The sequence below is a fragment of the Pseudooceanicola algae genome (genome assembly GCF_003590145.2).
Classification (GTDB): Bacteria; Pseudomonadota; Alphaproteobacteria; order Rhodobacterales; family Rhodobacteraceae; genus Pseudooceanicola; species Pseudooceanicola algae.
The window spans coordinates 3472938-3584106 of sequence record NZ_CP060436.1; the positions used below are offsets into that span (position 1 = coordinate 3472938).

Here is a 111169-nt window from a genome sequence, read left to right on the forward strand (position 1 = left end):
AAGGAAGATCAGGTTGCCGTCAAAATCGGGATCGGCGGAAAAAGCTTCGAGGACGGCCAGCCCCGCGCCCAACCCCGACTTCATGTCCAGCATGCCGCGTCCGGGAATGAACGTACCTGACTGGATGTCCGCCAGAGCTTCGGGAGACCGGCCGCTGTCTTCAAGCTGCGCAATGATGCGTTCTGCAAGCACGGCCGGGTCGGTGGCCACGTCGCGCAAGGCACCGTAGTCGTCGACCCCCACCGTGTCGAAATGACCGGTCAAAACCACGGTCCGGGACCCATTGCCCTTGAGCAACGCGAGGATGTTGCGGCGTCCTTGAGGGGTTCCGGGCACATCGCTCTCATAGATGTGGTCCGGCCGGGCGGCGAAATACGCGATGCCCATGAGCATCGCACGCACCTCGTCGGGAAATCCTATCTCGCCGCTGGTGCCATTGACACTGCGGCAGGCCACCATTCTTTGGGTATGGGACAGCGCTCTTTGGCCGAGGGGTGTTTCGGGCAGGTTAGATTTCATCGGAATATTCCCAGGCCCTCAGGGCCGCTATGTCCTTGATCCAGCGGGCGGTGTCGTCGAGTGCCCGGACCGCGACCGGAGCGATGGACATGGCTTCAAGGAAGCTATGCACCGTGCCTTGGTAGACTTTCAGCTCAACAGAAACGCCAGCGGCTTTCAGGGCGCGCGCCATGTCGAGGTTCTCGTCCAGCAGAATGTCGTGATCGGCAACCACCATCATGGCGGGCGGCAGGTGGGAAAGATCTGCGCTCAGCACCCGCAGGCGGGGATCAGTCAGATCCGCGTCCGAGCGAATGTATTGCCATGTGAACCACTGCATCAGGTGACTTGAGAGCGGCAGATCACCAGCCCCGAAGCGCAGGCCCGATGCGCGCAGCGAATTTGGATCGAAGACGCCGTAATTCAGCACCATGCCGCGGTACGCATCCTGACCTTCGTCCCTGAGGTGCAACGAGACCGCAACGGCAAGGTTCGCCCCCGCAGAATCGCCTCCGATCAAAAGCGCATCGGGATTGATCCCGAGGGCGGCCCCCGCCGTGCCGAGCCACAAGGTGGCATCGCGGATTTCCTCGATGGCCTGCGGAAACTTCGCTTCGGGCGCGCGGCTGTAATCCAGCCCCAGCACGACCATGCCGGTACGCGCGGCGTATTCGCGCATCAGCCGGTCGTGGGTGTCGATGCTGAACAGGGTCCAGCCGCCGCCGGGCAGATAGACCAGCGCAGGCCCCGTCGCCCTGTCGTTCGGACGATAAAGCCGCATGGGCAGATCGCCGTGGCGGGTCGGCACGACGTGATCCGAGATCTCTGCCATGGCCGGGCCACCCGCCGTCCAACGCTTGCGCACGCCTTCGGCAATCTCGCGGGCCTGTGTCACCGGCACCCTGTCACGGCGGGGATGCGCGGCGGCATCTTGCGTCATCTGCCGCACAAAGGTTGCGATATCGGGGTCCAGCGTCGCCAGCGGATCGAAGGACGCGGGTTCGTCCCGGGGGGGCTGCGCCCTGCGCTCTGTCATTCCGCTTCTCCGTCCAGAGCCTCGCGAAGCGCGGTCAGGAAGCTGTCGTTGTCTTCGGTGTTGCCGATCGTGACGCGGGCGTGGTTTTCATAGCCTGCTTCCGTCCAGGCCTTGATCAGCACTCCCTTCTGCCGCAATCGCTGCGCCAGGGTTCGTGCCGGGCGGCCGCAATCGAAGAACAGGAAGTTGCCGTCGGACGGGGCAGGGGGCAGCCCCATGTCGCGCAGGGCGCCGGCGACGCGCTGCCGTTCGCGCGAAACGAAGTCGCGGGTTGCCGCGACATGGTCCTGATCGCGATAGGCGGCCTCGGCACCGGCAAGCGCGGGCGCGCTGACGTTGAACGGCGAGCGGACCTTGTAGATGGCTTCGGCCAAGGCGGAATGGAACGCGATGCCGTATCCGATGCGCAGGCCCGCCAGCCCGTAGGCCTTTGAAAAGGTGCGAAGTGCGATCCACGGGCCGTCGTGCCGTTTCAGCCGTTCGAAAAGGCGCCCGCGTTCGGAATCTTTGACGAATTCGCCGTAGGCCTCATCCAGAACGATCAGGGTGTCCGGGTGCGCGGCGTTCAGCACCCGGTCGAAGTCTTCCAGCGCAATGGAGACGCCGACCGGGTTGCACGGCGAGCAGAGCACGAACACCCGTGGTCGCCCGGCAAGGGCGCTGACGATCTCTTCGACGGGAAAGCGCCAGTCTGCGGTGAAGGGGATCTTGCGGGTCACCGCCGACGCGTGCTGGGCGCAGATCTCGTAAAGCCCGAACGCCGGGACGACGGTCACGACCTCGTCATCCGGGCGCAGCACCATGCGGAACAGGATCGAGACAAGATCCTCGGACCCGGCGGTAAAGGCCAGCCGGTCGCCCGTGACGCCGAGATCCTTCGACAGCATCTCTCTTAGGCGCAGCTCTTCGCGATCGGGATACCGGAAGATGCCCGGTTGCACCGCCGCGATGGCAGGTGCCACCCGAGGCGAGCAGGAGAGCGGGTTCTCGTTGCTGTCGAGCTTGATCACGCGCTCCAACCCCAGCTCGCTGCGCATCTTCTCAAGCGATACACCGGCGTTGTAATCGGCCAACGCCAGAAGTTCGGGGCGAACGAGGCCGTTCAGGGGATCTGTTTCTGTCATTGAGCCGCTGCCAGATGTTTCGGGAATTCGACCCTGACGCTGATATCGATGAGCGAGTTGCAGGACTGGTTCACCCGCAGATCACCCGCCAGACCGATCAGCATGAAGGCATCGGCCTCATTCAGATCATGCCGGGCGGCGACCAGGCTGATCATCTCCTGCATGGCGATGGCGGCCGCGTCTTCGTATTCGGGCGCCGCGCCGTAGCTGATGATCTTGGTGTCGGATTCCATCCAAGGCCAGGTCCGCGCAGCCCCCTTCACCAGTTCGACCTTCACGGTCACCTTCGCGCCGATTTCGCACCCCGTGCCCACGGCTTCGGAATCGCTCATCACCGCGTGGACGTCGCCGATGAACAAGAGGCCGAGGTCGACGTTGACCGGCAGGTGGACGGTGGTCCCGACGCGCACGGCGTTGGAATCCATGTTCCCGCCGTGACGTCCGCAATGGATGCTGCTGACGCCCTCTCCGGCCGGGGCAGTGCCCATGGTGCCGATATTGGGCCTGAGCGGAATGCGCAGCGCATTGTCGAAGACAATCGCATCGCCATCGACCGGCAGCATCTTGGCAACCTGATGCGGCACGCTGTTCCGGACCACGCCCCATTCGGGCCGGGCGATGATGAATCCCTCGGCGTCCAGCGCGATGTCGAGGATCGTGACCGCCAGCGCGTCGCCCGGCTCGGCGCCCTCAACAGCGATGGGGCCGGTCACGGGATTGGTCTTTGGGTGACCTGGCGCGTCGAAATCGGGGGCCGTGGGCATCACGTCTTCGGGCCGCTTCAACTTGCCGCTTCGCGCGTCATGTGTCGCGACCGTGACCAGGCTGCCCGAAGGGACGGTGACGCGCGGCGCCACGTCCTTGCCGCAGTGGTAGGACACGACGTCCCGGTCGAGGAATATCGGAGTCTCAGGCATTGGAATCCCTTTCTTGACTGTAGGCCGCCATCATCGTCGCGACGTCTTGTGTCGCATCGCGCCCAAGGCCGGAAAGACCGGCAATGACGTTGCCGCGATCGGCTTGAGACTTGTTCTGGCTCATCTTGAAGATGGCTTCGTGCGAGGTGACGGTAAGCTGGTAGCCGACGACGCCGCGGATCAGGCTGTCGACCATTTTCTGGCGATCACCGTCCCGGTTCCAGGTCCCGCCGACGCCGGGCTCGTGGGCGCGCGCCGTGCGGTCGAACAGCGCGTGAAGGCGTTCGGGATCGGTGAAGGGCCGGACCTCGCAATGCAGGTGGACCGCCGCGTAGTTCCAGGTGGGGACGACGCCGGGCGTCTCATACCAGCTTGGCGTGATGTAGCTTGACGGCCCGAGGATCGCGACCGTCAGTTTTGGCAGCTGTTCAAGGCGGCGGCACATGGCATTGGCGCGGGCGAGATGCAGTTCCAGCGTCGCACCGTCGACCTGCGTGGCGCTCGCTGCGTGCTCGGGGTCGCGCAGGAACACCGGAGCGTGGGTCAGCGAGACATCCGTTCCACCCGCATGGATAAGGGTGGCGAAATCATACGCTTCGACGAGCCCGAGAATGCGATCGGGCCGCGTTTCGGAAAAGGGGGCGGGTGTGTACATTCAGTTTCTCTCTGGCGCGGTCAGTGCAATGGCTTCGAGCGAAAGATCGCCATACATCAGCTTGAGATGACGATGTGCGATCTCCATGTGCTCGCGCATCAGGCGGGCTGCCGTTTCCGCATCCTCCCTGCGCAGGGCAGCGACGATATCGGCGTGATAGCGGCTGTTCTCGCGGGACCATTCACCGTGCAGTTCATGGGCAGCGCTTTCACGCGCCGTGGCATTGACGAGGATCCCCACGATGACCTCGATCATCAGAAGCAACAGCCGGTTTGGAACGCAGCTGGCAATGATCGTGTGAAATTCGAACTCGGCTTCGCGCTGGCGGCGACGGCTGCGCTCGTCATGTGCGGGTATCGATGACAGCTCGATCTGGGCGTCGAGCCTATCAAAGGTCTCTTCGTCAATGTGCCCGACGACCGAGTACATCAGCTGAACCTCGATCGTGGAGCGCAGCTCGTAAATGTCGTCGATCGTCACTTTCTCGAAATAGCAGAAGTTCTGCACGGCCTGGATCGACTCGAGAACGCTGCTGCCGGTGACGATTGGACCGCCATTGGGCCCGGTCTTCATCCGCACCAGCCCCTGAACTTCCAGCTCTTTCAGGGCTTCGCGGATGGTGGCGCGACTGGCGCCGAAGGCGGTGATCATTTCCTTTTCGACGGGCAGGCTATCACCGGGTTCAAGCCCTTCGGTGATGATCCATGACCGGATTTCGCCCGCAATGACCGACGACCGTTTGGGTGTCCGGGTAAGAAGGTGGCTCAATCGGCGTGAATTCTTGCGCCCCTCCCCGTCCTGCGTCGATGTCATGAGATTCCTGTCCTTGATGGTTCGGATACAGCCGGGGGCCGGTCTGGCCCCCGGCCCTGAGGTTATTTCGCGTCGGCGGTCGCGACGTTTTCGGGCCAGATGACCTGGTTCTGTCCGTCCTGCATCTGGGCGACAGGCACGGGAATCGCATCGGCGCCAGACCGCACCGTGTGATCTTCGCCGAACTGCATCCGTCCGATCAGGCACTCGTAATCCGTCTTGCCGATCTCTTCTGAAATGGCGGCCGCCTCGGTGGAGCCCGCCGCATCGACGGCCCGCAGGGCTACGAGCATGGTGCAATAGGCGTGCGCATGGCTGTAGTTGGCCGGGGTGTCGAATTCGGCCTCGATGCGGTCACTGAATTCCTGGTGGGCCGGCGTGATCTCGGGGCTGAACTGAAGGGCTGCCCAGATCAGACCGTCGGCGATTTCGGGGGCCACTTCCATGAACTCGGGTCGGGTCGGGTAGAAGATCGCAAGGTGCGAGGCTTCCAGCGCCTGCTCGTCCAACTGGCGCACGAAGGAGGTGCCCGAGTTGGCAAGGGTGAAGACCGAGATCAGGACATCGGGATCAAGGCCGCGCAGTTTCGAAAGCTGCGGGTAGAAGTCGGTCGTGCCGGTGGGCGTGGTTTCGGTGGCGATCACCTCCCAGCCATCTTCCTCGAACAGCTTTCCGATCTGTTCCGCATTGGCGAGGCCATAGTCGGTATCCTCGACCACGAAGGCGATCTGCTTGTTGCCTTCCTCGATCACGTCGTTTTCGAAGGCCCACTTGTAGAACCCGTGGACCGCCTGGCCGTAACCGTCGCTGTTGTAGTTGCCCTTCCAGTAATATTCATACCGCTCCGGGTCGGAGAGGACCTTGTCCGCGATGGCCGAGGACACCGGCTCGGCGCTCAGGATCGGCACACCGTATTGCGGAGCCATCTCCATCAGCGCCATGGTGACGTGGCTGTGCAGCGTGTCGCCGATGATCATGTCGACGGAATCCTGCGTCATCAGACGCTGGGCCGCACTGATGCCAACCTCGGGCTTGGAGTTGGAATCCTCGAAGACGAGGGTGGCGGTCGGCGGGGTGTCGGACACCGTTTCCACCATGCCGGCATTCCATTCCTTCACCGCAAGCTCCATGCCCTGACGATGGGCGGCACCGGTATTCGCGGCAGGGCCCGTCATCGGTCCGATGACGCCGATCGTGACCTCCTGGGCGGAGGCGAGGGACGCCGCTCCGCTGGCAAGCGCGGCAGAGAGGATTCCTGCGGTCAGTATTTTCCTGGTCGTGGTGGTCATGTTCTATCTCCAGTTGGAAGGACTAGGTGAATTGGCCAGGACGGCGGACTTCTTTTGAATTTGGTCCGTTCATGTCCGGGACGTGGTGCCACGTCGCTGTCTGAGCTTCAGGGCGGCCAGTCCCTGAGGCGCGACGAAGACGAAGAAGATGATGCCCGTACCGTAAAGAAGCATGCGGAAATCGCCGAATTCCCGCAGCATCTCGGACGCTACGGTAAGAAGAAGGGCCCCGTAGACCGGCCCGAAGAAGCGTCCGACGCCGCCGACGATGATCATCGCCAGAAGCGTGATCAGCATTTCGGGTCCGGCAACCGAGATTGGCGTCAGGATCATGACGTAATGCGCATAGATCGCCCCGCTCAGGCCAACCACGCCCGCGCTCAGCGCGAAGGCGAAGATCTTCCACCGGGACAGATGCACGCCCAGGCTTTCCGCCGCAGCTTCGGCATCGCGAATGGCAAAGAAGGTCAGACCGGTCCGCGAGGTCAGCAGCGCCAGCAACGCAATATGAACCGTGACGAAGAAGACGGCCGCCAGCGCATAGGAACCGACCGCGTTGCCGACGCCGAACCGTAGCGTCATGTCACCGATGTGGATGGGGTCGAACGTCGGAATGCCCCAGAACCCCAGTTCGCCGCGCGTGATTTCCTTGAGATTCGAAAAGATCAGCCGCACGATTTCGGCAAAGGCGAGGGTGACGATCGCGACGTGGGGCATCGACCGAATCCGCAGGATCGGAAAGCCGATGATGACCCCCGCAATGGCAGCGGTCAGTGCCCCGACCCAGATCGTCAGCCAGGGGCTGATACCACCGTAATAGGCGACGATGGCCGAGATATAGGCGCCGATCGCAAAGAAGGCATGATGCCCCAGTGTCTTCAGGCCAAGCATTCCCAGCGTCAGGTTCCAGCCGCTGGCGAAGATCGCAAAGATCAGAAAGATCGTAAGGATGTGAAGGATATAGTCATTCAGCGGCAGGAACGGCACGACAAGCAGACAGGCCGCGATCCCGAGCAGCACCAGATAGGGGCGGCGTCCAAATACTTCGAGCATGGATCAGCCCTCCCTTCCGGCAAAGAGACCGTTCGGCCGGAACCAGATGACAATGATAAGGAACGTGAAGGCGATGACGTCCCGCCATTCGGTCGGCGCAAAGGCGACGCCCACGGATTCGATCATGCCCAGCAGGAAGCCCGCCGCGACAGCGCCGCCGAAGGATCCCAGCCCGCCAAGGATCACCACCGCGAACCCCTTCAGCAGATAGGCGACGCCCATCCACGGGTTCACGGTCACGAGCGGCGAAAGCAGGATCGCGCCGGCTCCGGCCAGGACGGCGGAAATCGCGAAGACCGCAGTATGGACCAGCCCCGAAGGAATGCCCACCGCCAGCGCCGCCTCTGCATCCTGGGCCGTGGCCCGGACCATCCGGCCAAGGGGGGTGCGATACAGAACGAAGGCGCACAGGCTCATGATCAGCACAGCAAAAACAAGGATCGCGATCCGCTGCCATGGCATCCGAATGTCGCCGATGACCGCGACACCGCTGAAAAAGTAGGGCAGGGTGCGGAACTGCTCACCCCAGACTAGCTGCGCGGCGCTTTGCAGTGCGATCGACAGGCCTATGGTGGCGGCGATGACCTGAAAGGCCCAGTCGTTGCGCGCCAGCAGCGGCGCAATCGTGGCCCGCTGGATCAGCGCCCCGGCCCCGCCGACAAGCACCAGAGTCAGGAACGAGGCGAGGGCCACGTTTAGCTCGAGCGTCACGGCGAAGAACAGAACGAGGTAACCGGCGATCATCATCAATTCGCCATGGGCGAAGTTCAGAACGCGGGTCGTGCCGTAGACCAGCGCGATGCCGGATCCCACGAGGGCATAGATCGACCCCGTTATCAGTCCGTTCAGGATAATTTCGATCACGCTGCTCATTTCGCTGCTGCTCCGACACCCAGGTAGACGCGTTTCACTTCGGGGTGATCCAGCATCTCTTCGCCCGATCCGCTCAGCACCACGCGGCCACTTTCCAGCAGGTATCCCCTGTGGCTCAGCGCGAAGGAGAGCTTGGCGTTCTGTTCATTGAAGAGAATGGCGACCCCTCTTTCGTTGATTGATTTCATGATGCCCGACACGGTTTTAACCATGATCGGCGACAGGCCGAGGAACGGCTCGTCCATCAGCAGCACACGCGGATCGGCCATCAGGCCGCGGGCGATCGCCACCATCTGCTGCTGCCCGCCGCTCAGCTTTCCGGCGGTTGCGTTCAGGTGGGGTTTGAGATCCGGAAGCGTGTCCAGAACCTCGTCGAAGGCCCGGCGCGCGTCCTTTTGCGGCCGTGTAAAGGCGCCAAGAAGGATGTTCTCACGAACGCTCATCCGCGGGAAAAGCCGGCGGCGCTCCAGCACGATGCTCATGCCCTGACGCGGCCGCGTGGTCGCCGATTTGCCCTGCAGGTCGGTGCCGTTCAGGATGACCGCGCCCGATGATGCCTTCTTCAGCCCCATGGCCGCTTTCAGGACCGTGCTCTTGCCCGATCCGTTTGGCCCCATGACCGAAACGATCTCGCCGCGCCCGACAGACATCGACACGTCCCAAAGGACCTGCGTCGAGCCGTAATGCACATTGATACCCTTCAGCTCAAGCATCGCTATCTCCCAGATAGATACTGCGGACGGCCGCGTGTTCGGCGACCTCCTGCATGGTGCCTGTCACGAGGACCTTTCCGCGATTGAGGAAGATCGCCTCGTCGGCGAGGCCGAAGAGCACCTCCATGTTGTGCTCAACGACCAGGACAGTGATCCCACGCTCTTCGCGCAGCCGTCTGATCAGGTCGAGGATCTGCGGAATGCTGGGCCGATCGACGCCGCCGGTGACCTCGTCGAGAAGAAGCAGACGGGGTTTTGTCGCCAGGGCGCGGGCCAGTTCCAGTCGCTTTCGCTGCCCGGTGCTGAGCGTGCGCGCGGGTTCGTCAAGCTTGGCGCTCAGGCCAACAAACTCGACGTACTCGGCAGCCTCGTCGCGGGCGGCAGCCATGCTTTGCCCGCGCGACACGATGGCGACCATCACGTTCTCGATCACCGTCAGCCCGCTGAAGGGCTGCGTGATCTGGAATGTCCGCGCGATTCCCTTCGCGCTTCGAAGGCTGGAGGTCGCCTTCGTCACGTCCGTATCACCCAGGCGGATAGATCCCTGCGACGGAGGCACCACCCCGGCCACCACATTGAAAAGGGTGGTCTTTCCGGCGCCGTTCGGGCCGAGGATGGCCATGGTTTGACCTTCCCTTACGGTAAGGTCGACACGGTCAAGCGCGACAACGCCGCCAAACTGGACGGTCGCTTGACTGACTTCCAACAAGTTTGCTGTCATTGGCACTCCAGACTTTGCTTGCGGCCAAGCCTGCATGGTCGGGGTCCAGTGACGCAACAATTAATGATAATAAATATAAGAAATGGTATTTTTTCGGGCAAACACGGCGGCAGTTGGTCATATTTTCTTCACGTTTTAGATGATCTGCCGCCCTTCCTGCCGGCCGCCGGACTGTTTGAAGCTGGAGTCTTGAGACGTGTTTTGCCGGCTGCGAGGCCGGGGGCTGGCCTGCTAACCGTTGAGCGGTTTCTTCGGCATCAACGGGTAGGTTGAAGTCCCGCAATCATCGAAACGAGGGGCGGATTCTGTTGAAAAGCCCTATGCTTGATCTGGACTGTGGCGTCTGGTTCCCTTGATTTTTGGGGATCTGAAGGGTTTGCGATGCTTGGAAATCAGAAGGTCCATGCCCGGCTATTCTGCGGATTTGATCCGGAGGACAACCTTGATGCCCGTGCTGTCGATTGGCAGGTGCAACGGCCCTTTGGAGCCACGATAAGGGATGTTGACGGCGAGGGTCTTCTGGCCCCTCTCGGCAGATTGCTTTGCAATCGCCTGCCGGGCAATGGGACGGCTCAGCGTGCTGAAGTCGGGCACCGACCAGTCAAGGCCGACCAGGCGCAACAAGCTTTCGACGAACCCGGTCGTCTGCCGCAGCGCCATGCCGAACAACACCTTCATTGTCAGGCAAGTCTGAATGGCAGAATTGCTGTAAGTCTGCTGGCGACCACGCTTGCCTGTCGGCGCGGCCTCCCAGATCATCTCGGGATCGAACCAGATAGTCAGCGAGCCCCGGCGCCTGAGCGCTTCACTGTAGGCTGGCCAGTTTTTTGTCTTGTAGGTCGGGGATGTAGGTCTGCTCATGCATACCAGCTACCATGCTGAATTCACGAGATGAATCCCTCACAGGATTCGTGCAACAGAGCCATTTGGGTCTCGGTCTCTGACAGTATTCGGGAGAAAATGGAGGCCCGGGATGTTTTGACCCATAACCCGATGCGCAAAATCCGCAAAGTGCGCATCGGCGTGGGTTATTCTTGGTATTACCTCCACAACCTAGGCTCAGGGCCCATTGATTTCAGAGGAAGGGCATGGTTCACCGCGCGAAAACTGAGCGGTGATATGTCTGATCTCTTCTGGCTGGGCGATGCGCTGATGGCGCGTCTAGGCTCTGGACTCAAAACCACGCGCCGCGAACGAGTTGGCAATCCCATCTAAACTCAACGCTTCGGCCAAGCCTCAGTTCAGCGTGCAGGCATGGACCTCAGCGCATTGAGCTGATCGCGGCCAATGACCCTTTCGATCGTCCAAAAGGTCAATGACAGGGCTTTGTCCCTCGACATGGTCTTGTCGGTCCCACGCCGCAGCCACAGGCCGTCGATCTGAGCCCCGATGGAATAGCTCAACTGGGCGGCTTCATCCTTTGATAGAATCGGAAGCACCGCCGACGCCACGTTCGACGACAGCCGCGCATAGAACAGCTTCTGCAGCTTCGCGAACCTGGGGTCGCTCCCCGAGGCGGCGCAGATGGATAGCCAAGCGCAGGCGATCTTTTCTTCGAAATGGCTGTCGGGAAAATTGCCTTCGATGATACCGGCAAGCCGCTCCCACCGGGTCGTGGCGTGGCGCATGTTATCGACGACCTGCTCTACCAAAACCCTGTTGTTCTGGCGCACCATGGCAAAGAGGACTTCGTCCTTACCGGAGAAATAGTAGGTCAGGATGCCCTGAGACATCCCAGCCTCCTTGCAGATGCGCGTGGTGGTCAGACCAGACAGGCCATGCCGCAGGAAGACACGATGCGCCCCGTCGATCAGTTCCTGCCGCCGCAGGTCCTCGATGCGTGTCCGGCCGGGTTTTTTTGCGGCCCGTGTCTTCGCCATTCTCGACCTCAAGGTTCAATTGCGCCTCAGCATGCGATCCGCGATCATGGCGAGCAAGGCAATCGACAGACCGGACACAAGGCCAAGACCGGCATTTGCGTTTCCGAGCGCGATATAGACTTGCTGCCCCAGATCACGCGTGCCGACAAGTGCCGCGATGACCAGCATCGAGATCGCATACATGATCGTCTGGTTCACGCCAAGTCGGATGGCGGGGCCGGCCAGCGGGATTTTTACGTCGGTCAGCATCTGCCAGCGGGTGACCCCCATCTGCCGGGCCGCCTCGACGAGGTGGGGTGGCACGCCGCGCAGCCCGTGTTCGACATAGCGGATCGGCGGGACAACCGCGTAGACCATGATCGCGATCAGCGCTGTGAACTCACCCACGCGGAAGAGCATGAGGGCGGGGATCAGAAAGACGAATTGCGGCAGCGTTTGCAACGCGTCGGCAATGGGGCGGACGATCTTCGAAATCATGTCGTTTTCGGCGGCGGCGACGCCTATGGCCCCGCCGATCAATATGCAGAGCATCACCGCGATCCCCGTCAAGTAGAGCGATTGCACGAAGGGTTGCCACATGCCCGACAGCAGGATCAGCGCCAGCGCGCCCAGCACCGTTGCCGCGAGGCCCGCACCGCGCTGCAGGCTGGCGGCCAGCAGAGCGATGATCACAATGCAGGGCCAGGGGAAGCGGGCAAGGCCGGAATATAGGACGAGGCCGGTGAAGAGGACCAGAAGGGCCAGGCCCAACTGGCGGCGGGCAACGATCCCGGCCAGCGCCAGCACCGTGATGCCAATGGCCGGGATAAACCATGGTGGGGCCGTGAAGCCCCAAACCATCGGGCTGGCCGAGGCAATGACACCGATGCGCATCGGAAGGATTATTCCGTAATTGAGGCCGTTGCGCAGGGCCGAGAAGAACGGATCGCTCCAGCCAACGAAGACAAGCAGCCAAGCGTCCAGCGTCTTGGCTGCGGCAAAGCCGAAGCCTCGGGGAAGGATGTCAAGCGAGGGGAAGGCGATGCGCACCAGTGCCCCGGCCGCGACGATGGCGATCATCACCGGCACCAGCCAGCGATCAGGGGCAAGGACAACGCCCCGGGGCGACCCGGTGGCCAGCGCGCCGGTGATCCGGTCAAGCACGATGGCCATGGCCACGATAACGACACCGGACAGTAGGCTGCGGCCCAGTTCGGCCGAGCGCATGGCCGACAGGACCTCCCATCCGATATCGTTGAACCCACCGATGATGGCGACGATGATCACCATGCTCAGAGAGGCCATGGTTGTTTGGTTGACCCCGACCAAAAGCTGGCGCCGCGCGGCGGGTAGCTTGGCCGTCCAGAATAACTGAGCCGGGGTAGCGCCATTCATTCGCCCGGCTTCCAGGATGACGGGCGGTACGCCGTGCAGGCCCACGATCGTGTTCCGCGCCATCGGCGGGATGGCAAAGATCACGCTGGCGATCATGCCCGCCGAGGGGCCGAAGCCGAAGACAATCAGAAGGGGGATCAGGTAGGCGAAGGCCGGGAAGGTTTGCATCAGGTCCAGGATGACCGTCAGTACACCTTCGATCCGCGCCCAGAGGTGGCCCGCCACGCCCAGGGCGAAGCCGATCAGGATTGCCGGGGGCAAGGACAGCAACACGATTGCGAAGGTGTTCATCGCCTGCGGCCAGTACCCGACGGTAACGATGTACAGTTGCATGGCAACGCCAAAGAAGGCCAGCCCGCGTCCAGCGGTCCGCAGGGCCAGCAGAAACAGCACCAGGGTGAAGAACGGCCAAGGCACGAAAAGCAGAACCTGGCGCAGCCACCTCAGCGGCACGGCGATCAGCGTGGCAAGGCCGCGGCCCAGCGGTTGCAAGGTCTCAAAGGCCGGGTCCAGTATGAGATTCAGCCAATCGGCCAGCGGGAGTTGCCATGACTGGGGGAAGGCTGAGACCCAGGGCAGATGCGGTGCGGCCAGGACCAGCAGGAAACAGGCGACAAAGGCGGCACCCCAGAGCGATAGGCGGGCAAGTCTGGTCATTTCAGCGCCCCGTGTCATTGTCCTGGCGGCCATGCTGCCCGAGGATACGCAGAACCCGCGCGGCCGAAAGTTGACCGCCGCCGTACTTGCCCTTGGGCCGCACGGTGAATCCCGTAGCGCCGGTCGCGATATCGTTGAGAAGGGACTCAACAGTCCGGTCGCCGTCCACCTCTCGAGCGCCCGCCTCGGCGTCGTCCGGCATGGCAATGTCCCCAAGGCGCAGGACCGCGGCCGGCGAGACATCGGCGGTAAAATCGGCGACGTAATCGTCGGCGGGCCGAAGGATCAGATCCGCCGGGCTGCCAATCTGTACAACGCGGCCGTCGCGCAGGATGGCGATGCGATCGGCCAGCCGGCAAGCCTCGGCAATGTCGTGGGTAATGAAGACGATCGTCTTGTGCAGGCGCTGCTGAAGGTCGAGGAACTCGTCCTGCATCTGCCGGCGGATCATCGGATCGAGCGCCGAGAAGGGTTCGTCGAGGAACCACAAGTCGGGCTCCACCGCCAGGCTGCGGGCGATGCCCACCCGTTGCTGCTGACCGCCAGAGAGCTGATGCGGAAAGGCATTCTCGCGCCCGTCAAGGCTGACAAGCTCAATCATCTGCCGGGCTCGTGCTTCCCGTTCGGCCCTCGGCAAGCCTTGCAGTTTCAGAGGGTAGGCAACGTTTCCCAAGACGGTCAAATGCGGCATGAGCCCGAAGTTCTGAAAGACCATGCCCATCTTGTGGCGCCGGATCTCGATCAATTCGCGCGGAGAGACGGACAGCAAATCCTTGCCATCCAGCCGGACCTCTCCGAACTCGGCGTCGATCAGCCGCGTCAGGCAGCGGATCAACGTAGATTTGCCTGACCCGGACAGGCCCATGATCACGAAGATCTCGCCCTCTTGTACCTCGAAACTGACATCGACCAGCGCCGGTATTCGACCGGACTCCCGAAGCTGCCGCGCAAACGCCTCACTCCCTTTTGCCAGCCCCGGCGTCTGGACGCGACGGAGGGGAGATCCGTAGACCTTCCAGAGGTTCCGGCAGGAGATTTTGATCGGGCGTGGATTGGCTTGCGCGGCGCTTGATGGGGGCATGGGCTGTCCGTTTGTCGTGGCTGATGCGGCGGAACGGCGTCTTCAGTTGACGGCGGCGTCGATCCAAGGTTGCCAGACATCGGGGTTGGCCTCGACCCAAGCTGCCACGACCTCCTCCAGGGGCTGTCCATCCTCGAGGATTGCGGACATCATCTGTTCCTGCGCCGAAGAGGAAACCTGAAGCAATTTCAGGATCTCGTAGCCGGCCGGCCACTTGTCGGCAAAGCCCGACCAAACCACCTTCTCGACCTGGGGAAGCTGCACGCATTTGTCGGGATCGTCGCTTGCGCAGGGGGGCATGTCGAGCCAACCGAGATCAATTTCGGCCAGCACATGATGCGGCGCCCAGAACATTAGCAGCAGAGGGCTTTCCGTGGCAACCGAGGCGCGCAATTCGGCCAGCATTGCACCTTCGGATCCGCCGGGAATGGCCATCAAAGGCAGATCGTTGTCGGCGATAATCTCGCCACTGCGCGAGCCCCAGTCGGCGGGATAATCCAGCAGGCGGCCATTGGGCAGCGTATCCGTCGTCGCAAGCGCAGCGGCGCAGGCCGGATCCTTGAGCGCGGTCCAGTCTGGCAAGCCGGGACAGATCTCTTCCATGAATTTCGGGTAGGCCCAACCCTCGCGGGTCTCCAGGCCGAGCGATCCTATGTTCTCGATGTCGCCGGCTGCCAGCGCCTGGGGATAGATGTCGCCGACGTTGTTGCTCCAGATCTCGACCGTGGCGCTGAGGGTGCCGTCGGACAAGCCTGAATATTGCGGGAAGCTACCGGCGGTGATGTATTCGACGGTGTAGCCTGCCTTTCCCAGCACCATTCCAGCGATCTGTGTCGAAACCTGCGCGCCGGTCCATTCCAGAACGGCCAGTTTGATCGGGTCCTGCGTGTCGCCCAGCTCGGCCGCCATGGCGGCGCCCGTAGTCAACATGGCGCCGATGGCAAGGGCCGAGGCGGCGGTGTGGGGCGTGCGTTTCTTCATCATTTATTTCCCTGTTCTTGTTCTTGTTCTTGTTCTTGTTTGCGTTATCCGATCGGTCCGTTTCAGAACCGGATCGCGTAACGGGCTGGAGCCCGGCCTTCGGCCAGTTCGCGCAGTGCGCGCCCGGCGTCTTGGATAGGAATTTCGGTGACGGTGGAGGTTAGCGGATCTTTGACCTGTATCTGCATCAGCGCATCCATCTGCTGCATGGTCCCCACCGATGTGCCAGTGATGGTGATGCCCGAGCCGGTCAGCCATTCCTGGTTCAGCGGCACCGGTTCGGACACCATGGCGGCGGCGACGACTCGACCCAGCGGGCGGACCATGTCGAGCATCGGCTGCCAGGTGCCCGTGGTGGGCGCGAAATTGATGCAGACATCGGCGCGTGCGCGGAGGGTCTCGATCTCCGTGGCATCGGCACCATTGACCGCGAGGCTGGCACCATTGGCCTGCGACAACGCCAGTTTCGATGGATCGCGGTCGACGGCGATGACATGGGCGCCGCGGCGCTTGGCGAACTGGATCGCATACTGTCCAAGGCCACCGCAACCGAACACGGCACAGCATTCGCCCGGCTCGAGCTGGGCCCGGTCGAGCGCGCCATACGCCGTCAGCCCCGCACACATCAGTGGCGCCAGCGCCGAGGCCTCGCCGCCCGGCACGCGGGCCGTGAAAGCAGCATTGGTTACGACGTATTCCGCGAAGGTGCCGGGCACATCCAAGCCGTGCGCCCGCTGGGACTGGCAGAAGTTGTGCAGCCCCGCGCGGCATTCGATACATGTGCCGCAGGTGTCATGCAGCCAAGCAGCGCCGGCGCGATCCCCGATTGCCCAGCCTTCCACACCCTCGCCTATAGCCGCGACGGTGCCTACCCCCTCATGGCCCAAGATGAAGGGGTCGGGCGTGTTGCCGGTGTGATAGCTACCTTCCCAGATGTGGACATCGGAATGGCAGACACCGGAAGCTTCGAGCTGGATCAGAAGTTGGCCGGGTCCCGGTTCGGGTCGGGGTATCCGCTTCACGACAAGCGGGGATCCATAGTTCACGAGGACGGCTGCCAACATCGTTTCGGTCAAGGACAAGTCTCCGTCGAATTGGGGGCCGTGAATTCGGCCAAGATTGGCTGTTGCACGCCATCTAGAGTTTCACACAGAAATTTGTTAGAGTGAACAATATTTTGTATAAACGGTAAATTTCGAGTAACTGCAAAAGCTTAGTTGAATGTCCGGCTGGTCGTTTCTTCAGATCTAGTTGCCAATTCTGCGTGCCGTTCCATAACTCGTCCCGGCCCAAAACGGCCGTCGCGAATCAGTTTAATAAGAGCCCGGAACAGGTCGTTTGGTGTTCTGGAGATCCGCACCGGCGAGGCGCGTCCAGCGCGGGATCTGCGCCTTGAGGTTCGGGGCTGCTCAGGAGGGCGTTGTTGCAGAACTTTGACTGCAGACGTTTCACAACAGGAATCTAGGCGGTTAGACGGGGCGTATGAGCAAGCCTCCTTCCACCCGCTACCGCACTAAGAATTGGTCCAGCTACAACGCTGCGCATGCGCGGCTCGATGTTGATCTGGGTCGACCGAGACATGGCTTGGCTGGCGCCGCATGAAGGCCGCCGTGCCGTCGTCCGGGCTTTCGATCGTGCGGTACTTCAGGACGAATGCCGTCACGCCAAGATCGGCAAGGCGGCGCGCGACCGCCATGCTTTGCTCATAGGCCAGTCCGACGAAACCGCCGCCGGGCGCGATGATCACCGCGGTGCCGTTCGCCGCCTCTTTCGTTGGCCGGATGACCTCCAGCGTCGGCGCGCTGATATTGAAGACGAATATCTGGCCCTCTACGAGGTCCTGGCTTTCGGGGCGGGGCAGAGGCACGACCGTGCCTGCCGGATAAAGCGATATGACTGTGTCGGCCATTGCCGCCATCGGCACTGGGAGAGCGCAAAGCGCAAGAATGCGGATCACCTTAGAACCTCCTGCTGATGTTGAAGAGGATCTGCCGCTCGGCCCCGGGAACCACGCGACCACCCATGTAGCCATACATCGGCAGGTCGTACTCCGTATCCAAGAGGTTCTTTACCGCCAGCGCATAGGTCGTGCCACCCTGCGTATAGCTGGCCGAGGCGTTCACCGTTGCATAGCCACCTGTCTCATAGGTGTTTGCCTGATCGAGCGGGGTGGACGAGACCGCGTGAAGTCCGGCACCTGCGCGCCAGCCTTCACCGCTGGTCGTCCGCGTATCGTAGTCCGCCCAGATGCCGCCGGAATGGCGCGGTACGCCGGGAAGCTTTGACCCGGCAGGTGCGCCCAGCGGGATGTCTGCCGTCAGTTCGGCGTCGGTATAGGCATAGTTCGCCGTGACTTTCCATGCGCCGCCTGGTTGCCAAACCGCATCCAGCTCGACGCCTTGCGAGCGCTGTTGGCCTTCGGTGATACTCGTCAGGTATGTCGGGTCGGTCGGATCGGTGACGGGCACATTTTCGCGCTCGATCCGGAAGGCGGCGATACTGCCGGATACCGCGCCTCCATCGTATTTCAGACCGATCTCGGTCTGGCGGGAAAACTCCGGCTTCGGCATCGACGAGTAGAAATAGAAGGCATTGGCTTTCATTCCCTCGCTGTAGCTGGCAAAGGCCGACCATTGATCCGTAAGGTCATAGACCGCGCCGATCCGGGGCAGGAGCCTTGTTGCTTCGAGCGTGTCGCGTCGGCTGTAGCCCGCGGAATCGTAGACCGTCTCCAGATGTGCCAATCGCAGCCCGCCAAGGAGGTGCAGCCGTCCGACGGAAGATTGCATCTGCACAAAGGCCCCGGAGGTCGTGTAGGTGCCGTTGCCTTCGCCCATGGCCAGCGTCGAGGGCATGCTCCACGCGGGCCATGCGCCCGGGTTCGCCAGATCGTTGCTCCCGGCGTAGTCCATGTACATCAGCGAATAATCTTCGATCAGCGAATAATCCGCGCCGAAGAGAAGCACGTGGTCCCAACCCCCAGTGCTGAAATGCCCCTCGAAGGAAGTGTTGAAGCTGTATTCGGTCTGCTCGCCCGGCACGTAGGAATTATAGAGGTTCCAGTCGGTCGGTCCTGCATCAGGCGCGTTGGACAGGATAATCTGGGTGATCTGTTCGACCTCGTTCTTGCCGTAGCGGAACTGGGTGCGATTGGACCACTGATCGTTGAAGTCATGCTCCAGCGTAAAGGTCAGCTTGCGCGTTTCCGTGTGGCTGTCGGGAATGTCGGGATCGCCGATGTAGAGATCGCGGTCGATGTCGAAACCCCCTGCCACCGTGCCGACTGCGGGCAGGCCCTGATATTCCTGCTGCTCCCAGCGGGACAAATACCCTTCGACCGTCAGGCGGGTATCTGTCCCGTATCCGAAGGTCAGGGACGGGCTGAGCGAGTAGCGATCCGTTTCGATCACATTCTGGTCCGCCTCGGAACGGCCATAGCTGCCGTTCATGCGGAACAATACGGTGTCCGACAACTGCCGATTGATGTCAAAGGAAGGCTCGACGTAGCGGTTCGTCCCGAATGTCAGGCCAAGCTCGGTGAAGTTTTCTGGCTTGGGTTTTTTGGTCACGATGTTGACCACCCCGCCGAGCGGAGTGCCCACGCCACCGCCGTAGAGGATGGCATTCGGCCCCTTCAGCACTTCAATCCGTTCGACGCCTGCCATAGCGTTGGCGTCGCCCGTGTTGATATAGCTTGTGATGCCGTCCCGGTAGAACTCGGCCGGGAAACCTCGCAACAGGGTGGATTCAAAGGCGGGTGTCTGAAGCGGGATCGTGCCTTGGGCCCCGCTGACGTTGCCAAGCGCCTCGGACATGGTGGTGACGGCCTGATCCTCCAGCAGCTCGGGCGACAGGACCTGAACGGATTGTGGGGTCTGCTGAAGGGGGGTTGCGGTGCGCGTTGCGCTTGAAATCGCATCGGCACGGTAGCCGTCGATGACTGCGCCGTTCTCCAGACCCTGAATGATGATCGGATCGAGAGCGATGGTCCCGAGGTCCGTGACCTCTTGGGCATGGGCAGAGGTAGCACATAGGGATGTGCTGGCGAGCAGGAGCCCGGCCAGCTTCAGGGGGTGTTTCATGGAGTTTCCGAAATGAAAATGCCACGTCAGCGGACGTCGTCAGACCACCGGCATGCTGTAGGAAGGTAAACCCGGACGTGACTTATCGCGTCCGGTATTGCCACTTCAGCTCATTTCAGGAGGGGCACGAGGCGCATGACAGTGGTTTCGTGCCTGTGCTTCGCGATAGAGAGGCGCGCTCTCCTTCCAGCCGGTGCTCGGAATGAAAACGCGCCAGATGCCGACTGGAGCCGGTAAGGGCGTATCCGGGGTCAGATGGCAGAACGGGCAGTGATGCTCGTGTCCGAGATGGTCACCGCAGATGTCGTCAAGGGACAGACCAAGCGCTGCGACTTCGGCACGCATGATCGTGGTTTCATCAGGCGCCATCATCCGTGCGGAAGCGATGCTACCGACTGCCAGAAGCAGTACGGCGAACAATGTGGTTACGATATGGCGTGCGCGGTATTCCATTATTGCGTGTTACAAGCCCGACGCACATTTCGCCATCATCTTCAGGCGCTGAAGGCCCGGAATGCGACGAATAACCTCGCCTTCCATTCCAAGGGCTCGTGACTAAGGAGTAGTGCAAAGTAAGCAGCTTCTCCCAGCCATCTCGGTCAGGGGATTCCGCCAAATGACTCAAAGGAAAGCGCATCAATGGCGCAGGCGGACTTGGGTGTTGGGGCGCCGACTATCGCCCCCACCTCAGAACTTTGCCATCTCGGAACGTCAACGTCCGCCAGAAACGCCAGAACCTCTGCTTTGAAGGCTTCCGGGTCTTCCCAGTTTAATGAATGTCCAGCCGAAGGAAGTATCGCAGGGCGGGGGGCAGGTCAGGCCCAGTCTCCAGATCCTCCACCGTCGCATGCTTGCGCCACTTCGCGACGGACTTGGGATTGATGCTCAGTTCCTTGCTCAACTGCGCTAGCGAAGCTTGCGATCGCTGTATTGTAGCTTTGACGGCGCACGTGGTCGCGGCGCTCACGTGACGAACTTGTCCCATAGTGCTTCCTTCCAAGACATAGGAAAGATCTCACCATCAAACCGTGGGATCAATCACCTAGGGCGATAGCATCATAAACTGACTGATTGCGGCGGCGATACCGAGCATACGAGGCGAATGGCCTGTTGGATGTCACTCAGAACTGACCCAGCATTGTCACCGAGAACTGACCCGCCCGTTTGTTATGTCTTCTGGTTCATGACGTGGTCAATGGCGCTGTATCCTTCCGTTTCTTTTTCGCTGTCTCGGAGCTGGCTTTGAAGCGGTAGCTGTCGTTTCCGGTCTCGAGGATGTGGCAGCGGTGGGTGAGGCGCGTTGCATGTTCAAGTCCAGTGCATGAGGGAGCCATCCCGGCCGCATCGGAGAGGCAGCAGGGCGGGCTATATGGGGTACAGGATGAACGCGCGTGTTCCGCGGTGCCTTTAGGCAAAGGTGGGCGGGATGGAAAAAAGAAAGTCTTGCGAAAACAATAGGCTCCGAGAGTTTTCGACGCGCTGTTTCCGCAGTCCTGGCTCGCCATGACATGACATCGGACCAGGTTCTCGCATCGGAGTTCGGCATGAAATTTCTTCGATACGCAACCAAGTGGGGAGTCGGAGGGATGTTTGCCTCCCGTTATGGTGGCGCGATGGGGCGAGTGTTTTCCGCATAGGATGTACGACTGGCGTCTTTGGGGAATCACGCACAGGGGATTGCACGCCCTTGCCTGGCGAAAGGATACCGCGAGGCTGGTCGCCATAGTTCCCCGGCTGTCACGCCTTCTGTTCAAAACGACGCCATCCGACCAACGCGTCACGCTTTTCCTCGACCTCTTGCGACAAGGTAACTTGGGCTTGAGCGGCGCTTAGCATGCAATGTCTATGCTGGTCTCGACGGGGACTTACGGTCGCTCGGCGTGCATCCTGGGCGCCTCGCTCCCATAATCACATACGGCCCGGACCGGACCTTCACACGCTGCGCAGCTAAGGTCGGCTTCGAGTCCACTTTGACCGAATGCCGCACAACACCCCAAAGGCTGCTTTGCGGATTGCTATCGCTTGATAGACCAGACCATTGCGGTCTCGTAACCAGCAGATTCCAGCAACTCGATCTTGGAAGCCCAACCCGCCGGACAGACGACAAACGCGGCTCCTATCCCACGGTTCACGAATGCCGCCTCAGCCGCTCGCAATAGCGCGCTCGCACCCTCACCACCGTGGTTGAGAGCCACCGGGTTGGCCAGTTCAGAGTGGTAGAAATCGTCAATCACTCCCGTCCCCGTGATGTTGTGGGCAGGGGGAAAGTGCAGCCGTGAGGCGGGCTGTGCGATGATGTAGCCCTGCAAATCCTCGGACTCGCCCTGAACCATCATGTCCCGATCGCGAAGCGTTAGGCTCCGCGTCATCCACACCGAAAATCGGGGATCAGCGTCAGGATGGATTTCCCAAAACGGGTCGATGTCAAAAAGAACCTGCCGGTTCTCGGCGCTGCACTCAACGATACCCGGAATATCGTCTTCCGTCGCTTGTCGAACACCGACTGGCATTCCCTGATCGCCAAGATCACTGCGCGACAGATAAAGTGTCAGAGGCTCATAGCCGCTCGCCTCAAACGCGGTTCGCCAAGCTTCGCCCGCCACGTAGGATGCCAGTTTGATCCGCGCACCAGCTTCGTGAAGTGCGTCCTCGGCTGCGACCAATAGGTCGTCAACAGTGCCGCTCGCCGCATTGGCAGCAACGAAGGAGTCTGGCAAGATCAGTCCCGGCTCGCCGAACGGGCCTGCATAGATTGGAGGGACCGGCAGCATCATAGCATGAATGACACCCGTGATCTGACCCCCATCGTCCGCGACATGCCAAAACTGTCGAAAGGGTTGTTGCTCGGCCGTCAGCGCAAATGTCAGCGCCTTCTCGATCTGCGTGGGCGCGTCATCTGCCATCTTCCAGAGGATGGCATCCTCTGCATGACGTTCCTGCGCATCTAGCATAAGAAGATCGACCAGGCGCGGAATGTCGTCAGGTGTCGCTGGTCGGTTTATCTGGGTCATTGCTCGGTCTCGTTTAGCTAGTGCTGCTTGCCCGTTTGTATCGGCCGCCTGCACTGAATTGACAAAGCAAGATAATTACAGCATCGTTTAGAAAAACTATCGCCTCAAAGGTATCGAATGAAGAACGTGAACCTCAATGCGCTTCGAGTGTTCTCCGTCGTCGCATTGCACGGGAACCTGCAACGCGCGGCTGAGGAGCTGAACCTGTCGCGTGGTGCGGTCTCTCAACGGATCAAGCAGCTCGAAATCGAGCTGGGGGTGGTTCTTCTCGTGCGTGGCGCACGCGGCGTCTCGCTGACCCCGGAGGGTGAGCGCTGTCATGCAGCGATGGAAGAAGCGCTCGCTATACTGGGCACTGCATTGGTGAGCATCGGCGAGGACAGTGATCGCATCACACTTCACCTTGGGTCGTCCACCGCAACGAAATGGCTGATGCCCCGGATGGACGTTTTCTCGGCCAAATTTCCGAACGTATCCCTGACCACACAGGTCCACGAGCAGATTCTGGCGCGCAGTCTCGGCCGGAACGAAATCGCGATTTGGCCGGGCAAAGCCCGCGACATGAATCCAGCTCACCGATCGCACCGCTTGGCTGATATCCGCCTGGTTGCAGTATGCAGTCCTGATTTTCTGCGACCGGATTGGCCAATGGGGCTGGAGACGTTGCTGACGCTGCCGCTACTTCAGGATGCGCATCGGCGGTGGGAAAAGCTGATCCAGGAAACCGGGTACGGTGACACACACAAACTGCTCAACTTTGACCGATCTGCCTTGGCTCTCGATGCTGCTATCGGTGGTCACGGCATTGCCATCGCGCCGACTTACATGGTGGAGAACGATCTTCTGTCAAAGAAACTGGTGGAGATTTGGATCGATCCCGGCCCCTCTGATGATGGGCTCTATATCTCGTGGGCAAAGGACCATTTGGGCCAGACGCGCATCAAACGGATCGTTGATTGGATTGTGTCTGAATTCGATTGAAGCAGACCTTCGGTTCTGGAAGGCGAATGGAAGCAAGGTCCCGCGAAGCGGTCCTTGCTGGAAAACGCAGCGAACGGCCGCTCTCCGCCCTTCCATGTCGATCAGTCGCCTAGTTCGGGCGAGAACGTGGCGGCGCCGCCGCGTGATGTCCTGGAGCCGGTCGTGTGAGCAGCACTAGGGGCGGTTTGCAGACCTTCGCTGCAAGTGCGCGATTATTGGTTCTCATAGTGCAAAGCCGACATTCCCCCCTGCCTGCGCGGTAGCTCTTGCCGCGACATGCGCCAAACGCGCCCTTTAATGCCGACCCGGAAACCCCTGCGCCAATGCTGCCGCAAACCCATGGAAGAGTGCCTCAATTTCCGTGTCTGGACGCCCCGCAACAATCGCGCCGAAGAAATTCACCGAGAAAGACACATGCATGACCCCAGCGAATAACAAGTCGATATCCATATCTGGTGAAACTTTGCCGTTATCCTGTAACCGTCTGACACGGAATCGAAAATTTTCATCCGCGAGACCATCGGAATGCACACGCCCCTTTTCTCGAAACTCGGCATCGATAGCGGCGCGACTGACGATCAGCCGCACGATGTCCTCGTCCTTCAGATCGTCGCGTAGCTTTTCGTGCAGGTAACTGTATATCTCGTCTTCCAAGGTATCCTGCGGCGGATAGGACAACCTCCCCTCTCGGCGGCCCGCTACGAACTGATCTGTCAACGCAGTCAGCAAACCCACTTTGCCGCCGAAATACCGGCTGATCAGCGATAGGTTCGCTTGGGCCGCTTCCGCAATCTCGCGCAATCCAGCTGCATCGTATCCGCGTCGGGCAAACACGGCGCGGGCCGCGTTGAGAATGCGGGTCTCGGTCGCGGCGCGGTCTTTTACGATGCTGGCTTTTTTCATTGATATCATCTCCGTGTGAACAACTGTTTACACACGTCAAGTCTCGCCGTAAAGTAAACATACGTTTACACAGAGAGATTCGGAGGATCCTTCATGATTGGCCTTATGCGTGCCGCTATTTTCGAGGCTCTGACGCTCCTCGCCCTGTTTTGCGTGGCGATGCCACTGAAATACTTTGCAGGTGTGTCGCAACTCGTTGCTGTCATGGGGCCGCTCCACGGATTGGCCTTCATGATTTTCCTCTGGTTCGTGATCCGATCCTGGGCGGAAGGTCTGATCGGCTGGACAGGGGCCGCGCGTCTTTTTGTCGGTGCGATGATTCCGTTCGGCGGCTTTGTGAATGAGCGCTGGTTGCGCCGAAAAATGGAACAAAAGTAATGCTCTACGACCTCACTAAAGCCGCACATCTGATTGCACTTTTCGTTTGGCTCGGCGGGATGGCCGCCGTCGCTCTTGCCCTGCGATATCCAGCCTTGATCCATATGAAACCGTTGCGGGCCTATGACAGGGCGGTGTCGTCTCCTGCGATGATCCTCGCCTTGCTTCTCGGCATATCGCTTGGGGTTCAGGGCGGCTGGTTTACATCAGCATGGTTGGGGATGAAGATTGTGCTCGTGCTCGGCCTCTCGGGATTGCACGGTGCTCTGGTCGGAAAACTGCGCCGCGCGGTTCAGGACAACGGGGGTGACGCAAAACCCACGGGTGGCCTGTTCCTGTTTGTCGGGCTGGCCCTATTGTCGCTGATCGTCCTTCTTGTGACGATCAAACCATGATTGCGTCGCGTTGCCAGGTTGGGCCTAAGCCCTCTTTTTCGGAAGAGAAAAAGAGCAGACATTCAAATGAGGAAACGCAACGACAGCAAAGTCCTGCATAGCAGCCATCATCATGCAAAACTGAACCAAACAACGTTCACAGTCGCAGCAAACGGCAGGTTTGAGCCCTTTGCGACATGTATCAGCCCCGACACGGAGCGGACGCGTCTGATGCAAGTTCGCGCATGATTTGCGCCATCTCGTCCAGCCGCGTGGCAGTCAGGCGGCTGCTCGGTCCGGCGAGACCGAAGCCCGCGCGGACTTCGCCATCGTCGTGCCAAGGAACGGCAACGCAATTGAGGCCGGGGCACCAGTTCTCTCGGTCAAGGGCGTGGCCTTGTGCGGCTATGGCGTCAATCTCGGCCGCGATCCCCGGGCCGATGCGGGGCGCGTGGACCTCGAACATCCGGCGGCGCAGGGCCGGAAGAAATGCTAGAAAGAGAAGACCGATGGCCGAGCCTGCCATCGGCTGGCGCTCCCCGCGCTGGCTAGAGGCGCGCAGCGTGCGCGGGCTCTCGATCGCGTCAAGAAAGTAAACCTCGTCACCGGAAGGGACGGCGAGGAATACTGTTTCACTGGTTCGGGTCGCCATCTCTTCCAGAGCGGGGCGCAACCGGCGGCGCAGGGCATCGTCATCGCCCACCACCCGGGCAAGGTTCAGGATGCGATCCCCGAGATGATAGCGCATGTCGCCGGGGCGGCGTCGGATGTAGCCTGCATTTTGGAGGGTTCTGAGGATGTTATGTGCAGTCGTCGTCTTCAGGCCCACCCCTTCGGCGATCTCTCCGAGAGAGGCAGCACCGCCTGCATGGGCGATCGTATCGAGCATCTCGAGGGCACGGGTGACGGACTGGATCATCGAGCAAAGTTCCACATCGCTGAAGTTTTGTATAAATATAGATGAAATATTCACTTGTTCCAGATTCCAAGGGAACGGCGCGCGTCGGGGACGGGTTGGCCCAGTGACTGCCGCAGCGCAGCATCCCAAGACGGAGACGACCATGACACGCACGATGATCGCAAGGGCCACGCCCAAGGTCGGCCAGACCGAAAGGCTGGCAGCACTGGTGGAGACGCTGGCCCGGCAGGTGCGCCGCGAGGCGGGCAACATCCGCTTCGAGGCCTTCAGCGAAGGTGGCGGTGCAGTGCTGATGCTCGAGGAATATCGCGACGACGCGGCCTTTGAAGCGCATCTGGCCCAGCCCCACACCAAGGAGTTCAATGCTGCCCTCGCGGAGGTTGCCACCGGAGGCGCATCGTCCGTGACCGACCTCGCCAGCTTTGCCAGCGCACAGGTCTCGGCCCCGGGCATTCGGGCCGTGGACCATGCGGGCCTTACGGTGCCAGACATCGAGGCCTCGACCCGTTTCCTGTCCGACGCTTTCGGGGCGGTAACGCTTTACGACGTGCTGCCGGAGGACGGGCCCGACATGGAAGGCGAGGGTCCGCAGGAAGAACTTGGCCTCTCCCCGGACACGCGGATCATCCACATGCGCCTCGTGCGGATCGGGAATGGGCCGTGCCTCGAACTCTTCCGCATGGAAGGCGGGGCACAGTCCGATCCTGCGCGTCTTCAGGATCTGGGGCTCACGCATCTTGGCCTCTACGTCGACGACATCGCTGCGGCGTGCGCCGCTTTCACGGCCGCTGGCGGCACACTCCTGAAGGGCCCGCATCCGCTGGCCAACAACGAAGACAAAGACGGCAATGCAGGCATTTACGGCCGAGCCCCTTGGGGCACGCTGTTCGAGCTGCTGACTTATCCCGGCGGCATCGACCTGCCCACGGACTCCCCGGCTCCCCGCTGGACCCCACAACCCTGAAGGACCAAGACCATGATAAAGATGACAATGTTGCTCAAGCGCAATCCGGATATCGATCACGCGGCCTTCGTGCGGCACCATCGCGAAACGCACGGGCCGCTGTTCCGTTCGATCCCGGAGGCGAAGACCCATGTGCTTCGCTATATCCAGACCCACCCGACCGAAGGTGAATTTCCTGTCCCGCAGGCCGACTTCGATGGCACCGCCGAAATCTGGTTCGACAGCCCCGAGGGGATGAAAACCGTGCTCGGGTCAGAAACCTATGAGCAGAAGGTTTTCCCCGACGAGAAAACCTTCCTCGACCATGAGAACACGCTCATCCTCGTGGGTGAGCAAACCGAGATCATCGAGGAGAAGGCATAGTCGGAGAAGTGGCGGCACGTCGTGGTGAGTGGGGTTGGAAAAGCGCCCGCTCCGTCCGCCTTTCTCACGCGTGTCTGCTCAGGGGCAGCGTAATCTGAGCAGTCGAGCGAACGGCGGCAAAGTCCGCACTGCCGACCTTCGCCCTTCAAAAAATGCTGCACGATGCACGAATGGCCGGTCTCGGGAAGCCGCAATGTGGCACCAACGCTAGGCATGAAGGTCGGCTCTGGGCCGTCAGTGAAGACGGCCCAAGCGTTTAGATTTCGATAGCTTCGGCGATAGCCAGCGCATCTTCAAGTTCAACGCCAAGATACCTGACAGTGCTGTCCATCTTGGTATGGCCCAACAACAGTTGGACTGCCCGCAGGTTGCCCGTCTTCTTGTAGATTTGGGTCACCTTCGTTCGGCGCATCGAGTGCGTGCCATAGGCGCTGGCTTCCAGACCAATGGATGTCACCCAGACACGGACAATCCGCGCGTACTGACGGGTCGAGATGTGAAGGCGTTCGTGAAAGCGCCCGGGCCAGAGGTATTCGGACCCAATCATGAGCGGCTCCCGCATCCACCGTGCCAGCGATGCGCGGGTGCCTTCTGAGATTTCGAAGCGGACGGGCTTCCGGGTCTTGCTTTGCAGAACCGACGCGCGTTCCTTGATTTGACCGGACGCCATGACATCGACCACCTTCATCTTCACCAGATCGCAGCCGCGCAGCTTGCTGTCGATTGCAAGGTTGAAAAGGGCCAGATCGCGGTGGTTCTCGGCCAACTCCAGCCGGACCCGAATTGCCCAGACGTGTTTGGGCTTGAGCGGCCGTTTCTGACCGACTATCCGGCCTTTGTTCCAGGCCGGACGCAGTGCGCGAATGGCGGGTAAGTTTGGTGTTTCCATGATGGATCCTCCGATCCACCACGCCCTCCCACATCGACAACCCGACGTTGACAAGACATTGTAGCACATGGTGCTGCGTCGCATCCGAGGTCAGCTCCGAGCCCAAAGCGGCTCCGGCCTTTCGACTGGAAACGCGCTTCCGACTCAGAGGTCAGTCGCTACCAGCCTGGATCCGAAGGATCGTGGCGATGACCACTTTGCGGAACCATCTCTGTTCCGGGTCGGTCTCGAATCTTGGATGCCACATCGCCGACACGGCAATCCCGGGAACCGGAACCGGCAAGGGAAGCCCCACGAGATTGCGCCTGAGAACCGAGCGTGGAACCTGCGCGACAAGGTCAGAGCGGCTCGCAACCTCCATCGCATCCGGAAAGCCCGGAACGATGCCAACCACCTGGCGCGTCAGGCCGAGCTCTGCCAAGGCGGCATCGACCGGCCCGACAGCCAGACCTCGACGGGAGGAAACCACATGAAGGGCGGCCGCGAAGCGTGCAGGCGTGACAGGCGACGCAAGCAGAGGGTGCCCGGGGCGCACGGCTGCGATGAAGTCATCCTCGAAAAGCTTTCGGGTCCGAACTTCCGGCGCGAAATCGCCTAGAACACCGATTTCAAGATCTGCCACGCCGTCGCGCAGGGCGGTCGCATCTTTGGTAGGTTTCGGGGCGAGGTGCAATCGTGCCAGCGGCGCATCCGACTGCATCGCCGCGATCAGGGGGGCGGCGAAGCGGTAGATAAATCCCTCGTTCGCGCGCAGCTGAAAGGTCCGATCAAGCGTCGCCGGATCGAAAGTGTCGTCATCCCTCGCCAGAACGGATTCGATATCGGCCAATATGCCTGGTACCCGGCGGGCCAGTGACATTGCGCGCGGCGTCGGGACCAGACGTGCGCCGGCCCTCACGAACAACGGATCCCCCGTGATCGAGCGAAGCCTGCTGAGGCAGCGGCTCATGGCAGAAACGCTCAGTCCCAACCGCGCGGCTGCCTCCGTCACGCTTTGTGTGGCAAGAAGCGCATCAAGCGCGCGAAAGAGGTTTAGGTCCGGTCTGGTCATCGCCAATTGATGGATACTCAGTGCGTCCAACGCAATAACTTCTTGATGGCAGCGCGTATGGCGCAAGCAGAAGGCGCCCCCTAGGTGAAATGCACCTGCAACAAACCAGAAATGGAACGCCTTCATGCAACGTATTCTGATCATTGGAGCCACGCGCGGGATCGGTCATGCCCTGGCCCAAGAGTTTGTCACCCGTGGTTGGCACGTCACGGGAACGGCCCGACAGGAAGCCGGCACGCCGCTGCACGCCCTGGTGACGCCATGAGGATCATTGCCACCGAAGAACACATGATGACGGCCGAGGTTGCGCAGGCTTGGCAGGCGCTCGGCCTCGAGGTGAGCGACCCAGGCGTTGCTTACCACGGAGTCGGAGACATCGGTCCGCGATTGCTAGGCTTGTCCGAACGCCGTATCGCCGACATGGACGCGGCCGGGATCGACGTTCAGGTCCTGTCGCTGACAACCCCGGCCCTGCATGACCTTGGGCCGGACAGCGTCGACATGGCGCGCCGGGTCAATGACGCCATGGCCGCGGCGATCATGCGCTATCCGGACAGGTTCGAGGCCATGGCCACCTTGCCGATGGCCTGTCCGGAGGCCGCGATCCAAGAGTTGGAGAGATGCATCGTCGAGCTAGGATTCTCGGGGGCCATGCTCTGCGGGCGCGCGGGCGCGCGCAACCTTGACCACCCGGATTTCGCACCAGTCTTCGATCTTGCCGGTCGGCGCCGCATACCCATGCTGCTGCATCCCCGCGTGGCCCCGGACGGGGTACGCAACGCCTGGTTCCACGGCCTCGGGGATCGCGTGGAGATGGCGCTTTCGGGTTTTGCGATAGGCTGGCATCTGGATGCTGGGGTCCAGTTCCTGCGGCTGTTGCTGTCGGGGCTCTTTGATCGAAACCCCGACCTGCCTATCATCCTCGGGCATTGGGGCGAGCTTGTCCTGTATTACGTCGACCGCTTGCAGATCCTTGATCGCGTTTCCGGTCTTCAGCAGCCGCTGGAGGCCTACCTGCGTCGCAATCTTTATTTAGGCGCGAGCGGTATGCTGTCCCACGAGCACATGCGCCGCGCCCTTGGGATCGTGGGCCCGGAACGTCTGCTATTCTCCACAGATTATCCCTACCAAGCCGTGAGCCGGGAGGTCATTTGCACTTTCCTAGATGGTTCCGGACTGCCCGATGAACAACGCGGCCGCTTCGCAGCTGGAAACTGGGATTTGCTTACGTCGCAAATCATTCGGAGCTGAGAAACACCTCGACCATTTTCCCTGTCGGTATCTACGAACGGCAGCTTCGTCCGCACTGCTGACCTTCATGTGCCTGAAATGCTGCGCGATGCACAAACGGCTGGTTTGGTGAAACTGCACTGCGGCGGCGGGTGTGGCGATCAAGGTCGGCTTCGGGCCGTACGTGCTCTTTAGCTTGCAGGACAGGTCTTCCCTGGAAGGGCCCGCCGCCATGCCTCCCTCACGCCCATCCCTACACCAGCCCGGCGCGTTCCAGGAACGCCGCTTTGCGGGCGTGGGCGCGTCTGAGCGCTTCAAGGTAGTCCGCGTGGGACAGGTGGCTGCCATAATCGAGGATCTCGACATCAGCAGCGCCGCAGGCCGCCAGGTGCCGTGCAGCGTGGCCGTAGCGGCCCGAGCGCGCCCGGACGAGGGCGAAGTCGACCATGGCCCGCCATAGCAGGACCGCGGAAAGGGGATGGGACGGCGCGAGCGTTTCGGCCAGCGGGGTGAGGACCTCGTAGGCGTCGCCGTCAATCTCGGCAATGCGGGTCTCGATCAGCTCGACGGCCAGCGGCAGGTCCGGGGCCTGCAGGCAATAGAACAGGGCCATCTCGATCGGCTGGAAGGCCAGGACGACCTGTCGCGCAGCGTCTTCGGCCTCGATATCCTCGAAGTCGGGCAGTAGCCGAAGGTGGCGGCGCAGGGCGGTGGGGCAGAGGCAGCGCTCGAAGCGCTGCCAAAGGGCGGCACGCAGGTCCTCGCGGCGCCCCAGCGCGGCGAGGCAGGCGAAATGCGCCTCGTCCAGGTCAGGGGTGTCATCGTCGTCATTGGCACCCCCCGGCAGGGCGGCTTCGGTCAGGGCCAGGGCGTCTTTGGGGCGCCCGGCCGCCAGAAGACGTTGCGCGGCTGAGGGGGCAATGGTGTGATAGGTCAGCTGCTCGGCGGTGTACTGCGCCAGCCAGCTGTCCACATCGCCCTCGGCGTCGGCCACGTCCTGCAGGATCATCTCGGCGGTGCGGTTGCGGCCCGCCAGGGCGCGGGCTTCGCGGGCCTCGCGGTCCGAGATGAAGGCGTACCGCGCCAGGTCGTCTTCGGCCAGGGGCGCCGCGCGTGCCGCTTCGGCGAGGGACTTGAGCCGGGCAAGGCCTGCGGTGCCGAGCGCCTCGGCCAGCGCCGGTACGGCCTGGTCGAACGCGCCGTAGCCGTCGTCCGCGATGGCTTCGAAGATCGCCTCGGCCAGTGGTTCGGGCGGGGTGGAAAGTCTTGGCGCGAGGCGCGAAACCGCCTCCATGGCGCTGTCCATGACCTCGCCCACGGTCCCCCAGCTGTCATCTGTACGTTCATGGATCGCCGGGGCAAGGTGAAGCTGCGCCCAGAGCAGGTCGAAGGCGGCATCCGGGGCGTCGGGCGCGATGCGGGTCTCGATGAGCTGCGTCAGCTCGGCCAGCTCCTGCGCCAGCTTGGTCTGCGCCTTGCGGGAGATGTAGCTGCGCGCCCGCCGGATCGAGGCGTAGCGTTTGCGCACGTCCGCGGCGATCGCCTCCGGCCCATCGTTGGCGGACAGCACCATGCGCACCCGACGCTGGCGCGCCGCATCGCCCTTCACCGCCTCGAGCAGCAGATCGGCCAGGGTCTCGGCGCCAAGGTCGACGAGGTTCTTCTTGTTCAGGGGCTTGCCTGCCATCTGCGTCGTCCTTGTGGGGCGGTCTTGCAGCGGATCCTGGGCCACGGAGCGAGCTCGCCAGGCCAACACCACATATGGTATGGGCGCCCACTGGGCGCCCTACATATAGATAACGTCTTGGCGTCGCGGGATCCTTGCCCCGATTTCGCGACAACTTTGCCCCGATTTACAAACCTCTGAAAATCGGAGCAAAGTTGTCGCGAGACAGCCTGAAAAATCGTTCAGAAACAATAGGTTGATTTCCTCCATGTCCGCCTCGGAGCAAAGATCCCGCGAGAATTGGGGTAAGATCCCGCGAAGGCGGAGATATCGCAACAAAAAAGCCCGCCGAGGCGGGCTTGGACAAGACGGTATCCGGAAGCGATCAGTTGGCAGCTTTTGCCGCAAGCAACTCCCCGACATTGACGGTGATCGACCCGATCCCAGTTTTTCGCGGATGACGGAAAGCAGGGATGTTCCCGGCGAGACACGCCGCAAACAGGACCTCGAACCGTCCGGCGCCGCGCTGGCTGGCATAGGAAAGCGGGTGCAGATCACCGGGCGTAGATGCGGCCATTTCCGGCAGTCGGGCGATCTGGCCCAGAAGATCGTCGAGATGGGCACGGGCAAAAACGACCTTGCGAACGGAGCCGCGCTTCTTTCTCGGGATCAGGGGCTGAACGGTCCCGTTGCGGTACAGCACCTCCAACTGAGACCTGGTCCCGCCCAGATACACGGGGAGATCACGCAGGGGGATTGCGGTCCCGAAGGCCTCCACCAGCGGCAAGGTCGTGACCGCATCGAACACCATGGTTCCGCTCTCGGTTTCGGTGGCATCGGACGGGAGTTCACCGAGGCTTTTCAGGAGGCGGGCCAGGCGTCTCCGTTCGATGCCAACGGTGTCAGAGAGGCTCTGGAGAGTATGCCAGTGCCGTTCCTTGATCTCGACGCCGAGGACCTTGGTGCCGGGCTCTACCGCCGAATGCTTCACGATATGATCGCGCAGGATGTCCCGGATCGGACCGGGCTCGATGGCGTTGCCGCGCCGATCGAGCCAGTCGAACAGCTTGCCGTAATAGGCGAGGGGGCCGGCCTGGACCGCCGAGGCCTGAGATGACTGACGGATCGTGTCCAGCGCCTCTTCGATCGCGGTGCGCCCCTCCTTGTAGATGGAAAAACCGATGTCGGTGGCCTCCTCGGTCTTGGCCGGGGAAAGCTTCGTCAGGGGCACATCGTGGCCGTGTTGCAAGATGCCACCGATCATTTCGGAGGCCGCCAGAACCTGTTCCAGCGTCTGGCCGGCCATCCAGGGCGTTTCCTGGGCGGTGCGTCCCTGCAGGCGGTTATCGAGCCAGGGGAGGTATTCGGGGGAGGCGGGGTCGGCCCTTGCCGGCGTGGCCGGAGTCACATCGTTCAGGGCGACCCTGAGGTTCGTCGCCGTTCCGCGGGATGCCGGTGCCAGCCAGAGTCCATGCCTGTCGCAGCGCTGCACGTGGCGAAAGCCCCACACGAGGCGGAAACGCCAATCGGTGTAGTCCCCATCCTCCTCCAGGCAGGCCGGGCAATACCGTTTCGCTTGCGGAGAGAGGAAGGACTTCGAGCAATCCTCGCCGCGAAACTCACCACCCCACCGAGAGACCCGGATGGCCGCCCGCCCCACGTCCTCCAGGGCATGGCCGGTCGCTTCCGCCAGGGCCGCCACGGCGTCGGGGCGCCCGGATACGAAGTGCTCACGGTGGATGCCGTAGTCCTTCAGCAACCGTTCCATGCCGCGACCGGTATGGAGCATCGAGAGACGGTCGGCGTAGGAAAGGAGGGTTTCCTCGGGATCCAGGGCAAGTGTTGGCCACAGCGCCCTCATTGGCCCCACCCGAGGGCCTCAAGCTCCTGCTGGACCGCGCCCCATTCGGCAGCGTGGAAAGGCGTCATGTCGAAACCGCTGCTGCTCTTGCGATAGATCGCCTCGGCCCGCTCAAACGACAGCACGCCGCGTTTCCGGGCGACCGCATCGTGGAGGATCGCCTTGCCCAGTTCGATGCTCCGGCCGACCTGTCCGTGCTTGGCGAACAGGATGCGTTCGGGAAGAAACGCCTCATCGGGTACTTCGATGCCGAGCATTGCGGCAGACTTTCCGAAGTTCGTCTCGAAAAGTTTCGCTTCCCTGGTGCCGGGGCGAATGTCGCTGAGATGGAACTCTTGGAAGCGGCGGAACGTCTCGCCAGACGGTTCGGAAAGGATCTCACCACGCAGGCTGGGAACACCGGCGATGATAAGGGCCACGCCGCCCGCCGACTGCATGATGTGCTTCAACGACTGGATCGCCCCCATGACGTCACGCCCTGAACCCTTCCGAAAGATGTGGTGGCATTCGTCGATCACGATCATGCGGATCCCGGCCAGGCCAAGACGATGCATGACCATTTCCCAGGCATCGGCCGAGCGCGCCCTTGGGTCGAGCTTGTGATACCCCGTTTTCGCCAGGATCAGTTCGGCAATTTTCTTGATCGTCGCCTCGGGCGGAACGGTGATGTAGAGGGTGTTCCCTTCCTGATCATCGGTCCTCTCGGTGAAAGTCGAGCTTGCCCGCAGCGTGCGCTTCAGGAGGGCTGTCTTGCCATCCCCGGAGCGCCCGAGAACCATGAGCCCTTTGCTCTCACCCGTCAGAGGATCGATGCGCGGCTGCACGGTCATTTCCCCTTCGTCATCGATCTCGAAGAGATCATGCAGATGGTCTTCCAGAACCTCCTCCATGCCGAAGCGCCAGTAGCGGTCCTTCAGCCAGGCGGTTTTCTCGGTGAGGGTGATCGGGGTCTTGTCGGGCGGGCTGGACGTCATCTCTGTTACTCCATGGTGTCTTTTTCGATGGGATCCCGGTCGTCGTCTTCGACGCCGGCACCCGCGATGGGGCGGGGGAGGGGCATTTCGGTGTCCTCAGGGGGGCCAGCACCGAGATCTCCCATCAAATCGCGATAGGGCCCGGCAGCGTGACGGCGCTCTGCGGTATCGGCATGGCGCATGAAACGGTCCGTCTCGGTGTCGAGGTCTTCGGCGGTTTTCGGAAAGGAGATCAGTCCCGCCAGTCGTTTCAGGCGGTAGGATTCGGCGTTGGCCGCGATGGTGAAATCACGCCGTGCAGCGCGCTCGGCGTCATCCTCACAGTCGCGCTCGGCCAACCAGGCGTTCAGATCCACTTCGGTCTTGCCGATCCAGAACGGATCGCAGGCCGGGACGGTGTGCCAGGGGCCATTGTCGGCACGCATGGAAATGCCGCCGATGTCTCCGTTCCACCAAAGGATCTCGACCTGATCAACTTTCTCCCGGAGAAACTTCCTCATGAGCCGGTCGGAATGATAGTCGATATGCCGAACCCGGAAGCCTTTGCGGGAGAGCTTGCGGCGGACCTTCACGCCGAAGGCCTCACGCATCTCCTCGCTGGTCAGCGAGCGCAGCCGGCATTCCCGGATGGCCTTCTCCCAGGCCTTGGCCGGGGACATGCCGAGCGCAGAGTGCTGCTTGGTATGATAGGCATCGACAACCCACCGAACGAGCCAGCAGAGGAAGGCCTCCAGTGTCAGGGTCGCCCGCGCACCGGCGTCGTTCTCGCCGCGTTCGACAACGTTGCTGAAGGCGCGCCCGGAGAAGCGCAGGAGCAGATCCTTGTGGATCGTCCGGAAGACGCGCTCGATATACGGCTTCAGCCAAGGTTTTCCGGCGGGCGCCCCTAGATTGGTAATCCCCAGATCCGCCAGGATGTCGTAGGCGTCATCGGTGATGTACTTGTCGCCACGGTCGAACACGATCGCTTCGGGCGCGCCGCCCATCGGCCAGCCGAACTTCGCGCCAACCGCATCAGCGATCGGCGACTTGTCCATGTAGATCATCTCGAGCGTCTGGGCGAGTGGACTGTCAGTTGCCTGAGGCACGATCTGCAGGGCGAGAAAGGACCTGGTATGAACGTCAATCGCGCCCGATAGTGTAACCCTGCATGCGTTACCGTCCAAGCCGATCACCTGCTTGATCGAGGCCGGAAGATGATCGAAGAGGTCGGTGTCTCGCATGAGGACGAAAAGGTCGACCGTGTATTCATCGACCTCCACGCGCTCCAAGGCTCTCGAGGTCTCGACCCCCATCCCCAAAGTGTGAAGATCCTTGTACGCCCTGTCCCGCCCGTGTCTGCGTATGGCGTGCTCGATCGGCGCGAGCTCCCGGATCTTGCCGGCAAGATGATCGTAGCCGGGGCGTTTGAGCTTCGGCGCGGGGACAGGCAGGCGCTCCCGGCGATCGTTCTCGGCATCGATCGCGGCCTGCACGCTTTCCACGAAAGATTTCACAGTCGGACGCTCGGCGTCCCACAGCATATTGAGCTGCCGCTCGATGAAACTGGACGTTTCGTCGTCATAGCGCGTGTAGCGACCGCAGTTACGGTACTGATCGAACAGGCCATCGTCGCCGTGGATTTTCCACCGCCAGTACCATTTCCACATGGTGTGTCCGGACTTGAAGCCCTGATGGAATTCGACGGCGCGTTCCTGCTCCTTTCTGCGCTTTTGAACCCTGGTGCCACCACGCTTGGAGGTCCGCATGGACTGTGCGGCCAGATACTCGCGGTATCTCTGCGAGCCATTGGCGACGATGCTGACAATCTTGTCGCCGAAATCGTCCCGGACCGGCTCGAGTTGTCCCCTGTCCAGCATGTTCTGGATCGCAAGGACGAATTGCTTGCGGAACCGTTGTCGGGCGATCTCGGTCTGAACGCGGTGGCTACGGCGCACAGTCGTGGCGTCGAATGGCTTTGCCAGGGGACGCTTGAGGATCTTGAGGGTGCCTTGGTTGTTCTCGGTGACGACTGCGTCGTAGCTGTAGATGCCTGCGATGCTGTCGTGGCACTCGCCGACTTCCGGGTCGGTCCATTCTTCCCAGAAAACGAAGTATCCTTCCGGACGCAGCTCCAGCACGCGCCCCTTGCGCACGCCGATCTGGAATTCACAGTCCTTCTCGAGAAGGACCTTGACCTTCTTCTTGAACGGGGCGGCCATCAGCTGACATCCCCGCGGATGATCAGGGTCCTGCCGGTGATTTTTTCATGGTTGAAGAGCCGGGCCTGCCCGAAGCGGATCGCCCGCGCCACACTGCGGAAACCAGCGCCGCCGAGGCCGATCCCTGCGAGGAACGCGGTGATGCTGACCGGGGCCTCGACGGTGGTCAACCCGGCAAGGACATGGGCGTCGAGGGTGGGTTCCGGATTTCGGGCCGAGTGGAAGAGCTTGGCGTTGTGGAGCTCAATGGGGTTGATGTTGCGCTCGGTGACCGTCAGGGCGTCGTCGCAAATATTGCCGATCGCGGCGAGCTTGATGCGGTCCATCGTCGCTCGGTAGAGATAGGTCTGGGCAATGCGCTCCGGCTTGACGGAAATGCAGACGCGGCGACCGCCCCGGAAGGTCACCCGGAAATCGAAGTAGTGTACGGACGCCTTCCCGTTCGGCAGGACGAATGGCAGCGCTTCCAGCTGTTCCTCGATGTCGAGGAAATCCGAGCGATAGATGAAGCACACGGCGGTGTTGTGTTCGGTCATGCTGGCGAACCCGAGGCGCTGCGTGACCTCGCCGCGATTGAACACCAGCTCCCCGACGAAGTGCCCCTTGGAGCTTTTGGGGATCCTGCGCTTCGCGCGGCTCGGCAGCGGCCTGCCGTGGCTGGGGTCACGGCCCAGGCTGGTGCGGGCCCCGAGGGAGCCGCCTGCGGCCATGGACGTCATGCTCCGGGTCTTGAAATCGGTTTTGATCGGGTCGTTCTTCATTGCGTCTTTCCTTTGGGCACAGAAATTCCGGTCCCGATCCGCCGTGCGGTCAGGGGTTTCCGCGCTGATCTGCCCGGAAAATGGATCTTGTGGAGCGGTCTGTCCCGGGGCTCAGGTCATGGACCAGGGCTTGGGACAGCTGTCAGGATCAGGTGATGGTCAAAATCGTTATGGCGCTCTCCTCCTGGTGCGATAGCTCGGTTTCTTCCCCTGCACGGCGGTGCAAGCTTCTGTGTCCTTCTGATAGTTGGTGAAGTAGGCAAAAGATTCCGGAGCAACATGGTCTGAGAGCAAAAAAATCAATTTTTTAAAGGGCTTGAGGTACTTGAAAGAGATTTTCGTTTGGCATATTAGGCCAGGCCCTCGCGAGCCGTGTCAGCTCGGGGACAAGGTCGTCGTACCCGACGCTGAAGGCCAGATCGGCAACCTCCTGTGGGCGCCTGACCATGAATTTCCTGGCCATATGCATCGGCAGGCTGATGATGCCGTCATCAACGGATACGAGATACCCCCGGAGGGAGACGCCGGCATACTCGTCCGGCAGAGGCGGGACGAAGGCAGACCTGAGCCTGTACCAGCGTGAAAGGGTCCGGGCCCATTGCCGGTCTTCGGAGACGAAGATCAGGGTCGATGTCTGGATCCAGCTGTCGCCGAGTAGTGGGTGACCGGTGACATCGCCGACGAGGAAGATCTCCCGCCCGCGCGTCGCGACGGTCCAGTTCGCGAGGCAAGGGGCTTCGGTTTTCAACTGGGCAGGATCAGGTCTCCGGTGGACCGCGCGGAATGCGGAGAGGTACAGTTCGATGAGTGTGCGAAGGGAGGGCGAGGCGCGTTGCATGTTCAAGTCCAATGCATGAGGGAGCCATCCCGGCCGCATCGGAGAGGCAGCAGGGCGGGCTATCTGGGGTACAGGATGAACGCGCGTGTTCCGCGGTGCCTTTAGGCAAAGGCGGGCGGGATGGAAAACAGAAAGTCTTGCGAAAACAATAGGGTTCAAGTGTTTTCGACGCGCTGTTTCCGCAGTCCTGGCTTGCCATGACATGATATCTGGCCAGGTTCTCGCATCGGAGTTCGGCATGAAATTTCTTCGATACGCAACCAAGTGAGGAGTCGGAGGGATGTCTGCCTCCCGCTATGGTGGCGCGAAGGGGCGAGTGTTTTCCGCATGGGATGTGCGACTGGCGTCTTTGGGGAATCACGCACAGGGGATTGCACGCCCTTGCCTGGCGAAAGGATACCGCGAGGCTGGTCGCCATAGTTCCCCGGCTGTCACGCCTTCTGTTCAAAACGACGCCATCCGACCAACGCGTCACGCTTTTCCTCGACCTCTTGCGACAAGGTAACTTGGGCTTGAGCGGCGCTTAGCCTGCAATGTCTATGCTGGTCTCGACGGGGACTTACGGTCGCTCGGCGTGCATCCTGGGCGCCTCGCTCCCATAATCACATACGGCCCAGAGCCGACCTTCATGCCCAGCGTTGGTGCCACATTGCGGCTTCCCGAGACCGGCCATTCGTGCATCGTGCAGCATTTTTTGAAGGGCGAAGGTCGGCAGTGCGGACGAAGCTGCCGTTCGTAGATACCGACAGGGAAAATGGTCGAGGTGTTTCTCAGCTCCGAATGATTTGCGACGTAAGCAAATCCCAGTTTCCAGCTGCGAAGCGGCCGCGTTGTTCATCGGGCAGTCCGGAACCATCTAGGAAAGTGCAAATGACCTCCCGGCTCACGGCTTGGTAGGGATAATCTGTGGAGAATAGCAGACGTTCCGGGCCCACGATCCCAAGGGCGCGGCGCATGTGCTCGTGGGACAGCATACCGCTCGCGCCTAAATAAAGATTGCGACGCAGGTAGGCCTCCAGCGGCTGCTGAAGACCGGAAACGCGATCAAGGATCTGCAAGCGGTCGACGTAATACAGGACAAGCTCGCCCCAATGCCCGAGGATGATAGGCAGGTCGGGGTTTCGATCAAAGAGCCCCGACAGCAACAGCCGCAGGAACTGGACCCCAGCATCCAGATGCCAGCCTATCGCAAAACCCGAAAGCGCCATCTCCACGCGATCCCCGAGGCCGTGGAACCAGGCGTTGCGTACCCCGTCCGGGGCCACGCGGGGATGCAGCAGCATGGGTATGCGGCGCCGACCGGCAAGATCGAAGACTGGTGCGAAATCCGGGTGGTCAAGGTTGCGCGCGCCCGCGCGCCCGCAGAGCATGGCCCCCGAGAATCCTAGCTCGACGATGCATCTCTCCAACTCTTGGATCGCGGCCTCCGGACAGGCCATCGGCAAGGTGGCCATGGCCTCGAACCTGTCCGGATAGCGCATGATCGCCGCGGCCATGGCGTCATTGACCCGGCGCGCCATGTCGACGCTGTCCGGCCCAAGGTCATGCAGGGCCGGGGTTGTCAGCGACAGGACCTGAACGTCGATCCCGGCCGCGTCCATGTCGGCGATACGGCGTTCGGACAAGCCTAGCAATCGCGGACCGATGTCTCCGACTCCGTGGTAAGCAACGCCTGGGTCGCTCACCTCGAGGCCGAGCGCCTGCCAAGCCTGCGCAACCTCGGCCGTCATCATGTGTTCTTCGGTGGCAATGATCCTCATGGCGTCACCAGGGCGTGCAGCGGCGTGCCGGCTTCCTGTCGGGCCGTTCCCGTGACGTGCCAACCACGGGTGACAAACTCTTGGGCCAGGGCATGACCGATCCCGCGCGTGGCTCCAATGATCAGAATACGTTGCATGAAGGCGTTCCATTTCTGGTTTGTTGCAGGTGCATTTCACCTAGGGGGCGCCTTCTGCTTGCGCCATACGCGCTGCCATCAAGAAGTTATTGCGTTGGACGCACTGAGTATCCATCAATTGGCGATGACCAGACCGGACCTAAACCTCTTTCGCGCGCTTGATGCGCTTCTTGCCACACAAAGCGTGACGGAGGCAGCCGCGCGGTTGGGACTGAGCGTTTCTGCCATGAGCCGCTGCCTCAGCAGGCTTCGCTCGATCACGGGGGATCCGTTGTTCGTGAGGGCCGGCGCACGTCTGGTCCCGACGCCGCGCGCAATGTCACTGGCCCGCCGGGTACCAGGCATATTGGCCGATATCGAATCCGTTCTGGCGAGGGATGACGACACTTTCGATCCGGCGACGCTTGATCGGACCTTTCAGCTGCGCGCGAACGAGGGATTTATCTACCGCTTCGCCGCCCCCCTGATCGCGGCGATGCAGTCGGATGCGCCGCTGGCACGATTGCACCTCGCCCCGAAACCTACCAAAGATGCGACCGCCCTGCGCGACGGCGTGGCAGATCTTGAAATCGGTGTTCTAGGCGATTTCGCGCCGGAAGTTCGGACCCGAAAGCTTTTCGAGGATGACTTCATCGCAGCCGTGCGCCCCGGGCACCCTCTGCTTGCGTCGCCTGTCACGCCTGCACGCTTCGCGGCCGCCCTTCATGTGGTTTCCTCCCGTCGAGGTCTGGCTGTCGGGCCGGTCGATGCCGCCTTGGCAGAGCTCGGCCTGACGCGCCAGGTGGTTGGCATCGTTCCGGGCTTTCCGGATGCGATGGAGGTTGCGAGCCGCTCTGACCTTGTCGCGCAGGTTCCACGCTCGGTTCTCAGGCGCAATCTCGTGGGGCTTCCCTTGCCGGTTCCGGTTCCCGGGATTGCCGTGTCGGCGATGTGGCATCCAAGATTCGAGACCGACCCGGAACAGAGATGGTTCCGCAAAGTGGTCATCGCCACGATCCTTCGGATCCAGGCTGGTAGCGACTGACCTCTGAGTCGGAAGCGCGTTTCCAGTCGAAAGGCCGGAGCCGCTTTGGGCTCAAACCTGCCGTTTGCTGCGACTGTGAACGTTGTTTGGTTCAGTTTTGCATGATGATGGCTGCTATGCAGGACTTTGCTGTCGTTGCGTTTCCTCATTTGAATGTCTGCTCTTTTTCTCTTCCGAAAAAGAGGGCTTAGGCCCAACCTGGCAACGCGACGCAATCATGGTTTGATCGTCACAAGAAGGACGATCAGCGACAATAGGGCCAGCCCGACAAACAGGAACAGGCCACCCGTGGGTTTTGCGTCACCCCCGTTGTCCTGAACCGCGCGGCGCAGTTTTCCGACCAGAGCACCGTGCAATCCCGAGAGGCCGAGCACGAGCACAATCTTCATCCCCAACCATGCTGATGTAAACCAGCCGCCCTGAACCCCAAGCGATATGCCGAGAAGCAAGGCGAGGATCATCGCAGGAGACGACACCGCCCTGTCATAGGCCCGCAACGGTTTCATATGGATCAAGGCTGGATATCGCAGGGCAAGAGCGACGGCGGCCATCCCGCCGAGCCAAACGAAAAGTGCAATCAGATGTGCGGCTTTAGTGAGGTCGTAGAGCATTACTTTTGTTCCATTTTTCGGCGCAACCAGCGCTCATTCACAAAGCCGCCGAACGGAATCATCGCACCGACAAAAAGACGCGCGGCCCCTGTCCAGCCGATCAGACCTTCCGCCCAGGATCGGATCACGAACCAGAGGAAAATCATGAAGGCCAATCCGTGGAGCGGCCCCATGACAGCAACGAGTTGCGACACACCTGCAAAGTATTTCAGTGGCATCGCCACGCAAAACAGGGCGAGGAGCGTCAGAGCCTCGAAAATAGCGGCACGCATAAGGCCAATCATGAAGGATCCTCCGAATCTCTCTGTGTAAACGTATGTTTACTTTACGGCGAGACTTGACGTGTGTAAACAGTTGTTCACACGGAGATGATATCAATGAAAAAAGCCAGCATCGTAAAAGACCGCGCCGCGACCGAGACCCGCATTCTCAACGCGGCCCGCGCCGTGTTTGCCCGACGCGGATACGATGCAGCTGGATTGCGCGAGATTGCGGAAGCGGCCCAAGCGAACCTATCGCTGATCAGCCGGTATTTCGGCGGCAAAGTGGGTTTGCTGACTGCGTTGACAGATCAGTTCGTAGCGGGCCGCCGAGAGGGGAGGTTGTCCTATCCGCCGCAGGATACCTTGGAAGACGAGATATACAGTTACCTGCACGAAAAGCTACGCGACGATCTGAAGGACGAGGACATCGTGCGGCTGATCGTCAGTCGCGCCGCTATCGATGCCGAGTTTCGAGAAAAGGGGCGTGTGCATTCCGATGGTCTCGCGGATGAAAATTTTCGATTCCGTGTCAGACGGTTACAGGATAACGGCAAAGTTTCACCAGATATGGATATCGACTTGTTATTCGCTGGGGTCATGCATGTGTCTTTCTCGGTGAATTTCTTCGGCGCGATTGTTGCGGGGCGTCCAGACACGGAAATTGAGGCACTCTTCCATGGGTTTGCGGCAGCATTGGCGCAGGGGTTTCCGGGTCGGCATTAAAGGGCGCGTTTGGCGCATGTCGCGGCAAGAGCTACCGCGCAGGCAGGGGGGAATGTCGGCTTTGCACTATGAGAACCAATAATCGCGCACTTGCAGCGAAGGTCTGCAAACCGCCGATTCTGTGGAAAAACACCCGTTTGCGAGCGCAGAATATCGCCGGCTGAACATGGCACTCCACCTTTCCTGTCAGGCGGTTCTCGGTTTCTGCGGTGCGGGAAGGACCTTGGCCAGTTTCCTGAGGTTCTGGGCGGTTGCGGCGAGGATGAATTCGTCATTCGCGCCGCATGGCCCGCGTAATCGGAGCCTATTCAGGCCAAGGATCCGTTTGAGGTGGGCAAAGAGCATCTCGACCTTCTTTCGCAGCTTCATCGAAATGACGTATTGGTCGGTCTTGGCGATGTCGCGGGCGACCTGGCGGGCGTCTTCGTGTTCCTCGCGGGTGATCTTTCGGGCATCTGCATTCGGGCAGCACTTCGGCTTGGAAGGACACGCTTGGCAGACTTCCTTCAGGGCGCGATAGCGGGCCGTGCCCTTGCCGCTCGGCCCCCGGTTGGGGTCTGAGTAGTTTCTGCGGAACTGCTTCAGCTCGTGACCTTCGGGGCAGATGTATTGGTCGTTCTCGGCGTCCCATTCGAAGTCGGCGCGGGTCCAGGTCCCGTCACTGCGCCCGGACTTGTCGAATACGGGAATATGCGGGGCGATCTTCTGATCGACCAACCAGCCCAGCATCGGGGCGGTGCCATAGGCGGTGTCCGCGATCAGGCGCTCGGGGTGGAGGTCGAACTTGGCCTTCACGCGCTTCAGCATGGTCTTCGTCGAACCGACCTCGGCCTGTCGGATGGATCTCGTAGCCTCCACGTCCACGATGACGCCGTGGTCCGTGTCGATCAGGTAGTTATCGGAATAGCTGAAGAATGCCGGGCCCTTGCGGGCCGCTGTCCACTGGCTGGCGGGGTCGGAATGGGAGGTGAACTTGGGCTGAACCTCGCTGGCGGCACCGAACGCCGCCTCATCCAGGGTGGCGAGATACTCGCGAACCGCCCGGGGCGCGTTGGCGGGATCGATCTGCCCCGCATCCCAATCCTCCTTCGGCGTCGAGTTCTGCTTGTTGGCATCCGCTTCGATCAAACTTGCGTCGATGGCCATGCGCTGGCCGCTGACGAGACCTTCTTCGATGCACCGCGCGACGGTCGTGTCGAACAGGTGCCGCAGCAATTCGCTCTCGCGGAAGCGCCCGTGCCGGTTCTTCGAGAACGTGGAATGGTCCGGGACGCAGTCACTCAGATCGAGACGGCAGAACCAACGATAAGCGAGGTTGAGATGCACCTCCTCGCAGAGCCGCCGCTCGGACCGGATACCGAAGCAATACCCGACCAGCAGCATCCGGATCAGCAGCTCGGGATCGACGGACGGCCGCCCGGTATGGCTGTAGAAATCGGCGAGGTAGCTGCGGATGCTGCTCAGATCGACGAACCGGTCAATGGATCGTAGAAGGTGATCTTGAGGGACGTGATCCTCCAGTGAGAACTCGTAGAACAGCGCCGGTTGCGCTTCCTGCCGCGGTCCCATCATTGCCGGATCCTCCCACCCTATACTGGAATTGAATCAGCAGACGGACTTTCGATCAAGGGCGAGTTTTTCAACAAAATACGCCCTTCCATGTCGATCAGTCGCCTAGTTCGGGCGAGAACGTGGCGGCGCCGCCGCGTGATGTCCTGGAGCCGGTCGTGTGAGCAGCACTAGGGGCGGTTTCCGGACATTCTCTGCAAGCGCAAACTCATGGTGATGCGATGGAAAAGCGGTCTCCGTAACGTTGCTGTGACGACTGAATAAACAGGTTGAACCTCCAGTGGCTTGAGGGTTTACACCCAAACGAAAACGGGAATCACGGGCAGGCAATCCGCATTGAAACTGACGTTTCTTCAAAAGATCCTCTGGGCGCTCGCGGGAGTTGCCACCTTGGCTTTCGTCTGGTTGCTGCTCTGGGCGGACTATCGAGCCGACCAGGCTGCGGAGGGCGAGCCTGCGTTTCGTGCGGATTTCGAATTGACGGATCACACCGGAATGGTCCGCACGCAGGAGGATTACGCGGGCCGCTGGATGGTGATCTTCTTCGGCTTCGCCAATTGCCCCGATGTGTGCCCGACGACGCTGGCCGAGGTTGCCGCCGTCATGGACGGGCTGGGCGCGGATGCGGCGCAGGTTCAGCCGCTCTTCATCACCATCGATCCCGAGCGCGACACGCCGACGGTCCTCGCAGATTTCGTGCCGAGGTTCGAGGCCGGGATCGTCGGCCTGACCGGATCGCCCGACCAGATCGACCGCACCGCCGACAGCTTTCACATCTTCTACGAAAAGGTCGAGGAGGCCGCGGCACCCGGCGGCTACACGATGGGTCATTCCTCGCAGCTCTTCCTGTTTGATCCGGAGGGCGGTTACGTGAAAGCCTGGAGCTACGGCACCCCGGCCGAGGAGATCCTTGCCGATCTGAGGGGGCGCGTCGCCGGATGAGTCGGGGATTGACGGCAGAAGCGGCTCTGACTGCCGCCTGGGTGGTGGCGCTCGTGGCAACGCTCTCGGTGCTGTTCATCGGCGAGGTGCTGGGCCAGATGCCTTGTCTGCTGTGCTGGTATCAGCGCGCCTTCATGTTCCCGTTGCCCATCGTTCTGGGCCTCGGTCTGTGGTGTCAGGACGCCCGCGTCGGACGGTATGGGTTGGCGCTCAGCCTCTGCGGCGGGGCCGTCGCGCTCTGGCACATGGGCCTTTACGTCGGCATCATCCCGGAGCCCATCCAGCCTTGCACGGCGACCGGCCCCTCCTGCACCGACGCCAATCAATTGATCCTCGGGGTTCCGATCCCGCTCCTGTCGCTTGTCGCCTTCACGCTCACCGCGAGCCTGTCGGCCCTCTCTCTGAAGGACCCGCGCCTATGAATCGTCGCGCTATCATGCTCTCCGTTGTTGCCGTCGCCGTTGCCGTCTTCGCCGCAGCGGCCTGGTTCACGACACGTCCCGCGTCCGTCGCCGCGACCGCGACGGTCCCGCCAGAACAGAGCGAGGCGCTGCTGCGGTCTTACTCCCCGATCCTCGGACCCGAGGATGCCCCCGTCACCATCGTCGAGTTCTTCGATCCGGCCTGCGAGGCGTGCCGCGCCTTCTATCCGGTGGTCAAGGACATCATGGCCGAGCATGGCGACGCGGTGCGCGTCGCCATCCGCTACACGCCTTTCCACGGCGAAGCGTCGGAGGAGGCGATCCGCGTGCTCGAGGCGGCCCGGATGCAGGACGTCTACGAACCCGTGATTGAGGCGCTCCTGCGCGAGCAGCCGCGATGGACCTCGCATGGCGCGCCGGCTCCGGGGCTGATCCTGGAGGTCGCTGCGACCGCGGGGCTGGATGTGGATGCGGCGCGCACGCAGATGCTCGCGCCGGATGTCGTGGCGATCCTGAACCAGGACCGCGCCGATGTCGAAACCATGGCTGTGCGCCAGACGCCCACATTCTTCGTCAACGGCCGGCCGCTCGATCCGTTCGGCGAGGCCGAACTGCGCGCGCTGGTGGCAGAGGAAGTGGCCGCGAGCGGCTCGTGACCGTGGCGCGCATGACAAGGAGACAACCGCGAATGACCAAGCTCACCCTCCCGTTGCTGGCGACCCTCACCGCACTTGCGCTCACCTCCGGTGTCGCCCTTGCCGGGTCGGAGGATGTGGTCGTCGAAAACGCGTGGGCGCGCGCCTCCATCGGGGTCAACCGCCCCGGCGCGGCTTACATGACGATCCGCAACACCGGAGACGAGGCCGTCACGCTGACCGGCATTTCCACGCCGCTCGCCATGATGCCGGAGATCCACGAGAGCAAGACCAATGCCGAGGGTGTCAGTTCGATGGCGCCTGCGGGCGAGATTGCCATCGCCCCCGGCGAAGCCGCGGAACTGGAGCCCGGCGGGCTGCACGCGATGCTGATGCAGCTACAAAAGCCGATGACCGAGGGCGACAGCTTTCCACTGACGCTGAGCTTCTCCGATGGTGGCGACATTGCGGTCGACGTGCCGATCCTCGGAATCGCGGCGCGCGGGCCGGACGGCTGATGCGGCGCCGAACGGCTCTTGGATACGGCGCCGCTGCTCTGGGCGCCATGGGGCTGACGCTGTTCGTCGGCTGGTGGCGGGTGGACGGCCCCGGCGCGCCGAAGGCTGTGGCAAGCCTTCCCCTACCGCTCACTGAAATGGACTTTCGTCTTACTGATCACGAGGGGCAGCCGGTTGGCCCGGAGACCCTGGTCGGCCGTCCGACCATGGTGTTCTTCGGCTTCACCTTCTGCCCCGACGTCTGCCCGACCACACTGTCGGACATTTCCGGCTGGCTCGATGCGCTCGGCGAGGATGCCGGGCAGATGAACGTGGCCTTCATCACCGTGGATCCGGACCGCGACACCGTCGAGGCGATGGCCGAGTATGTCGGTTATTTCCATCCGGCGATCCGCGGCTGGACCGGTGCGCAAGATCAGATAGCACGCGCGGCGGAAGGGTTCCGGGCGAGCTACGAGCGTTTTCCGGCCGACGGCGGCGACTACACCATGAACCACACGGCGAGCGTTTTCCTGTTCGACGCGGCCGGCGGGTTCGTCAGCATGATCGACTATCACGAACCGAGGGAGTTCGCAGTGCCGAAGATCCGCCGGGCGCTGGAAGAAGAAACGAAGGGGGCGACATGAAGCTGAGGTATCTGGCGGTCGGAATCGTGACGGCGGGAAGCGTGTCTGCGACCGCCCTCGCGCTTTCGGGCACCTGGACACGAGACCCTGTTCCGCCCGGTCTTGCCGAAGCTGCAGTCTGGACGCCTGAGGCCATGCCCATGCCGGCACTCACTGAGGCGCCGGTCCTCGGGCCGACCCTCACCCGTTCGGATGTTGCCCCGATGGTCAGCCCGTCGGCTCTGCCGTCTGCCGTCGTAGTCGCGCCATCGCTTCCGAGGGTCGAGCCTTCGCTCCGGACATGGTCACGCGAGATCGCCGCAGGCGAGACTCTCGACGCGGTTCTCGCGGAGGCAGGTCTCGACGCCCCGGGTCGCGCCGAGGTGGCGCTTGCACTTGCGGCAGAGTTCGACCTGCGTCGCTTGCGTCCGGGACATGCCCTAAGCGTCATCACCAGCCCGGATGGCAACCCAAGCCGCGTCGTTCTGGAGGTGGACGACGGCGTCCGGATCGAGGCTGTCTTTGGCGCGCAGGTTGTGACGCGCGTGGTGGCCCCCGATCCCGAAACCGTCATTCTGGCCGGTGAGGCCCGCATCGAAAGCTCGGTCTTCGCGGCGCTCGACGCGGGCGGCATCCCGGCGCGCTTCGCGGTCGATCTGGCGCAGATGCTGGGTGGCGCCGTGGATTTCCGTCGCGACCTGACGGGTGGCGAGACCCTGCGGCTCATGTGGCGTGAGGCGCGGGTCGGCGACGACATCGTCGGCCAGCCGGACCTGACCTTCGCGGCGCTCGACCTTGGCGACACGCTGTTCGAGATCGTTTGGCCGGAGGATGGCTCCGGGCGGGCCACGATCTACCGTAATGGCGTGGTCATGCGCGTATTCGCGCAGCCGGTCGAGGGCGCGCGGCTCAGTTCCGTGTTCGGGCGCAGGACGCACCCGATCTACGGCGACACAAGGATGCACACCGGCGTCGATTTCGCCGCAGCCCGCGGCACCCAAGTTTATTCGACCGCACCCGGACGCATCAGTTTCATCGGTCGTCGGGGCGGCTACGGCCGCGTTGTCGAGATCGCGCATGGGTCGGAAACCATGACCCGTTATGCGCATCTGAGCGCCGTCCCAGACGGGCTTGCCCAAGGCGACCGTGTCGCGGCGGGGGATCTCATCGGCCGCGTCGGCGCGACGGGCACCGCAACCGGCCCGAACCTGCACTACGAGGTGCGTGTGAATGGCCTGCCCACTGACCCCCTCTCGGATGACCGGCTCGCCGAAGCGGCGGAACGAGTTGCCGACGATGGCGCAGCGCTCGCTCGTCTCGGCACCGCGCGAGCCCGTCTCGATGAGCGGCTCGCGCGTCTGCTAATCGCCGACGACAATGAAAAATTGTGACAAAGGATACGACCAGTGACCCAATCGCGCATATCGGCAAAGACGCTTCTCCTGCTTGCGGGCCCGTTGACCCTCGGTGCCTGTGCCATCCCCGTCGCCGGCCCGGCAGACCCGGATACGGGCCTCTCGGCGGAGATGATGACTCAACTGATAACGATGGCGGCTCCCTATCAGGACCTGCAGTCGGTCCGCTTGCGGCCCGAAGACGGCTGCTACTGGTATCGCCATGCCGGACCCGTCGAGACGACGATGCTTCCCCTTCGAACGGTGGACGGCCGACCGATCTGCACGCAGCGCGTGGCGCAGGCCGCAGGCGGATGAACAGACCGGGCAGCCTGTTCCATGGCGCGACGAAGATCTCTTCGGGCTTGGGGCCCGATCAGCTATGCGCCGTGACCGGACCGTCTCCAGGAGCCGGGTAAAGGTGAGCCGTGACCCCGATCTCGACCTGCTCGTAAAGGTCGTTGATGTGGGGCATGACCATACGCACGCAGCCCGAACTGGCCCGACTGCCGATCGAGCGGGGGTGAGGCGTGCCGTGGATCCGAAGGTACGTGTCCCGGTCGCCGACAAAGAGATAGAGTGCTCGAGAACCGAGTGCGTTCTTCGGACCCGGCTCCATTCCGTCTTCGACTTCTTTGTAAATCTCCGGATTGCGGCGGACCATGTCCTGCGTTGGCGTCCAGTGCGGCCACTCCACCTTGCGCTTGATGGTGTAGGTGCCCGGTTCGTAGAGGCCGTCCCTACCAATTGCCACGCCGTAGCGCATGGCCGTGCCGCCCTCTTCGATGTGATAGAGGTAACGGGCGACAGCATCGACATGGATGTCGCCGGTCACAAGCCCGGGCCGGGCCTCGACCCGCTGCGGCAGCAGGCGCGGATGCAGGCCCCACGGGTTCGTCGTGGCCGGATCGTAGCCTGGAGGAGTGACCTGCGCGTCCCACGCGGCCTTCTGTTCGTCGGTCGGCCAAGAGCTGGCGACGGCAACTCCGGATATCGCGGGCGAGAACATGGCGGCGGTCGCGCCGATGAAATGGCGTCTTGTCAGCATAACTTGCAATCCTTCTATTTCCATTCAGTATTTCAAATTCGAGATTTATGGGAAAGAGCGGGCTTGGCCGGTTTTTGCACGACTCGTGAAGATATTCTCTTTTCTTTAAGCCTCCTTCGCGCAGAAATGACATCCCCACTTGCAAGTCATTCTCAACTATGTTCTGCCGACGCCATGGCGCTGACTGGAAGCAATCCTTGAACGAACTCTCTCCAATCGCTCTCGGTTTCCTGGGCAGCCTCGCGGCTGGCTCCCTGACCGCCGTCGGGGCCGTGCCCGTCCTTTTCGGCAAGGTGCCCTCGCGGTCCACGCGGGACATGGCACTCGGATTTGCGGCCGGTGTGATGCTGGCGGCGTCGTTCTTTTCGCTGATCATTCCCGCACTGGATGCGGCAGAGCCCATGTTCGACAACGGCGCGATGCCCGCTGCCATCGTGTGCGTCTCAATCCTTCTGGGCATGGGCGCGGTGGCGCTGATGAATGAAAAGCTGCCGCATGAGCATTTCCGGTCTGGCCGCGAAGGTCCCGAAGCGGCCTCGCTTCGGCGCGTCTGGCTGTTCATCATCGCCATCACGATCCACAATTTTCCCGAGGGGCTCGCTGTCGGTGTTGGTTTTGGATCCGGCGGATTCGAAGGCGGTCTGCCGCTTGCGATCGGCATCGGGCTTCAGAACGCACCCGAAGGGCTCGCTGTGGCCGTCTCTCTGCTGGGTGAAGGTTATCCCAGGTTTCGCGCCTGGGGCATCGCAGCCTTGACCGGTATTGTCGAACCGATCGGCGGGCTGCTCGGTGCTGGAATCATCACACTGTCCGAACCGCTCCTGCCTTGGGGCCTGGCCTTCGCCGCGGGAGCGATGCTCTATGTTATTAGTCACGAGATCATTCCCGAAACCCACCGTAGCGGGCATCAGAACAAGGCGACGCTGGGGCTCGCCATCGGGCTTGTGATCATGCTGTTCCTCGACGTCTGGCTGGGTTGACGTACCTGAAAGCACCCTGCGCGCTGGTTGCCATCGAGTGGCGCCCAGTCCCGCCTGCCATGCCCACTCCACCGCCGACGCCGTCTCGCCACTGTCGAAGCACCGCATTTCGGCGCGGGTCAGCGCGCCTGCGAACGATGTCCCGCATTCCATCCATTTGCTGTCGCCGACGACTACGATGCGGGAGACGTTGTTGCGATGCGCGGTGTCCACCTTTGTATCTTCTTGGATCGCGGCCAGCCCCTCGTGACCGGCGAAGCCTGTGAGGTCGACGACCAGCCCCGGGCAATCGGCCGAGGCCAGCCTTTCATGCAGCAGTTCATGCATCCGCCTCAGGCCGTCTTTGGTGAGCTTGCCGTCACAGACGATACCGATGACATCGTCATGATCCTTCAGGGTTTCGGGGAAAATGCTTGTTATCCTCTCTCTTTGCCCCTGTGTGGCCGAAGAGTTCAGCGTCGTGATGGGCATGATGGATGTTCTCGAACTCGAGACTGGAATGCGTGATGCCAAAGTCCCCTCTTAGCCGGTCCTTGATCGCAGACTTGATCGCCTCGATGCGGGTCCAGCCCTCCTCGGTCAGGACGACGTGGCAGTCCAGCGCCGCTTCGTGTTCTTGCATCTGCCACAGATGCACATGGTGAACGTCATCGACGCCCTCGATGCCGCGCACTGCATCGACGACGTTCCTGCCATCGATATCGGGCGGGCTGCCGAGCATAAGAGTATGGATCGGCCCGCCGATCTCGGTCAGTGCAAGGTAGAGAATGTAGAGCGCGATAAGGATTGTGATGGCCGGGTCCACCCAGCGTAGATCGTAGAGGACGATAAGCGTTCCGCCGATAATCACCGCGACCGAGGCGAGCGCGTCCGACAGGTTGTGCAGAAAGAGCGCGCGGATGTTCACGCTGCCCTTCTGCATCGAGTAAGTGAGTAACGCCGTCAGCGTGTCGATCGCCAGCGCCACGCCGCCCAGGATGACGACGGTCCAGCCCGCGACTTCCGTCGGTTCGATCATCCGCATGACGCCCTCATAGATCAGGTAGACGCCGACGAGTATCAGGGTCGTATAGTTGATCAGCGCCGCCACGATCTCGATCCGGCCGTAGCCGAAGGTCATGCGCTCGTCTGCGGGCTTGCGCGCGATCTTGCGCGCAACGAAGGCAATGACCAGCGACGCCATGTCCGAGAAGTTGTGAAGCGCATCCGCGATGAGGGCGAGGCTGCCAGAGAGGATGCCGCCGACGATCTGCGCCACGGTCAAAAGGGCGTTCGCCCAGATCGCTATGGAAACCCTACGGTCACCCGATTCCGGGTCCATGTGCGCGTGGCTGTGGTCATGAGGCATCGATCATCTCCTTGTTCCTCTTCGGGCCGCGCCATCCTGTTTCGCGGAACCCTCGTTGCAGCAGCGTTCCCAATCCGGCGCAGACCAGTGCGAAATAGACGGAACTGCCACCGGGAAAGGCCCCGGCAATCCGTCATCCGGCGAGGTTGTTCAGTGCTTCGTGCATCAACTCGATCGCCACCACACCGATCAGGATGCCGGATTTTGTATTCAGCGCGATGCGAAGCCGCGGAGAGCTCCGTAGAAACTCGGCCACCCTGCCTCCGGCAAAGTTTCCGAGCCCGGGAAGCAGGGCCAATCCGACAATGATCCAAAGATGTTTCACGCACCCTCCTCAGGCTTTCGGGGGAGCGGACCCCCCTTTATTGAGTTTCAACAGGCGAGGAGCAGGATGGGTTTCCGACAACCCTGGGATCGACGGAACCTTGCCCGCGCGAATCCGGCTGACCCTTGCGTTCATCCAGTGACGGACCAGACGGGAATACAGCCAGTCGCGCAGTGGACCGAAGTCCTGGCGGTGCGAACGATAAAAGGTGTCGGGACTGTCGTAGAGGCCAAGGTCGCGAGCGATGCCGGTCTTCTGAATGTAGGTGTCACTGCCACGCCAGACGACGGGTGGCGCGCCGAGGCAGTCGGTCCCTACGCCATATCCGCAAAGGTTCTGTCGTTCGGGGAATGCCTCTTGGAGCCTTGAAAGGTAGGCGGCGTCGAGGATGAAGCCCTCGAGATTGACCCACGACCCGTCCACTTGGACTTCGACCCATGAATGCAGGATTTCCGCAGGCGCGATGGCATACACGGCTTCCGGCACGACGCCGCGCTGGAGCGCCTTGTGGATCGTGAAGCCGTGCAGTCGGCAGGGTACAGAGAGCCCGCGCAGGAGCGCCATCAGCAAAGTGGCCTTGGTATTGCACTGGCCGTAACCGTCCGTCAGCACGTCGGACGCCCTGATATCGTCACGACGGTTGTAGCCGAAGCGGATCTCGTTCCGGACGAAATCATAGGCGGCGCCGATGCGGTCATGCTCGTCGAGATCGCGCCAGCCACGCCGGGCGATCAGATCCTCAATCGGGCCGACGGTGAAGTCGAGCAGCCGCGAGGGCTGGAGTAGTGGTGTCGTGATTTGTATGGCCGGTCTCCTTCGAATCATCCCGAGACAGGTGTAATTGCTACAGTGACTATAGCTTCAAGACATTTCTAGACGACGCGTGGAACGACGAGTATCACGGCAGCGCCGACGAGACACAGTCCGGCGCCGGTGAGGTCCCAGAGGCCCGGCCTCTGCCCTTCTACTGCCCACATTCAGAGCAGCGATGCGGCGATGTAGACCCCGCCATAGGCAGCATAGGCCCGTCCGGCAAACCCGGCCTCGACTTGAGCGAGTAGCCAGCCAAAGAGGGCGAGGCTCGCGACGCCCGGCAGCAGCCACAGCGGTGAGGCGCCGCGCCACCAGGCCCAGATCGCGAAACAGCCGGCAATCTCCGCAAGGGCGGCCAAAGGATAGATCAGCGCCGCCGGCATCAGCGTTCGGCACTTGCATGATCCGTCAGACATTGGCCGTGATCTCGCAACACCTCGAGAATGCGACAATCCGCAACCCTGTTGCTGTCACACTCGGCGATCATCCGATGCAATTCAGTTCGCAAAGTCACGAGCCGGTCGATCCGGATTTCGACCTCCCTTAACTGCCTTTGGGCGATGGCATCAACTTCCGCGCATGATCGGCCAGGGCTGTCGGAAAGGTCCAGCAACTCGCGGATCGCGTCGAGCGAAAAGCCAAGTTGTCGTGAGTGTCGGATGAAGGCAAGCCGGTCCAGCTCGGCATCGCCGTAACGGCGTTGGTTACCTTCTGTCCGGCCTGGCTCCGGCATGAGACCGATCTGTTCATAGTAGCGGATCGTCTGCACCTTCGTGCCGGTCCGCTTTGCGAGGGTGCCAATGGCAAGCATGAGAATTCTCCTGTATCTACAGTCGCTGTAGCTTATGGGGCAAGGTCCAACAAGACCTCTGCTATCAGGAATGGCTTGAACCTACAGTTGGTAGAGGTCCTATCTCTGTGACTGAACGACTCGCATACGCGGCAGGAGAACGGAAATGGCAGACGACGGACACCAGATCGAGTGGCGCGTAACGGGCATGGACTGCGGCGCCTGCGCGGGCAAGGTCCGCGGTGCGGTCGAGCGGTTGCAGGGCGTCACGGATGTCGATGTCGCACCGATGACGGAACGCCTGCGTCTGACACTGGATGAAACCCGCTCCACACCTGAACAGGTCGAGAAGGCGGTGCGAGCCATCGGCTACGGGATCTCGCCGCGGGGAAGCGCGCCAGAGAAGCCGAAGGGCGGGTTTGTTCTGCCCGAGGGGGCCTATCCGGGGTCCGACGCCGTCACACCCGAAAATGAGGAAGAACAGGCGCACCCCAGGCGGGCAGAAGAAGCGCAGGCCGCCTGGCACGCCACGTCAAAGGGCCGACTCGTGCTCGGTACAGGCGTGCTGCTCGCGGCGGCCTGGGCGGTGCATCTGCTGGCTTCTGAAGACATTGCGCAATGGGCGTTCGTCCTGGCCACCCTGATCGGGCTCGTTCCCGTGGCCCGTCGCGCTTTCGCCATGGCGCGGATTGGCATGCCCTTTACGATCGAGATGCTGATGACTATCGCCGCAAGCGGCGCGCTGGTGATCGGCGCTGCCGAGGAGGCGGCGCTCGTCGTCTTCCTTTTCGCTGTTGGCGAGATGCTGGAAGGTGTCGCCGCCAGTCGGGCGCGCAACGGCATCCGGGCCTTGGCGCAACTGGTGCCGAAGACGGCGCTTCTGGAAATGGACGGACGAACGCGAGAGGTCCCGGCCGAGAGCCTGGCCATCGGTCAGACCGTGATGGTGCGCCCGGGCGACCGGATTCCCGCTGATGGTGAGGTGATCGACGGCACGTCCGGTGTCGACGAAAGCCCGGTGACGGGGGAAAGCGTGCCGAGCCTCAAGGAGCCGGGCAGCCTGGTCTTCGCCGGTTCGATCAACACCGAGGCCGCGCTGCGGGTGCGGGTCGAAAAAACCGCCGAGGACAACACCATCTCGCGCATCGTCCGCCTGGTCGAGGAAGCGGAAAGCGCCCGCGCCCCGACGGAACGATTCATCGACAGGTTCAGCCGCGTCTACATGCCCGTGGTTGTGGGGGCGGCGATCCTCGTCGCCATCGTCCCTCCGCTTGCCTTTGGATTGGCATGGGAAGAATGGGTCTATCGGGCGCTGGCGCTGCTGCTCATCGGATGCCCCTGCGCGCTTGTGATCTCGGTTCCTGCGTCCATTGCCTCGGCGCTATCGGCAGGCGCACGGAACGGCCTGCTTATGAAGGGCGGCGCGGTGATCGAGGCCGTCGCCCGGATCACCTATGTCGCATTCGACAAGACAGGAACACTGACCGCCGGTCAGCCGCGCGTGACAGACATCCTGCCGAGTGAGGGAACGTCAGCCGAGGTGCTCTCGCTGGCCGCGGGTGTCGAGAGCGGCGCGAGTCATCCGCTCGGACTGGCCATCCTGGCGCGTGCCGAAGCGGAGGGCACGGTTGTTCCTGCGTCACGCGCAGCCCGATCCATCCCGGGCAAGGGCGCCGAGGCCGTGATCCGTGGCGCGACGGTGACGGTTGGCTCGCCCCGGCTGGCGGAAGAGAGCGGTGTTCTGAGCGAGCCAATTCGTGCCCAGGCCGCGATGCTCGAAGCGGAGGGAAAGACGGTCGTACTCGTCTGGCGCGACGAGGCCGCTTGCGGCCTGATCGCTCTGCGCGACGAGCCGCGCCCCGACGCGGCCGAAGCCGTGCGCCAACTTCGTGCCCTGGGCATCGTGCCGGTGATGCTGACCGGAGATAACGCGCGCACGGCCGCGGCGATTTCCGAAAGTCTCGGGATCGACCACCGCGCGGGTCTTCTGCCGGAAGACAAGGTGCGCGAGGTCCGCGATCTCGGACAAGAGGCGCAGGTGATGATGGTTGGCGACGGTATCAATGACGCCCCGGCGCTTGCCGCCGCGCAGGTTGGCGTGGCCCTGGGCTCGGGCACCGACGTGGCGCTGGAGACCGCACATGCCGCCGTCTTGCGCGACCGTGTAGCTGACATTCCGGGGCTGGTCCGGCTTGCCCGCGCGGCCATGGCCAACATCCGTCAGAACGTCGCCATCGCCTTGGGCCTCAAGGCGGTGTTCCTGGTGACGACTCTCCTGGGCGTCACGGGCCTCTGGATCGCGATCCTCGCCGATACCGGCGCCACCGTGATCGTGACGCTCAACGCGCTCCGGCTGCTGACCTTCCGGCCAGAGCGGGAAAGCCGATCCGGCCGAACCGGCACCGCGTCAGCGACACTCGGTCGCGTCACCGCGCCTGCCGTCAACGAACATATATGAAGTAACCACAAGGACCATACTGATGACACACATGTCTCGCCGCCGCTTGCTCATCTCTGTCGCAAGCATCGCTGCCACGGCGCCCTTCGCTGCCACCGCCCAAGCCAGTGCGCCCATCATCCACGTCGTGAAGGACATCAACTGCGGATGCTGTACTGCCTGGGTGGAGATCCTTGGCAACGCCGGCTTCACGGTGACCACGCAAGCAAGCATGGGCACGCTCCTGATCCGCCACAAGTTGGAGAACGGCATCCCGCAGCAGATGCACTCCTGCCATACCGGCGAGGTCGAAGGTTACATGATCGAGGGCCATGTTCCACCTGTTGACATCCGTCGCCTTCTGGACGAACGCCCTGAAGCCATCGGCCTCGCTGTGCCCGGAATGCCCTATGGCTCTTCGGGCATGGGCCCTGAGGATCAGCGGGAGGCTTACGATGTTTTCCTGATCCGGAAAGACGGCAGCACCGAGATATTCGCCCGCTATGACGCGGCGTAGGCGCTGCGACCACCAGCCATTCATCTTCGCGGATCAAAATTCTGTAACTGTGACGAAAGCCGAAAGGCACGCGATCTCACCCCGGGGCCGCGGAAATGCTGCGTCCGATCGCGGATGTCCGCTCTGGTGAACGCCGCGATGCGGCAATTTAACAGACTGAAGGTCCGGTCTGGGCCGTCAGTGAAGACGGCCCAAGCGTTTAGATTTCGATAGCTTCGGCGATAGCCAGCGCATCTTCAAGTTCAACGCCAAGATACCTGACAGTGCTGTCCATCTTGGTATGGCCCAACAACAGTTGGACTGCCCGCAGGTTGCCCGTCTTCTTGTAGATTTGGGTCACCTTCGTTCGGCGCATCGAGTGCGTGCCATAGGCGCTGGCTTCCAGACCAATGGATGTCACCCAGACACGGACAATCCGCGCGTACTGACGGGTCGAGATGTGAAGGCGTTCGTGAAAGCGCCCGGGCCAGAGGTATTCGGACCCAATCATGAGCGGCTCCCGCATCCACCGTGCCAGCGATGCGCGGGTGCCTTCCGAGATTTCGAAGCGGACGGGCTTACGGGTCTTGCTTTGCAGAACCGACGCGCGTTCCTTGATCTGACCGGACGCCATGACATCGACCACCTTCATCTTCACCAGATCGCAGCCGCGCAGCTTGCTGTCGATTGCAAGGTTGAAAAGGGCCAGATCGCGGTGGTTCTCGGCCAACTCCAGCCGGACCCGAATTGCCCAGACGTGTTTGGGCTTGAGCGGCCGTTTCTGACCGACTATCCGGCCTTTGTTCCAGGCCGGACGCAGTGCGCGAATGGCGGGTAAGTTTGGTGTTTCCATGATGGATCCTCCGATCCACCACGCCCTCCCACATCGACAACCCGACGTTGACAAGACATTGTAGCACATGGTGCTGCGTCGCATCCGAGGTCAGCTCCGAGCCCAAACTACTCGTGACCATGCCGAAGCTTCGCTGCGGCTGCATTCGTCCGCTCCGCGACATTACTTTCCCGCGCCGCATGGCACGAAACGCCGACACTAAGGTGGGACTGCGGTTATCGGCTGCGTAACCATTGAGGCTGGGAACACGGGAAGTGGCGCGATTTTGGGATTGACCAAGCCGTCGTCAGAACCCATCCTTTGCGCTGCAATCGAGAGTCTTTATGCGCCTAATCGCCGTAATCTTCCTGACCAGCCTCATTATGCTGGCTGCCTTGTCGCAAATGTCTGCGGCAGGGCCCGCGATGCATGACTGTGCGGCCTGTCCAGAAGCGATGATCTCTGCAGATCAGCAGGCCTCGGCGAACCACCACCAAGCTGACGCGCCTTGCGCTGATATGGTGACCTGCGCATCCTATGCCCTTCTCGATAGCAGTCAGCCGCTCCGGAACGATGATCTGCCACACCTCCGTCATGTGCGGCCGGAGCCTCGAAATGGCATGACGATAAGCCTGTCGCTGGACCTGCCTCCTCCTCGCGCCGGATCCTGCACCCGTTGAACCTGGGTCGATTTCGGTCGCCCCGTTGTCAGGACGCGCGGCAGGGAAAGCTGCGCAGGACAGGATACAGTCATGAAAAAGATCACCCTCGCCGGGGCCGCGGTTCTTGCCGTGGCGCTTGGCGCCTATGCTTTCACCCGCTCTACCCCTCAGACTGTCCCTGTCGAGGACACCGCAGCACCAGCGGAGGGCGCGCCCATGGTTGCCGTTACGCTGCCCGATACGCTGTCGCCCGAGGCGGGCATGGGCAAGCGGGCCTTCGATGTCGTCTGCGCCGATTGCCACGGCGAGAATGCCGCCGGGAAAATCGGGTTTGCTCCGCCGCTGATCCACAAGATCTACGAGCCGTCCCACCATGGCGACATGGCCTTCCAGATGGCGGCTGCGAATGGCGTGCGCGCACATCATTGGAAATTCGGAGACATGCCGCCGCAGCCCGAGGTGACGCGTGCGGACGTGAGTTCGATCATCGCCTATATCCGCGAAGTACAGCGCGCCAATGGGATCAACTGACATGAAGATGACACGACGGCTATTCTGCGCAGGTCTTGCTTCTGCTCCATTCGCACGACCTGCCTTTGCTCAGGAAATACCCCTCCTGACAGCCATGGACACCACGGTCCAGCTTGCCCCTGCCAGCTATCCGGCCACGCCGGTCTGGAGCTATGATGGCACAATCCCCGGCCCCGTGATCCGCGCCGCGCAAGGCAGCCGGTTGGAACGGCGGCTGGTGAATGCGCTAAAGGTTCCGACCTCGATCCATTGGCATGGCATCCGTATCGACAACGCCATGGATGGTGTCGCGGGGCTGACCCAGGACGCGGTGCCGCCCGACGAGAGTTTCGACTATGCCTTCGATCTTCCTGATGCCGGAACCTACTGGTATCACGCCCACACCAATTCGATGGAACAGGTTGCGCGGGGTCTTTCCGGAGCCCTAATCATCGAAGAGGCAACACCGCCGGATGTGGATCGGGACGAGGTTCTGATGATCGACGACTGGTTGCTGGACCCCGATACGGGCCTGTTTATCGATGACTTCGCAGCGCCGATGACGCGCAGCCACGGCGGACAGATCGGCAACCTCGTGGGCGTGAACGGGCGCTACGATTACAGGCTGCCCGCCCGGCAGAACGAGCGGCTGCGGTTGCGACTGATCAACTCGGCGAATGCCCAGATCTTCGGCCTGAAACTGGAGGGGCTTACCGGCTGGACGGTGGCTCTTGACGGAATGCCGCTTGCGGCACCAGAGCCGGTGACCGACACGCTTGTGCTTGCCCCCGCGCAGCGCATGGACCTGATTGTCGATGTCTCGGCCGAGGAAGGGGAAACCGCAGGGCTTCTTTTTGCTGCGGCCGATGATACCTGGCGTGTGCTGGCGGAAGTCTCTGTCAAAGGACGTGCCGCGTCAGTCACTCGCGGCACGCCTCAGCCCTTGCCGCGAAATCCGCGTATGGAGATCGTCGGCGTCGATGAGGCGCCTGTCCTCGACATGCCGTTGCAAGGCGGTGCGATGCGCGGCCTGGAGAGTGCGACCTTCGATGGACAGAGGATGGGCTGGCAGGAGCTGGTCCAGAATGGCCAGTTCTGGGCGCTGGCCGGACAGGTCGGGCTGGGAAAGACGCCCTTTGCCACCCTGTCACGTGGGGAGACAGCCCGCATCCGCATGACAAACGACACGATCTTCCCGCACGCGATGCATCTGCACGGGATGCATTTCCGGGTGCGCAAGGAAGACGGAGCACTTGGTCCGCTGCGCGACACGGTGCTGGTCATGCCGAACGAGACGACGGAAATTGCCTTCGTTGCGGACAATCCGGGAAAGTGGTTGCTGCATTGTCACATGCTGGGGCACGCGGCCTCGGGCATGACAAACTGGATCATGGTCTTATGAAGTTGCTTTCCCTGATCGCAGTTGCTCTTTCGGGCGTGGCCTACTCAGCCGGAGCAGAGGAAGGCATGGAAGGCGCAGCGCTTTATCAGCAGAATTGCGCCTCCTGTCACGGCGTGGACCTTCAGGGACAACCGGACTGGCGCAGCCCCGGCCCCGACGGCCGCCTGCCTGCGCCACCCCATGATGCAACGGGCCACACCTGGCATCATAGCGACGACATCCTGTTCCGCATCACGCGGGATGGGACTGCCGCAGTGGTCGGCGGGGGCTATGAAAGTGACATGCCCGGCTTTGGGGGCAGCCTGAGCGATGCGCAAATTCGCGCGATCCTCGACTACATCAAATCCATCTGGCCAGAGCGCGAACGCGACTATCAACAAGAGATCACCGGGCAGAAATAAGCGAGAAAAGCCAAATTATAGGGAACATCCACCCACTGGAAGGTTGTTAGTCCCCTGAACAAACTTGGAGGTGTTGATGGCCTATTCCCGCTTTTTCCTGATGATTGCTGTTTCCACGGCCCTGATGTTCGGGCTGATGTACCTGAACACCTATCTGGTCAATCACATTTTCTGGTCGGAAACGCGTGCCTACATGGCGATCGTCATGGGGGCGGTCATGGCCTTCGTCATGCTGTCTTTCATGCTCGGCATGTACAAGAACCGCGCGCTCAACATCGCGATCTTCGTCGGCTCCGTCATCGTCTTCGCAGCAGCACTCTGGCTGGTTCGCAGCCAGGTGACGGTGCAAGACCGCGCCTACATGCGGGCGATGATCCCACACCATTCGATCGCCATCATGACCTCGTCCCGCGCGGAAATCACCGATCCAAGGGTGCGCACCTTGGCGGATGACATCATTTACGCCCAAGACAAGGAAATCGCCGAAATGCGCTATCTGATCGCCGACACTTCGGCGAATGGAGAGGCAACACCTGCCGGGGATGAACCGGCAGCCGAGTTGAAACCCGCTCAGGACGCCCTGTCCAGCGAGGTTGTTTCCAAGGTCGATCCCGAGTTCCTTACGCAGGCAGATATCGCCCAAGTCTTCCCGGATGGGGCCGCGTGCAGCTTCACCTATACCGAGGCAAGCCCGCCCGTGTTCGTGTCCGGCAACGACACGGCTCTGGTCAAGATCAGCGGTGATCTGGTCCGTCTCGATGGCGCGGGAGAAAGCTTCACGGCTGACCCGATCACGATTGAGGTGCGCGACACGGAAGATGACAGCCTTCAGGACTTTGTCATCAGCGCGGGCCCTGACTACGAGGCCGGTTTCCGCGGCCAGTATAACTGCACGAATTGAGGGAGATGATCATGGCAAAGGATACCACGAAAACCGCCGTCCTCTATCGCATGGTCATGCCCGAGCATACCTGCCCCTTTGGGCTGAAATCCAAAGATCTGCTGGAGCGCAACGGCTACGTCGTCGAAGACCACCACCTGAAGACCAAGGACGAGACAGAGGCTTTCAAGCGTGAGCATGATGTCAAGACCACGCCTCAGACCTTCATCGACGGGAAACGGATAGGGGGTCATGACGACCTGCGCATCTTCCTCGGCATCGACCCGCCCAAAGAAGAGCAGAGTGATACAACCTACCGCCCTGTGATCGCGATCTTTTCGGTCTGTGCTCTGCTGGCGCTTGGCTTGGCGTGGCACCAATACGGGACCATCCTGACCTGGCAGAGCGTCCAGTGGTTCATCTCGCTGTCGATGACGGTGCTTGCGATCCAGAAGCTTCAGGATGTCGAGCAGTTCTCGACCATGTTCCTGAACTATGACCTGCTGGCGAAACGCTGGGTGCCTTACGGCAAGGTCTATCCCTACGGTGAGGCACTGGCCGGTATCCTGATGACCGCGGGCGTCCTGACATGGATCTCCGCGCCCGTTGCGCTGTTCATCGGGACCATTGGGGCGGTCAGCGTGTTCAAGGCGGTCTACATCGACAAGCGCGAGTTGAAATGCGCCTGCGTGGGCGGTGCCTCCAATGTGCCGCTCGGCTTCATCTCCCTGACCGAGAATCTGATGATGATCGTGATGGGCCTTTGGATGGGCCTGCGCGCCCTCGGCGTATGAGGCGAGAAACGGGGGCGGCGTCTTGACGCCCCCGGTGTCTTTCTGGCTTAGCCGACGTGCTCCGGCGCGACGGTGGACGTGAAGGTGGCAGTGACAAGCAGGATCACAAGAAAGGCGGCGACCTCCCAACGGATCGACATCCGCAGCGGAGCCGCGTTTCCAGATTCGGCCAGAGCCGGTGTCAGCCGAAGCTTGTTCAGACCTGCAAGCCCAAGAAGCAGCGCCACCACCGCCAGTTTCAGCGTCATGAACTGGCCCCAGGGTTGGGTCAGGACCGCGATCGGATCGCCCGCCAGGATCACCAGGATCACTACGCCTGCTACGACGAGCAGCCCGACCATGACCAGCGCTGCCTGACCGAACCGCTCGACAGTGCGCCCCGCTGCCTCGTTGCCGCGCCCTGCCATGTCATAGAGCGGATAGAAGCCCCCGATCCAGAAGCTCGCGGCAAGGATGTGGATGACGAAAAGCGTCGAAAGCGCCAGCCTCGGATCTCCGGTGGCGTGACCGCGCAGGGCGAAACTGACAGCCACAAGAACAACACCAAGGACCGCCACAGGGCGTGTCCAACTGCGATGGAACACGATGGTCGCGATGGCCAGAAGACCGAGGATGTCGGCCTCAACCGACAACCCAAGAGGACTGGATAGGGCAATCTGGAGCATCATCGGATCAAGCGCGCCACCGAAGCCCCCGTAGAAGAAGGCCGCCCGCAGCGGGATGTTGAGTGCGCTGAACACGATGCCAACTATGGCCGACCATGCTGCAAGCCGCCTGAGGCGACGGCTTGCAGCGGCATCCAGCTCCGTGAGGAGCCAGAGATTTATCACGGAGCCCGCCGCAAGCAGGACACTGACATACATCCCCGCCTTGACGAGGATCGAGGTGATCTGCACCGGTTCCAGTGCGGCAAGAACTCCGCCCATGATTTACTTCCCGACTTTGAACGCAAAGCTACCGTTCATCGGGTGACCGTCCGGCGACATGCCACGCCAGTCGACCTTGTAATTGCCCGGTGCCAGCTTCGGCAGCTTGCCTTCCCAGGTCTTCACGGCCTGGTTTGCGGCCGGACCGTTGATCTTGTAGGTTTTACCATCAGGCGCGGCCATCGTGACGGTGGTGATCTGCATGGGATCGGTGAACATCAAGTGCATGACCTTGGTGTCCGCGCCGACCGTCTGGCCATTGCTCGGCATGGTCATCATGCCCTTACCGTGTGCCGATGCAGCGCCTGCGCTCAGGGCCAGACTGACCGACAGTGCGGCAGATGTCAGGATAGTACGAAGTTTCATTGGGGTGCTCCCTTGGTTGGTTCAGGTTGAAAAGGCTGCGCCCTCTCCGCGGCTTCGAAGTAGCCGAGAGGGCGCAGAAAAATCAGAACATGAAGTTGATGCCGACGACGCCGGTCAGCTCGTCGACCTCATGGCCGTGATCGCGCAGAATGTCGGCTGTGCCGCCGAAGGCGCGTTCGTAGTTCACGCCGACATAGGGCGACACGCTGCGGCCGATCAGGTCGTAGCTCAGTCGCAGTCCCAGCTCGACAGAGCCGCCGCCCGCCGCGATTTCGCGCGCGGGATCATCCGCCAGCGGCAGGCTGACTTCGAGAGACGGCGTCAGGATCAGCCGGTTGGTCAGCAGAGCTTCATACTCCACCTCCGCCCCGAGGTAGGGGTATTCGGAAACGTAGAGCGCCGCTTCGACTTCGAACCATTGCGGCGCGAGGCCGGTGACGCCGAAAGCGCCATAGTAGCGCTCGGGCGTGCCGTCCGGCGTGGAGGCGGCGATCCCGATGAAGCCATCGAAGAAATCAGTGATCGGTTTCTGGAGGCGGATCTGGTTGTCCATCTCTTCGAAGTCGCCGCCTTCGATCTTTGCGCCTTCGCTCTTCCAGACGAGCCGCAGCTCGTCATTGCCTGTCCAGGCTTCGAACTCCCAGGCAAAGGAGTTCTCTTCATCGCCCATCCGGTATTCAAGCTTGTCGGTCCGCACGCCCCAGACCGTCGGGGAAACGCCCACCTCGGCCATCGCAGAAGTTGCGAAAGCCAGCCCAAGCGGAAGCCCGAGGGCCGTTCCAAGTAGCAGTTTTTTCATATGATTGGTTTCCTTGGAATACGCGTCCATCAGGACGGCCCGCCTTCGACGATGACCTTGCGGAACATGCCGCCGGCCATGTGGTAGGAGAGGTGGCAATGGAAGGCCCACTGGCCGGGGGCGTCGACTTCGGTCTCGGTGTAAAGCGTCGTCCCCGGCGCCACGCTGACCGTGTGCTTCACAGGGTCGTAGGCCCCTTTGCCGGTGTCGATGATCGTCCACATGCCATGCAGGTGCATCGGGTGCGCCATCATGGTTTCGTTGACGAACTTGAAGCGGACGCGCTCCCCGTATTTCAGACGGATCGGGTCGGCATCCTCGTATTTCACGCCGTCGATGGACCAGATGTAGCGCTCCATGTTGCCGGTGAGGCGGATCTCGATTTCGCGGGTTGCAGGGCGATCACGGTAGAGCGGTTTGCGCGCGCGCAGGTCTTCGTAGCCAAGGAACTTGCCGCCATTCGCCGCCGTCGGGATCAGCCCGCTTCCCGGTGCATAGAAGGCAGCGCCCGCTGCGCCCTCAGAGGGAACGACAGGCGTACCGGCGGACATGTCCATACCGCCCATATTCATCCCGGAATGGTCCATGCCGGACATATCCATGCCGCTCATATCATGGCCGGAGTGATCCATCCCCGACATGTCGAAACCGCTCATGTCCATGCCAGAGTGGTTCATCCCAGACATGTCCATGCCGCCCATGTCCATTCCGGAATGATCCATCCCGGACATCATGCCGCCCATGTCTGCCATGGTCAGAAGAGGCTGAGGCCGCATCTTATAGTAGGGGCCGACCATGCCTTCAGACGGTGCCAATGTGCCCCGCACCATTGCGGTGCGGCCCGCGCTCTCGCCGATGATCGAATAGGCCTTGGCCTCGCGCGGCTGGACGATCACGTCATAGGTTTCCGCCACGGCGATGCGCAGCTCGTCCACCATGACCGGCTTCACGTCATTGCCATCGGCCTGCACCACCGTCATTTTCAGACCGGGCACGCGCACGTCGAAATAGGTCGTCGCCGAGGAGTTGATCAGGCGCAGGCGCACCTTTTCGCCGGGCTTGAAGATGCCGGTCCAGTTTTGCTGGGTGCTCGCCCCGTTGATCAGCGGCGTGAAGCCCTGAACATCTTCGATGTCCGTGGGCATCATGCGCATGGCACCCCACATTTTTCGATCCTGAAGTGCGGCTTTCAGACCATCCGCACCAGCGTCTTCAATCAGGTCCTGCGCCGTGCGCTGCGCGCGGTTGTAGTAGTCTGCCGAAGCCTTCAGGTTGCGGAAAATCCGCGATCCGCTGTGCGGATGCTTGTCCGTCAGCTGCACCACGTAGTCGCGGTCCGTGGGCACCGCCTCGCCGCCTTTCGGGGAGATCACGATGGCGCCATAGGCCCCGTCAGGTTCCTGGAAGCTCGAATGGCTGTGGAACCAGTAGGTGCCTGCCTGTTCGATTGGAAAGCGGTAGGTGAAGGTTTCGCCCGCCTTGATGCCGTTGAAGCTGATACCTGGCACGCCGTCCTGCTGGAACGGCAGGATCAGGCCATGCCAATGGATGGACGTGCTTTCGCGCAGATTGTTCTTCACGCGGATGACGACGTCTTCGCCTTCCTCGAAATGCAGGATGGTCGGGGTCTGGCTACCGTTGTAGCCGATCCCGTTCTTCTTGAAGGTTCCTGTGTCGATCCGGACCTTGTCGACGGTGATGTCATAGGTGCCAGCTTGCGCAGGCAGGCCGAGGGCAAGCCCCAGCACTACGGCGAGAGGCCGCAGGAAATTCGTGTGTTTCATGTGTTTTCCGTGAACGCGGACCAAAAAATGGCCCAGCAAAGAGGAGGTCACTGCTAAGCAGTGATGGGGGGAGAAGGATCAGATGGGCCAGAGGTTCGAACCTGAAAAAGGCCGTAAATGATCAAATTGCCGGACGTGGCCGCTCAGGCAACGCCGCAATCAACGCCGTACAGGCGCGCTCAGGCCAGAGGAGGCCGGAGGAATGAGAGAAGGACGGATTGCAGAGCCACGCTCGGTTCGGCCGGATTCAGGTCCGCGATCCGAAAGTCCTTGTGCAGGGCGACAGCTGACGCAATTCCAGACTGATCTGTGCAAGCAACGCTGCCGCAATGAAGCAGCCCCATTGGCTTGGGTTGTTGCTCGGTCTCGAAGGCGACGTCGACCACTTGATCTTGGAAGATGGGTATCTCTTCACAATGCGCATGTTGAGCCACAGGCTCTGCACAATGTTCGGCCATCGGCATCACATGCGCGAATGCACTCGTAACAACGAGCTGCAATGCAACAAGAATGATGAAGAACCTACCGAGCACACAGTTTCCTTTCGTCCACCGACGATAAACACTTCTCGGCGGTCAGTCGTCAAGTCTGAATTAGCCCTCCAGTTGCTGGAAGATCACGACTTCGTGGGAAGCGGCGTGTTAAGATCGGCATCAGCTATCTGCGCATTGCTGCCGCTGCTCGTGACGAACGATGCATGTGCAGCGAACGGCAGGAAAGTCCCGCACTGCTGACCTTCATGTGCCTGAAATGCTGCGCGATGCACAAACGGCTGGTTTGGTGAAACTGCACTGCGGCGGCGGGTGTGGCGATCAAGGTCGGCTTCGGGCCGTACGTGCTCTTTAGCTTGCAGGACAGGTCTTCCCTGGAAGGGCCCGCCGCCCTGCCTCCCTCACGCCTATCCCTACACCAGCCCGGCGCGCTCCAAGAACGCAGCCTTGCGGGCGTGGGCGCGTCTGAGCGCGTCAAGGTAGTCCGCGTGGGATAGGTGGCTGCCATAATCGAGGATCTCGACGTCGGCAGCGCCGCAGGCCGCCAGGTGCCGTGCAGCGTGGCCGTAGCGGCCCGAGCGCGCCCGGACGAGGGCGAAGTCGACCATGGCCCGCCATAGCAGGACCGCGGAAAGGGGATGGGACGGCGCGAGCGTTTCGGCCAGCGGGGTGAGGACCTCGTAGGCGTCGCCGTCGATCTCGGCAATGCGGGTCTCGATCAGCTCGACGGCCAGCGGCAGGTCCGGGGCCTGCAGGCAATAGGACAGGGCCATCTCGATCGGCTGGAAGGCCAGGACGACCTGTCGCGCAGCGTCTTCGGCCTCGATATCCTCGAAGTCGGGCAGTAGCCGCAGGTGGCGGCGCAGGGCGGCGGGGCAGAGGTGGCGCTCGAAGCGCTGCCAGAGGGCGGCACGCAGGTCCTCGCGGCGCCCGAGCGCGTCGAGGCAGGCGAAATGCGCCTCGTCCAGGTCAGGGGTGTCATCGTCGTCATTGGCCCCCCCCGGCAGGGCGGCTTCGATCAGGGCCAGGGCGTCTTCGGGGCGCCCGGCCGCCAGGAGTCGTTGCGCGGCGGAGGGGGCAATGGTGTGATAGGTCAGTTGCTCGGCGGTGTACTGCGCCAGCCAACTGTCCACATCGCCCTCGGCGTCGGCCACGTCCTGCAGGATCATCTCGGCGGTGCGGTTGCGGCCCGCCAGGGCGCGGGCTTCGCGGGCCTCGCGGTCGGAGATGAAGGCGTAGCGGGCGAGGTCGTCTTCGGCCAGGGGCGCCGCGCGTGCCGCTTCGGCGAGGGACTTGAGCCGGGCAAGGCCTGCGGTGCCGAGCGCCTCGGCCAGCGCCGGTACGGCCTGGTCGAACGCGCCGTAGCCGTCGTCCGCTATGGCTTCGAAGATCGCCTCGGCCAGTGGTTCGGGCGGGGTGGACAGTCTTGGCGCGAGGCGCGAAACCGCCTCCATGGCGCTGTCCATGACCTCGCCCACGGTCCCCCAGCTGTCATCTGTGCGTTCATGGATCGCCGGCGCGAGGTGAAGCTGCGCCCAGAGCAGGTCGAAGGCGGCATCCGGGGCGTCGGGCGCGATGCGGGTCTCGATGAGCTGCGTCAGCTCGGCCAGCTCCTGCGCCAGCTTGGTCTGCGCCTTGCGGGAGATGTAGCTGCGCGCCCGCCGGATCGAGGCGTAGCGTTTGCGCACGTCCGCGGCGATCGCCTCCGGCCCATCGTTGGCGGACAGCACCATGCGCACCCGACGCTGGCGCGCCGCATCGCCCTTCACCGCCTCGAGCAGCAGATCGGCCAGGGTCTCGGCGCCAAGGTCGACGAGGTTCTTCTTGTTCAGGGGCTTGCCTGCCATCTGCGTCGTCCTTGTGGGGCGGTCTTGCAGCGGATCCTGGGCCACGGAGCGAGCTCGCCAGGCCAACACCACATATGGTATGGGCGCCCACTGGGCGCCCTACATATAGATAACGTCTTGGCGTCGCGGGATCCTTGCCCCGATTTCGCGACAACTTTGCCCCGATTTACAACCTCAGTGCGTCCAGACATTCCGGCGGTTGGTGGCAAAGTTCTCCCCGTAGCCGCCGGGGCGGACGTTGGTCTTGCGCGATTGCGGCTCCGTCACGACGGCCTCGATGCCCTTGTCGGCGGCATATTCCAGCGCGGCTTCCTTGGTGTCGAACCGCAGGCGTACCTGGCTCTGGGTGTCGTCGGAAGAGGTCCAGCCCATCAGAGGATCAACCTCGCGCGCGGAATCGGGGAAGAAATCGAGCACCCAGGACCGGGTCTTGGCGGTGCCGGATTGCATGGCCGTCTTGGCGGGGCGATAGATTCGAGCGCGCATGGATCACTCCGTGAATGGATGTCATAGTCCGCAACTCTTATCCGGAATTTCTTAACGGACTGCAAGCCTCGGCGGCATGGGCGATCCGCTTGCAGCCCGGACCCGGCTTGTAGCGCCCTGCAGTGGGCAACCTGCGGCTGCGCCCTTGCACTGACGGGAAAACAGCCCATTCTAAAGGTCTGCCCGCGCTCCCGGAGATCCCATGCCCTACGCCCATTCCGACAAGCAACCGCCGCTGATGCATGCTCCGGCCCCGGATGTGCGCACCCGTGAAAAGCTGGAAGGCGGACAGCGGCTTGTCATGCAGACCGAATTCACCGCCGCCGGCGACCAGCCGACGGCCATCGCCGAACTGACCCAAGGGGTGCTGGACGGCGAACGCGATCAGGTCCTGCTGGGGGCGACCGGCACCGGCAAGACCTTTACCATGGCCAAGATCATCGAACGGACGCAGCGCCCGGCGATCATCCTTGCCCCGAACAAGACGCTGGCTGCGCAGCTATACGGCGAATTCAAGGGCTTCTTCCCCGATAACGCGGTGGAATATTTCGTCAGCTTCTATGACTACTACCAGCCCGAGGCCTATGTCGCGCGCAGCGACACCTATATCGAGAAGGAAAGCCAGATCAACGAGCAGATCGACCGCATGCGCCACTCGGCCACGCGGGCGCTTCTGGAACGCGATGACGTGATCATCGTCGCCTCGGTGTCCTGCATCTACGGGATCGGGTCGGTCGAAACCTACGGCGCGATGACTCAGGATCTGAAGGTCGGCGGCATCTTCGATCAGCGCCAGGTCATCGCCGACCTCGTGGCCCAGCAGTACAAGCGCAATGACCATGCCTTCCAGCGGGGCAGCTTCCGGGTGCGGGGCGACAGCCTTGAAATCTTCCCGGCGCACCTTGAGGATCGGGCCTGGCGGCTGTCTTTCTTCGGTGAGGAACTGGAGGCGATCACGGAATTCGATCCGCTGACCGGCGAAAAGACCAATGCCTTCCAGCAGATCCGGGTCTACGCCAACAGTCACTACGTGACGCCAAAACCGACGATGCAGCAGGCGATCATCAGCATCAAGAAAGAGCTCAAGCAGCGCCTTGATCAGCTGGTGGGCGAGGGCAAGCTGCTGGAAGCGCAGCGGCTTGAACAGCGCACCAATTTCGACATCGAGATGCTGGAAGCCACCGGTGTCTGCAACGGGATCGAGAATTATTCGCGCTACCTGACGGGCCGCGCGCCGGGCGAACCGCCCCCCACGCTGTTCGAGTTCATCCCCGATAACGCCATCGTCTTTGCCGATGAAAGCCACGTCAGCGTGCCCCAGATCGGCGGGATGTACAAAGGCGACTACCGGCGCAAGTTCACCCTTGCCGAGCACGGTTTCCGCCTGCCGTCCTGCATGGACAACCGCCCCCTCAAGTTTGAGGAATGGGATGCCATGCGCCCGCAATCGGTCTTTGTCTCGGCCACCCCCAGCAAGTGGGAGCTGGAGCAGGCGGGCGGCGTCTTCACCGAACAGGTGATCCGCCCCACCGGCCTGCTGGATCCCGTGATCGAGATCCGGCCCGTCGGCATGCAGGTCGACGACCTGCTGGACGAGGTCCGCAAGGTGACAGCGGAGGGCTACCGCACGCTGGTGACCACCCTGACCAAACGCATGGCCGAGGATCTGACCGAATACATGCATGAACAGGGCATCAAGGTGCGCTACATGCATTCGGATATCGACACGATCGAGCGGATCGAGATCCTGCGTGACCTGCGCCTTGGCGCCTTCGACGTGCTGATCGGGATCAACCTGCTGCGCGAGGGCCTCGACATCCCGGAATGCGGGCTGGTGGCCATTCTGGACGCGGACAAGGAAGGCTTCCTTCGGTCGGAAACCTCGCTGGTGCAGACTATCGGGCGGGCGGCGCGGAACGTCGACGGCCGGGTCATCATGTATGCCGACAAGATCACCGGCAGCATGGAGCGCGCGCTGGCCGAAACCGACCGCCGTCGCGAGAAGCAGATCGCCTACAACGTCGAACACAACATCACGCCGGCCACGGTGAAGAAGAATGTCGATGATATCCTGGCCGGGCTCTACAAGGGCGACGTGGATATGAACCGGGTCACGGCGCAGGTCGAAAAGCCGCTGGTCGGGGCCAATCTGCAAGCCCACCTCGACGGGCTGCGCGTCGAGATGCGCAAGGCCGCCGAGAACCTGGAATTCGAAGAGGCCGCGCGACTGCGCGACGAGGTCAAGCGTCTGGAGGCGGTCGAACTGGCTGTCGGTGCCGATCCCATGGCACGCCAATCCGCAATCGAGGCTGCGTCTGAAAAATCGCAGAGCACGCGGGGCCGCTCGACCGCCGGGCGTCCGGGCCAGCATGGCGGAAACGTGAAACGCCGCAAACGCTAGGCCGGGGAATCCAACCTTGCGTTTGCGGCGTGACGTTCCAGTTCAGCCTGGGATCAGTCGGTGATGTTCTGAATGACGTGCACCTGAGCGCTGCTTTCAGCCGATCCGCCGGTGGAGGGCATATGCGTGGCGCTGCTGGTCCGGCCCCAGCTGCTGCCGGCGGGGGTGTCGTCGGACCAGATGCCGTTCGACGGCCCATTCGGCAGGCTGTTTTCGTTGATGCTCAGCCGCAGGTCGGGCAACGCGCCATTGCTTGCCAGCTCCATGTCCAGAAAGCTCATCGCATAGGCCAGCAGGGCCACGGTGACGATGGCGACGGTCAGGGGTCCGAAGATACGCATTGGCTCTGGTCCTTATTGATCCGGTTGGGCGGCCCTCGGGCCTGCTCGTGCTGTCCGGTTTTGGTTTCCGGTCTTGTGCATTGCCTTCCCACGGGGCGGGGGCTGCAGCCGGTCTTGCATATCCAACAAAGGACTATGGATATGGTTCCACCCTTCTTTGGCTTTCGGGCCGGATTCCGCGTTTCCGCTTGCTTGCAGGGTCGCACGACAGGGAGGGGTCAGGGTCGCGACAGGGAAGGTTCAGGGTCGCGACCGCTCTGCCTTTCGGCATCGGTAGCGGGCCGGAACGCTCGTGCATCAGAGCGCACGGGAAGGGGCTGCAGGGAACCCGATCGCCAGTTGTCGCGTTCAATTGCAGACCCCGACGCAACCCCGGAGTGGAAACATGGAATTTGGTATTCTAGGACTTATCGTCCTTGTTCTCGATATTTACGCAATCTTTCAGGTCCTGACATCCAGCGCGAGCGTGCTGTCCAAGGTGCTATGGACCCTGTTGATCCTGGTGCTGCCGGTTCTCGGCTTCATCATCTGGCTTCTGGCAGGTCCGCGGGCCGGTGGCGTGCGCGCTTGATCGCGCAGACGCCATCGCCTTGATGGCAAGACCGTCGTCCCCATCGCCCTCACGACTGCCGGGCGGATAGCTGAAAAGTTGACGATGACATTCGGACCTCTGCGCCACGGCGCGGGGGTCTTTTTCGTGGGGCGGGTCATCCAGACCAGTCCTGTGGACACTGGCGGGCCGCCATGGGCGTAAAAAGCCCGAGAAACCCCGATTTAGGCAGGCCGAGCCGATTGACTCCGCCTCAGCCCCGGATATAAGCGCGGCTTCATTGGTGTTGGTGGCCCCCGCAAGGGGAACCCTGTCATGGTCCGCAAGGCCAAGAGGACAACACCCTTTCAGTCCAGGGTCCGACCGGGACTGGCGATGTGACGGGATCTTCCCCGAACACCCGCCGGGACCGAGATGGCCAGGGGCGCAATACAGAAAGGATATCAGCCGTGACCAAACGCACGTCTGCCAAGTACAAAATCGACCGTCGCATGGGCGAAAACATCTGGGGTCGTCCGAAGTCCCCGGTGAACCGTCGTGAATACGGCCCCGGCCAGCACGGTCAGCGTCGCAAGGGCAAACTGTCGGACTTCGGTCTGCAGCTGCGCGCCAAGCAGAAGCTGAAAGGCTACTACGGCGACATGACCGAGAAGCAGTTCCGCCGCATCTTCGCCGAAGCCGAGCGTGTGAAGGGTGACACCGGTGAAAACCTCATCGGTCTGCTGGAACGCCGCCTGGACGCCGTCGTCTACCGTGCCAAGTTCGTCGCGACCATCTTCGCCGCCCGTCAGTTCGTGAACCATGGCCACGTGACCGTGAACGGCAAGCGCGTCAACATCCCCTCCTACCGCGTGAAAGAGGGTGACGTCGTCGAAGTCCGCGAGAAGTCCAAGCAGATCGCCGTCGTGATCGAAGCCACCCAGCTGGCCGAACGTGACGTTCCCGACTACATCGAGGCCGACCACTCCAAGATGACCGCGACCTTCGTGCGCACCCCCGCTCTGGGCGACGTTCCCTACGCCGTTCAGATGGAACCGAGCCTCGTCATCGAATTCTACGCGCAGAACTGATCCCACGGGATCGCGTTCAGCGCCGCAATCGAAAGGCCGCATCTTCGGATGCGGCCTTTTTCGTTGTGCGGACCACTGGCGGCGCCCGGATTGATGGAAATCGCGGGGCAGGCGGGCTGTGGGCCGTGAACTGGCGCGACAGGGCAACTTTGCCGGGTCTGATCGCCGCTGCGCCGCAATCTCGGCTTCCCATGGTCGGGCCCGGACGATAGAAGATCCGGCGAGGGAAAGGTGAGCAAATGACCAGCAAGATCATTCCACAACCGGGCATCATGGACATCGCGCTGTACGTAGGCGGGGATTCCAAGGTCGCGGGTGTGAACGATACGGTGAAACTCTCGTCCAACGAGAATCCCTTCGGGCCTGGCGATGCCGCGCGCGAAGCCTTTCGCCGTGCCGGGCAGGACATGCATCGCTATCCCTCGACCGACCATGCCGGGCTGCGCGCAGCCATCGGGGCGCAATACGGTCTGGACCCCGAACGCATCATCTGCGGCGTCGGCAGCGACGAGATCATCCACTTCCTGAATCAGGCCTATGCCGGTCCGGGGGACGAGGTGCTGTTTACCGAACACGGTTTTTCCATGTACCGGATTTCGGCCTCTGCCGCCGGGGCGACCCCGGTCGAGGTCAGGGAACGCGAACGCGTCACCGACGTCGATGCGCTGCTGGAAGGCTGCTCGGAGCGTACCAAGCTGGTCTTCATCGCCAACCCCAACAATCCCACCGGCACGATGATCGGCGGCAACGAGGTCGCGCGCCTTGCAGCCGGTATTCCCGATCAGGCGATCCTGGTACTGGATGGGGCCTACGCGGAATACGTGCAGGGCTTTGACGGCGGTGCGGGTCTGGTCGAGGCCCGCGACAACGTGGTCATGACGCGCACCTTCTCGAAGATCTACGGGCTGGGTGGGCTGCGCATCGGCTGGGGCTATGGCCCGAAACACATCATCGACGTGCTGAACCGCATCCGGGGTCCCTTCAACCTGTCCAACGCACAGCTTGCCGCGGCCGAGGCTGCGGTCAAGGATCAGGCCCATGTCGAACAATCCCGCGCGGAAAACACCCGTCTGCGGGCCTGGCTGGCCGAGGCGCTGGCCGAACATGGCGTGCCCTCGGATACCTCCTGCGCCAATTTCATCCTGGCGCGCTTTGCCTCCCCGACCGAGGCAGAGGCCGCCGATACCTTCCTGCGTGCCCGCGGGCTGATCGTGCGGCGGGTGACCAGCTACAACCTGCCCAATTGCCTGCGCATCACCGTGGGCGACGAATCCTCCTGCCGGCGGGTCGCCCATGCGATCGGCCAGTTCAAGGCCGGGGTCGAGGCGTGATCTACCAGAAGGTCGCCCTGATCGGCCTCGGGCTGATCGCCTCTTCCATCGCCTGGGCTACCAAGCGCGGCAATCTGGCGGGACAGGTGCGGGGGTACGACCTGTCGCCCGAAGCGCGGGAAACCGCGCGCGCCATCGGCCTTTGCGATGTCTTCGACAGTGCTGCCGAAGCCGCCGAGGGCGCGGACCTCGTGATCCTCTGCGTGCCGGTCGGGGCCATGGAAACGGCGATCCGTGCCGTGGCGCCGGGGCTGAAGCCGGGGGCAGTGGTTTCGGACGTCGGCTCGGTCAAGCGGGCGGTGATCGACGCGGTCACCCCGCATATTCCCGAAGGCGTGCAGTTCATCCCGGCCCATCCGCTGGCCGGCACCGAACATTCCGGACCGGCGGCGGGCTTTGCCGCGCTGTTCGACAACCGCTGGTGCCTTGTCGTGCCCAGCCCCGACAGCGATCCCCAGAAGGTGGCGGATCTGTGCGCCTTCTGGGAAGGCATGGGCGCCCATGTGGACGAGATGGATGCCGATCACCACGATCTGGTCCTGGCGGTCACCTCTCATACACCGCACCTCATTGCCTATACGATGGTTGGTGTCGCCGATGATCTGCGCCGTGTCACCGACAGCGAGGTCATCAAGTATTCCGCAGCCGGGTTCCGGGATTTCACCCGGATCGCGGCGAGCGATCCGACCATGTGGCGGGATGTCTTCTTGTCCAACAAGGATGCGACGTTGGAGATCCTTGGCCGTTTCACCGAAGAACTCTTCGCGCTGCAGCGGGCCATCCGCACCGGTGACGGCGATCTGCTGCACGATTACTTCACCCGGACACGGGCGATACGGCGGGGGATCATCGACGCCGGTCAGGATACCTCGGCCCCGGACTTCGGTCGCACGCCTCTGGCGCGAAAATGAAGCGGCTCCTGCTTGGATTGGGGCTGGCCCTGCCGCTTGCGGCCTGGGCAGACCCGCCCGAGCAGAGCCTGCGCCCCGTCGCCCCCGGACAGCTGGTGGGTGAAACCGTGCTACCGGCAGAATTGTTCCTGCAGACGCGAAGCGCCGCTGGATCGGTTGCCCCCGGTACGGATGCGCCGGTGGCAGATGTTCCGGAGCCTGCGATCTCTGTGCCGGAGGGCCCTGCTTCGGTCGTTTCCAGCGCTCTGCCTGCCACATCGGCCCGCGCTTCAAATCCGGGCGCGCTCGGCGTGACGGCGGTTCTACCGGAGCCTCCATCCCCGATGACAGTCGCCCGGACCCCGCGCCCCCGCACGCGGCCTGCCGAGGTCAGCCAGACCGCGCGAGCCGCCGTGGCGACCCGGCGCAGCGGCGCGGTCTGCAGCGATCTGGCGATTCAAGGGGTGGCCATCGGGCGGGTCTCGGCGTCGCATTCAGGCTGCGGGATCGATCAGGCGGTGCGCGTCAGTTCGGTCAGCGGCGTGGGCCTGTCGACCCATGCGGTGATGGATTGCGGCACGGCCAGGGCGCTGAAATCCTGGATCGACCGCGGGCTGAAGCCTGCCGTGGGCAGTTATGGCGGTGGGGTGCGGCAATTGCAGGTCGTCGCCCATTACGCCTGCCGGCCGCGCAACAACCAGAAGGGCGCGCGGATTTCCGAACATGGCAAGGGCCGGGCGGTGGATATCGCGGCGGTGAAACTGGCCGACGGCAAAGAGCTAAACGTGCTTCAGGACTGGCAGAACGGGCGCGAGGGCCGCATCCTGCATCAGGTCCATGATGCGGCCTGCGGCCCCTTCGGCACAGTGCTTGGCCCGGAGGCAAATGCGCTGCACCGCAACCATTTCCATTTCGACACCGCGCGATATCGCAACGGCAGCTACTGCCGTTAACGCAGCTGCAGGATCGGGGCCGGGCCGACCGGCACCGGGCCGAGATAGCTGCGCCCGTCGCGGAAGGACACGGTCACGTCCAGCGTGCCGGGATTGCCACTGAGCCCGGCCAGCATCTTCAGCGCCGCCTCGACCGCCTGACCCAGACGCGGATCCAGCGCGCGGCTGTCCATGGCCAGCTTCAGCAAGGCCTGCCAGTTGCGCGCCTGCAGGTTCAGCTCCCCCGTCGGGACGCCGGCGTCGTCGACGTCGAGGTCGGCCGAGACCTGAAGCCCCAATTCGCCCCATTGCGCCTTTGCCAGATCGAGCTGGATGTGCCGGGGCTGTGGGCGGGCCTGGTCGATGGCGCTCAGATCCCAGGGTTTGGAGAAGGTCACGGTCGCATCCAGCCGCGCCTCTTGCAGGGTTTCGGGCAGGGCGATGCCCGAGGCGATGCTGCCGCGCAGGCTGTCGGGCGGGGTGACCTCCTGCGCAAGAAGACCAAGGCGATAGGTGTTGCGATCCCCAACCTGCTCCATCGCCAGGTTCAGCTTGCCAAGCGACAGGGTCGCGGGGCCCTCGATCACCAGATCCTCGGCTTCGACCTGTGCGCCCTTCAGTTGCAGATCCCGGCGCGGGTGCAGTTTCAGCGAAGCGCGCAGATCGCTGCTGCTGATCAGGACCGAGGTCAGCGGCGTCGAAATCCGCATCGTTTGCGGCCAAACGGCGATCATGTGCAACGGGTTGTAGGACAGGGCAAAGAAGCCGAAGCGCGGCAGTTCCAGCGCGACTCCGGTCTTCGGGTCGGCCAGCGCCAGATCATCCCAGAGCATGTCGAATCGGTTGGGAAAGCCGGTGACCCTGAAATCCGAATACTCGGCCTGCCAATCCTCGGCCTGGCGGGCAGTGAACCATTTTTCGATCCCGCTCCGGATGTAGCTGGAAGCGACCACCCAATAGCCGGACCACAGGGCTGCGACCACAAGGATCACGATCAACAGGCGTTTCATCGGCATACCCCTTTCGGTCCCGCACTCGCCTGTGTTTATAAGGCGTCGAAGGAAAAGGACCAGAGAAGCTTATGTGGGTATTCGGCTACGGCTCGCTTTTGTGGAAACCGGGGTTCACACCTGCCGAACAGGTGGTCGCCCGGCTGTCGGGCTATGCGCGCAGTTTCTGCATGACCTCGATCCACCATCGCGGGACCGAGGCTGAACCGGGGCTGGTGCTGGCGTTGGACGCGGTGCGCGGTGCGGCCTGCACGGGCCTTGCCCTGCGCGTGTCCGAGGGCGAAGAAGACAGCGTGCTGGCCTATCTGCGGGAGCGTGAACTGGTGTCCTCGGCCTATGTCGAACGCCATGTGCCGCTGCAACTGACCGACGGGCGGGACGTCAGCGCGCTGGCCTATGTGATCGACCCCGGTCATGTGCAATATTGCGGCGGGATGCCGCTGGAAGAACAGGCCCGCATCATCGCCCGTGCCCATGGCGGAATGGGCGCGAATACCGAATATCTTTTCAATACCGTCCAGCATCTGGACAGTCTGGGTCTTGGCGATGACGACCTGACCTGGCTGGCCGGTCGGGTAGAGGCACTTGGGCGATAAGCCTTTTCTTGCATGGGCAAAACTCCTAGACTCGGGGGCAGGGACGTAATGGCGGGACAGGACAGAATGGCGCAGACCGATCTCGATGCGGGGCCGCAATTCTCGCAGCCCATCCGGCAGATCATCCTCATGCTTATCGTCCTCGGGCTGTGTGCCGGGGGCGGGGTGCTGATCTATCCCAACGTGCAGGCGGTGTTCGAGGCGAACCCCTATCTGAACGGCTTCATCGCCTTCGTCTTCGTGCTGGGCGTGATCGCCTGTTTCTGGCAGGTCGCGCAGCTGATTTCCTCGGTCCGCTGGATCGAACGCTTTACCTCCGGGCAGACCGAGCTGGGCGACCGGGCGCCGCGCCTGCTGACGCCGCTGGCGACCCTGCTGGCCGGGCGCCGCAAGCGGATGCAGATTTCCTCGACCTCTTCAGCCTCGATCCTTGAATCGGTCGCCACCCGCATCGACGAGGGGCGCGAGATCACCCGCTACGTGACCTCGCTGCTCATCTTCCTCGGGTTGCTGGGGACCTTCTACGGCCTAGCCACCACGGTTCCAGCGGTGGTCGAAACGATCCAGAGCCTTGTGCCGCAGGAAGGCGAAGACGGGGCCAATGTCTTTGCCCGGCTTATGACCGGGCTGGAAAGCCAGCTTGGCGGGATGGGCGTCGCCTTTGCCTCGTCGTTGATCGGCCTGGCCGGGTCGCTGATCGTCGGCCTGCTGGAGCTGTTCGCCGGCCATGGCCAGAACCGGTTCTACCGCGAGCTTGAGGAATGGCTGTCCACGATCACGCGGCTTGGCCTTTCGGATGGCGACGACAGTTCCGGCTCCGAAGCGCTGGCGGCGGTGCTGGACAATCTCGGGGATCAGATGGAGGGGCTGCAAACCCTGTTCCGCCTGTCCGAAGAGGCGCGCGGATCGCTGGATGACAAGCTGTCGACCCTGGCGGGCACGATCGAACGGCTGACCGACCGGATGGCGGCGCAGAACGCGGCCGACAGCCCGATTGCCGAGGCCGTGAACCGCGTTGCCTCGGGGCAGGAGGCATTGGTGGCCAAGCTGACCGAGATGGGCGAGGCCGAAGGACTGGATCCCGAAAGCCGGATGCGGCTGCGGTCGATGGACGTGCAATTGCTGCGCATCCTCGAAGAAATCAGCGCCGGACGCCACGAAACCATGGCCGAGTTGCGCACCGATATTGCCGCGCTCAGCCGCGTGATCTCGCAAGGGCAGCGACCCGGTCAGAGGCCCACGCCCCTGTCCGGTCATCAGCCCGATCAGGGCAGCTGACCCATGGCCCTGTCCCGCAGATCCGGCGCCCGGCTGCAGGCCAATATCTGGCCCGGTTTCGTCGATGCGATGACCGGGTTGCTGATGGTCCTGATGTTCGTGCTGACGATCTTCACAATCATGCAATATGCGCTGCAACAGACGATCACGGGGCAGGAAACGGCGCTGGATTCGCTGGAAGACACGGTGACCTCGCAGCGCGACGAACTGGGCGAACTTGCCGCGAACCTGGCAGCGCTGTCCCGCACCCTTGGGCTGGAACGCGAAAAATCCGCAGCCCTTGCCGGGCAGGTCGATGACCTTTCGGGGCAGGTGGGCGAACAAAGCGCACTGATCGCTTCCCTGGTGCAGCAACGTGACGAGGGCCAGCAGGCCCTGCAGGCCGCCCAGGCGCAGATCACCGATTTCGAAGCCCAGGTTGCGACGCTGCTGTCACAGCGCAACGATGCGCGCGACACGGTGGCCGAGCTAGAGGGCGCGCGGGATCAGCTGGTCGACGAAAAAGATGCGCTGGCCCTGGCTGTGGCCCAAGCACGCAGCGAGGTCGACGCGCAAAGCGAAGCTGCCCGCCTTGCCGCCGCCCGACGCGAGGCGCTTGAGGCCTTGGTCGCCAGCCTGCGTGCGGATCAGGCCGATGCGGCGGATCAGGCGGCCGGGCTGTCAGCACAGGTCGACACGTTGGAACAGCAGCTTTCCGAAGAAGAGGCCGCCCGCATGGCGGAGGCCGAAGCGGCCAGAGCCCTGCGCGCGCGGCTGGAAAATTCTCAGGATGAGCTGACGGCGATGACCCTGGCGCTTGAGGCGCAGCGCCAGAAGGCCGAGGATACGCTGACCCTGCTGGCCGCCGCCGAATCCGCGCAGGACGATCTGGACGCGCGGCTGGCGGCGGCGCTGTTGGACAATCAGGATCTGGAAGGGCAGGCGGGGCAGTTGCAGAGCGCGCTGGATCAGGCGCAGGACCGGCTTGAGACTGCGCTGGCGAATGGTGAAGATCTATCGACGCTGCAAGGGCAACTGGCCGAGGCCGAGGAAGACCTTGCCGCAACGCAAGCGGATCAGGAAGAAGTCCGCCGTCAGCTGGCCGCTGCCCTGGCCGCGAAACTGGCGGCAGAACAGGCCAGCGATGAGAGCCTCGACGAGGCCGAGCAGCGCCGCATTCTTCTGCAGCAGGCCAACCGTGAGTTGGAACAGCAAACGGCGCAATCGGCTGAAAGCCAGCGCCGCGCAGCCGTGCTGAACCAGCAGGTCGCGGCGCTGCGCACGCAGCTTGGCAGCCTTCAGTCGCTGCTGGATGACTACAAAAGTCGCGATGCGGCCGCGCAGGTGCAGATCCAGTCGCTGGGGCAGGACCTGAACGCGGCGTTGGCGCAGGTCGCCGCCTCGGAACGCAAGGAACGTCAGCGGCTTCAGGAAGAGGCAGAGCGGCTGGCCGCCGAGGCCGAGCAGCTGGAAAGATACCGCTCCGATTTCTTCGGACGGATGCGAGAGGTCCTGTCGGGGCAGGACGGCGTGCGGATTGTCGGGGACCGCTTTGTCTTTTCCTCCGAGGTACTTTTCGATGTCGGGCAGGCCACCCTTGCGGCGGAAGGCGAGACGCAGATCGACAAGGTGGCCGGGCTGCTGTTCGAGATCGCGGACGAGATCCCCGATGGCATCGACTGGATCATCCGGGTGGACGGGCATACCGACAATGTGCCGATTTCTGGCGGGGCCTTCGAGGATAACTGGGAGTTGAGCCAGGCGAGGGCCCTCTCGGTCGTGCGCTACATGATTTCGCTCGGAATTCCGCCGCAACGTCTGTCGGCCAACGGCTTTGGGGAATATCAGCCGATCGCGGAGGGCGACAGCACGGACGCCCGCGCGCAAAACCGGCGAATCGAGCTGAAGTTCACCGAGCGATAAGGTTTTCGGGCACCGGGGACTGACGAAAAAGGGCGGGGAAATCCCCGCCCTTTTCGATTTCGGTCGTCTGGTGCCTTATTCGGCCGTCAGAAGCGGAGGCTTGTTGCCCGACAATTGCAGCTTGTCCGGCCCGTCCATCTGCAGCGCCAGCGCCCCGTCCTTGACCGTGACCCGGACCACACCGCCCTTGGCGAGGGTGCCGAACAGCAGCTCCTCGGCCAGGGGCTTTTTGATGTATTCCTGAATCACGCGGCCCAGGGGGCGGGCGCCCATCTTGTCGTCATAGCCCTTGTCCGCCAGCCATTCGGCCGCCGGGCGGGTCAATTCGATGGAAACGCCACGATCCATCAGCTGGGCTTCCAGCTGCAGGACAAACTTCTCGACCACCTGCAGGATGACTTCTTTCGGCAGCGGCGCGAAGGAGATCACCGCATCCAGACGGTTGCGGAATTCCGGCGTGAAGGTGCGCTCGATCGCGGCGGTGTCTTCGCCGGTGCGTCGGTCGCGGCCAAAGCCGATGGCCGATTTTGCCTGTTCCGAAGCGCCCGCGTTCGAGGTCATGATCAGGATCACATTGCGGAAATTCACGGTCCGGCCGTTGTGGTCGGTCAGCTTGCCGTGGTCCATGACCTGCAAGAGGATGTTGTAGACATCCGGATGCGCCTTCTCGATCTCGTCCAGCAGCAGCACGCAATGGGGATGCTGGTCGACGCCGTCGGTCAACAGACCGCCCTGGTCAAAGCCGACATAGCCCGGAGGCGCGCCGATCAGACGGGAAATCGCGTGTTTCTCCATGTATTCCGACATGTCGAAGCGCAGCAATTCGACGCCGAGCGTATCGGCCAGCTGGTTGGCGACCTCTGTCTTGCCGACGCCGGTGGGGCCCGCGAACAGATAGTTCCCGATAGGTTTCTCAGGCTCGCGCAGGCCGGCGCGGGACAGCTTGATGGCCGAGGACAGCGCCTCGATCGCATTGTCCTGACCGAAGACAACGCGTTTCAGCGAGCCTTCGAGATCCTTCAGCACCTCGGCATCGTCCTTGGTGACGTTTTTCGGCGGGATGCGGGCGATCTTGGCGACAACGGCCTCGATCTCCTTCACGCCGATGGTCTTGCGACGCCGGGATTCGGCCACCAGATGCTGCGCGGCGCCGGCTTCGTCGATCACGTCGATGGCCTTGTCGGGCAGCTTGCGGTCGTTGATGTAGCGGGCGGACAATTCCACCGCCGTCTTCACCGCGTCATTGGTGTACTTGATGCCGTGATGTTCCTCGAAATAGGGTTTCAGGCCCTTGAGGATCTTTACCGTGTCCTCGACAGAAGGTTCGTTCACGTCGATCTTCTGGAAGCGCCGCGACAGGGCGCGGTCCTTTTCGAAGTGCTGACGGAATTCCTTGTAGGTGGTGGAGCCCATGCAGCGCAGCTTGCCGCCCTGAAGCGCGGGTTTCAGCAGGTTGGAGGCATCCATGGCCCCGCCCGATGTTGCGCCGGCGCCAATCACCGTGTGGATTTCGTCGATGAAGAGGACCGCATCGGGATGCGCCTCAAGCTCGGAGACGACGGATTTCAGCCGTTCCTCGAAATCGCCGCGATAGCGGGTGCCGGCCAGCAGCGCGCCCATGTCGAGCGAGAAGATGATGGTTTCCGACAGGACCTCGGGGGTTTCGCCGCTGATGATCTTGCGCGCCAGGCCTTCGGCGATGGCGGTCTTGCCGACGCCGGGGTCACCCACCAGCAGTGGGTTGTTCTTGCGACGGCGGCACAGCACCTGGATGCAGCGCTCGACTTCATGAGCGCGGCCGATCAGCGGATCGACATCGCCCTGACGCGCCTTGATGTTCAGGTTGACACAATACTTGTCCAGCGCGGATTCCTTGCCCTCGTTCTCGTTCGAGGTCGTGGAGGAACTGCCGGAGGTGTTCTGGCGGTCTTCGTCGGCGGCCCCGGTTACGGGGCGGCTGTCGCCATAGGAGGGATCCTTGGCCACGCCATGGGCAATGAAATTGACCGCATCGTAGCGCGTCATGTCCTGCTCCTGCAGGAAGTAGGCCGCGTTGGATTCACGTTCCGCGAAGATGGCGACAAGGACATTGGCCCCGGTCACCTCTGTCCTGCCGGAGCTTTGGACGTGGATGGCGGCGCGCTGGATCACGCGCTGGAAGGCGGCGGTCGGCACGGCTTCGGACCCGTCGACATCCGTCACGAGGTTCGACAGTTCCTCGTCGACGAATTCGACAAGAGTCTGTCGCAATTCTTCGGTATCCACCGAACACGCCTTCATGACGCGGGCGGCATCGGGTTCGTCGATCAGGGCCAGAAGCAGATGTTCGAGCGTCGCGAATTCGTGGTTACGGGCATTGGCCAGCGCGAGGGCTGCATGGATTGCCTGTTCCAGGGTGGTCGAGAATGAAGGCACTGCGGTGCTCCTTTTCGATCTGGGTCGGAGCGGGGTGAAATCGGCCCCGGTTCCGACCATGGCCTCTTAGTCTTAAGGTTTGGTCGAGATTGCCCCGGCTTCAAGGCTTTTCTTTGGCTTGGTCATCACAATCGCGCCGTTTCAGGGATATCGCGGCGCGAAAAGGCGTTCAAAAGCTGTCCTTTCTTCGGCGAAGCTCGGCAAAGACAGCGGCGGGGGCGGCGCCGTCCAGACCGACGGCGGCGGCGACCGAAGACAGATGCGCCCGCATGAACGGGTTCGTTTCAAGCTCTTCCGAAAGGCGGGAGGGCACGGTCGGATGACCTGCGGCGCGGGCTTCGGTGACCGCTTCGATACGAGATATAAGTGCGGGATTTTCCGGTTCAATGGTCTGGGCGAAACGACCGTTGGCGGCGGTATATTCGTGCCCCGAGCAGACGATGGTGTCGCCCGGAAGGGCCGCCAGCCGGGTCAGGCTGTCGAACATCATCTCCATCGTGCCCTCGAAGACGCGGCCACAGCCAAGCGCCATCAGGCTGTCGGCGGTGAACAGGAACCCGGCACCCGGCATGTGAAACGCGATATGGCCAAGGGTATGGCCCGGCACGTCGATGACATCGACCCGCATCGCCCCGCTGCCAAAGCTGTCCCCACCAGACACATAGCGGTCCATCGGCGGCATTTTTGTCTTTTCCGCCTGCGGCCCGATCACGGTCAGACCGGGAAAGCGGGCGCGCAGGGCGTCGATGCCTTCGACGTGGTCGCCATGGTGATGGGTGATCAGCAGGGTGGCCGGGGTCCAGCCACGGGCCTCGGCCTCGGCGATGATCGGCGCGGCCTCGGGGGCATCCACGATGCAGCTACCTTCGGGTCCGTTCACCAGATAGGCGTAGTTGTCGCTTCGGCAGGGGATGGTGACAAGATCGAGGGCCATGGCAAATTCGCTCTTCGTTGCTATTCTCTGCAAGTGAAACCCATCGGAGGCCGGCTTTCAATGCATCTGGATGTACAGGACCTGCGTAACTTCTATTACCGCTCGACCCTGGGGCGCGCGGCCCAGGCCAATGTGCGCGGCCAGATGTTGCAACTCTGGCCCGAGGCCAAGGGGCAGACGGTGGTCGGCTACGGGTTCGCCGTGCCGCTGCTGCGCCCCTATCTGGCCGAGGCCCGGCGGGTCATTGCGCTCATGCCCGGGCCGCAGGGGGTGATGCCCTGGCCGGCGGGGATGCCCAATGTGTCGACCCTGTGCGAAGAAGCGCTTTGGCCGCTGGATACCGGACAGGTCGACAAGCTGATCGTCATGCACGGGCTGGAGACCACCGAACGGCCCAGTGAACTGCTCGAGGAATGCTTCCGGGTGCTGGGGCCCGGGGGCAAGGCGTTGTTCATCGTTCCGCACCGCGCGGGCCTCTGGTCGCGGTCGGATCGCACGCCCTTCGGGTTCGGGCGGCCCTATAGCCAGGGGCAGCTTGAAACCCAGTTGAAGGCGCATGCCTTCCTGCCCGAACGTCACGTCCATACCCTGTACCAGCCGCCCTCGCATCGTCGGTTCTGGCGTAAGACGGCGGGGTTCTGGGAAAAGCTTGGCGGCTCCATGGCCATGATCGTCTCGGGCGGGGTTCTGATGGTCGAGGCCAGCAAACGGGTTCAGGCGCCGCTGGGGCCGGGCGAAAGGGAACAGCGTCGGGCCGGACTGCGGGTGCTGGAAGGTTTTGCAACCCCCGCACCCAAGCCCAAGACGGCCATGAAGGCGGGCCAAAAGGTGTTTCATGGACCCGAGGGCAGCAGCTCGGGCTGGTCCTTGGATCGTTGATCGTCGTTAACATTGTCTCAACAGAATCTTGCCAGGGTCTTTACGCGCCCGGGAAAGTCTTAACGGCACGCCTTTCCCCTGCGGCTGAAATCGCGCGTTCCGAAGCCCGCCGGTACTCCACAGCCGGCCCGGAATTCGGGGCCGGAAGGCCGCATCGGGCCGGTCAGGTGGCACCCTTCGTCGCAGGTACACCGCAGGATGCAAAAAAATCGCTTCGGCGAATCCTTGAGAATGCAGAATTTTTCCCTTTGGGCGAAATCGCAAAAAGGTGAACAATATCCGAAGCTTTGCCTGAAAAGCGGTGCCGCATCACCGGGGGGTTTCCGTGTTAGTGTCTGAAATTGTTGAAAAACCGCGCGTCCCATAGGCAGCGATAACCCCTTCAAGCGGGTTGATGGGCGGGCATCGCTCTGCTAGACCGACGCCGATTTCGATGCTTTGGCAGCGCCAAGGCAGCAAACCCCCTGCGCCAGTCCAAATCCTTGGAGCAGGGCCAGATATCGGAAGGGTGGACGTGTCCGAACCAGCTTCGATCTCCTATGGCATCGCCTCGCGCTATGCCTCGGCCGTTTTCGAGATTTCGAAAGAGAACGGTGAGCTGACCGACCTCGAAACGAGCGTTAACGATCTCGCGGCTGCGCTTGAGGCCAGCGAGGATCTGCGCGAGGTGATTGCCTCTCCGCTGATCAGCCGCTCGGAGCAGGGCAAGGCGATTACCGCCGTTGCCGCCAAGCTGGGTCTCACGGGGGCGTTGAGCAGCACGCTGGGTCTGATGGCGGAAAAGCGCCGTCTGTTCGCCCTGCCGCAGCTTGTGACGCGCCTCAATGAACTGCTTGCAGACCATAAGGGCGAAGTGACCGCAGAGGTCACCAGCGCCACGCCGCTGAGCGCGGAACAATCGGAAAAACTTTCCGCCATGCTGGCCGAGACGATCGGCAGCACGGTCAAACTGAACACGGCCGTCGATGAAAGTCTCATCGGTGGTCTCGTCGTCAAGGTGGGTTCGCGCATGGTCGATACGTCGATCCGCTCGAAACTGAACGCACTCCAGAATGTCATGAAAGAGGTCGGATAATGGGTGTCCAAGCTGCCGAAATCTCTGCTATCCTCAAGGAGCAGATCAAGAACTTTGGCCAGGAAGCCAAAGTGGCCGAGGTCGGCCGGGTGCTGTCCGTCGGTGACGGTATTGCCCGTGTCCATGGTCTGGACAACGTGCAGGCCGGCGAGATGGTCGAATTCCCCGGTGGGATCCGCGGCATGGCGCTGAACCTCGAAGTCGACAATGTCGGCGTCGTGATCTTCGGTTCCGACCGCGACATCAAGGAAGGCGACACCGTCCAGCGGACCCAGTCCATCGTGGACGTGCCCGTCGGCGACGCCCTTCTGGGCCGCGTCATGGACGGTCTGGGCAACCCGCTTGACGGCAAGGGCCCGATCGAAGGTGTCGAACGCCGCGTTGCGGACGTGAAGGCGCCGGGCATCATCCCGCGTAAATCGGTGCATGAACCCATGGCAACCGGCCTGAAATCGGTCGACGCCATGATCCCGATCGGCCGTGGCCAGCGGGAACTGATCATCGGGGACCGTCAGACCGGCAAGACCGCCGTGGCCCTCGACGCGATCCTGAACCAGGCTTCCTACAATGCTGCCGCCGGCGACGACGAAAGCAAGAAGCTCTACTGCATCTATGTTGCCGTCGGTCAGAAGCGTTCGACCGTTGCACAGCTGGTGAAGAAGCTGGAAGAAACCGGTGCCATCGAATATTCGATGGTGATCGCGGCGACTGCTTCGGACCCCGCGCCGATGCAATACCTGGCGCCCTATACCGCGACCGCGATGGCGGAATATTTCCGTGACAACGGCCGCCACGCGCTGATCATCTATGATGACCTTTCCAAGCAGGCCGTGGCCTACCGCCAGATGTCCCTGCTGCTGCGTCGTCCGCCGGGCCGCGAAGCCTATCCGGGTGACGTTTTCTACCTCCACTCCAGACTTCTGGAACGCTCCGCCAAGCTGAACGAAGACTTCGGCTCGGGCTCGCTGACGGCTCTGCCGATCATCGAAACCCAGGGCGGCGACGTTTCGGCCTTCATCCCGACCAACGTGATCTCGATCACCGACGGCCAGATCTTCCTGGAAACCGAGCTGTTCTACCAGGGCATCCGTCCTGCCGTGAACACCGGTCTGTCGGTTTCGCGCGTGGGTTCGTCGGCCCAGACCAAGGCCATGTCCTCGGTCGCCGGTCCGGTGAAACTGTCGCTCGCCCAGTACCGCGAGATGGCCGCCTTCGCGCAGTTCGGCTCGGACCTCGATGCCTCGACCCAGCGTCTGCTGAACCGTGGTGCGCGTCTGACCGAGATCATGAAGCAGCCGCAGTACAGCCCGCTGACCAACGCGGAAATCGTCTGCGTCATCTTCGCCGGCACCAACGGTTACCTGGACAATGTCCCGGTGAAGGAAGTTGGCCGCTACGAAGCCGAGCTTCTGTCGTTCCTGCGCACCAAGAAGGCCGATGTCCTGCAGTGGATCACCGACGAAGATCCCAAGATCAAGGGCGCACCGGCTGACAAACTGAAAGCAGTGCTCGACGAGTTCGCCGCTGACTTCGCCTGAAGCCTAGGGGGTAACAGATGCCTTCTCTGAAGGACCTAAAAAACAGGATCGCGTCGGTCAAATCGACCCGCAAGATCACCAAGGCCATGCAGATGGTTGCCGCGGCGAAGCTTCGCCGCGCGCAGGAGGCCGCCGAGGCCGCCCGGCCCTACGCCGAGCGGTTCGAAGCGGTTCTCGGCCAGCTTGCCGCCTCGGTGGGCGGGTCGAGCACGGCGCCGAAACTGCTGGCCGGTACGGGTAAGGACGACGTGCACATGCTCGTCGTCATGACCGCCGAGCGCGGCCTCTGCGGCGGCTTCAACTCAAACATCGTGAAGCTGGCGCGGATCCATATCGAAAAGCTCAAGGCCGAAGGCAAGACGGTGAAGATCCTCACCGTCGGCAAGAAAGGCCGCGAGCAGCTCAAGCGCAACTACGGCGACCTGATGGTCGATCACGTGGACCTCTCCGGGGCCCGCACGATCGGCTACCAGAACGCTCAGGACATTGCGCGCGATCTGCTGTCACGCTTTGACTCGGAAGAGTTCGACGTGGCCACGATCTTCTACTCCAAGTTCGAATCCGTGATCTCGCAAAAGCCGACGGCCTTGCAGGTGATCCCGGCCGAGTTCGAGGCGCCTGAAGAAGAGGCCGCAGCGGTACTTTACGACTACGAGCCCGACGAGGAGGCGATCCTTGCTGATCTGCTTCCGCGTGGGGTGGCGACGCAGATCTTCGCGGCGCTGTTGGAAAACACGGCTTCGGAAATGGGCGCGCGGATGTCCGCCATGGACAACGCGACCCGGAATGCGGGCGACATGATCGACAAGCTGTCGATCCAGTACAACCGCACCCGCCAGGCCGTGATCACCAACGAGCTGATCGAAATCATTTCGGGCGCCGAGGCGCTTTAAGGGAATCGGAGACAACGACATGGCATTTAAAGGCAAAGTGACCCAGGTCATCGGCGCCGTGGTCGACGTGCAGTTCGAAGACGGCCTGCCGGCAATTCTGAACGCACTGACCACCGACAACCACGGCAACAACCTTGTTCTGGAAGTTGCCCAGCACCTCGGCGAGAACACGGTCCGCACCATCGCGATGGATGCGACCGAAGGCCTCGTGCGTGGCCAGGAAGTGACCGACACCGAGGGGCCCATCATGGTTCCGGTCGGCAACGCGACCCTGGGCCGGATCCTGAACGTCATCGGCCAGCCGGTTGACGAAAAGGGTCCCGTGAACGCGGACGAATTCCGCTCGATCCACCAGCCCGCACCCGAGTTCATCGAGCAATCGACCGAATCCGAAGTGCTGGTCACCGGCATCAAGGTCATCGACCTGCTGGCCCCCTACGCCAAGGGCGGCAAGATCGGCCTGTTCGGCGGCGCCGGTGTGGGCAAGACGGTCCTGATCATGGAACTGATCAACAACATCGCCAAGGTGCACTCGGGTTACTCCGTCTTCGCCGGTGTCGGCGAGCGGACCCGTGAAGGGAACGACCTCTACCACGAGATGATCGAATCCAACGTCATCAAGCCCGATGCCCTGGAAGAGTCCCAAGTGGCCCTGGTCTACGGCCAGATGAACGAGCCTCCGGGGGCGCGTGCCCGTGTTGCACTGACCGGCCTGACCCTGGCCGAACAGTTCCGCGACCAGTCCGGGACCGACGTCCTGTTCTTCGTCGACAACATCTTCCGCTTCACTCAAGCGGGTTCGGAAGTCTCCGCACTTCTGGGCCGTATTCCTTCGGCCGTTGGCTACCAGCCGACACTGGCGACGGACATGGGCCAGATGCAGGAACGCATCACCTCGACCAAGAACGGCTCGATCACCTCGATCCAGGCCGTCTACGTTCCTGCGGATGACCTTACCGACCCGGCACCTGCGACGACCTTCGCCCACCTCGACGCGACGACCAACCTCAACCGTGCGATCTCGGAACTGGGCATCTACCCCGCCGTTGACCCGCTCGACAGCTCCTCGCGCCTGATGGACCCGACCATCGTCGGTGAAGAGCACTACCAGGTGGCCCGTGACGTGCAGGGGATCCTGCAACGCTACAAGTCGCTGCAGGACATCATCGCCATCCTCGGGATGGACGAACTGTCCGAAGAGGACAAGCTGAGCGTCTCCCGCGCGCGGAAGATCCAGCGTTTCCTCTCGCAGCCCTTCGACGTTGCGAAGGTCTTCACCGGCTCCGACGGTGTGCAGGTTCCGCTCGAAGATACGATCTCGTCGTTCAAGGCCGTTGTGGCTGGCGAATACGATCACTTCCCCGAAGCAGCCTTCTACATGGTCGGCGGCATCAACGAAGTGATCGCCAAGGCCGAGAAGCTGGCCGCGGAAGCCGCGTAAGGGGCTGATTGATGGCAAACACGATGGACTTCAGCCTGGTTTCCCCCGAACGGAGCCTCGTCTCCGGGACGGTGGAAGCCGTGCAGATCCCGGGTGCGGACGGCAACCTGACGGCAATGCCGGGCCACGCCCCGATGATCACGACGCTTCGTCCGGGTGTGCTGCACATCTCGGGCGGGCCCGATGGTGAAGACGATTACGTCGTCACCGGCGGTTTCGCCGAGATCTCGGCCGAGGGTGTCACCATCCTCGCCGAAAAGGCACTGCACCAGAAGGAAATGACCCAGGAGATCCTGAACGACTGGGTTGTCGAGGCACGCAAGGCCTGGAAGGACGCCACCGACGACAACGCGGTGGCCCATTCGGCCAAGCTCCTCTCCGACATGGTTGCCATGGGCAGCCACATCGGCCTCGACCCGGATCACGCAAACTATATCGAGTGATCTCTGCATCATTCGCTGACAGAAAAAGGGCCCTGCGCATGCGCAGGGCCCTTGTCGTTCTGCCAAGTTTCCCTGTCGAAAATATCCCGGGGGGCGGTGCCGCGCCGCAGTCCGTCCCGACGGTTACCGGGGGGCAGAGCCCCCCGTACCCCCGCCGCTCAGATTTTGATCGCTTCCAGGACTTCTGGCTCGATCACCTTCACGCCCGGCAACCCGGCCTTCAGCACCTCCGCATTCTGCTCCAGCAGCGGGAAGGTACGGTAATGCATCGGGATCACCACCTTGAAATCGAAGAAGGTCTTTGCCGCATAGGTCGCCCGCTTCATGTCCATGGTGTAATGCCCGCCGGCGCTCAGGATGCCGATATCCGGGGCATGCAGATCGTTGAACACCTGCATGTCTGCCATCACATCCGTATCGCCCGAGAAATAGATCACATGACCTTCACCGGCGATCATGAAGCCTGATTCCGTGCCCACGTAGACCGGTCCGCCCTCGCTCGGGATGGACGAGGAATGCGAGGCCTGCACCATGGTCACGGCGACCTTGCCGACCGATACGGTGCCGCCCTTGTTGAACCCGACGCAATCCACGCCCGTTCCGGCCCAATAGGAGGCCAGATCGGCGATGCAATAGATCGTCGCGCCGCTTTCGCGGGCCAGTGTCACCGCGTCGCTCGTATGATCGCCATGCCCGTGGGTGACGAAGATCGCCGTCACCCCGTCCACCGCTTCGGCGCGCCGGTCTGCGGGAAAGACCGGGTTGCCGGTCAGGTAGGGATCGATCAGCAGGACTTCTCCGGCGATCTCGATGCGAAACGACCCATGGCCAAGCCAGATGATTTTCATGAATATGCCTCCTATCTTGTGTGCCGGAGCCTAGCCCAGTTTTCGCCCCGTGAAAGGCCCTCTGTTTATGGACGCTCAGATCAATGCCTATTGCGAACGTCTGGGGCCGGGCCTTTGGGCCGAGCCGTTCAATGCGGTGACCAACCTCGCCTTCCTGCTGGCCGCCACGATGATGTGGCGGCGCAGCGCCGGGCTGCCGCTGGCCCGCGCGCTTTGCCTTGTTCTGGGCCTGATCGGCATCGGCTCGGGTCTGTTCCACAGCCGCGCGACCCCATGGTCGGCGGCGGCCGACACCCTGCCGATCCTGATCTTCATCCTGCTCTACATCTTTGCCGCGACCCGCGACATGCTGGCCGCCGGGCACCGGCAGGCTACGGTGCGCGCCGCGTTGGCCACGCTGGCGTTCATTCCGCTGACGATGGTGACAACGCCGCTGTTCGCCCGCCTGCCGCTTTACGGGGTCAGCGCGGCCTATATGCCGGTGCCGCTGCTGATCGCGCTTTACGCCGCGCTGCTGGCCCGGCGCGCGCCCCGTACGGCGCGGGATCTCGGTATCGGCGCGGGGCTGCTGATGCTGTCGCTCACTTTCCGCTCTCTCGACCACCCGCTTTGCGACGTGACCGGTGGGCTTGGCACGCATTTCCTGTGGCATATCCTGAACGCCGTGATGCTGGGCTGGATGATTGCCACCTATTGCCGCCACATGCGCGCCCACTGACCGGGGGCACGCCACCTGGACTGCCTTGCGGCGTCTCGCCCCGCAAATGCAGGCAGGTGGCGGCGTCACGTGCTTGCGGGCCGGGCTTCCGGGCGCTAAACCCATGCCGATCAGAAGCGCCCAACCGAACCAGAAAGAGGCTCCGATGTCGATCGACACCGCAACCGCCGCCAAGGTGGCGAAACTGGCCCGTATCAAGGTCGAGGAAGACCAGCTGCCCGCGCTGGCGGAAGAATTCAACACGATCCTCGGCTTCATCGAACAGTTGAACGAGGTCGATGTGGAGGGCGTGGAGCCGATGACCTCGGTCACGCCGCAACGCCTGAAACGGCGCGAGGATGTCGTCACCGAAGGCAGCCAGCAGGCCAGGATCCTGGCCAATGCGCCCGATGCCCGCGAAGGCTTTTTCGCCGTGCCCAAGGTTGTCGAGTAACTCCCGGCTGCTCCGACCCCTCCCTTTGCCTGCCGTCCGAAAGGCACCGACATGACCGAACTGAACACGTTGAAAATCGCCGAGGCCCGTGACGCGCTGCGCAAGGGCGATGTGACCTCTGCCGAGCTGACCGAGGCCTGCCTGTCCGCGATCGACACCGCCGGGGCGCTGAACGCCTTCGTGCACAACACCGCCGACATCGCCCGCCGCCAGGCCGCCGCCGCAGACGCCCGCATCAAGGCCGGCGACGCGCCGGCCATGTGCGGCATCCCGCTGGGGATCAAGGACCTGTTCTGCACCAAGGGCGTGCCGAGCCAGGCTGCATCGAACATCCTCGAGGGCTTCAAGCCCGAATACGAATCCACCGTCACGCAAAACCTGTTCGACGCCGGTGCGGTCATGCTGGGCAAGCTGAACATGGACGAATTCGCCATGGGCTCGTCGAACGAGACCTCGTGCTATGGCAATGCGGTGAACCCGTGGCGGCGCGCCGATGACGAAACCGCGCTGACGCCGGGCGGGTCCTCGGGCGGGTCGGCTTCGGCGGTTTCCGCCGACCTCTGCCTTGCGGCCACCGGCACCGATACCGGCGGTTCGATCCGCCAGCCCGCCGCCTTCACCGGCATCACCGGGATCAAGCCGACCTACGGGCGCTGCTCCCGCTGGGGCGTGGTGGCTTTTGCCAGCTCTCTCGATCAGGCCGGTCCGATGACCAAGGACGTGCGTGATGCGGCGATCATGCTGCAGGCCATGTGCTCCTATGACGCGAAGGATTCCACCAGCGCGGACATCCCGGTGCCCGATTTCGAGGCGATGCTGACCGGGGACATCAAGGGCAAGGTCATCGGTATTCCGAAGGAATATCAGATGGACGGCATCCCGGCCGAGATCGACGCCCTCTGGGCCGAAGGCAAGGCGATGCTCGCCGATGCCGGTGCCACGATCCGCGACATTTCCCTGCCGCACACGAAATACGCGCTGCCTGCCTATTACGTGATTGCCCCGGCCGAGGCGTCTTCCAACCTCGCGCGGTATGACGGAGTGCGCTATGGCCACCGCGCCAAGCTGGCGGCGGGCGACGGCATCACCGAGATGTACGAAAAGACCCGCGCCGAAGGCTTCGGCCACGAGGTCCAGCGCCGCGTGATGGTCGGCACCTACGTCCTGAGCGCGGGCTTCTACGACGCCTATTACAACCGCGCCCGCCGGGTCCGTGCCCTGATCAAGAAGGACTTCGATGATGTCTTCGCCGCCGGGGTCGATGCGATCCTGACGCCGGCGACCCCCTCGGCCGCCTTCGGGCTGGGCGAGATGGCGGACGCCGATCCCGTGGCGATGTACCTGAACGATGTCTTCACCGTCACGGTGAATCTGGCCGGTCTGCCGGGCATCGCGGTGCCGACGGGGACCGACCGCCAGGGCCTGCCGCTGGGGCTGCAACTGATCGGGCGGCCCTGGGAAGAAGGCGATCTGCTGAACACCGCCTATGCGCTGGAGCAGGCCGCAGGCTTTGTTTCCAAGCCCGCGAAATGGTGGTAAGGCGCTAGGCCTAGCTGCCGCCCCGGGCGCAGCGCGGCCTTGCGGGCCGCGCGATCGCAGGGCAATCTGGGCGGCAACAGCAGAGCAGAGTGACCTCGATGCGCAAAGTGATGACGGCCCTGGCCCTTCTGGGACTTGCGGCCTGTACCGAACCGACCGGCGGCAGCAGCTATTCGGTGTCCAGCCAATATGCCCGCGAACGCGAGCTGATCCTGCAAGGCGGCGGAAGCGCCCCCGGAGGGACCTCTGGCGGCGTACCCGCGGCACCCTCGGTGTCGTCCCAGCCCCTGTCGGCCATGAGCGCGGGCACCGCAGCGGCGGCCAGCGCAACCGCCTATTCCAGCGGCAGCAGCATCGCCGCCGATACCGAAGCCGCGCTGAATTCCGGTCAGACTCCGCTACAGGCCAGCCCGTCGAACCCGCCGCCCGAGGCGATCAATGCGCTTGGCATCTCACAGGAAAACAATTTCGACGCGGTTGGGGAACAGCGGTCTGCCCAGCAGGACGCCGCCTTCATCGCCGAAAACCGTGCCCGTTACGAACAGGTGCAGCCGACGGCCCTGCCGGAACGGGCCGAGGTTGGACCGAACCTCGCCGCCTACGCCCTGCAGACCAGCACCCCGGTGGGGCAGCCTGTCTATTCGCGCAGCACCATCTTCGCGGAATCCCGGCACAACCGGAATTGTGCGCAATACCCTTCGCCCGATCTGGCGCAGTCCGATTTCCTGAAGCGGGGCGGCCCGAACAAGGACCCCAGGATGCTGGATCCGGATGGCGACGGCTATGCCTGTAGCTGGGATCCCGCGCCCTTCCGTCGCGCGGCCGCAGCCGCCAACGGCTGAGCCCGTTTGATGGCGCAAGCCCCGGATCAGCCGGATGCGATCTGGCGCCCGTCGCCCAATGTGAATGACCGGCGCGGCGCGGCCCTGCCGGATATCATCGTGCTGCACTACACCGCCATGCAAAGCGCCGAAGCCGCGTTGCAGCGCCTTTGCGATCCCGCGCCGCCAGCGGATCTGTCCCCGGTGTCCTGCCACTACCTGATCGGCGAGGACGGTCGGCTCTGGCAGCTTTGCCCCGAGGCCAGACGTGCCTGGCACGCCGGGCAGGGGGCCTGGGCCGGTGTCGGGGACGTGAATTCACGCTCGATCGGGATCGAGCTGGCCAACCGCGCCGAGACCCCTTTTGCCGAAGGTCAGATGGCGGGGCTGGAACGTCTGCTGCCACAGATCATGGCGCGCTGGTCGATTCCGCCCGAACGGGTGATCGGGCATTCCGACATGGCGCCGCTGCGCAAATCCGATCCGGGCACGAAATTCGACTGGCGGCGGCTGGCGCGGCAGGATCTGTCGGTCTGGCCCGCGCCTGGGGGCCGCGACGAAGGCGATCTGATCACCGACCTGCGCCGCTTTGGCTACCCTGTCGACGACACCCCGCCAAAGGACCTTCTGGCGGCCTTCCGTCAGCGGTTTCGCCCCTGGGCCAGTGGCCCCGAAGCCGCCGACGACCGGATCATCGCCCGCGATCTGGCACGCCGTTTTCCGGCCGCGAAGGGCTGATCCGCCCCGCCGGCGCGGGGTGTCCCGCGCGGAACCTGCCGTAGCGTGCCTCTTTCCGGTCCGAAGCCCTTGCCTGCGCCGGGACTTGGGCTTACCCCGTTGCAATGAAAATTCTGTTCCTCGGAGATGTCATGGGCCGCGCCGGGCGCCGGGCCATCGACGAAACGCTGCCCCGCATGCGCGCGGCCTGGAAGCTCGACTTCATTGTGGTGAATGGCGAGAACGCCAGCCATGGCAACGGGCTGACCGGCGACCATGCCAAGGCCTTCCTGCAGGCGGGTGCCGATGTCATCACGCTTGGCGACCATGCCTTTGATCAGCGCGACATGCTGCAATATATCGACAGTGAACCGCGTATCATCCGGCCGCTGAACTTTGCCAAGGATGCGCCCGGCCGCGGCCATGGCGTCTTTTTGGCGACCAACGGGCGCAAGGTGCTGGTGACGCAGGTGCTGGGTCAGGTCTTCATGAAGCGGCCCTTCGAGGATCCCTTCAGCCATGTCGAAGCGGTGCTGAAAAAGTACCCCGCGGGCGGCATGGTGCAGGCCTCACTGGTCGATGTGCACTGCGAGGCGACCTCGGAGAAGATGGCCATGGGCCATTTCTGCGATGGACGCGCCAGTGTCGTGGTCGGCACCCATACCCATGTGCCCACCGGCGACGCACAGATCCTGAACAAGGGCACCGCCTACCTGAGTGATGCGGGCATGACCGGCGATTACGACAGCGTCATCGGCATGGACAAGGCCGAGCCGATGCGACGCTTCATCACCGGCATGGCCAAGGGCCGCTTTACCCCCGCCGATGGCGAGGCGACCCTGTCGGGTCTCTATGTCGAGACCGACGATCGCACGGGCCGTGCTACGCGGGTTGTGCCGGTTCGTCAGGGCGGCCGCCTGGCCCCGTCGGGACCTGCACCGCTTGAATGATCCCGGCGTATGCGGGGGTGTCGGGCAAGCGCCGATAGCCACGCAGCCTCGGGTCCCTAGCAAAGCGTGAGGCCCTTCGGGCAGGCGCCAAGGCCAAGTGCGGCCTTCACGGCGGCCATCCGGTCCGCATTGGGCGGGTGAGTGCCAAGGAATTCCTGGCTCGGGTCCGGCAACCGGTCGAAATAAAGCGCGCCGATCAGCGGATCATAGCCAGCGGCCCTGGCGATCTGGGCGCCAAGGTAATCCGCGTCCAGTTCGAACTGCTTGGCATAGCTATGCGCGCCCAGGGCGGCGCCAAGTTCGCTTGCCCGGCGGATGCCGGTGCGGCTGGCCCCGGCCTGTGTCGCGGCCTGCTCATAGACGCGGGCCTGGGCCTCCGCATATTCCTGCTGCTTGGCCAGATGGTCGAGGATATGGTGCGAGGCCTCGTGGCTCATGACGAAAGCCAGCTCGTTCGGGTTCCGCATGTCGTCGATCAGCGCGATGGTGAAGATCAGCACCGGGTTGCCGTCCTTGTCGAGCGTCTGAAAGGCGTTGGCAGGCTGGCGTCGGCGGGTGTCGATGGCGATGCGGAAATCGCAATACGCGTCCTTGCGGAGGTTCCGGCACACCTGTTCGGCCACGGGTTCGACCGTATCGACGACCTCGGCAAACTGGCGGGCGGCGGCGTCATGGCTGATCTGGCCGGCAGTGGAGGCGTCAGGGGCGGCACCGCCCGGGGTAACGATCTCTTCGGGAAGGATCGCGCAGCCGGAAAGGGCCATCGTCCCGGCCAGGATCGCCGCCGTCCATGCCTTCATCTTGCCTGCCGCCCTTCGTTTTGCCTGCCCCACCCTAGCCGCTGGGCCTGGCGAAGGCAGCAGAAAATCCGGGCTTGAAGAAAAGTCGGATTTCCCGCGTTGCAGGAACGCGCTAGTCTGCCTTCATGTTTACCATCGAACACGAATTCGACTGCACCGTCGTGACCCTAGTGGATGACGGCCCCGCCCCCCTTCAGGAGGACGTGGTCATCAATGCTTTCGAGGAATGCATCACGGTCGAGCAATACGATGCCCGGCTGGACGAGATGCGTGTCGTCACCCTGTCGATGAGCCAGTTGCGGGATCTGAAGGCGGCGCTGAACCTGCCCGAGGGCAGCTATGTCCTCGCTCCGACGGCCCCGACGAAGGGCTGAGGCGGCTCGCCGGCCCCTTCGCGGCGCCTAGTCGAGGCGAAACACCTTGTCCCGCGCTTTCTGTCCCCGGATCAGCCGCAGGGACGTCGGCGGCACGCCAAGTGCCTTGGCCAGCATCCGGCGCACCGCGTCATTGGCCTTGCCATCCTGCGGGGTGGCGGTGGTGTAGACGCGCAGGCCCTCTTCTTCGGGTCCGGCGTCGGTGATCCGGTCCCGCGCGGCCTTCGGCGTCACGCGCAGCGCGATCTCTGCACCGGGGCGGGCCAGGTGCGACAGGTCAGGCGGTTTTGGGGCCATCGGAAATCCTTTCGCAGGCAGAGTTGCAGTCCCGCAGCGAAAAGGCCAGTCTGCCCGCGATTGCAGCGGAGGCACCAATGACACGGACGGGATTTTACTGGGACGAACGGTGTTTCTGGCATGCGGGGGGCAATTATGCCCTGACGATGCCGATCGGCGGATTTGTTCAGCCTCTGGCCGCCGGTGGTCTGCCCGAAAGCCCCGAAACCAAGCGCCGTCTGCGCAACCTGATGGAGGTCTCGGGGATCACCGCCGACCTGCACATGACCTCGGCCCCTGCGGCCAGTCACGAGGATCTGCGCCGCGTGCACCCGGAAAGCTATCTGAGGGATTTCAAGGCGATGTCCGACGCGGGCGGCGGAGAGCTTGGCCTGCGCACCCCCTTTGCCCAGGGCGGTTACGAGATCGCCGCGCTTTCTGCCGGTCTGGCCAGTCAGGCGCTGCTGGACGTGATGCAGGGCAAGCGGCGCAATGCCTATGCCCTGTCGCGCCCGCCGGGGCATCATTGCCTGCCCGACTGGCCCAATGGCTTCTGCCTGATGGCCAATATCGCCATCGCCATCGAAGCCGCCCAGGCGCGCGGGCTGGCGGGGCGGGTCGCGGTCATCGACTGGGACGTGCACCACGGCAATGGCACGGAACATATCTATTACGAGCGGGACGATGTGCTGACGATTTCGCTGCATCAGGAACGCAACTATCCGCTGGATACCGGCGATACTGCCGACCGGGGGCGCGGGGCCGGGCTGGGCTGCAACATCAACCTGCCGCTGCCGCCGGGCACCGGGCACAAGGGCTATCTTCAGACGATGGAGCGGATCGTGCTGCCCGCCGTCGACGCCTTTGCGCCTGACGTGATCATTGTTGCCTGCGGGTTCGATGCCGGGATCTATGATCCCATCGCGCGGATGCTTTGCACGGCCGAGACGTTCGGCGCGATGACGCGGCAGGTCATGGATCTGGCCGACAGGCTTTGCGACGGTCGCCTGCTGCTGGTGCACGAAGGCGGCTATTCCGAAGCCTATGTGCCCTTCTGCGGGCACCGGGTGATGGAGGTCCTTTCTGGCTCGAAGCACGTCGTGCCCGATCCAATGGCGGCCACCGTGGCGCAGCGCCAGCCGGGGGCGCGGTTCGATGCCTTCCTGACCGGCTGGATCGACGATCTGGCCGAAGCGGTGCTGTGACGACCGTGCCGTTCTGCCAATCACGGTGGTCACCCCGTTGAATTCACCGCGCAAAACCCCGATATCAGTCGCGACCAAACGGAGAACCTCATGCCAGATCCCAACCCGGCGGCGCTCGAATTCCTGCTGACCCGCCGTTCGCGGCCCGCAAAGACGCTGAAGGCCCCCGGTCCCGACCGGGCTGCCCTTGAGCCGCTGCTGAAGGCCGCCCTGCGCACGCCGGATCACGGCAAGCTTGAGCCCTGGCGCCTTGTGGTCATCGAAGGCGCGGCCTTCCCGAGGCTGGCCGAACTGGCCGAAACGCGGGGCCGCGCGCTTGGCAAGGACGATGCCGCGCTGGCCAAGGGGCGCCAGCAGTTCGACCAGGGCATCCTTGCGGTGGCCGTGATCGAAAGCCCGAAGGACCACCCCAATGTGCCCGAGCTAGAGCAGACCTATTCCGCCGGCGCTGTTTGCCTTGCGTTGCTGAACGCTGCGCTTGCGGCGGGCTGGGGGGCGAACTGGCTTAGCGGCTGGCCGTCCCATGACCGGGGTTTCATGGAGCAGGGCCTTGGCCTTGCCGCCCATGAACGTATCGCCGGTTTCATACATATCGCCACCGAAACCAATGCCGCGCCGGAACGGCCGCGCCCGGATCTGGAAAGCATGACCACATGGATTTCGGACTGATCCTGTCGTCCTTTGGCCGCGCCCTTGGCCAGATCGGAGACCCCCGGTTCCGCCGTGTCCTGTTCCTGGGCATCGGGTTGACCATTGCGCTGCTGATCGCGGTGACGGCTGCGGTCATGTGGGGGCTGGGTTGGCTGGTGGGCGAAGATGCCTCGCTGCCCTGGATTGGCAATCTGCGCTGGCTTGATGATGCGGCCAGCGTCGGGGGCTTCTTTGCCATGTCGGTGCTGTCGGTCTTCCTGATGGTGCCGGTCGCCTCGGCGATCAGTTCGCTGTTCCTCGAAGAGGTCGCGGATGCGGTCGAGGACGAACATTACCCCTGGCTGCCCGATGTTCCGGGCACGCCGATCGTCGACACGGTGATCGACACACTGGGCTTCACCGGGGTGCTGATCCTGGCCAATGTCCTGGCGCTGATCCTGTACCTGATCTTTGCGCCTCTGGCGCCGCTGATCTTCTGGGGGATGAACGGGTTTCTGTTGGGGCGGGAATATTTCACCCTTGCCGCCATGCGCCGCGAAGGGCGCGAAGGGGCCCGGCGGATGCGCGGGCGCCACATGGCAACGATCTGGGCCGCCGGTATCCTGATGGCGATCCCGCTGACCGTGCCCTTCCTGAACCTGGTGATCCCAATTCTGGGCGCGGCAACCTTTACCCATATCTACAATGGTATCGCCGCCGATCACCGGGCCGACCCGCAAGGGGCCTGAGCGACCCGCCGGGCCGCCGCGCTGCGCCCCGGTGCCTGCCTTGCTAGCAGGTCGAGGTGTAAAGGCAGCCTTCCGGGCCCATCCGGTGGAAGAAATCCAGATCCGCCACGGTGACCCAGCCCGACAGGATGATTCCCGCCACGATGGCGAAAAGCACGGTGGTGATGCCGGTGGTGATCCAGATCTTGATCTTCAGATAATGATGTTCCGGCGCGCCTGATTGAGTGCCGGGCGTCACCTTGCCCATGTCCTGCTGGGTGCGCAGCCGCACCGGCACCACGCAAAGCAGGGTCAGCCACCAGATGACGGCGTATAGAACGATGGCCGATGTAATGCCCATCAGACTTGCTCCAATTCGACAAGGCAGCCGTTGAAATCCTTCGGATGCAGGAACAGAACCGGCTTGCCATGGGCACCGATCTTCGGCTCTCCGCTGCCCAGCACGCGGGCGCCGCTTTCCACCAGTTTATCGCGGGCGGCCAGGATATCTTCGACCTCGTAGCAGACATGGTGGATGCCGCCGGCCGGGTTCTTGTCGAGGAAGCCGCGGATCGGGCTGTCGGGACCCAGCGGATAGAGCAGCTCGATCTTGGTATTGGGCAGGGTGATGAAGACCACGGTCACCCCATGATCCGGCTCGTCCTGAGGCGCGCCGACGTCCGCGCCAAGCGTGTCGCGGTATTGCGCCGCTGCCGCGTCGAGATCCGGCACGGCGATGGCCAGGTGGTTCAGTCGTCCGATCATGTGTCCATCCAGGTGATTCTTCCCCGAAGCAGATCCTAGCACAGGGGCCGCCCCCGCCGTAAGCGAGCCCGCCAGCGACCCCACGCCGCAAGGGGCGGCGGGTCACGGGGATGGCAGCGATTAACGATGCATTAGCCAGGCTGACCTAGGCTTTCCCTGTCGCCGAATGCGAATCCCCCTCAGCTATCGAGGACAGAAAATGGACCCTCTTGAAACGCTTGCTGCGCCGACTGCCAGCCGCCCGATGCTCGGGATGACCGTGCTGGTGGTGGAAGACAGCCTTTATGCCTCAGAAGCCCTGCGATTGCTCTGTCTGCGCTCCGGCGCCAGAATCAGGCGGGCCGATTGCCTGCGCTCGGCGCGACGACATCTGCAGGTTTACCGCCCCTCGGCGCTGATCGTGGACCTGGGCCTGCCGGACGGCTCGGGGGCTGAGCTGATACAGGACCTCTCCCGTGCCACGCCCAAGGTCAGCGTCATCGCGGCGGTTTCGGGTGATCCCGGTGCCGAGGACCTGGCGATGGCGGCGGGGGCGGATTGCTTCATGTCCAAGCCGCTGACCAGCATCGCAAAATTCCAGACCACGATATTGGCGCATATGCCGCCAGAGTATCGTCTGACCGGACCGCGCCCAATTCGCGATGACCAGGTTGAACCGGATCCAATCGCCTATCTCGACGATGTGGCCCATGCGGCCGAAATCCTGCCGGATGCCGGGCAGGAGGAGGTGCTGAGTTATCTGGTGCAATTTGTCAGAGGCATCGCGCATTGCGCCGATGATGCGGCGCTTCTTGCGGCAATTGGCCGGCTGGAACGTGCGCGCAAGGGGGATCTGTCGCTGCGGTCCGAACTGGCCGCACTTGGCGGCGTCCTGCAGGAACGGGTCGGCAGCCGGTTGGCGATCTGACAGGGCGGCCTTTCGCGCAAACGGCATTGCCCCCGGCTGCCATTTGACAACCGGGGGCAGGTCTGGCGGGGTCAGGCGGTTTCGATCGACGGCGCCGCGATCCGGGCGGTCACATCGACCAGGCGTTTGGCCTGATGGGCGACGGCGGCCTTGCCAGCCTCGTTGAATTCACCGGCCTTGGCGGAGAAACCATAAGGATTGCCACCGGCGGCCCCGATTGATTCATCCGTATAGCCCGGTGCCACGATGATCGCGCCCCAGTGCATCAGGGTCGGGTAGAAACCGAGCAGGGTGCCTTCCATCCCGCCATGCAGGTTCCCGGCCGAGGTCGTGGCCGTGATCGTCTTGTTGATCAGCTTGCCCTGGCCCCAGACACCGCCAAGGGTGTCGATGAAGGCGCGTACCTGGCTGGGTGCCGCGCCGAAACGGGTTGGAAAGCTGAAGAAATACCCATCGGCCCAGGCCATGTCATCGGGCGTGACGACGGGCAGATCCTGCACCTTTTCGGCCTGCGCCTTCCAGGCGTCCTGGGTGTCGATGACGGCTTGCGGCGCGGTTTCCGCGACCCGCAGCAGGCGGACCTCGGCGCCGGCTCCGCGGGCGGCGCGGGCGGCTTCTTCGGCGACGGCGTGGTTGGTGCCATAGGTGGAATAGAAGATGACGGCGATCTTGGGCGTGCTCATGAGGGCTCCGTTCTGCATTTCATGCGTTTCGAATTGCCCCGAAGCTAGTCCGGTCACGGTGATCTGACGATTGGCGCTGGCGCATGTCATCTGTGCGTGCCCGCACGAAACCACTAGCGGAATGCCGGACCGTGCGCCCAAACCGTCAACGAAACGCGCTCTCCTTCCGTCACGGGTGTGACCCTGTGCAGCGCGAAAGAGGGGAACAGCACCGCCGTCCCCGGCTCCAGCGGTGCCGAGCGGATATGCGAATCTATCCACATTTCCAGCGTCCCGCCGGCATAGGCACCAGAGTCCGCAAGTTGCGTGACCAGCGTCAGCTTGCGTCGCGCGGCCAGGGGGCCGCCGCCGATATCCGCGTGCCAGTCGAAATGCCCCTGCCGGTCGGCGCCATAGCGCGCCAGCTGCGGGCTTTCGGCGAAATCCTGCAGGTCGAAATCAAAGGTCTCGCGGTTGGCCACCCGCACGAGGTCGATCAGCCGGTCCATGACCCAGCCGGTGTCGGGCACATCGTCCAGCCAGACCAGTTCGGCGCGCCGCATGTTGTGGTCGCGGGTCTGCCCGACAAGGCCGGCGTCCCGTGCGGGTGCCTCGTGGGCAATGCTGCGCAGGGTCGCGCATTCGGTGGGGGAAAAGGCGTCGGGGACGATATGCAGGGCGATCATCGCGGGGGGGATCCTTGGCAGCGCGCCGCGCGAAAGGGCGGGGCAAGGCCCCGTCCGCCGCGGCGGGAGACTGCGCTTAGACCGGATCGGGCGGTCCCGCTGCGGAAATTGCGACGCCCTGTGTGTCGCATTCATGCTGCTTTACCCACGGGCGGGCGTCGTTCAGATCACCGTCCGAACGCGGCAGGCCTAGCCGGGATCGCGCCAGCGGTTGGCAATCGGGTAGCGGCGATCCAGCCAGAAGGCGCGCTTGGTCAGCCGGGTGCCCGGAGCGGACTGAAAGCGCTTGTACTCACTCAGGTAAATCAGCCGTTCGATCTTTTTGGCGTCGTCGTGATCATAGCCCGCCGCGACACAATCCGCGATAGACCCGTCCTGATCCACCAGCAGATCCAGAATACCGTCCAGTACTGGATAATCGGGAAGGGAATCGCTGTCCTTCTGGTCCGGGCGCAGCTCTGCCGAGGGGGGCTTGGTGATGATCCGCTCGGGGATGACGGCGCCTGCGGGGCCGGCCATCCAGGGCCGGTGATTGGCATTGCGCCAGCGGCATTGTTCAAAGACCCGCGTCTTGTAGAGATCCTTGATCGGGTTGTAGCCGCCTGCCATGTCGCCATAGATCGTGGCATAACCGACCGCGACCTCGGACTTGTTGCCGGTGGTCAGCAGCATTTCCCCGAACTTGTTCGACATGGCCATCAAAAGCAGCCCGCGCAGGCGGGACTGGATGTTTTCCTCGGTCAGGTCGGGGTCATGGCCTTCGAACAACGGCGCCAGGGTCTCGGTCACCGCATCGCGCCCCTTCGAGATCGGGACGTTGTCGAGCCGCGTGCCAAGGGCGCGGGCCAGCGCCTCGGCATCCTCGAGCGATTCGGGCGAGGTATATTCCGAGGGCAGCATGACGCAGCGCACATTCTGCGGGCCAAGCGCATCGGCGGCGATGGTCGCCACGATGGCGGAATCGATCCCGCCCGACAGCCCCAGAAGCACCTTTCTGAAGCCGGTCTTGGCGCAGTAGTCGCGCAAGGATTCGACCATGGCGCGATAATCCTGCTCCCAGGTGTCGGGCACCGGCGCGAAATCGCCGGTCGCGATGCGCCAGCCGTCGGGGCCGCGTTCCAGGTCGATCTGGGCCAGACCTTCGTCGAAGACCGGCATGTGAAAGGCCAGCTTGCCGCCGGGGTTCAGGCCAAAGCTGCCGCCGTCAAAGACCTGATCGTCCTGACCACCCACCATGTTGAGGTAGATCAGCGGCAGGCCGGTTTCGACCACGCGGGACACCATGTGGTTGTAGCGGGTCTCCAGCTTGCCCCGGTAATAGGGCGATCCGTTCGGCACCAGCAGGAATTCCGCGCCGGTTTCGGCCAGGGTCTCGGCCACTTCGGGGTGCCAGGCGTCTTCGCAGATCGGCGAGCCGATCCGGGTATTGCCGACCGCATAGGGGCCGCCAAGCGCGCCGCTGTCATAAAGCCGTACCTCGTCGAACACGGTTTCATTCGGCAGATCGTGCTTCAGCACCCGCGAAACGACCCGACCACCGCGACAGATATGATAGGCGTTATATAGCGAGGCACCCTCGATCCAGGGGCCGCCGATGGCCAGTGTCGGCCCATCGGCGCATTGCGCGGCCAGGGCGTCGATCGCGGCGATGGCGGTCTGGTGGAAGACCGGCTTTTCGACCAGATCCTGCGTGTTGTAGCCGGTGATGAACATCTCGGGCAGGGCGACCAGGTCGGCGCCTGCCTCGCGGCCGGACTGCCAGGCGGCAAAAGCCTTGGCGGCATTGCCTTCGATATCCCCGACGCTGGGGTTGAGCTGGGCCAGGGTAATGCGGAACCGGTCTGCCATGGGCTTCCCTTCTTCGGGCTTTCCTCGGGTTTCCGTCTGCTTAGCGGCCCCGGGCCACAAGGGAAAGGCGATTTGGCGAAACCCGTTGCCCCGGCTTTTCGCCTCGCATAGGTTTTCGGCCAGACGGGCAAGCTCGGACCGCGGGTCCAGCCAGCCTTTTGGGCTGACGGGAGGCATGATGGCACGGAAGCGGTTGATCCTGGGTGCGGTGGCGACATTGCTTGCGCTTGCCCCGGTGCTGGAAACGGCGCGGGCGCAGGACAGTGGCGTCCGCACCAAGCAATACGAAGACGGCGGCGTCTATGAAGGCCAGTTCCAGGGCGGGCTTCAGCATGGGCAGGGCAGCTATCGCCTGCCCAATGGCTATGAATATACCGGGGAATGGGTCGAAGGCGAAATTCGCGGCGAAGGCCGCGCGCGCTTCCCCAATGGCTCGGTCTACGAGGGCCAGTTCGCCAAGGGCAAACCCGAAGGGCTGGGCAAGATCACCTTTGCCGATGGCGGCACCTACGAAGGCACCTGGGAGGACGGCAAGATCACCGGCTCCGGCATCGCCGCCTATGCCAATGGCACCCGCTACGAGGGCAGTTTCCTGAATGCCAAGCATCACGGCAAGGGCCGGATGGAGATGGCGGACGGCTACGCCTACGAAGGCGATTGGGTCAACGGCATCAAGGAAGGCAGCGGCAAGATCACCTTCCCCGACGGGGCGACCTACGAAGGGGAGCTGCGCGGTGGGGAACGGCAGGGCGAAGGCAGCCTGATCCTGCCCGATGGTTTCCGCTATTCCGGCGACTGGGATCAGGGCCGGATGACAGGCAAGGGCAAGCTGACACAGCCCAACGGCGATATCTACGAAGGCGATCTTGTCGATGGTGTCCGTCAGGGCCAGGGCCGCGTCACCTATGCCAATGGCGACATCTACGAAGGCGGCTTTGACGCCGACACGCGCGATGGCGATGGCCGGTTCACCGGCGCTGATGGCTATCGCTATGCCGGGGTCTGGAGCGACGACAAGATCGCCGGGCAGGGCGAGGTGACCTTCCCCGATGGCTCCGTCTATGTCGGAGAGATGGCCGATGGGCTGGCCGATGGGACGGGCAAGATTACCTATCCGGACGGCGCGACCTATGAAGGCGGCTGGAGCGGCGGCGTGATCGAAGGCGACGGCAAGGCGACCTTCCCCAATGGCGTGACCTACACCGGCCATTTCAGCGCGGCACAGAATGACGGCTACGGCGTGCTGACCCATGCGGATGGCTATCGCTACGAAGGCGATTGGGTCGCGGGCCAGCGTCAGGGTCAGGGCCGGGCGGTCTTTCCCGGCGGGATGATCTACGAAGGCGGTTTTGTCGACGGGCTGCGCGAAGGTCAGGGCAAGATCACGATGCCCGACGGCTTCACCTACGACGGCGGCTGGAAGGCCGGTGAGATGACCGGAGAGGGCATCGCAACCTACGCCAATGGCGACGTCTACGAAGGCAGTTTCGATCAGGGCCGCCGCCATGGGCAGGGCACCCTGACCTATGCCACCGGCGAAATCGCCTCGGGGCGCTGGGTGAACGGGGCGCTGGATGTGCCGGAAGAGGATCCTGATGCCGCCGCCGAAAGCGAAGCGGTTCCGGAGGATGCAACCGACCCCGAAGCGGGCGCGGCGACTGAATAGTCGTCGGCCGGGACGAAGTTTGAACATCCATAGACGAAAAAGGCCGGGGAATCGCCCCCGGCCTTGTCAGTCTGTCTGCCTGTCAGGTCGGATCAGAGCTGTTCCATCACCGCATCATCGGCTTCGAAGTTCGCCGTGACGCGTTGCACGTCATCGTCGTCTTCCAGCGCGTCGATCAGCTTCATCAGCTTCTGCATGCCTTCAAGGTCCATCTCGGTCGAGGTGGTGGGCTTCCAGACCAGCTTGGTCGAATCGCTTTCGCCAAGCGCCTCTTCCAGAGCCGTGGCGACATCGTTCAGATCCGTGTCCGCGCACCAGATGACATGGCCGTCTTCCGAGCTTTCGACATCTTCGGCGCCGGCTTCGATCGCGGCCATCATGACCGTATCCGCATCTCCGACCGAGGCCGGATAGACCACTTCGCCCTTGCGATCGAACATGAAGGCGACCGACCCGGTTTCCCCCAGGTTGCCGCCGTTCTTGGAAAAGGTCGAGCGAACGCTGGATGCGGTCCGGTTGCGGTTGTCGGTCATCGCCTCGACGATGACAGCCACACCGTTCGGGCCGTAGCCTTCGTAGCGGATCTCTTCGTAGTCATCGCCATCGCCAGCCTGCGATTTCTTGATCGCGCGGTCGATCACGTCCTTGGAGACGGATTGCGACTTGGCTTCCTTGACTGCCATCCGCAGGCGCGGGTTCTTGTCGGGGTCCGGATCGCCCATTTTTGCGGCGACCGTGATCTCCTTGGAGAGTTTCGAGAACAGCTTCGACCGGGCGGCGTCTTGCCGCCCCTTGCGGTGCTGGATGTTCGCCCATTTTGAGTGGCCGGCCATCAGGGCCTCCTGATCGTGTAAGAATTGCGTCGCGTCCCTATACGGCAGCAGGGGCCTTACCTGCAAGGGTGCCTGCAAATCCTGCAGGGGGATGGGGCGTGGTCGGGCTGGTTGAAGCCGGGATTTCGTTCATCAGGGGGCATCGGGAGGTCGTTCCGCCCGCAGTGCCGCCGACGCGGGCGCGGGCGGCGGTCCTGCCCGGACCAGGCTTGCGGCAGGGGGCCTTTACGGAAAGACGCGCCGGCCACGATATTCACGTGACCTTCGCCTTGCGCGCGCTACTGTCCGGCAATGACATTAGACCAGATCATCCTGTTTTCGCTTTTCATTGCGGTCTTCGCCCTGCTTCTCTGGGGGCGCTGGCGGTATGACATCGTCGCCTTCACCGCGCTGATGGTGGGGGTGGCGACGGGTGTCGTTCCCTATGAACAGGCGTTTTCCGGGTTCGGGCACGAGGCCACCCTGATCGTCGGGCTTGTGCTGGTGATCTCGGCCGGGCTGGTCCATTCCGGCGCGGTCTATCTGATCACCCGGACGCTGCTGGATTCGGGGCGCAAGCTGGGCGCGCATATCGCCATCATGGGCGGGATCGGCGCGGTGCTTTCGGCCTTCATGAACAACGTGGCGGCGCTGGGGTTGCTGATGCCGGTCGACATGCAGGCCGCGCAGAAGGCCGGACGGTCGCCCAGTCTGTCTCTGATGCCGCTCAGTTTCGCCACGATCCTCGGGGGCATGGCGACACTGATCGGCACGCCGCCCAATATCATCATCTCCTCCGTCCGGGCCGAGGCGCTGGATGCGCCCTATTCGATGTTCGATTTTGCCCCGGTCGGTGGCATCACGGCACTGATCGGGCTGGGTTTCGTCGCCCTGATCGGCTGGCGCCTGATCCCGCAGCCCGAGGACGGCCGCCTGACCGCCAAGGAGTTGGCGCAATATGTCGCCGAGCTGACCGTGCCCGAGGACAGCAAGCTGATCGGCAAGCGCGTCTTTGAACTGCAGGAAGACGCGGAAAAGGCCGATGTCGCGATCATCGGCCTGATCCGGGCGGGCAAGCGGCTGTATGGTTCGGCCCGCAATACGCGGCTTGAGGCAGGCGATGCGCTGGTGCTGGAAGCGGTGCCCGAAGCGCTGGATGAACTCCGCTCGTCGCTGTCGCTGGCCTTTTCCGATGAACGCCGCGAGGAGTTGCTGGTCGCGGGGGGCGAGGGGCTGGATATCCTTGAACTGGTCGTGCCGGGGGATTCCCGGATCACCGGCAAGACGGCGCAGGGCATCGGCCTCAGCTGGCGGCAGCGCGCCGTCCTGATGGGGATTTCCCGCCAAGGCCGCCGCATCACCCGAGAGGTCCGCAAGACAGAGGTCCAGCCGGGCGATCTGTTGCTGTTGCTGGTGCCCAAGGATCAGGGCGGGGTAATCGCGGACTGGCTCGGCTGCCTGACGCTGGCGGATCGGGGCCTTGCGGTGACCGACAATACCAAGACCTGGCTGGCTATCGGCATGTTCGCCGCCGCCGTGGCGGCTGCCAGCTTCGGCCTGATGCATCTGCCGATCGCGCTTGGCTTCGTGGTGGTGGCCTACCTGCTGCTGCGCATCGTGCCCCTGCAGGATCTCTATACCTCGGTGGAATGGCCGGTGATCGTGCTTCTGGGCTCGATGATCCCACTTGGCACCGCGCTGGAAAGCTCCGGAGGGACGGAGCTGATCGCTCAT

113 protein-coding genes and 6 pseudogenes (2 of these 119 only partly in view) are annotated in these 111169 nt (G+C 62.9%); 54 read left to right on the forward strand and 65 right to left on the reverse strand.

The features are described 5' to 3' along the window. The 12 genes and pseudogenes from PSAL_RS16240 to PSAL_RS16295 all read right to left on the reverse strand — a co-directional run. Nucleotides 1–519, reverse strand: the beginning of a protein-coding gene (locus PSAL_RS16240; protein ID WP_119838404.1) for a M20/M25/M40 family metallo-hydrolase. Its footprint begins 1134 nt before the window's first position; 519 of the gene's 1653 nt are visible here — the first part of the coding sequence; the start codon lies at nucleotides 517–519; its stop codon lies off the left edge, out of view. Beyond that, entirely contained in the window at nucleotides 509–1534 is a 1026-nt protein-coding gene (locus PSAL_RS16245; RefSeq protein WP_119838403.1) for an alpha/beta hydrolase, read from the reverse strand. Before PSAL_RS16245 ends, PSAL_RS16240 begins: the two co-directional genes overlap by 11 nt. Continuing rightward, a complete protein-coding gene (hisC, locus tag PSAL_RS16250; RefSeq protein WP_119838402.1) occupies nucleotides 1531–2658 on the reverse strand; it encodes a histidinol-phosphate transaminase in 1128 nt (375 codons plus the stop codon). The genes PSAL_RS16245 and hisC (PSAL_RS16250) overlap by 4 nt, the downstream gene beginning before the upstream one ends. Further along, nucleotides 2655–3575, reverse strand: a complete 921-nt coding sequence (locus PSAL_RS16255) for an acetamidase/formamidase family protein (RefSeq protein WP_119838401.1) — start codon at nucleotides 3573–3575, stop codon at nucleotides 2655–2657. The genes hisC (PSAL_RS16250) and PSAL_RS16255 overlap by 4 nt, the downstream gene beginning before the upstream one ends. After that, on the reverse strand, nucleotides 3568–4230 hold the full coding sequence (locus PSAL_RS16260; RefSeq protein ID WP_119838400.1) for an FMN-binding negative transcriptional regulator: 663 nt from the start codon (nucleotides 4228–4230) through the stop codon (nucleotides 3568–3570). The genes PSAL_RS16255 and PSAL_RS16260 overlap by 8 nt, the downstream gene beginning before the upstream one ends. After that, nucleotides 4231–4998: a FadR/GntR family transcriptional regulator gene (locus PSAL_RS16265; RefSeq protein ID WP_196941868.1), complete on the reverse strand. Its 768-nt coding sequence runs from the start codon at nucleotides 4996–4998 to the stop codon at nucleotides 4231–4233. Nucleotides 4999–5105: 107 nt separating this feature from the next. Continuing rightward, the gene (locus PSAL_RS16270) at nucleotides 5106–6332 is read right to left on the reverse strand and encodes an ABC transporter substrate-binding protein (protein WP_119838398.1); all 1227 of its coding nucleotides are present in this window, start codon (nucleotides 6330–6332) and stop codon (nucleotides 5106–5108) included. A gap of 69 nt (nucleotides 6333–6401) precedes the next feature. Continuing rightward, entirely contained in the window at nucleotides 6402–7385 is a 984-nt protein-coding gene (locus tag PSAL_RS16275) for a branched-chain amino acid ABC transporter permease (protein WP_119838397.1), read from the reverse strand. 3 nt (nucleotides 7386–7388) lie between these two features. After that, complete coding sequence (locus PSAL_RS16280) at nucleotides 7389–8258, reverse strand: branched-chain amino acid ABC transporter permease (RefSeq protein ID WP_119838396.1); 870 nt, start codon at nucleotides 8256–8258, stop codon at nucleotides 7389–7391. Continuing rightward, on the reverse strand, nucleotides 8255–8971 hold the full coding sequence (locus tag PSAL_RS16285; protein WP_119838395.1) for an ABC transporter ATP-binding protein: 717 nt from the start codon (nucleotides 8969–8971) through the stop codon (nucleotides 8255–8257). The genes PSAL_RS16280 and PSAL_RS16285 overlap by 4 nt, the downstream gene beginning before the upstream one ends. Further along, a complete protein-coding gene (locus PSAL_RS16290; protein ID WP_196222736.1) occupies nucleotides 8964–9692 on the reverse strand; it encodes an ABC transporter ATP-binding protein in 729 nt (242 codons plus the stop codon). The genes PSAL_RS16285 and PSAL_RS16290 overlap by 8 nt, the downstream gene beginning before the upstream one ends. A gap of 438 nt (nucleotides 9693–10130) precedes the next feature. Beyond that, nucleotides 10131–10553 (reverse strand): annotated as a pseudogene (locus PSAL_RS16295) (transposase); the annotation flags it as partial. Between the two features lie 30 nt (nucleotides 10554–10583). On the opposite strand from PSAL_RS16295, the gene PSAL_RS16300 reads away from it, so the two are divergent. Further along, the gene (locus tag PSAL_RS16300) at nucleotides 10584–10907 is read left to right on the forward strand and encodes a hypothetical protein (protein ID WP_196222735.1); all 324 of its coding nucleotides are present in this window, start codon (nucleotides 10584–10586) and stop codon (nucleotides 10905–10907) included. 26 nt (nucleotides 10908–10933) lie between these two features. On the opposite strand, the gene betI is transcribed toward PSAL_RS16300, so the two are convergent. From betI to PSAL_RS16325, 5 genes are read right to left on the reverse strand one after another with little or no spacing between them, the layout of a single operon-like run. After that, on the reverse strand, nucleotides 10934–11572 hold the full coding sequence (gene betI, locus PSAL_RS16305; RefSeq protein ID WP_119838393.1) for a transcriptional regulator BetI: 639 nt from the start codon (nucleotides 11570–11572) through the stop codon (nucleotides 10934–10936). Nucleotides 11573–11587: 15 nt separating this feature from the next. Beyond that, on the reverse strand, nucleotides 11588–13603 hold the full coding sequence (locus PSAL_RS16310) for an ABC transporter permease (protein ID WP_196222734.1): 2016 nt from the start codon (nucleotides 13601–13603) through the stop codon (nucleotides 11588–11590). Nucleotide 13604: 1 nt separating this feature from the next. Continuing rightward, a complete protein-coding gene (locus PSAL_RS16315) occupies nucleotides 13605–14684 on the reverse strand; it encodes a quaternary amine ABC transporter ATP-binding protein (protein WP_119838391.1) in 1080 nt (359 codons plus the stop codon). A 42-nt stretch (nucleotides 14685–14726) separates the two neighbouring features. Then, nucleotides 14727–15668: an ABC transporter substrate-binding protein gene (locus PSAL_RS16320; RefSeq protein ID WP_119838390.1), complete on the reverse strand. Its 942-nt coding sequence runs from the start codon at nucleotides 15666–15668 to the stop codon at nucleotides 14727–14729. A 59-nt stretch (nucleotides 15669–15727) separates the two neighbouring features. Continuing rightward, nucleotides 15728–16741, reverse strand: coding sequence for an alcohol dehydrogenase catalytic domain-containing protein (locus PSAL_RS16325; protein WP_119838389.1), 1014 nt, complete (start codon nucleotides 16739–16741; stop codon nucleotides 15728–15730). A gap of 406 nt (nucleotides 16742–17147) precedes the next feature. Here PSAL_RS16325 and PSAL_RS16330 point away from each other — a divergent pair. Then, nucleotides 17148–17313 (forward strand): annotated as a pseudogene (locus tag PSAL_RS16330) (IS5/IS1182 family transposase); the annotation flags it as partial. Between the two features lie 310 nt (nucleotides 17314–17623). Here PSAL_RS16330 and PSAL_RS16340 read toward each other — a convergent pair. From PSAL_RS16340 to PSAL_RS16355, 5 genes and pseudogenes are all read right to left on the reverse strand, one after another. After that, nucleotides 17624–19747 (reverse strand): TonB-dependent siderophore receptor, encoded by a 2124-nt coding sequence (locus PSAL_RS16340; protein WP_119838388.1) that lies wholly within the window; start codon nucleotides 19745–19747, stop codon nucleotides 17624–17626. A gap of 105 nt (nucleotides 19748–19852) precedes the next feature. Beyond that, nucleotides 19853–20200 (reverse strand): hypothetical protein, encoded by a 348-nt coding sequence (locus tag PSAL_RS16345; RefSeq protein ID WP_119838387.1) that lies wholly within the window; start codon nucleotides 20198–20200, stop codon nucleotides 19853–19855. A gap of 355 nt (nucleotides 20201–20555) precedes the next feature. Next, nucleotides 20556–20732, reverse strand: a pseudogene (locus tag PSAL_RS19420) (IS481 family transposase); the annotation flags it as partial. A 196-nt stretch (nucleotides 20733–20928) separates the two neighbouring features. Further along, nucleotides 20929–21045, reverse strand: a pseudogene (locus PSAL_RS16350) (ATP-binding protein); the annotation flags it as partial. Nucleotides 21046–21762: 717 nt separating this feature from the next. Beyond that, nucleotides 21763–22758, reverse strand: coding sequence for a GNAT family N-acetyltransferase (locus PSAL_RS16355; protein ID WP_119838386.1), 996 nt, complete (start codon nucleotides 22756–22758; stop codon nucleotides 21763–21765). 117 nt (nucleotides 22759–22875) lie between these two features. Between PSAL_RS16355 and PSAL_RS16360 the strand changes: the two genes are divergently transcribed. Beyond that, a complete protein-coding gene (locus tag PSAL_RS16360; protein ID WP_119838385.1) occupies nucleotides 22876–23739 on the forward strand; it encodes a LysR family transcriptional regulator in 864 nt (287 codons plus the stop codon). A 294-nt stretch (nucleotides 23740–24033) separates the two neighbouring features. Here the strand turns inward: PSAL_RS16360 and PSAL_RS16365 are convergent, their stop codons facing one another. Further along, entirely contained in the window at nucleotides 24034–24642 is a 609-nt protein-coding gene (locus tag PSAL_RS16365) for a TetR/AcrR family transcriptional regulator (RefSeq protein ID WP_196222847.1), read from the reverse strand. 93 nt (nucleotides 24643–24735) lie between these two features. Between PSAL_RS16365 and PSAL_RS16370 the strand changes: the two genes are divergently transcribed. After that, entirely contained in the window at nucleotides 24736–25020 is a 285-nt protein-coding gene (locus PSAL_RS16370) for a DUF3817 domain-containing protein (protein ID WP_119840378.1), read from the forward strand. Continuing rightward, entirely contained in the window at nucleotides 25020–25415 is a 396-nt protein-coding gene (locus PSAL_RS16375) for a CopD family protein (protein WP_119840377.1), read from the forward strand. The genes PSAL_RS16370 and PSAL_RS16375 overlap by 1 nt, the downstream gene beginning before the upstream one ends. A gap of 181 nt (nucleotides 25416–25596) precedes the next feature. On the opposite strand, the gene PSAL_RS16380 is transcribed toward PSAL_RS16375, so the two are convergent. Next, nucleotides 25597–26313, reverse strand: coding sequence for an IclR family transcriptional regulator (locus PSAL_RS16380; RefSeq protein ID WP_119838557.1), 717 nt, complete (start codon nucleotides 26311–26313; stop codon nucleotides 25597–25599). A 142-nt stretch (nucleotides 26314–26455) separates the two neighbouring features. Here PSAL_RS16380 and PSAL_RS16385 point away from each other — a divergent pair, with 142 nt between their 5' ends. Beyond that, nucleotides 26456–27277, forward strand: a complete 822-nt coding sequence (locus PSAL_RS16385; RefSeq protein ID WP_196941869.1) for an antibiotic biosynthesis monooxygenase — start codon at nucleotides 26456–26458, stop codon at nucleotides 27275–27277. 21 nt (nucleotides 27278–27298) lie between these two features. Further along, nucleotides 27299–27640 carry an EthD domain-containing protein gene (locus PSAL_RS16390; RefSeq protein WP_269212608.1) on the forward strand — a complete coding sequence of 114 codons (342 nt, stop codon included), beginning with the start codon at nucleotides 27299–27301 and terminating at the stop codon, nucleotides 27638–27640. A 256-nt stretch (nucleotides 27641–27896) separates the two neighbouring features. Here PSAL_RS16390 and PSAL_RS16395 read toward each other — a convergent pair whose 3' ends face one another. Beyond that, entirely contained in the window at nucleotides 27897–28529 is a 633-nt protein-coding gene (locus PSAL_RS16395; protein WP_119840569.1) for a tyrosine-type recombinase/integrase, read from the reverse strand. A 151-nt stretch (nucleotides 28530–28680) separates the two neighbouring features. After that, on the reverse strand, nucleotides 28681–29706 hold the full coding sequence (locus PSAL_RS16400; RefSeq protein WP_196941871.1) for a LysR family transcriptional regulator: 1026 nt from the start codon (nucleotides 29704–29706) through the stop codon (nucleotides 28681–28683). Here PSAL_RS16400 and PSAL_RS16405 point away from each other — a divergent pair. After that, a complete protein-coding gene (locus PSAL_RS16405; RefSeq protein ID WP_119840380.1) occupies nucleotides 29705–29845 on the forward strand; it encodes an SDR family NAD(P)-dependent oxidoreductase in 141 nt (46 codons plus the stop codon). The genes PSAL_RS16400 and PSAL_RS16405 overlap by 2 nt on opposite strands. Nucleotides 29846–29868: 23 nt before the next feature. After that, nucleotides 29869–30831, forward strand: a complete 963-nt coding sequence (locus PSAL_RS16410; protein WP_196941872.1) for an amidohydrolase family protein — start codon at nucleotides 29869–29871, stop codon at nucleotides 30829–30831. A gap of 232 nt (nucleotides 30832–31063) precedes the next feature. Here PSAL_RS16410 and PSAL_RS16415 read toward each other — a convergent pair whose 3' ends face one another. The 8 genes from PSAL_RS16415 to PSAL_RS16450 form a co-directional block, all read right to left on the reverse strand. Next, entirely contained in the window at nucleotides 31064–32497 is a 1434-nt protein-coding gene (locus PSAL_RS16415) for a DUF6880 family protein (protein WP_196941873.1), read from the reverse strand. A gap of 364 nt (nucleotides 32498–32861) precedes the next feature. After that, nucleotides 32862–34337, reverse strand: coding sequence for a TniQ family protein (locus tag PSAL_RS16420; RefSeq protein ID WP_119837615.1), 1476 nt, complete (start codon nucleotides 34335–34337; stop codon nucleotides 32862–32864). After that, complete coding sequence (locus PSAL_RS16425; RefSeq protein WP_119837614.1) at nucleotides 34334–35311, reverse strand: TniB family NTP-binding protein; 978 nt, start codon at nucleotides 35309–35311, stop codon at nucleotides 34334–34336. The genes PSAL_RS16420 and PSAL_RS16425 overlap by 4 nt, the downstream gene beginning before the upstream one ends. 5 nt (nucleotides 35312–35316) lie before the next feature. Further along, nucleotides 35317–37512 carry a DDE-type integrase/transposase/recombinase gene (locus PSAL_RS16430; protein WP_119837613.1) on the reverse strand — a complete coding sequence of 732 codons (2196 nt, stop codon included), beginning with the start codon at nucleotides 37510–37512 and terminating at the stop codon, nucleotides 35317–35319. Then, nucleotides 37512–38273 carry a hypothetical protein gene (locus tag PSAL_RS16435; RefSeq protein ID WP_119837612.1) on the reverse strand — a complete coding sequence of 254 codons (762 nt, stop codon included), beginning with the start codon at nucleotides 38271–38273 and terminating at the stop codon, nucleotides 37512–37514. Before PSAL_RS16435 ends, PSAL_RS16430 begins: the two co-directional genes overlap by 1 nt. Nucleotides 38274–38580: 307 nt before the next feature. Beyond that, nucleotides 38581–39351 (reverse strand): DUF6634 family protein, encoded by a 771-nt coding sequence (locus PSAL_RS19350; protein ID WP_331274413.1) that lies wholly within the window; start codon nucleotides 39349–39351, stop codon nucleotides 38581–38583. 530 nt (nucleotides 39352–39881) lie between these two features. Continuing rightward, entirely contained in the window at nucleotides 39882–40844 is a 963-nt protein-coding gene (locus PSAL_RS16445; RefSeq protein ID WP_196941872.1) for an amidohydrolase family protein, read from the reverse strand. Between the two features lie 23 nt (nucleotides 40845–40867). After that, nucleotides 40868–41008, reverse strand: coding sequence for an SDR family NAD(P)-dependent oxidoreductase (locus tag PSAL_RS16450; RefSeq protein WP_119840380.1), 141 nt, complete (start codon nucleotides 41006–41008; stop codon nucleotides 40868–40870). Here PSAL_RS16450 and PSAL_RS16455 point away from each other — a divergent pair. Continuing rightward, a complete protein-coding gene (locus PSAL_RS16455) occupies nucleotides 41007–42032 on the forward strand; it encodes a LysR family transcriptional regulator (RefSeq protein WP_196941871.1) in 1026 nt (341 codons plus the stop codon). The two genes, PSAL_RS16450 and PSAL_RS16455, sit on opposite strands and share 2 nt — an antisense overlap. A gap of 215 nt (nucleotides 42033–42247) precedes the next feature. Here PSAL_RS16455 and PSAL_RS16460 read toward each other — a convergent pair whose 3' ends face one another. Then, the gene (locus tag PSAL_RS16460; protein ID WP_119840377.1) at nucleotides 42248–42643 is read right to left on the reverse strand and encodes a CopD family protein; all 396 of its coding nucleotides are present in this window, start codon (nucleotides 42641–42643) and stop codon (nucleotides 42248–42250) included. After that, entirely contained in the window at nucleotides 42643–42927 is a 285-nt protein-coding gene (locus PSAL_RS16465) for a DUF3817 domain-containing protein (RefSeq protein WP_119840378.1), read from the reverse strand. Before PSAL_RS16465 ends, PSAL_RS16460 begins: the two co-directional genes overlap by 1 nt. A 93-nt stretch (nucleotides 42928–43020) precedes the next feature. Here PSAL_RS16465 and PSAL_RS16470 point away from each other — a divergent pair, with 93 nt between their 5' ends. After that, entirely contained in the window at nucleotides 43021–43629 is a 609-nt protein-coding gene (locus PSAL_RS16470) for a TetR/AcrR family transcriptional regulator (RefSeq protein ID WP_196222847.1), read from the forward strand. 186 nt (nucleotides 43630–43815) lie between these two features. Here the strand turns inward: PSAL_RS16470 and PSAL_RS16475 are convergent, their stop codons facing one another. Beyond that, complete coding sequence (locus PSAL_RS16475) at nucleotides 43816–45201, reverse strand: transposase (RefSeq protein WP_119840582.1); 1386 nt, start codon at nucleotides 45199–45201, stop codon at nucleotides 43816–43818. A 333-nt stretch (nucleotides 45202–45534) separates the two neighbouring features. Here PSAL_RS16475 and PSAL_RS16480 point away from each other — a divergent pair, with 333 nt between their 5' ends. From PSAL_RS16480 to PSAL_RS16510, 7 genes are read left to right on the forward strand one after another with little or no spacing between them, the layout of a single operon-like run. Further along, entirely contained in the window at nucleotides 45535–46140 is a 606-nt protein-coding gene (locus PSAL_RS16480) for an SCO family protein (RefSeq protein WP_119840581.1), read from the forward strand. Beyond that, nucleotides 46137–46562, forward strand: a complete 426-nt coding sequence (locus PSAL_RS16485; RefSeq protein ID WP_119840580.1) for a disulfide bond formation protein B — start codon at nucleotides 46137–46139, stop codon at nucleotides 46560–46562. The genes PSAL_RS16480 and PSAL_RS16485 overlap by 4 nt, the downstream gene beginning before the upstream one ends. Further along, on the forward strand, nucleotides 46559–47218 hold the full coding sequence (locus PSAL_RS16490) for a thioredoxin domain-containing protein (protein ID WP_119840579.1): 660 nt from the start codon (nucleotides 46559–46561) through the stop codon (nucleotides 47216–47218). The genes PSAL_RS16485 and PSAL_RS16490 overlap by 4 nt, the downstream gene beginning before the upstream one ends. 32 nt (nucleotides 47219–47250) lie before the next feature. Beyond that, nucleotides 47251–47715 (forward strand): copper chaperone PCu(A)C, encoded by a 465-nt coding sequence (locus PSAL_RS16495; RefSeq protein ID WP_119840578.1) that lies wholly within the window; start codon nucleotides 47251–47253, stop codon nucleotides 47713–47715. Continuing rightward, nucleotides 47715–48341 carry an SCO family protein gene (locus PSAL_RS16500; RefSeq protein ID WP_119840577.1) on the forward strand — a complete coding sequence of 209 codons (627 nt, stop codon included), beginning with the start codon at nucleotides 47715–47717 and terminating at the stop codon, nucleotides 48339–48341. The genes PSAL_RS16495 and PSAL_RS16500 overlap by 1 nt, the downstream gene beginning before the upstream one ends. Then, complete coding sequence (locus PSAL_RS16505) at nucleotides 48338–49711, forward strand: M23 family metallopeptidase (RefSeq protein ID WP_119840576.1); 1374 nt, start codon at nucleotides 48338–48340, stop codon at nucleotides 49709–49711. The genes PSAL_RS16500 and PSAL_RS16505 overlap by 4 nt, the downstream gene beginning before the upstream one ends. Before the next feature lie 15 nt (nucleotides 49712–49726). After that, nucleotides 49727–50032: a hypothetical protein gene (locus PSAL_RS16510; RefSeq protein ID WP_408004190.1), complete on the forward strand. Its 306-nt coding sequence runs from the start codon at nucleotides 49727–49729 to the stop codon at nucleotides 50030–50032. Between the two features lie 58 nt (nucleotides 50033–50090). Here PSAL_RS16510 and PSAL_RS16515 read toward each other — a convergent pair whose 3' ends face one another. Next, nucleotides 50091–50762, reverse strand: a complete 672-nt coding sequence (locus tag PSAL_RS16515) for a L,D-transpeptidase (RefSeq protein ID WP_119840575.1) — start codon at nucleotides 50760–50762, stop codon at nucleotides 50091–50093. Between the two features lie 197 nt (nucleotides 50763–50959). Between PSAL_RS16515 and PSAL_RS16520 the strand changes: the two genes are divergently transcribed. Further along, nucleotides 50960–51742, forward strand: a complete 783-nt coding sequence (locus tag PSAL_RS16520; protein ID WP_119840587.1) for a ZIP family metal transporter — start codon at nucleotides 50960–50962, stop codon at nucleotides 51740–51742. Between the two features lie 75 nt (nucleotides 51743–51817). Here PSAL_RS16520 and PSAL_RS19325 read toward each other — a convergent pair. The 6 genes and pseudogenes from PSAL_RS19325 to PSAL_RS16550 all read right to left on the reverse strand — a co-directional run. Next, nucleotides 51818–52213 (reverse strand): annotated as a pseudogene (locus PSAL_RS19325) (STAS/SEC14 domain-containing protein); the annotation flags it as partial. Next, a complete protein-coding gene (locus PSAL_RS16530) occupies nucleotides 52125–53090 on the reverse strand; it encodes a cation diffusion facilitator family transporter (protein WP_119840574.1) in 966 nt (321 codons plus the stop codon). The gene PSAL_RS16530 and the pseudogene PSAL_RS19325, both read right to left, overlap by 89 nt. A 133-nt stretch (nucleotides 53091–53223) precedes the next feature. Further along, the gene (locus tag PSAL_RS16535) at nucleotides 53224–53415 is read right to left on the reverse strand and encodes a ZIP family metal transporter (RefSeq protein WP_119840573.1); all 192 of its coding nucleotides are present in this window, start codon (nucleotides 53413–53415) and stop codon (nucleotides 53224–53226) included. Between the two features lie 9 nt (nucleotides 53416–53424). After that, entirely contained in the window at nucleotides 53425–54240 is an 816-nt protein-coding gene (locus PSAL_RS16540; protein ID WP_408004191.1) for a transglutaminase-like domain-containing protein, read from the reverse strand. A gap of 47 nt (nucleotides 54241–54287) precedes the next feature. Then, nucleotides 54288–54611 (reverse strand): annotated as a pseudogene (locus PSAL_RS16545) (YnfA family protein). Beyond that, nucleotides 54611–55039 carry a MerR family transcriptional regulator gene (locus PSAL_RS16550; RefSeq protein WP_119840572.1) on the reverse strand — a complete coding sequence of 143 codons (429 nt, stop codon included), beginning with the start codon at nucleotides 55037–55039 and terminating at the stop codon, nucleotides 54611–54613. The pseudogene PSAL_RS16545 and the gene PSAL_RS16550 overlap by 1 nt, the downstream one beginning before the upstream one ends. A gap of 145 nt (nucleotides 55040–55184) precedes the next feature. Here PSAL_RS16550 and PSAL_RS16555 point away from each other — a divergent pair, with 145 nt between their 5' ends. Both PSAL_RS16555 and PSAL_RS16560 read left to right on the forward strand, forming a co-directional pair. Continuing rightward, entirely contained in the window at nucleotides 55185–57476 is a 2292-nt protein-coding gene (locus PSAL_RS16555; protein ID WP_119840571.1) for a heavy metal translocating P-type ATPase, read from the forward strand. Between the two features lie 22 nt (nucleotides 57477–57498). Next, entirely contained in the window at nucleotides 57499–57972 is a 474-nt protein-coding gene (locus PSAL_RS16560; protein ID WP_119840570.1) for a DUF411 domain-containing protein, read from the forward strand. A gap of 199 nt (nucleotides 57973–58171) precedes the next feature. Here the strand turns inward: PSAL_RS16560 and PSAL_RS16565 are convergent, their stop codons facing one another. Continuing rightward, nucleotides 58172–58804 (reverse strand): tyrosine-type recombinase/integrase, encoded by a 633-nt coding sequence (locus PSAL_RS16565; RefSeq protein ID WP_119840569.1) that lies wholly within the window; start codon nucleotides 58802–58804, stop codon nucleotides 58172–58174. 731 nt (nucleotides 58805–59535) lie between these two features. Between PSAL_RS16565 and PSAL_RS16570 the strand changes: the two genes are divergently transcribed. The 5 genes from PSAL_RS16570 (at nucleotide 59536) to PSAL_RS16590 (ending at nucleotide 63432) form a co-directional block, all read left to right on the forward strand. Beyond that, nucleotides 59536–59976: a c-type cytochrome gene (locus tag PSAL_RS16570; protein WP_119840568.1), complete on the forward strand. Its 441-nt coding sequence runs from the start codon at nucleotides 59536–59538 to the stop codon at nucleotides 59974–59976. Between the two features lies 1 nt (nucleotide 59977). Further along, complete coding sequence (locus tag PSAL_RS16575) at nucleotides 59978–61357, forward strand: multicopper oxidase family protein (RefSeq protein WP_119840567.1); 1380 nt, start codon at nucleotides 59978–59980, stop codon at nucleotides 61355–61357. After that, complete coding sequence (locus tag PSAL_RS16580) at nucleotides 61354–61758, forward strand: c-type cytochrome (protein ID WP_147407666.1); 405 nt, start codon at nucleotides 61354–61356, stop codon at nucleotides 61756–61758. Before PSAL_RS16575 ends, PSAL_RS16580 begins: the two co-directional genes overlap by 4 nt. Before the next feature lie 76 nt (nucleotides 61759–61834). Next, complete coding sequence (locus tag PSAL_RS16585; protein ID WP_196222877.1) at nucleotides 61835–62659, forward strand: DUF6692 family protein; 825 nt, start codon at nucleotides 61835–61837, stop codon at nucleotides 62657–62659. A gap of 11 nt (nucleotides 62660–62670) precedes the next feature. Next, nucleotides 62671–63432 (forward strand): glutaredoxin family protein, encoded by a 762-nt coding sequence (locus PSAL_RS16590; protein WP_196222876.1) that lies wholly within the window; start codon nucleotides 62671–62673, stop codon nucleotides 63430–63432. 47 nt (nucleotides 63433–63479) lie between these two features. Here the strand turns inward: PSAL_RS16590 and PSAL_RS16595 are convergent, their stop codons facing one another. The 7 genes from PSAL_RS16595 to PSAL_RS16625 all read right to left on the reverse strand — a co-directional run bounded on the left by PSAL_RS16595 (nucleotide 63480) and on the right by PSAL_RS16625 (nucleotide 70131). Next, complete coding sequence (locus tag PSAL_RS16595) at nucleotides 63480–64358, reverse strand: CopD family protein (RefSeq protein WP_119840566.1); 879 nt, start codon at nucleotides 64356–64358, stop codon at nucleotides 63480–63482. 3 nt (nucleotides 64359–64361) lie between these two features. Beyond that, nucleotides 64362–64724, reverse strand: coding sequence for a copper resistance CopC family protein (locus PSAL_RS16600; protein ID WP_119840565.1), 363 nt, complete (start codon nucleotides 64722–64724; stop codon nucleotides 64362–64364). An 82-nt stretch (nucleotides 64725–64806) separates the two neighbouring features. Further along, on the reverse strand, nucleotides 64807–65523 hold the full coding sequence (locus PSAL_RS16605) for a copper resistance protein B (RefSeq protein ID WP_231388553.1): 717 nt from the start codon (nucleotides 65521–65523) through the stop codon (nucleotides 64807–64809). Nucleotides 65524–65552: 29 nt separating this feature from the next. After that, the gene (locus PSAL_RS16610) at nucleotides 65553–67307 is read right to left on the reverse strand and encodes a copper resistance system multicopper oxidase (RefSeq protein WP_119840563.1); all 1755 of its coding nucleotides are present in this window, start codon (nucleotides 67305–67307) and stop codon (nucleotides 65553–65555) included. A 179-nt stretch (nucleotides 67308–67486) separates the two neighbouring features. Continuing rightward, nucleotides 67487–67840, reverse strand: a complete 354-nt coding sequence (locus PSAL_RS16615; protein WP_119840562.1) for a hypothetical protein — start codon at nucleotides 67838–67840, stop codon at nucleotides 67487–67489. Between the two features lie 371 nt (nucleotides 67841–68211). Continuing rightward, nucleotides 68212–69645 (reverse strand): DUF6880 family protein, encoded by a 1434-nt coding sequence (locus PSAL_RS16620; RefSeq protein WP_196941874.1) that lies wholly within the window; start codon nucleotides 69643–69645, stop codon nucleotides 68212–68214. Nucleotides 69646–69819: 174 nt separating this feature from the next. Beyond that, on the reverse strand, nucleotides 69820–70131 hold the full coding sequence (locus PSAL_RS16625; RefSeq protein WP_119838676.1) for an ETC complex I subunit: 312 nt from the start codon (nucleotides 70129–70131) through the stop codon (nucleotides 69820–69822). Between the two features lie 202 nt (nucleotides 70132–70333). Between PSAL_RS16625 and uvrB the strand changes: the two genes are divergently transcribed. Further along, nucleotides 70334–72532 (forward strand): excinuclease ABC subunit UvrB, encoded by a 2199-nt coding sequence (uvrB, locus tag PSAL_RS16630; protein WP_119838677.1) that lies wholly within the window; start codon nucleotides 70334–70336, stop codon nucleotides 72530–72532. Nucleotides 72533–72585: 53 nt separating this feature from the next. On the opposite strand, the gene PSAL_RS16635 is transcribed toward uvrB, so the two are convergent. Further along, nucleotides 72586–72873 carry a hypothetical protein gene (locus PSAL_RS16635; protein ID WP_119838678.1) on the reverse strand — a complete coding sequence of 96 codons (288 nt, stop codon included), beginning with the start codon at nucleotides 72871–72873 and terminating at the stop codon, nucleotides 72586–72588. 385 nt (nucleotides 72874–73258) lie between these two features. On the opposite strand from PSAL_RS16635, the gene PSAL_RS16640 reads away from it, so the two are divergent. The 5 genes from PSAL_RS16640 (at nucleotide 73259) to PSAL_RS16660 (ending at nucleotide 77667) form a co-directional block, all read left to right on the forward strand. Then, a complete protein-coding gene (locus tag PSAL_RS16640; protein WP_119838679.1) occupies nucleotides 73259–73444 on the forward strand; it encodes a PLDc N-terminal domain-containing protein in 186 nt (61 codons plus the stop codon). Between the two features lie 428 nt (nucleotides 73445–73872). Continuing rightward, nucleotides 73873–74493 carry a 30S ribosomal protein S4 gene (gene rpsD, locus PSAL_RS16645; protein ID WP_119838680.1) on the forward strand — a complete coding sequence of 207 codons (621 nt, stop codon included), beginning with the start codon at nucleotides 73873–73875 and terminating at the stop codon, nucleotides 74491–74493. 239 nt (nucleotides 74494–74732) lie between these two features. Continuing rightward, on the forward strand, nucleotides 74733–75824 hold the full coding sequence (gene hisC, locus PSAL_RS16650; RefSeq protein ID WP_119838681.1) for a histidinol-phosphate transaminase: 1092 nt from the start codon (nucleotides 74733–74735) through the stop codon (nucleotides 75822–75824). Beyond that, complete coding sequence (locus PSAL_RS16655; RefSeq protein ID WP_119838682.1) at nucleotides 75821–76735, forward strand: prephenate/arogenate dehydrogenase family protein; 915 nt, start codon at nucleotides 75821–75823, stop codon at nucleotides 76733–76735. Before hisC (PSAL_RS16650) ends, PSAL_RS16655 begins: the two co-directional genes overlap by 4 nt. After that, entirely contained in the window at nucleotides 76732–77667 is a 936-nt protein-coding gene (locus tag PSAL_RS16660; protein ID WP_119838683.1) for an extensin-like domain-containing protein, read from the forward strand. Before PSAL_RS16655 ends, PSAL_RS16660 begins: the two co-directional genes overlap by 4 nt. Here the strand turns inward: PSAL_RS16660 and PSAL_RS16665 are convergent. After that, nucleotides 77664–78656 (reverse strand): DUF2125 domain-containing protein, encoded by a 993-nt coding sequence (locus tag PSAL_RS16665; RefSeq protein WP_119838684.1) that lies wholly within the window; start codon nucleotides 78654–78656, stop codon nucleotides 77664–77666. The genes PSAL_RS16660 and PSAL_RS16665 overlap by 4 nt on opposite strands. 71 nt (nucleotides 78657–78727) lie before the next feature. On the opposite strand from PSAL_RS16665, the gene PSAL_RS16670 reads away from it, so the two are divergent. From PSAL_RS16670 to PSAL_RS16680, 3 genes are all read left to right on the forward strand, one after another. Continuing rightward, a complete protein-coding gene (locus PSAL_RS16670; protein ID WP_119838685.1) occupies nucleotides 78728–79252 on the forward strand; it encodes a gamma-glutamylcyclotransferase in 525 nt (174 codons plus the stop codon). Nucleotides 79253–79318: 66 nt separating this feature from the next. Continuing rightward, a complete protein-coding gene (locus PSAL_RS16675; RefSeq protein ID WP_119838686.1) occupies nucleotides 79319–80530 on the forward strand; it encodes a biopolymer transporter ExbB in 1212 nt (403 codons plus the stop codon). A 3-nt stretch (nucleotides 80531–80533) separates the two neighbouring features. Continuing rightward, on the forward strand, nucleotides 80534–82432 hold the full coding sequence (locus PSAL_RS16680) for a peptidoglycan -binding protein (RefSeq protein ID WP_119838687.1): 1899 nt from the start codon (nucleotides 80534–80536) through the stop codon (nucleotides 82430–82432). A gap of 75 nt (nucleotides 82433–82507) precedes the next feature. On the opposite strand, the gene clpA is transcribed toward PSAL_RS16680, so the two are convergent. Both clpA and gloB read right to left on the reverse strand, forming a co-directional pair. After that, on the reverse strand, nucleotides 82508–84847 hold the full coding sequence (clpA, locus tag PSAL_RS16685; protein ID WP_119838688.1) for an ATP-dependent Clp protease ATP-binding subunit ClpA: 2340 nt from the start codon (nucleotides 84845–84847) through the stop codon (nucleotides 82508–82510). A 169-nt stretch (nucleotides 84848–85016) separates the two neighbouring features. Next, nucleotides 85017–85781: a hydroxyacylglutathione hydrolase gene (gene gloB / locus PSAL_RS16690; RefSeq protein WP_119838689.1), complete on the reverse strand. Its 765-nt coding sequence runs from the start codon at nucleotides 85779–85781 to the stop codon at nucleotides 85017–85019. 60 nt (nucleotides 85782–85841) lie between these two features. On the opposite strand from gloB, the gene PSAL_RS16695 reads away from it, so the two are divergent. The 6 genes from PSAL_RS16695 to PSAL_RS16720 all read left to right on the forward strand — a co-directional run bounded on the left by PSAL_RS16695 (nucleotide 85842) and on the right by PSAL_RS16720 (nucleotide 92050). Continuing rightward, complete coding sequence (locus tag PSAL_RS16695; protein WP_119838690.1) at nucleotides 85842–86660, forward strand: class I SAM-dependent methyltransferase; 819 nt, start codon at nucleotides 85842–85844, stop codon at nucleotides 86658–86660. A gap of 514 nt (nucleotides 86661–87174) precedes the next feature. Then, nucleotides 87175–87735, forward strand: a complete 561-nt coding sequence (locus PSAL_RS16700; RefSeq protein ID WP_119838767.1) for a F0F1 ATP synthase subunit delta — start codon at nucleotides 87175–87177, stop codon at nucleotides 87733–87735. Next, on the forward strand, nucleotides 87735–89273 hold the full coding sequence (gene atpA, locus PSAL_RS16705) for a F0F1 ATP synthase subunit alpha (RefSeq protein ID WP_119838691.1): 1539 nt from the start codon (nucleotides 87735–87737) through the stop codon (nucleotides 89271–89273). Before PSAL_RS16700 ends, atpA begins: the two co-directional genes overlap by 1 nt. A gap of 17 nt (nucleotides 89274–89290) precedes the next feature. Further along, the gene (locus PSAL_RS16710) at nucleotides 89291–90166 is read left to right on the forward strand and encodes a F0F1 ATP synthase subunit gamma (protein WP_119838692.1); all 876 of its coding nucleotides are present in this window, start codon (nucleotides 89291–89293) and stop codon (nucleotides 90164–90166) included. A gap of 19 nt (nucleotides 90167–90185) precedes the next feature. Then, the gene (gene atpD, locus PSAL_RS16715; RefSeq protein WP_119838693.1) at nucleotides 90186–91607 is read left to right on the forward strand and encodes a F0F1 ATP synthase subunit beta; all 1422 of its coding nucleotides are present in this window, start codon (nucleotides 90186–90188) and stop codon (nucleotides 91605–91607) included. Between the two features lie 11 nt (nucleotides 91608–91618). Next, complete coding sequence (locus tag PSAL_RS16720) at nucleotides 91619–92050, forward strand: F0F1 ATP synthase subunit epsilon (RefSeq protein WP_119838694.1); 432 nt, start codon at nucleotides 91619–91621, stop codon at nucleotides 92048–92050. Nucleotides 92051–92208: 158 nt separating this feature from the next. Here PSAL_RS16720 and PSAL_RS16725 read toward each other — a convergent pair whose 3' ends face one another. Continuing rightward, entirely contained in the window at nucleotides 92209–92898 is a 690-nt protein-coding gene (locus PSAL_RS16725; RefSeq protein WP_119838695.1) for a metal-dependent hydrolase, read from the reverse strand. 67 nt (nucleotides 92899–92965) lie between these two features. Between PSAL_RS16725 and PSAL_RS16730 the strand changes: the two genes are divergently transcribed. The 6 genes from PSAL_RS16730 to PSAL_RS16755 all read left to right on the forward strand — a co-directional run bounded on the left by PSAL_RS16730 (nucleotide 92966) and on the right by PSAL_RS16755 (nucleotide 98076). After that, nucleotides 92966–93616, forward strand: coding sequence for a ceramidase domain-containing protein (locus tag PSAL_RS16730; RefSeq protein ID WP_119838696.1), 651 nt, complete (start codon nucleotides 92966–92968; stop codon nucleotides 93614–93616). A 145-nt stretch (nucleotides 93617–93761) separates the two neighbouring features. Next, complete coding sequence (gene gatC, locus PSAL_RS16735; RefSeq protein WP_119838697.1) at nucleotides 93762–94049, forward strand: Asp-tRNA(Asn)/Glu-tRNA(Gln) amidotransferase subunit GatC; 288 nt, start codon at nucleotides 93762–93764, stop codon at nucleotides 94047–94049. A 51-nt stretch (nucleotides 94050–94100) separates the two neighbouring features. After that, nucleotides 94101–95588, forward strand: a complete 1488-nt coding sequence (gene gatA, locus PSAL_RS16740) for an Asp-tRNA(Asn)/Glu-tRNA(Gln) amidotransferase subunit GatA (RefSeq protein WP_119838698.1) — start codon at nucleotides 94101–94103, stop codon at nucleotides 95586–95588. Nucleotides 95589–95686: 98 nt separating this feature from the next. Next, nucleotides 95687–96430: a hypothetical protein gene (locus tag PSAL_RS16745; RefSeq protein WP_119838699.1), complete on the forward strand. Its 744-nt coding sequence runs from the start codon at nucleotides 95687–95689 to the stop codon at nucleotides 96428–96430. A 9-nt stretch (nucleotides 96431–96439) separates the two neighbouring features. Next, entirely contained in the window at nucleotides 96440–97147 is a 708-nt protein-coding gene (locus PSAL_RS16750; RefSeq protein ID WP_119838700.1) for an N-acetylmuramoyl-L-alanine amidase, read from the forward strand. A 104-nt stretch (nucleotides 97148–97251) separates the two neighbouring features. After that, complete coding sequence (locus PSAL_RS16755; RefSeq protein WP_119838701.1) at nucleotides 97252–98076, forward strand: TIGR00282 family metallophosphoesterase; 825 nt, start codon at nucleotides 97252–97254, stop codon at nucleotides 98074–98076. 56 nt (nucleotides 98077–98132) lie between these two features. Here the strand turns inward: PSAL_RS16755 and PSAL_RS16760 are convergent, their stop codons facing one another. Continuing rightward, complete coding sequence (locus PSAL_RS16760; RefSeq protein WP_119838702.1) at nucleotides 98133–98876, reverse strand: M48 family metallopeptidase; 744 nt, start codon at nucleotides 98874–98876, stop codon at nucleotides 98133–98135. A 125-nt stretch (nucleotides 98877–99001) separates the two neighbouring features. Here PSAL_RS16760 and PSAL_RS16765 point away from each other — a divergent pair, with 125 nt between their 5' ends. After that, nucleotides 99002–99250: a hypothetical protein gene (locus tag PSAL_RS16765; protein ID WP_119838703.1), complete on the forward strand. Its 249-nt coding sequence runs from the start codon at nucleotides 99002–99004 to the stop codon at nucleotides 99248–99250. A gap of 27 nt (nucleotides 99251–99277) precedes the next feature. On the opposite strand, the gene PSAL_RS16770 is transcribed toward PSAL_RS16765, so the two are convergent. Then, nucleotides 99278–99547, reverse strand: coding sequence for a DUF167 domain-containing protein (locus tag PSAL_RS16770; RefSeq protein WP_119838704.1), 270 nt, complete (start codon nucleotides 99545–99547; stop codon nucleotides 99278–99280). Between the two features lie 77 nt (nucleotides 99548–99624). Between PSAL_RS16770 and PSAL_RS16775 the strand changes: the two genes are divergently transcribed. The 3 genes from PSAL_RS16775 to PSAL_RS16785 all read left to right on the forward strand — a co-directional run bounded on the left by PSAL_RS16775 (nucleotide 99625) and on the right by PSAL_RS16785 (nucleotide 102110). After that, nucleotides 99625–100731: a class II histone deacetylase gene (locus PSAL_RS16775; protein WP_119838705.1), complete on the forward strand. Its 1107-nt coding sequence runs from the start codon at nucleotides 99625–99627 to the stop codon at nucleotides 100729–100731. A 90-nt stretch (nucleotides 100732–100821) separates the two neighbouring features. Beyond that, nucleotides 100822–101400, forward strand: a complete 579-nt coding sequence (locus PSAL_RS16780) for a nitroreductase family protein (protein ID WP_119838706.1) — start codon at nucleotides 100822–100824, stop codon at nucleotides 101398–101400. Beyond that, entirely contained in the window at nucleotides 101385–102110 is a 726-nt protein-coding gene (locus PSAL_RS16785; protein ID WP_119838707.1) for an EI24 domain-containing protein, read from the forward strand. The genes PSAL_RS16780 and PSAL_RS16785 overlap by 16 nt, the downstream gene beginning before the upstream one ends. Nucleotides 102111–102153: 43 nt before the next feature. On the opposite strand, the gene PSAL_RS16790 is transcribed toward PSAL_RS16785, so the two are convergent. Together PSAL_RS16790 and mce are read right to left on the reverse strand one after the other, a co-directional pair. After that, a complete protein-coding gene (locus tag PSAL_RS16790) occupies nucleotides 102154–102450 on the reverse strand; it encodes a DUF1467 family protein (RefSeq protein ID WP_119838708.1) in 297 nt (98 codons plus the stop codon). Beyond that, on the reverse strand, nucleotides 102450–102854 hold the full coding sequence (mce, locus tag PSAL_RS16795) for a methylmalonyl-CoA epimerase (RefSeq protein WP_119838709.1): 405 nt from the start codon (nucleotides 102852–102854) through the stop codon (nucleotides 102450–102452). The genes PSAL_RS16790 and mce overlap by 1 nt, the downstream gene beginning before the upstream one ends. A gap of 199 nt (nucleotides 102855–103053) precedes the next feature. Between mce and PSAL_RS16800 the strand changes: the two genes are divergently transcribed. Continuing rightward, nucleotides 103054–103761, forward strand: a complete 708-nt coding sequence (locus PSAL_RS16800; protein ID WP_119838710.1) for a response regulator — start codon at nucleotides 103054–103056, stop codon at nucleotides 103759–103761. Between the two features lie 71 nt (nucleotides 103762–103832). Here PSAL_RS16800 and PSAL_RS16805 read toward each other — a convergent pair whose 3' ends face one another. From PSAL_RS16805 to PSAL_RS16815, 3 genes are all read right to left on the reverse strand, one after another. Next, nucleotides 103833–104444 (reverse strand): NAD(P)H-dependent oxidoreductase, encoded by a 612-nt coding sequence (locus PSAL_RS16805; RefSeq protein ID WP_119838711.1) that lies wholly within the window; start codon nucleotides 104442–104444, stop codon nucleotides 103833–103835. A 113-nt stretch (nucleotides 104445–104557) separates the two neighbouring features. After that, nucleotides 104558–105109, reverse strand: coding sequence for a 2OG-Fe(II) oxygenase (locus PSAL_RS16810; protein WP_119838712.1), 552 nt, complete (start codon nucleotides 105107–105109; stop codon nucleotides 104558–104560). 189 nt (nucleotides 105110–105298) lie between these two features. Next, nucleotides 105299–106957, reverse strand: a complete 1659-nt coding sequence (locus tag PSAL_RS16815; protein WP_119838768.1) for an NAD+ synthase — start codon at nucleotides 106955–106957, stop codon at nucleotides 105299–105301. 178 nt (nucleotides 106958–107135) lie between these two features. Between PSAL_RS16815 and PSAL_RS16820 the strand changes: the two genes are divergently transcribed. Beyond that, entirely contained in the window at nucleotides 107136–108623 is a 1488-nt protein-coding gene (locus PSAL_RS16820; protein WP_119838713.1) for an MORN repeat-containing protein, read from the forward strand. 92 nt (nucleotides 108624–108715) lie between these two features. Here the strand turns inward: PSAL_RS16820 and PSAL_RS16825 are convergent, their stop codons facing one another. After that, nucleotides 108716–109456 (reverse strand): YebC/PmpR family DNA-binding transcriptional regulator, encoded by a 741-nt coding sequence (locus PSAL_RS16825; RefSeq protein WP_119838714.1) that lies wholly within the window; start codon nucleotides 109454–109456, stop codon nucleotides 108716–108718. Nucleotides 109457–109747: 291 nt separating this feature from the next. Between PSAL_RS16825 and PSAL_RS16830 the strand changes: the two genes are divergently transcribed. Beyond that, nucleotides 109748–111169: the 5' portion of an SLC13 family permease gene (locus PSAL_RS16830; protein ID WP_119838715.1), read on the forward strand. It continues 351 nt past the right edge of the window; the window shows 1422 of its 1773 coding nt (coding positions 1–1422); the start codon lies at nucleotides 109748–109750; the stop codon falls past the right edge of the window.

Bases quoted from the DNA above. Each gene is read 5' to 3' on its own strand.
- PSAL_RS16245 (WP_119838403.1), bottom strand. From the start codon at position 1,534: ATGACAGAGCGCAGGGCGCAGCCCCCCCGGGACGAACCCGCGTCCTTC.
- hisC (WP_119838402.1), bottom strand. From the start codon at position 2,658: ATGACAGAAACAGATCCCCTGAACGGCCTCGTTCGCCCCGAACTTCTG.
- PSAL_RS16255 (WP_119838401.1), bottom strand. From the start codon at position 3,575: ATGCCTGAGACTCCGATATTCCTCGACCGGGACGTCGTGTCCTACCAC.
- PSAL_RS16260 (WP_119838400.1), bottom strand. From the start codon at position 4,230: ATGTACACACCCGCCCCCTTTTCCGAAACGCGGCCCGATCGCATTCTC.
- PSAL_RS16270 (WP_119838398.1), bottom strand. From the start codon at position 6,332: ATGACCACCACGACCAGGAAAATACTGACCGCAGGAATCCTCTCTGCC.
- PSAL_RS16275 (WP_119838397.1), bottom strand. From the start codon at position 7,385: ATGCTCGAAGTATTTGGACGCCGCCCCTATCTGGTGCTGCTCGGGATC.
- PSAL_RS16280 (WP_119838396.1), bottom strand. From the start codon at position 8,258: ATGAGCAGCGTGATCGAAATTATCCTGAACGGACTGATAACGGGGTCG.
- PSAL_RS16285 (WP_119838395.1), bottom strand. From the start codon at position 8,971: ATGCTTGAGCTGAAGGGTATCAATGTGCATTACGGCTCGACGCAGGTC.
- PSAL_RS16290 (WP_196222736.1), bottom strand. From the start codon at position 9,692: ATGACAGCAAACTTGTTGGAAGTCAGTCAAGCGACCGTCCAGTTTGGC.
- PSAL_RS16300 (WP_196222735.1), top strand. From the start codon at position 10,584: ATGAATCCCTCACAGGATTCGTGCAACAGAGCCATTTGGGTCTCGGTC.
- betI (WP_119838393.1), bottom strand. From the start codon at position 11,572: ATGGCGAAGACACGGGCCGCAAAAAAACCCGGCCGGACACGCATCGAG.
- PSAL_RS16310 (WP_196222734.1), bottom strand. From the start codon at position 13,603: ATGACCAGACTTGCCCGCCTATCGCTCTGGGGTGCCGCCTTTGTCGCC.
- PSAL_RS16315 (WP_119838391.1), bottom strand. From the start codon at position 14,684: ATGCCCCCATCAAGCGCCGCGCAAGCCAATCCACGCCCGATCAAAATC.
- PSAL_RS16320 (WP_119838390.1), bottom strand. From the start codon at position 15,668: ATGATGAAGAAACGCACGCCCCACACCGCCGCCTCGGCCCTTGCCATC.
- PSAL_RS16340 (WP_119838388.1), bottom strand. From the start codon at position 19,747: ATGAAACACCCCCTGAAGCTGGCCGGGCTCCTGCTCGCCAGCACATCC.
- PSAL_RS16345 (WP_119838387.1), bottom strand. From the start codon at position 20,200: ATGGAATACCGCGCACGCCATATCGTAACCACATTGTTCGCCGTACTG.
- PSAL_RS16355 (WP_119838386.1), bottom strand. From the start codon at position 22,758: ATGACCCAGATAAACCGACCAGCGACACCTGACGACATTCCGCGCCTG.
- PSAL_RS16360 (WP_119838385.1), top strand. From the start codon at position 22,876: ATGAAGAACGTGAACCTCAATGCGCTTCGAGTGTTCTCCGTCGTCGCA.
- PSAL_RS16365 (WP_196222847.1), bottom strand. From the start codon at position 24,642: ATGAAAAAAGCCAGCATCGTAAAAGACCGCGCCGCGACCGAGACCCGC.
- PSAL_RS16370 (WP_119840378.1), top strand. From the start codon at position 24,736: ATGATTGGCCTTATGCGTGCCGCTATTTTCGAGGCTCTGACGCTCCTC.
- PSAL_RS16375 (WP_119840377.1), top strand. From the start codon at position 25,020: ATGCTCTACGACCTCACTAAAGCCGCACATCTGATTGCACTTTTCGTT.
- PSAL_RS16380 (WP_119838557.1), bottom strand. From the start codon at position 26,313: ATGATCCAGTCCGTCACCCGTGCCCTCGAGATGCTCGATACGATCGCC.
- PSAL_RS16385 (WP_196941869.1), top strand. From the start codon at position 26,456: ATGACACGCACGATGATCGCAAGGGCCACGCCCAAGGTCGGCCAGACC.
- PSAL_RS16390 (WP_269212608.1), top strand. From the start codon at position 27,299: ATGACAATGTTGCTCAAGCGCAATCCGGATATCGATCACGCGGCCTTC.
- PSAL_RS16395 (WP_119840569.1), bottom strand. From the start codon at position 28,529: ATGGAAACACCAAACTTACCCGCCATTCGCGCACTGCGTCCGGCCTGG.
- PSAL_RS16405 (WP_119840380.1), top strand. From the start codon at position 29,705: ATGCAACGTATTCTGATCATTGGAGCCACGCGCGGGATCGGTCATGCC.
- PSAL_RS16400 (WP_196941871.1), bottom strand. From the start codon at position 29,706: ATGAAGGCGTTCCATTTCTGGTTTGTTGCAGGTGCATTTCACCTAGGG.
- PSAL_RS16410 (WP_196941872.1), top strand. From the start codon at position 29,869: ATGATGACGGCCGAGGTTGCGCAGGCTTGGCAGGCGCTCGGCCTCGAG.
- PSAL_RS16415 (WP_196941873.1), bottom strand. From the start codon at position 32,497: ATGGCAGGCAAGCCCCTGAACAAGAAGAACCTCGTCGACCTTGGCGCC.
- PSAL_RS16420 (WP_119837615.1), bottom strand. From the start codon at position 34,337: ATGAGGGCGCTGTGGCCAACACTTGCCCTGGATCCCGAGGAAACCCTC.
- PSAL_RS16425 (WP_119837614.1), bottom strand. From the start codon at position 35,311: ATGACGTCCAGCCCGCCCGACAAGACCCCGATCACCCTCACCGAGAAA.
- PSAL_RS16430 (WP_119837613.1), bottom strand. From the start codon at position 37,512: ATGGCCGCCCCGTTCAAGAAGAAGGTCAAGGTCCTTCTCGAGAAGGAC.
- PSAL_RS16435 (WP_119837612.1), bottom strand. From the start codon at position 38,273: ATGAAGAACGACCCGATCAAAACCGATTTCAAGACCCGGAGCATGACG.
- PSAL_RS19350 (WP_331274413.1), bottom strand. From the start codon at position 39,351: ATGCCGAACTCCGATGCGAGAACCTGGCCAGATATCATGTCATGGCAA.
- PSAL_RS16445 (WP_196941872.1), bottom strand. From the start codon at position 40,844: ATGATGACGGCCGAGGTTGCGCAGGCTTGGCAGGCGCTCGGCCTCGAG.
- PSAL_RS16455 (WP_196941871.1), top strand. From the start codon at position 41,007: ATGAAGGCGTTCCATTTCTGGTTTGTTGCAGGTGCATTTCACCTAGGG.
- PSAL_RS16450 (WP_119840380.1), bottom strand. From the start codon at position 41,008: ATGCAACGTATTCTGATCATTGGAGCCACGCGCGGGATCGGTCATGCC.
- PSAL_RS16460 (WP_119840377.1), bottom strand. From the start codon at position 42,643: ATGCTCTACGACCTCACTAAAGCCGCACATCTGATTGCACTTTTCGTT.
- PSAL_RS16465 (WP_119840378.1), bottom strand. From the start codon at position 42,927: ATGATTGGCCTTATGCGTGCCGCTATTTTCGAGGCTCTGACGCTCCTC.
- PSAL_RS16470 (WP_196222847.1), top strand. From the start codon at position 43,021: ATGAAAAAAGCCAGCATCGTAAAAGACCGCGCCGCGACCGAGACCCGC.
- PSAL_RS16475 (WP_119840582.1), bottom strand. From the start codon at position 45,201: ATGATGGGACCGCGGCAGGAAGCGCAACCGGCGCTGTTCTACGAGTTC.
- PSAL_RS16485 (WP_119840580.1), top strand. From the start codon at position 46,137: ATGAGTCGGGGATTGACGGCAGAAGCGGCTCTGACTGCCGCCTGGGTG.
- PSAL_RS16490 (WP_119840579.1), top strand. From the start codon at position 46,559: ATGAATCGTCGCGCTATCATGCTCTCCGTTGTTGCCGTCGCCGTTGCC.
- PSAL_RS16495 (WP_119840578.1), top strand. From the start codon at position 47,251: ATGACCAAGCTCACCCTCCCGTTGCTGGCGACCCTCACCGCACTTGCG.
- PSAL_RS16500 (WP_119840577.1), top strand. From the start codon at position 47,715: ATGCGGCGCCGAACGGCTCTTGGATACGGCGCCGCTGCTCTGGGCGCC.
- PSAL_RS16505 (WP_119840576.1), top strand. From the start codon at position 48,338: ATGAAGCTGAGGTATCTGGCGGTCGGAATCGTGACGGCGGGAAGCGTG.
- PSAL_RS16515 (WP_119840575.1), bottom strand. From the start codon at position 50,762: ATGCTGACAAGACGCCATTTCATCGGCGCGACCGCCGCCATGTTCTCG.
- PSAL_RS16530 (WP_119840574.1), bottom strand. From the start codon at position 53,090: ATGCCTCATGACCACAGCCACGCGCACATGGACCCGGAATCGGGTGAC.
- PSAL_RS16540 (WP_408004191.1), bottom strand. From the start codon at position 54,240: ATGATTCGAAGGAGACCGGCCATACAAATCACGACACCACTACTCCAG.
- PSAL_RS16550 (WP_119840572.1), bottom strand. From the start codon at position 55,039: ATGCTTGCCATTGGCACCCTCGCAAAGCGGACCGGCACGAAGGTGCAG.
- PSAL_RS16555 (WP_119840571.1), top strand. From the start codon at position 55,185: ATGGCAGACGACGGACACCAGATCGAGTGGCGCGTAACGGGCATGGAC.
- PSAL_RS16560 (WP_119840570.1), top strand. From the start codon at position 57,499: ATGACACACATGTCTCGCCGCCGCTTGCTCATCTCTGTCGCAAGCATC.
- PSAL_RS16565 (WP_119840569.1), bottom strand. From the start codon at position 58,804: ATGGAAACACCAAACTTACCCGCCATTCGCGCACTGCGTCCGGCCTGG.
- PSAL_RS16570 (WP_119840568.1), top strand. From the start codon at position 59,536: ATGAAAAAGATCACCCTCGCCGGGGCCGCGGTTCTTGCCGTGGCGCTT.
- PSAL_RS16575 (WP_119840567.1), top strand. From the start codon at position 59,978: ATGAAGATGACACGACGGCTATTCTGCGCAGGTCTTGCTTCTGCTCCA.
- PSAL_RS16580 (WP_147407666.1), top strand. From the start codon at position 61,354: ATGAAGTTGCTTTCCCTGATCGCAGTTGCTCTTTCGGGCGTGGCCTAC.
- PSAL_RS16585 (WP_196222877.1), top strand. From the start codon at position 61,835: ATGGCCTATTCCCGCTTTTTCCTGATGATTGCTGTTTCCACGGCCCTG.
- PSAL_RS16590 (WP_196222876.1), top strand. From the start codon at position 62,671: ATGGCAAAGGATACCACGAAAACCGCCGTCCTCTATCGCATGGTCATG.
- PSAL_RS16595 (WP_119840566.1), bottom strand. From the start codon at position 64,358: ATGGGCGGAGTTCTTGCCGCACTGGAACCGGTGCAGATCACCTCGATC.
- PSAL_RS16600 (WP_119840565.1), bottom strand. From the start codon at position 64,724: ATGAAACTTCGTACTATCCTGACATCTGCCGCACTGTCGGTCAGTCTG.
- PSAL_RS16605 (WP_231388553.1), bottom strand. From the start codon at position 65,523: ATGAAAAAACTGCTACTTGGAACGGCCCTCGGGCTTCCGCTTGGGCTG.
- PSAL_RS16610 (WP_119840563.1), bottom strand. From the start codon at position 67,307: ATGAAACACACGAATTTCCTGCGGCCTCTCGCCGTAGTGCTGGGGCTT.
- PSAL_RS16620 (WP_196941874.1), bottom strand. From the start codon at position 69,645: ATGGCAGGCAAGCCCCTGAACAAGAAGAACCTCGTCGACCTTGGCGCC.
- PSAL_RS16625 (WP_119838676.1), bottom strand. From the start codon at position 70,131: ATGCGCGCTCGAATCTATCGCCCCGCCAAGACGGCCATGCAATCCGGC.
- uvrB (WP_119838677.1), top strand. From the start codon at position 70,334: ATGCCCTACGCCCATTCCGACAAGCAACCGCCGCTGATGCATGCTCCG.
- PSAL_RS16635 (WP_119838678.1), bottom strand. From the start codon at position 72,873: ATGCGTATCTTCGGACCCCTGACCGTCGCCATCGTCACCGTGGCCCTG.
- PSAL_RS16640 (WP_119838679.1), top strand. From the start codon at position 73,259: ATGGAATTTGGTATTCTAGGACTTATCGTCCTTGTTCTCGATATTTAC.
- hisC (WP_119838681.1), top strand. From the start codon at position 74,733: ATGACCAGCAAGATCATTCCACAACCGGGCATCATGGACATCGCGCTG.
- PSAL_RS16660 (WP_119838683.1), top strand. From the start codon at position 76,732: ATGAAGCGGCTCCTGCTTGGATTGGGGCTGGCCCTGCCGCTTGCGGCC.
- PSAL_RS16665 (WP_119838684.1), bottom strand. From the start codon at position 78,656: ATGAAACGCCTGTTGATCGTGATCCTTGTGGTCGCAGCCCTGTGGTCC.
- PSAL_RS16670 (WP_119838685.1), top strand. From the start codon at position 78,728: ATGTGGGTATTCGGCTACGGCTCGCTTTTGTGGAAACCGGGGTTCACA.
- PSAL_RS16675 (WP_119838686.1), top strand. From the start codon at position 79,319: ATGGCGCAGACCGATCTCGATGCGGGGCCGCAATTCTCGCAGCCCATC.
- PSAL_RS16680 (WP_119838687.1), top strand. From the start codon at position 80,534: ATGGCCCTGTCCCGCAGATCCGGCGCCCGGCTGCAGGCCAATATCTGG.
- gloB (WP_119838689.1), bottom strand. From the start codon at position 85,781: ATGGCCCTCGATCTTGTCACCATCCCCTGCCGAAGCGACAACTACGCC.
- PSAL_RS16695 (WP_119838690.1), top strand. From the start codon at position 85,842: ATGCATCTGGATGTACAGGACCTGCGTAACTTCTATTACCGCTCGACC.
- atpA (WP_119838691.1), top strand. From the start codon at position 87,735: ATGGGTGTCCAAGCTGCCGAAATCTCTGCTATCCTCAAGGAGCAGATC.
- PSAL_RS16710 (WP_119838692.1), top strand. From the start codon at position 89,291: ATGCCTTCTCTGAAGGACCTAAAAAACAGGATCGCGTCGGTCAAATCG.
- atpD (WP_119838693.1), top strand. From the start codon at position 90,186: ATGGCATTTAAAGGCAAAGTGACCCAGGTCATCGGCGCCGTGGTCGAC.
- PSAL_RS16720 (WP_119838694.1), top strand. From the start codon at position 91,619: ATGGCAAACACGATGGACTTCAGCCTGGTTTCCCCCGAACGGAGCCTC.
- PSAL_RS16725 (WP_119838695.1), bottom strand. From the start codon at position 92,898: ATGAAAATCATCTGGCTTGGCCATGGGTCGTTTCGCATCGAGATCGCC.
- PSAL_RS16730 (WP_119838696.1), top strand. From the start codon at position 92,966: ATGGACGCTCAGATCAATGCCTATTGCGAACGTCTGGGGCCGGGCCTT.
- gatC (WP_119838697.1), top strand. From the start codon at position 93,762: ATGTCGATCGACACCGCAACCGCCGCCAAGGTGGCGAAACTGGCCCGT.
- gatA (WP_119838698.1), top strand. From the start codon at position 94,101: ATGACCGAACTGAACACGTTGAAAATCGCCGAGGCCCGTGACGCGCTG.
- PSAL_RS16745 (WP_119838699.1), top strand. From the start codon at position 95,687: ATGCGCAAAGTGATGACGGCCCTGGCCCTTCTGGGACTTGCGGCCTGT.
- PSAL_RS16750 (WP_119838700.1), top strand. From the start codon at position 96,440: ATGGCGCAAGCCCCGGATCAGCCGGATGCGATCTGGCGCCCGTCGCCC.
- PSAL_RS16755 (WP_119838701.1), top strand. From the start codon at position 97,252: ATGAAAATTCTGTTCCTCGGAGATGTCATGGGCCGCGCCGGGCGCCGG.
- PSAL_RS16760 (WP_119838702.1), bottom strand. From the start codon at position 98,876: ATGAAGGCATGGACGGCGGCGATCCTGGCCGGGACGATGGCCCTTTCC.
- PSAL_RS16765 (WP_119838703.1), top strand. From the start codon at position 99,002: ATGTTTACCATCGAACACGAATTCGACTGCACCGTCGTGACCCTAGTG.
- PSAL_RS16770 (WP_119838704.1), bottom strand. From the start codon at position 99,547: ATGGCCCCAAAACCGCCTGACCTGTCGCACCTGGCCCGCCCCGGTGCA.
- PSAL_RS16775 (WP_119838705.1), top strand. From the start codon at position 99,625: ATGACACGGACGGGATTTTACTGGGACGAACGGTGTTTCTGGCATGCG.
- PSAL_RS16780 (WP_119838706.1), top strand. From the start codon at position 100,822: ATGCCAGATCCCAACCCGGCGGCGCTCGAATTCCTGCTGACCCGCCGT.
- PSAL_RS16785 (WP_119838707.1), top strand. From the start codon at position 101,385: ATGGATTTCGGACTGATCCTGTCGTCCTTTGGCCGCGCCCTTGGCCAG.
- PSAL_RS16790 (WP_119838708.1), bottom strand. From the start codon at position 102,450: ATGGGCATTACATCGGCCATCGTTCTATACGCCGTCATCTGGTGGCTG.
- mce (WP_119838709.1), bottom strand. From the start codon at position 102,854: ATGATCGGACGACTGAACCACCTGGCCATCGCCGTGCCGGATCTCGAC.
- PSAL_RS16800 (WP_119838710.1), top strand. From the start codon at position 103,054: ATGGACCCTCTTGAAACGCTTGCTGCGCCGACTGCCAGCCGCCCGATG.
- PSAL_RS16805 (WP_119838711.1), bottom strand. From the start codon at position 104,444: ATGAGCACGCCCAAGATCGCCGTCATCTTCTATTCCACCTATGGCACC.
- PSAL_RS16810 (WP_119838712.1), bottom strand. From the start codon at position 105,109: ATGATCGCCCTGCATATCGTCCCCGACGCCTTTTCCCCCACCGAATGC.
- PSAL_RS16815 (WP_119838768.1), bottom strand. From the start codon at position 106,957: ATGGCAGACCGGTTCCGCATTACCCTGGCCCAGCTCAACCCCAGCGTC.
- PSAL_RS16820 (WP_119838713.1), top strand. From the start codon at position 107,136: ATGGCACGGAAGCGGTTGATCCTGGGTGCGGTGGCGACATTGCTTGCG.
- PSAL_RS16825 (WP_119838714.1), bottom strand. From the start codon at position 109,456: ATGGCCGGCCACTCAAAATGGGCGAACATCCAGCACCGCAAGGGGCGG.